This window comes from Paraburkholderia humisilvae, from assembly GCF_902859855.1.
Classification (GTDB): Bacteria; Pseudomonadota; Gammaproteobacteria; order Burkholderiales; family Burkholderiaceae; genus Paraburkholderia; species Paraburkholderia humisilvae.
The window spans coordinates 115137-197435 of record NZ_CADIKH010000013.1 but is presented as its reverse complement, the minus strand read 5'-3'; the positions used below and the strand labels follow the sequence as shown (position 1 = coordinate 197435).

At 63.5% G+C, this 82299-nt stretch carries 69 protein-coding genes (1 of these 69 cut by a window edge); 45 read left to right on the top strand and 24 right to left on the bottom strand.

Annotated features, from left to right (window positions below; all coding sequences use genetic code 11):
• Nucleotides 1-517 precede the first annotated feature (517 nt).
• Both HV796_RS16055 and HV796_RS16050 read left to right on the top strand, forming a co-directional pair.
• Nucleotides 518-1708 (top strand): MFS transporter, encoded by a 1191-nt coding sequence (locus tag HV796_RS16055; RefSeq protein ID WP_343052906.1) that lies wholly within the window; start codon nucleotides 518-520, stop codon nucleotides 1706-1708.
• A 35-nt stretch (nucleotides 1709-1743) separates the two neighbouring features.
• Nucleotides 1744-2265: a single-stranded DNA-binding protein gene (locus tag HV796_RS16050; protein WP_175227487.1), complete on the top strand. Its 522-nt coding sequence runs from the start codon at nucleotides 1744-1746 to the stop codon at nucleotides 2263-2265.
• A 138-nt stretch (nucleotides 2266-2403) separates the two neighbouring features.
• On the opposite strand, the gene HV796_RS16045 is transcribed toward HV796_RS16050, so the two are convergent.
• The 3 genes from HV796_RS16045 to HV796_RS16035 all read right to left on the bottom strand — a co-directional run bounded on the left by HV796_RS16045 (nucleotide 2404) and on the right by HV796_RS16035 (nucleotide 4925).
• Nucleotides 2404-2928, bottom strand: a complete 525-nt coding sequence (locus HV796_RS16045) for an RNA polymerase sigma factor (RefSeq protein WP_175227486.1) — start codon at nucleotides 2926-2928, stop codon at nucleotides 2404-2406.
• A gap of 360 nt (nucleotides 2929-3288) precedes the next feature.
• Complete coding sequence (locus HV796_RS16040; protein ID WP_175227485.1) at nucleotides 3289-4254, bottom strand: LysR family transcriptional regulator; 966 nt, start codon at nucleotides 4252-4254, stop codon at nucleotides 3289-3291.
• Between the two features lie 311 nt (nucleotides 4255-4565).
• Entirely contained in the window at nucleotides 4566-4925 is a 360-nt protein-coding gene (locus HV796_RS16035; protein ID WP_175227484.1) for a BON domain-containing protein, read from the bottom strand.
• 453 nt (nucleotides 4926-5378) lie between these two features.
• On the opposite strand from HV796_RS16035, the gene HV796_RS16030 reads away from it, so the two are divergent.
• On the top strand, nucleotides 5379-5825 hold the full coding sequence (locus HV796_RS16030) for a c-type cytochrome (protein ID WP_175227483.1): 447 nt from the start codon (nucleotides 5379-5381) through the stop codon (nucleotides 5823-5825).
• Between the two features lie 213 nt (nucleotides 5826-6038).
• Here HV796_RS16030 and HV796_RS16025 read toward each other — a convergent pair whose 3' ends face one another.
• Entirely contained in the window at nucleotides 6039-6782 is a 744-nt protein-coding gene (locus tag HV796_RS16025) for an SDR family oxidoreductase (RefSeq protein ID WP_175227482.1), read from the bottom strand.
• Between the two features lie 138 nt (nucleotides 6783-6920).
• On the opposite strand from HV796_RS16025, the gene HV796_RS16020 reads away from it, so the two are divergent.
• Nucleotides 6921-7826, top strand: coding sequence for a LysR family transcriptional regulator (locus HV796_RS16020; protein ID WP_175227481.1), 906 nt, complete (start codon nucleotides 6921-6923; stop codon nucleotides 7824-7826).
• 62 nt (nucleotides 7827-7888) lie between these two features.
• On the opposite strand, the gene HV796_RS16015 is transcribed toward HV796_RS16020, so the two are convergent.
• From HV796_RS16015 to HV796_RS15980, 8 genes are all read right to left on the bottom strand, one after another.
• Nucleotides 7889-8692, bottom strand: a complete 804-nt coding sequence (locus HV796_RS16015) for a bestrophin-like domain (RefSeq protein WP_175227480.1) — start codon at nucleotides 8690-8692, stop codon at nucleotides 7889-7891.
• Nucleotides 8693-8836: 144 nt separating this feature from the next.
• Entirely contained in the window at nucleotides 8837-9637 is an 801-nt protein-coding gene (locus HV796_RS16010; RefSeq protein WP_175227479.1) for a c-type cytochrome, read from the bottom strand.
• On the bottom strand, nucleotides 9634-11253 hold the full coding sequence (locus tag HV796_RS16005; protein WP_175227478.1) for a b(o/a)3-type cytochrome-c oxidase subunit 1: 1620 nt from the start codon (nucleotides 11251-11253) through the stop codon (nucleotides 9634-9636). Before HV796_RS16005 ends, HV796_RS16010 begins: the two co-directional genes overlap by 4 nt.
• Entirely contained in the window at nucleotides 11240-11809 is a 570-nt protein-coding gene (locus tag HV796_RS16000; protein ID WP_175227477.1) for a cupredoxin domain-containing protein, read from the bottom strand. The genes HV796_RS16005 and HV796_RS16000 overlap by 14 nt, the downstream gene beginning before the upstream one ends.
• Before the next feature lie 8 nt (nucleotides 11810-11817).
• Nucleotides 11818-11991, bottom strand: coding sequence for a hypothetical protein (locus HV796_RS15995; protein WP_175227476.1), 174 nt, complete (start codon nucleotides 11989-11991; stop codon nucleotides 11818-11820).
• A 113-nt stretch (nucleotides 11992-12104) separates the two neighbouring features.
• Nucleotides 12105-13412, bottom strand: coding sequence for a c-type cytochrome (locus tag HV796_RS15990; protein ID WP_246355887.1), 1308 nt, complete (start codon nucleotides 13410-13412; stop codon nucleotides 12105-12107).
• A complete protein-coding gene (locus tag HV796_RS15985; RefSeq protein ID WP_175227499.1) occupies nucleotides 13409-14032 on the bottom strand; it encodes a c-type cytochrome in 624 nt (207 codons plus the stop codon). Before HV796_RS15985 ends, HV796_RS15990 begins: the two co-directional genes overlap by 4 nt.
• Nucleotides 14033-14377: 345 nt before the next feature.
• Complete coding sequence (locus HV796_RS15980) at nucleotides 14378-15304, bottom strand: LysR family transcriptional regulator (protein ID WP_175227474.1); 927 nt, start codon at nucleotides 15302-15304, stop codon at nucleotides 14378-14380.
• Nucleotides 15305-15443: 139 nt separating this feature from the next.
• On the opposite strand from HV796_RS15980, the gene HV796_RS15975 reads away from it, so the two are divergent.
• Nucleotides 15444-16748 (top strand): MFS transporter, encoded by a 1305-nt coding sequence (locus tag HV796_RS15975; protein ID WP_175227473.1) that lies wholly within the window; start codon nucleotides 15444-15446, stop codon nucleotides 16746-16748.
• 47 nt (nucleotides 16749-16795) lie between these two features.
• Here HV796_RS15975 and HV796_RS15970 read toward each other — a convergent pair whose 3' ends face one another.
• Nucleotides 16796-17827 (bottom strand): hypothetical protein, encoded by a 1032-nt coding sequence (locus HV796_RS15970; RefSeq protein ID WP_377691753.1) that lies wholly within the window; start codon nucleotides 17825-17827, stop codon nucleotides 16796-16798.
• A 624-nt stretch (nucleotides 17828-18451) separates the two neighbouring features.
• On the opposite strand from HV796_RS15970, the gene HV796_RS15965 reads away from it, so the two are divergent.
• The 7 genes from HV796_RS15965 (at nucleotide 18452) to HV796_RS15935 (ending at nucleotide 27248) form a co-directional block, all read left to right on the top strand.
• Nucleotides 18452-19084 (top strand): response regulator, encoded by a 633-nt coding sequence (locus HV796_RS15965; RefSeq protein WP_175227497.1) that lies wholly within the window; start codon nucleotides 18452-18454, stop codon nucleotides 19082-19084.
• 157 nt (nucleotides 19085-19241) lie between these two features.
• On the top strand, nucleotides 19242-19952 hold the full coding sequence (locus tag HV796_RS15960; RefSeq protein WP_175227472.1) for a response regulator: 711 nt from the start codon (nucleotides 19242-19244) through the stop codon (nucleotides 19950-19952).
• 181 nt (nucleotides 19953-20133) lie between these two features.
• Nucleotides 20134-20775, top strand: a complete 642-nt coding sequence (locus HV796_RS15955) for a response regulator (RefSeq protein ID WP_175227471.1) — start codon at nucleotides 20134-20136, stop codon at nucleotides 20773-20775.
• 244 nt (nucleotides 20776-21019) lie between these two features.
• Complete coding sequence (gene aqpZ / locus HV796_RS15950) at nucleotides 21020-21772, top strand: aquaporin Z (RefSeq protein WP_175227470.1); 753 nt, start codon at nucleotides 21020-21022, stop codon at nucleotides 21770-21772.
• A 38-nt stretch (nucleotides 21773-21810) separates the two neighbouring features.
• Nucleotides 21811-25629: an ATP-binding protein gene (locus tag HV796_RS15945; protein WP_175227469.1), complete on the top strand. Its 3819-nt coding sequence runs from the start codon at nucleotides 21811-21813 to the stop codon at nucleotides 25627-25629.
• Between the two features lie 98 nt (nucleotides 25630-25727).
• Nucleotides 25728-26162 carry a CHRD domain-containing protein gene (locus HV796_RS15940; protein WP_175227468.1) on the top strand — a complete coding sequence of 145 codons (435 nt, stop codon included), beginning with the start codon at nucleotides 25728-25730 and terminating at the stop codon, nucleotides 26160-26162.
• A 153-nt stretch (nucleotides 26163-26315) separates the two neighbouring features.
• Complete coding sequence (locus tag HV796_RS15935; protein WP_175227467.1) at nucleotides 26316-27248, top strand: alpha/beta hydrolase; 933 nt, start codon at nucleotides 26316-26318, stop codon at nucleotides 27246-27248.
• On the opposite strand, the gene HV796_RS15930 is transcribed toward HV796_RS15935, so the two are convergent.
• Entirely contained in the window at nucleotides 27223-28077 is an 855-nt protein-coding gene (locus tag HV796_RS15930) for an EcsC family protein (protein ID WP_175227466.1), read from the bottom strand. The two genes, HV796_RS15935 and HV796_RS15930, sit on opposite strands and share 26 nt — an antisense overlap.
• 157 nt (nucleotides 28078-28234) lie before the next feature.
• Between HV796_RS15930 and HV796_RS15925 the strand changes: the two genes are divergently transcribed.
• Nucleotides 28235-29830, top strand: a complete 1596-nt coding sequence (locus HV796_RS15925; protein WP_175227465.1) for an MDR family MFS transporter — start codon at nucleotides 28235-28237, stop codon at nucleotides 29828-29830.
• Nucleotides 29831-29887: 57 nt separating this feature from the next.
• Entirely contained in the window at nucleotides 29888-30352 is a 465-nt protein-coding gene (locus HV796_RS15920; RefSeq protein WP_175227464.1) for a MarR family winged helix-turn-helix transcriptional regulator, read from the top strand.
• 160 nt (nucleotides 30353-30512) lie between these two features.
• Here the strand turns inward: HV796_RS15920 and HV796_RS15915 are convergent, their stop codons facing one another.
• Nucleotides 30513-31790: an amino acid deaminase gene (locus HV796_RS15915; RefSeq protein ID WP_175227463.1), complete on the bottom strand. Its 1278-nt coding sequence runs from the start codon at nucleotides 31788-31790 to the stop codon at nucleotides 30513-30515.
• Between the two features lie 161 nt (nucleotides 31791-31951).
• Between HV796_RS15915 and HV796_RS15910 the strand changes: the two genes are divergently transcribed.
• From HV796_RS15910 to HV796_RS15900, 3 genes are read left to right on the top strand one after another with little or no spacing between them, the layout of a single operon-like run.
• Complete coding sequence (locus HV796_RS15910) at nucleotides 31952-32842, top strand: MurR/RpiR family transcriptional regulator (RefSeq protein ID WP_175227462.1); 891 nt, start codon at nucleotides 31952-31954, stop codon at nucleotides 32840-32842.
• 3 nt (nucleotides 32843-32845) lie between these two features.
• Nucleotides 32846-34333 (top strand): N-acyl-D-amino-acid deacylase family protein, encoded by a 1488-nt coding sequence (locus tag HV796_RS15905; RefSeq protein WP_175227461.1) that lies wholly within the window; start codon nucleotides 32846-32848, stop codon nucleotides 34331-34333.
• A gap of 32 nt (nucleotides 34334-34365) precedes the next feature.
• Entirely contained in the window at nucleotides 34366-34752 is a 387-nt protein-coding gene (locus tag HV796_RS15900) for a RidA family protein (RefSeq protein WP_175227496.1), read from the top strand.
• Between the two features lie 219 nt (nucleotides 34753-34971).
• Here the strand turns inward: HV796_RS15900 and queF are convergent, their stop codons facing one another.
• From queF to ilvA, 3 genes are read right to left on the bottom strand one after another with little or no spacing between them, the layout of a single operon-like run.
• Nucleotides 34972-35796, bottom strand: a complete 825-nt coding sequence (gene queF / locus HV796_RS15895; protein WP_175227460.1) for an NADPH-dependent 7-cyano-7-deazaguanine reductase QueF — start codon at nucleotides 35794-35796, stop codon at nucleotides 34972-34974.
• A complete protein-coding gene (locus HV796_RS15890; RefSeq protein ID WP_175227459.1) occupies nucleotides 35793-36695 on the bottom strand; it encodes a 5'-nucleotidase in 903 nt (300 codons plus the stop codon). The genes queF and HV796_RS15890 overlap by 4 nt, the downstream gene beginning before the upstream one ends.
• 42 nt (nucleotides 36696-36737) lie before the next feature.
• Nucleotides 36738-38261, bottom strand: coding sequence for a threonine ammonia-lyase, biosynthetic (gene ilvA, locus HV796_RS15885; protein ID WP_175227458.1), 1524 nt, complete (start codon nucleotides 38259-38261; stop codon nucleotides 36738-36740).
• A gap of 583 nt (nucleotides 38262-38844) precedes the next feature.
• On the opposite strand from ilvA, the gene HV796_RS15880 reads away from it, so the two are divergent.
• The 18 genes from HV796_RS15880 (at nucleotide 38845) to HV796_RS15795 (ending at nucleotide 61347) form a co-directional block, all read left to right on the top strand.
• The gene (locus HV796_RS15880) at nucleotides 38845-42987 is read left to right on the top strand and encodes a DUF3683 domain-containing protein (RefSeq protein ID WP_175227457.1); all 4143 of its coding nucleotides are present in this window, start codon (nucleotides 38845-38847) and stop codon (nucleotides 42985-42987) included.
• Between the two features lie 33 nt (nucleotides 42988-43020).
• Nucleotides 43021-43449 (top strand): HIT family protein, encoded by a 429-nt coding sequence (locus tag HV796_RS15875; protein WP_175227456.1) that lies wholly within the window; start codon nucleotides 43021-43023, stop codon nucleotides 43447-43449.
• A gap of 7 nt (nucleotides 43450-43456) precedes the next feature.
• The gene (locus HV796_RS15870) at nucleotides 43457-43876 is read left to right on the top strand and encodes a gamma-butyrobetaine hydroxylase family protein (RefSeq protein WP_175227455.1); all 420 of its coding nucleotides are present in this window, start codon (nucleotides 43457-43459) and stop codon (nucleotides 43874-43876) included.
• Nucleotides 43877-43954: 78 nt separating this feature from the next.
• Nucleotides 43955-44686, top strand: coding sequence for a bifunctional demethylmenaquinone methyltransferase/2-methoxy-6-polyprenyl-1,4-benzoquinol methylase UbiE (ubiE, locus tag HV796_RS15865; RefSeq protein ID WP_175227454.1), 732 nt, complete (start codon nucleotides 43955-43957; stop codon nucleotides 44684-44686).
• Between the two features lie 38 nt (nucleotides 44687-44724).
• Entirely contained in the window at nucleotides 44725-45726 is a 1002-nt protein-coding gene (locus HV796_RS15860) for a Tim44 domain-containing protein (protein ID WP_175227453.1), read from the top strand.
• A 180-nt stretch (nucleotides 45727-45906) separates the two neighbouring features.
• Nucleotides 45907-46551 carry a ubiquinone biosynthesis accessory factor UbiJ gene (locus tag HV796_RS15855; RefSeq protein WP_175227452.1) on the top strand — a complete coding sequence of 215 codons (645 nt, stop codon included), beginning with the start codon at nucleotides 45907-45909 and terminating at the stop codon, nucleotides 46549-46551.
• Nucleotides 46552-46566: 15 nt separating this feature from the next.
• Nucleotides 46567-48144 carry a ubiquinone biosynthesis regulatory protein kinase UbiB gene (gene ubiB / locus HV796_RS15850; protein ID WP_175227451.1) on the top strand — a complete coding sequence of 526 codons (1578 nt, stop codon included), beginning with the start codon at nucleotides 46567-46569 and terminating at the stop codon, nucleotides 48142-48144.
• A gap of 64 nt (nucleotides 48145-48208) precedes the next feature.
• Nucleotides 48209-48877, top strand: a complete 669-nt coding sequence (locus tag HV796_RS15845; protein WP_175227450.1) for a methyltransferase domain-containing protein — start codon at nucleotides 48209-48211, stop codon at nucleotides 48875-48877.
• Nucleotides 48878-49087: 210 nt separating this feature from the next.
• A complete protein-coding gene (locus tag HV796_RS15840) occupies nucleotides 49088-49474 on the top strand; it encodes an FmdB family zinc ribbon protein (protein ID WP_175227449.1) in 387 nt (128 codons plus the stop codon).
• A gap of 83 nt (nucleotides 49475-49557) precedes the next feature.
• The gene (locus HV796_RS15835) at nucleotides 49558-50217 is read left to right on the top strand and encodes a DUF502 domain-containing protein (RefSeq protein WP_175227448.1); all 660 of its coding nucleotides are present in this window, start codon (nucleotides 49558-49560) and stop codon (nucleotides 50215-50217) included.
• Between the two features lie 64 nt (nucleotides 50218-50281).
• Nucleotides 50282-52084 carry an aspartate--tRNA ligase gene (gene aspS / locus HV796_RS15830; protein WP_175227447.1) on the top strand — a complete coding sequence of 601 codons (1803 nt, stop codon included), beginning with the start codon at nucleotides 50282-50284 and terminating at the stop codon, nucleotides 52082-52084.
• A gap of 197 nt (nucleotides 52085-52281) precedes the next feature.
• A complete protein-coding gene (gene nudB, locus HV796_RS15825; RefSeq protein ID WP_175227446.1) occupies nucleotides 52282-52770 on the top strand; it encodes a dihydroneopterin triphosphate diphosphatase in 489 nt (162 codons plus the stop codon).
• Entirely contained in the window at nucleotides 52767-54023 is a 1257-nt protein-coding gene (clsB, locus tag HV796_RS15820) for a cardiolipin synthase ClsB (protein WP_175227445.1), read from the top strand. Before nudB ends, clsB begins: the two co-directional genes overlap by 4 nt.
• Before the next feature lie 234 nt (nucleotides 54024-54257).
• Complete coding sequence (locus HV796_RS15815) at nucleotides 54258-54866, top strand: TetR/AcrR family transcriptional regulator (RefSeq protein WP_175227444.1); 609 nt, start codon at nucleotides 54258-54260, stop codon at nucleotides 54864-54866.
• Nucleotides 54867-54925: 59 nt separating this feature from the next.
• Nucleotides 54926-56713: an acyl-CoA dehydrogenase C-terminal domain-containing protein gene (locus HV796_RS15810; protein WP_175227443.1), complete on the top strand. Its 1788-nt coding sequence runs from the start codon at nucleotides 54926-54928 to the stop codon at nucleotides 56711-56713.
• 117 nt (nucleotides 56714-56830) lie between these two features.
• The gene (locus HV796_RS15805) at nucleotides 56831-59269 is read left to right on the top strand and encodes a 3-hydroxyacyl-CoA dehydrogenase/enoyl-CoA hydratase family protein (RefSeq protein WP_175227442.1); all 2439 of its coding nucleotides are present in this window, start codon (nucleotides 56831-56833) and stop codon (nucleotides 59267-59269) included.
• A gap of 23 nt (nucleotides 59270-59292) precedes the next feature.
• Nucleotides 59293-60495: an acetyl-CoA C-acyltransferase gene (locus HV796_RS15800; protein ID WP_175227441.1), complete on the top strand. Its 1203-nt coding sequence runs from the start codon at nucleotides 59293-59295 to the stop codon at nucleotides 60493-60495.
• A gap of 87 nt (nucleotides 60496-60582) precedes the next feature.
• The gene (locus tag HV796_RS15795; RefSeq protein WP_175227440.1) at nucleotides 60583-61347 is read left to right on the top strand and encodes an enoyl-CoA hydratase; all 765 of its coding nucleotides are present in this window, start codon (nucleotides 60583-60585) and stop codon (nucleotides 61345-61347) included.
• A 51-nt stretch (nucleotides 61348-61398) separates the two neighbouring features.
• On the opposite strand, the gene fdhD is transcribed toward HV796_RS15795, so the two are convergent.
• Nucleotides 61399-62235, bottom strand: coding sequence for a formate dehydrogenase accessory sulfurtransferase FdhD (gene fdhD, locus HV796_RS15790; protein ID WP_175227439.1), 837 nt, complete (start codon nucleotides 62233-62235; stop codon nucleotides 61399-61401).
• Between the two features lie 148 nt (nucleotides 62236-62383).
• On the opposite strand from fdhD, the gene HV796_RS15785 reads away from it, so the two are divergent.
• Both HV796_RS15785 and HV796_RS15780 read left to right on the top strand, forming a co-directional pair.
• Complete coding sequence (locus HV796_RS15785) at nucleotides 62384-62860, top strand: nitrate reductase associated protein (protein WP_175227438.1); 477 nt, start codon at nucleotides 62384-62386, stop codon at nucleotides 62858-62860.
• A 195-nt stretch (nucleotides 62861-63055) separates the two neighbouring features.
• Nucleotides 63056-66190 carry a sensor domain-containing protein gene (locus HV796_RS15780; protein WP_175227437.1) on the top strand — a complete coding sequence of 1045 codons (3135 nt, stop codon included), beginning with the start codon at nucleotides 63056-63058 and terminating at the stop codon, nucleotides 66188-66190.
• On the opposite strand, the gene HV796_RS15775 is transcribed toward HV796_RS15780, so the two are convergent.
• On the bottom strand, nucleotides 66191-66586 hold the full coding sequence (locus tag HV796_RS15775; protein WP_175227436.1) for an acyl-CoA thioesterase: 396 nt from the start codon (nucleotides 66584-66586) through the stop codon (nucleotides 66191-66193).
• Nucleotides 66587-66800: 214 nt separating this feature from the next.
• Here HV796_RS15775 and HV796_RS15770 point away from each other — a divergent pair, with 214 nt between their 5' ends.
• Nucleotides 66801-68744: an ABCB family ABC transporter ATP-binding protein/permease gene (locus HV796_RS15770; RefSeq protein ID WP_246355885.1), complete on the top strand. Its 1944-nt coding sequence runs from the start codon at nucleotides 66801-66803 to the stop codon at nucleotides 68742-68744.
• A 59-nt stretch (nucleotides 68745-68803) separates the two neighbouring features.
• Here the strand turns inward: HV796_RS15770 and murU are convergent, their stop codons facing one another.
• On the bottom strand, nucleotides 68804-69541 hold the full coding sequence (murU, locus tag HV796_RS15765) for an N-acetylmuramate alpha-1-phosphate uridylyltransferase MurU (RefSeq protein WP_175227435.1): 738 nt from the start codon (nucleotides 69539-69541) through the stop codon (nucleotides 68804-68806).
• Between the two features lie 3 nt (nucleotides 69542-69544).
• The gene (locus HV796_RS15760) at nucleotides 69545-70624 is read right to left on the bottom strand and encodes an aminoglycoside phosphotransferase family protein (RefSeq protein ID WP_175227434.1); all 1080 of its coding nucleotides are present in this window, start codon (nucleotides 70622-70624) and stop codon (nucleotides 69545-69547) included.
• Nucleotides 70625-70861: 237 nt separating this feature from the next.
• On the opposite strand from HV796_RS15760, the gene HV796_RS15755 reads away from it, so the two are divergent.
• The 7 genes from HV796_RS15755 to gloA all read left to right on the top strand — a co-directional run bounded on the left by HV796_RS15755 (nucleotide 70862) and on the right by gloA (nucleotide 80994).
• Entirely contained in the window at nucleotides 70862-73228 is a 2367-nt protein-coding gene (locus tag HV796_RS15755) for an LPS-assembly protein LptD (protein WP_175227433.1), read from the top strand.
• A gap of 76 nt (nucleotides 73229-73304) precedes the next feature.
• Nucleotides 73305-74672 (top strand): peptidylprolyl isomerase, encoded by a 1368-nt coding sequence (locus tag HV796_RS15750; RefSeq protein WP_175227432.1) that lies wholly within the window; start codon nucleotides 73305-73307, stop codon nucleotides 74670-74672.
• A gap of 8 nt (nucleotides 74673-74680) precedes the next feature.
• Nucleotides 74681-75694, top strand: a complete 1014-nt coding sequence (pdxA, locus tag HV796_RS15745) for a 4-hydroxythreonine-4-phosphate dehydrogenase PdxA (protein WP_175227431.1) — start codon at nucleotides 74681-74683, stop codon at nucleotides 75692-75694.
• Nucleotides 75695-75713: 19 nt separating this feature from the next.
• Nucleotides 75714-76568 carry a 16S rRNA (adenine(1518)-N(6)/adenine(1519)-N(6))-dimethyltransferase RsmA gene (gene rsmA / locus HV796_RS15740; RefSeq protein WP_175227430.1) on the top strand — a complete coding sequence of 285 codons (855 nt, stop codon included), beginning with the start codon at nucleotides 75714-75716 and terminating at the stop codon, nucleotides 76566-76568.
• A gap of 208 nt (nucleotides 76569-76776) precedes the next feature.
• On the top strand, nucleotides 76777-79038 hold the full coding sequence (locus tag HV796_RS15735) for a YadA family autotransporter adhesin (protein WP_175227429.1): 2262 nt from the start codon (nucleotides 76777-76779) through the stop codon (nucleotides 79036-79038).
• Nucleotides 79039-79431: 393 nt separating this feature from the next.
• Nucleotides 79432-80532 carry a porin gene (locus HV796_RS15730; protein WP_175227495.1) on the top strand — a complete coding sequence of 367 codons (1101 nt, stop codon included), beginning with the start codon at nucleotides 79432-79434 and terminating at the stop codon, nucleotides 80530-80532.
• Between the two features lie 75 nt (nucleotides 80533-80607).
• Nucleotides 80608-80994: a lactoylglutathione lyase gene (gene gloA / locus HV796_RS15725; RefSeq protein ID WP_175227428.1), complete on the top strand. Its 387-nt coding sequence runs from the start codon at nucleotides 80608-80610 to the stop codon at nucleotides 80992-80994.
• A gap of 94 nt (nucleotides 80995-81088) precedes the next feature.
• Here gloA and HV796_RS15720 read toward each other — a convergent pair whose 3' ends face one another.
• Entirely contained in the window at nucleotides 81089-81946 is an 858-nt protein-coding gene (locus tag HV796_RS15720) for a M48 family metallopeptidase (protein WP_175227427.1), read from the bottom strand.
• A gap of 56 nt (nucleotides 81947-82002) precedes the next feature.
• Nucleotides 82003-82299: the final stretch of a lysophospholipid acyltransferase family protein gene (locus tag HV796_RS15715; RefSeq protein ID WP_175227426.1), read on the bottom strand. It continues 462 nt past the right edge of the window; the window shows 297 of its 759 coding nt (coding positions 463-759); its start codon lies off the right edge, out of view — the gene reads right to left on this strand; the stop codon is at nucleotides 82003-82005.

Genomic DNA, 82299 nt, shown 5'->3' with positions numbered 1-82299 from the left:
GTCATAAGACGGGACTTTGTTTGTTTTGTAGATTTGAGCCGTATGCGGGGAAACTCGCACGTACGGTTCTCGGGGGGCCCGATCTTCGTAAGAGGATCGGGCTACCCGACCCAGACCGCCGTTATGGCGACCTGATCGTGCCCGAAAGCCTGCGCGGCGCGGCGCCAACGGTGCGGCGGCGAGGCGGAATGTGCGGTTAATCTGGAACGGGCGCTCGGCCATGTGTGGAATCACGCGTGACAAAAAGCGACGCCTCACATAAAACGCGCAATCAATTGCGGCTCGTCAAGCGGTCGACGCCGTACAGAACGCGGCCAAACTACGACTACGGCAAACAAATCGTGGCAACAGGCGTAGCAGAGAGCGCGGCAAATCAGCGCAGCAGCGGGAACCGCATCAATCGTGAAACACGGCGCTGTAACCTGCTAGCTGGCAAGGCCGCCACGCCGTCAGCCGCGTTGGCATCCCCGCTTGTATCCGTATCTGCATCCGCACGTTCATCCGAGTCTCTCCGTCGATGTCCTCCAATCCGTCTGCCACTTCCACACGCATGAGCGCGTCCGAGTTGCGCGCGACCATGGCGCTCGCGTCGATCTTCGCGCTGCGCATGCTCGGCCTGTTCATGATCATGCCGGTGTTCTCGATCTACGCGAAGACGATCCCTGGCGGCGACAACGTGCTGCTGGTCGGCATCGCGCTGGGCGCATACGGCGTCACGCAATCTCTGCTGTACATCTTCTATGGCTGGGTGTCGGACAAGGTGGGCCGCAAGCCCGTTATCGCGACCGGCCTGCTGATCTTTGCGCTGGGCAGCTTCGTCGCCGCGCTCGCGCATGACATGACGTGGATCATCGTCGGCCGCGTGATCCAGGGAATGGGCGCGGTATCGTCGGCGGTGATCGCGTTCATCGCGGACCTGACTTCCGAGGAACACCGTACGAAAGCAATGGCGATGGTGGGCGGCAGCATCGGCATTTCGTTCGCGGTCGCGATTGTCGGTGCGCCGATTGTGTTTCACTGGATCGGCATGAGCGGTCTGTTCGCGCTGATCGGCATCTTTTCCGTGCTTGCCGTGGGTATCGTGCTGTGGGGCGTGCCCGACGCGCCCAAGCCGGTGCACGTGCGCGCGCCGTTCGCGGAAGTGCTGCACAACGTCGAGCTGCTGCGGCTTAATTTCGGCGTGCTGGTGCTGCATGCGACACAGACCGCGCTCTTTCTCGTCGTGCCGCGCATTCTCGAAGCGAACGGCCTGCCGGTCCGATCGCACTGGATGATCTACCTGCCGGTGATGGGGCTATCGTTCGTGATGATGGTGCCCGCCATCATCGCGGCCGAGAAGCGTGGAAAGATGAAAACGGTACTGGTCAGTGCGATTGCTCTTATCCTGATCGGCCAATTACTGTTGGGCGCCGCACCGCATACCATAGCGATCGTGGCGGCGATCCTGCTGGTCTATTTTCTGGGCTTCAATATTCTCGAGGCCTCGCAGCCGTCGATGGTGTCGAAGCTCGCGCCCGGCACCCGCAAGGGTGCGGCGGTGGGCGTCTACAACACCACACAGTCGATCGGCCTCGCGCTGGGCGGCGTGATGGGCGGCTGGCTGCTGAAAATCGACGGATCGAGCGCGGTGTTCTACGCGTGCTCGGGGCTCGTTTTGTGCTGGCTTATAATCGCCGCAAACATGAAGCAGCCTCCTCGCAAGGCTTGACAACGCTGCCCGCAACGGAATCAAAGGAGAAACTTATGGCATCCGTGAACAAGGTCATTCTCGTCGGCAACCTCGGCGCCGATCCGGAAGTCCGTTATCTTCCGAGCGGCGACGCAGTGGCGAATATTCGCCTTGCTACGACCGACCGCTATAAGGACAAAGCGTCCGGCGAAATGAAGGAAATGACCGAGTGGCATCGCGTCTCGTTCTTCGGCCGGCTCGCGGAAATCGTGTCCGAATATCTGAAGAAGGGCTCGTCGGTGTATATCGAAGGACGCATTCGCACACGCAAATGGCAGGCGCAGGACGGCACCGACCGTTACTCGACCGAAATCGTCGCGGACCAGATGCAGATGCTCGGCGGCCGCGGCGGCTCGGGCGGCGGCGGTGACGATGGCGGCTACAGCCGTGAACCGGCCGAGCGCAGCGGTGGCGGCGGCCGCCCGGCGGGCGGTGGTGGCGCCGCTCGCAGCGGCGGTGGCGGTGGCGCCGCAAGCCGGCCGAGCGCGCCGGCCGGCGGTGGCTTCGACGAGATGGACGACGATATTCCGTTCTAATCCCAACGCACGCCGCTCAGGCGGTCACGACGCCGGTCAAGACACAAAGGCCGGAACCCACGCTTGCGAGGGTTCCGGCCTTTTCGTCGGTTTTGCTGTGCGCCGCCGCCCGATCGAGCGGTAGCGCGTAACACGCGCTCAGCACAATTCGGATTGCCAGGCGCCGCGATATTGCCGGTGCTTGCTTAGCATTCCCGCGACCGTCGCGCGGCCTTGCGCGACGACATCGGCGACGTCGCTTTTCGACATGGCCAGCACGTCGCCCGCTTCCGCATAGCTCAAGCCTTCGACCAGCACCAGCAGCATCGGCACGCGCTGCGCGTCGGGAAGCGAACTGACCGCGTGCCGCAACAGGCAATGAGCGCAGTGCGTCGCGAGCCGGTCGCACGACCCGTCACACACGCACTCGCCTTCGAGAGACCGCATCCGCGCGTGGCGCTGCGCGTAGCCTTCTTCGAGCCAAACCGCGGCCATGATCGAAAAGAGCCGGTGCAACGGGCGCAGGCAGCGCGACGCGCTGCTGCTCCAGTCTCCAGCCATGAACCGGCGGCACGCCTGTGCGACGAGCCGTTCGGCGTCCCGTTCCTGTTCGGTGAGGCGCAGCGCGAACGCCCAGATGCGCGGCAACGACTCGATGCCGGCCAAGCTATCCTGGTTGATCATACGTCAGTGCCCTCTGAATGCGCCGATTCCGCGCCGGTGTCTCGAGCTTTAGCCTCGCGACCGCAAGCCATCCGCGGCCCGTGCCAGTCGCCCGGACCTTGTGAAGCAACGGGTTTGAGTAAGGGGTTTGTATGGAGTGGACGGGACGGCGCTGCGCCGCGCGGCCCACCCGCGACTTGTGACCGATGTTAAAGACTGCGAAAGCAGTTCAACACCATGGTGAGCGAAAGGCAACGTTGCATGACACGTAACGAACACCGCGGACCCGAATGCCCAAGCGGCCAGCGCGGGAATCTGCGAAGTTGAAATACACTATTCCGCGGACGCAATGCAGATATGCACTTTCAGCAGGGCATACGATCAGACTTCGGTTGATGTGGCGATGAACCGCATGATTGCCAGTTCATCCCGTCCGAGCGCAACCGGAAGCTTCTCCGCGATCAGGTCGATCCATGCGCGCGTTTGCGCAGGCAGATAGCGTCGCGACGAAATGAGCGAGTAGACGCCGATCTCCGGTGTACGCCATTGCGGCAGAACCGGCACGAGCTGGCCGCAGTTCAGGCTGTCGATGATCGCCCACGGTGGCAGCAACGCAATTCCCAGTCCGTTCAATACCGCGCTCAACACCGCGTCGGTCGAATCACCCTTGAAAGGACCGGATACCGGCAGCGTGATCGTCGAATCGCCATCGGTCAATTGCCAGTCGCGCGTGATATTGACAAGCTTCAGGCAGCTATAAGTCATCAAGTCTTCAGGGTGCGACGGCGTGCCGTGCCGTGCAAGGAAATCGGGCCGCGCGCAAAGAATGCCGCGCATGCCGCCGACCCTTCGGCCGACGAGGGTCGAGTGCGGTAGCTCCTGCGCGAAGTAGACGCTCGAATCGATGCCTTCCGCCAGCACATCGGGCGCGTTCTGGCGCGTCGAGAACTCGACTTTCACGTCCGGATACCGCTGCAGGTAGTCCATCAACAGCGGCAGCAGATGATACCGGCCGAAGCCCGACATGCACGATACCTTTAGCGTGCCGGCGGGGCGCGTTGCCGCGTCGCGCGCTTCGTTCTCGGCTTCGTCGACCAGATCGAGGATCGACCGGCATTTGAGCAGATAGCGTTCGCCCGGGCCGGTCAACGATACGTGGCGGGAGTTGCGATGCAGCAGCTTCGTGCCGAGACGCTGTTCGAGCTCGCCGACCATTCGCGAAACCTGTGCCGGGGTCAGATCGGACTGCAAAGCAGCGGCCGTAAAGCTGCGCGCGTCGACGACCCGCACAAACAGACGTATCGCGTGCAGCAGGCCGGAGTTTAAACGGGGTGAACTAGTAGGCATGGTGCCGGTTGAATGGGTGCCAAGGATCGTCCGGTCAACGCGGTCCCCGGGTTTATTCTGGTTTGATGGGCCGCCAGGCGGCCTATTGAACGGAGAACAGCTTGATGCGCGTTTTATTCCGAAATCCGCGGACGTTTCGTGAGAGAAGTCTTTTATGAAAGCTACGTGTAATGTTCGTTGTGCTTCGGGTTCGGGTTCGTTCGTTGCATCAGCTTCTACGCCAAAGTGTGGGACCAAAAAAAGACCCCGCGTTACCGCGGGGTCTTTCCCACCTGGCGCAGCCGATGTTGGTCATCGGCTGCGAGCGTCGGTCAGTTTCCGCCGCCGCCTTGCAGGCCGAGCGTGACCCTGTTGTTCACCGATGTCACACCTTGCACGCCCTTCGCGATGTCGCCGGCCTGGGCGATCTGGCCGCCCTCCGGCACGGTACCGGTCAGCGTCACCACGCCGCTGCGCGCGCGCACGAACACGTTGGATACGTTGACGCCTCCGCGGCTCAATGCAGTGCGCACGCTGCGGCCGAGCCTGCGGTCCGCCTGCTTCGTCGCTTTCGCCGTGGGCGCCGCGGCCGCGGGACTCGCCATCGAATCGTTCGTCTGCGACCAGGCGGTCGACGTCACTGCCACACATCCTGCAACAACCATCACCTTCAAAAGATCGATTGCGTTCATGACAGCTCCTTTGTCTCGGTTATAGGGGGCCCGCGTGACGAATCGGAAAACAACAGAAAAGCAAAAGTAAAAATAGTGCCAATCGCCGCTCTAATGCAAGACTAATTTGGCGCGTATCGCGCAGCGGCAAACAGAGTATGCACGTGTCGTTCCCTAAATGCATCGTGCCTCATGCGCGAGTCCAGTTGCGACCTTTCGTCCCGTATAGCGAAGCAAACTTCACCGTTTCGCTTGCCCGATTTAACCCGCGGACACATCGATTAAGCGTGTGGAATAAACCAGATTCCACGGATGTTTTCGGGTGGCAGTGACATCCCGCTTTGACGCGAAGAGGATTTGGGCACACGCGAAGGCTTCGTTGTTCTCTCACGTCTTCCGATCCCGCGATGCTGCGGACATTTACCCGCGGCACCTTGCGCCCCCGCTTTACACACTCGTCTGGAGGTTGGATAGATGCCGCATAACCATTCAACGCGCGCGCTGCGTCGCGCGCTCAACGGGCTGTACGTGCTTGCGCTGCTGTCGCCGGCCGCCGCTTTCGCCAAGCCGTCCGCCGACTCGCAAAGTGCGCTGATCGCTCATGGCGACTACATCGTCCATCGTGTCGGCATGTGCATCGATTGCCACACGCCGAAAGACGCGCACGGTATGCCCATCGCCAGCGAAGACCTGCATGGCGCAGAGATTCCGATCACGCCGGATAATCCGGTGCCGGGCTGGGTCAACCGCTCGGTCAAGATTGCGGGTTTGCCGGCTGGCTACACGGAGGCGCAACTGGTGAGCTTTCTCGAAACAGGCCATACCCCGAGCGGCGGGACGGCGCATCCGCCGATGCCCGACTACCGGTTGAACGAACACGATGCGCGGGCGGTCGCCGCGTATCTTCATTCGATCAACTGAGCCGTACGCGGTGCGCGCTTTCGCTCGTCCTTCGAACTGCCTTTCGACCTCGCTTCCTGAACCCGGCGTTTGGCGCGATCATCGCTTTTGAACCGGTTTCGCGCGCAACGATCTGACTTCGCGCTTCGAGGTCACGCTTGTCGACGCCCCCGTCCGCGGACGGGGGCGTCCGTCCCTGCCGCCACCCGCGAAGCCAGCGCTCGCCGATGGCGCTTACGCCGCGCCGCCGTTCGCCCGCAATACTTGCCCGTTCACCCAGCCGCCATCCGGGCCAGCGAGGAACGACACGACCGCCGCGATCTCATCCGGCCGGCCAAGACGCTGCAGCGGCGGAATATTCGCGAAAGCCTGAATCTGCTCTTCGGTCTTGCCTTTATAAAACAGATCGGTTCCGATCGGGCCCGGCGCGACCGCATTCACCGTGATGTTGCGCCCGCGCAGTTCCTGCGAGTACACCCGCGTCAGCGCTTCCACCGCGCCTTTCGATGCGTTGTAGAGCGCATAGCCCGGCCGGTTCAGGCCGATCGACGTGCTCGAGAAATTGATGATGCGACCGCCTTCGGCCATCCGCGACCATGCTTCGCGCATCGTGTTGAACGTGCCACGCACGTTGGTATTCATCGTTTGCTCGAACGTTTCGTCGGTTGTGTCGTGCAGCGGCACGACTTTCATCACGCCCGCATTGTTGACGAGCACGTCGACCTTGCCCAGTTCCTTTTCGACCGTGTCAAACATGCGGCGCACATCGGCGGGATCCGCGACGTCTGCCTTCACGGCGATCGCCATCGTGCCTTCCTGACGAAGTTCCTTGACCAGCGCCTCAGCGTCGGTCGCGCTCGTTGCATAGTTGACGGCGATCGCGAATCCGTCAGTCGCGAGCCGCCATGCGACGGCTGCGCCGATGCCGCGCGCCGCGCCGGTGACGAGAGCAACTTTTTCGTTTTTGATCGCGTTCATGATTCGATTCCTCAAAACAGGGTGAGCAGATGAGGCGAATCATGAACGAAGTGTCCGCAGAGATAATCCTCAGCAGTTTGCCATTACAATTCCATTTACTTTAACAAAAGGGCGTAAACGAGCCGACGGAGCGAGGATATGGATCGGTTTCAGGAAATGCAGGTGTTTGTGCGGATCGCCGAACGGCAAAGCTTCACACGTGCATCGGACGACCTGCAGATTCCGCGGGCGACGGTCACGAACCTGATGAAGCGGATGGAAGAGCGGCTCGGCGCACGGCTGCTCGAGCGGACGACCCGTTCGGTGCGCCTGACGCACGATGGCGAAGCGTACTACGCACGATGCCTGCGACTGCTCGCGGACCTTGACGAAGCGGAAGGCTCGTTTCGCAATGTCGCGCCGAAGGGGATGTTGAGAGCGAACCTGCAAGGTACGCTCGCGCGCTTCTTCGTGATGCCGGCGCTACCGCGGTTTCTCAGCCGCTATCCAGGTATCGAACTGCATCTGGCCGAAGACGACCGCTTCGTCGATCTGGTGCGCGAAGGCGTCGATTGCGTGCTGCGCGCGGGCACGCTGCAAGATTCTTCGATGGTCGGGCGGCGCCTTGCGCGGCTCGAGCAGGTGACGGTCGCGAGCCCCGCGTATCTCGCCGCGCGCGGCGAGCCGCGCAGTCTCGACGAACTGCGCGCGCACCACGCGGTGAACTTCGTCTCGAGCGCAAGTGGCAATCCGATGCCGCTGGAGTTCACCGTCGACGGGCGGATGACGGAGATCCACGTCGGCGGGATCGTCGCGGTGACGTCCGCTGACCTGTACACGGGCGCGGCGCTCGCCGGCCTCGGCATGGTTCAGGTGCCGCGCTATCGGATTGCGGACGAACTCGCGCGCGGAGCGTTGAAAATCGTGCTGGCACAGCATGCGCCGCCGCCGATGCCCGTGACCGTGCTCTATCCGCAGAACCGGCAGTTATCGTCGCGCGTACGAGCGTTCGCGGACTGGCTGCGGGAAGTGTTCGAGACGGGCGAGCCCACCAGCGGAACATAACGCGCGCGGCTGGCGGGCAGTGGCTGTTCGCGCCGTCGCCGGTCGCCCGTCGGCAGGCCTATCTAGCGGTTCAGATGCGAGAGCGCGTCGCGCATCGGCTGGCTGGAAACGACGAGCGGCCCGGTCAACGGCGTATCGAGGTCGACGATCACGTACATCGCCGACGCAATCGATACCGCGCCAAGCGTGATCATCACGAGCGCGAGTGTGTTACGTGGCGCAATCAGCCCGAAGCTCAGGAAGATCACAAACAGCCAGAACGCGAGCATCGTCAGGAATGGCCGCGAGATCGAGCTGTGCGCTTCCTCGAGCAGCTTCCAGCGCGCAGCCATCAGCAGATCGAACTGATTCAGTATTTGCGCGAGCGCGCGCTGTTGCGCGGGGTCTTGCACGCGGAGGTTGCGTGCCTCGGTGGTCGCGGCATTGAGCATGTCGCCGAGTTCCACGCTTTCCAGTTCGTTGTACTCGGTCGACGGGAAGGCGCGCTTCGGATAGTAGTCGCCGGGCGGCGCGGGCTCACCGGGCCACGTCGACGCAATCGCCTCCGCCGTATAGACGCGCAATAGCGCACGCACGGGGTTCGCATCGCTGCCGTACTCGCGCAACGTCTGATCGAGCCTGATCAGATCCGACGCGTAGACCCGAAAGTCGTTGCCGACCGTGTCGAAGCTGCTCTTCGCCGACGCGGTCAGAAGGCCCAGCACCAGTGCCGCGAAGGTGACGAGCATGCCGATCACGAGTTGGATCAGCTGTACGGTTTCATGCGCCTTGTGTTCTTCGGGTAGCAGCGGCTTGACGAACCAGCCGATCGCGGTGCCGATGAGCAGCACGACGAATACGACCAGCGCTGACGTGATCTCCTGCATCCCACGGGCTCCGTTGCGCGAAATGCCGCGCCGGCATGCCAGGCCCCGGCAGGGTCGGTGCGGGCGCAATCAATCCGGCAATGTGCGCCGATCGGATGCCAGGCGCAATGCGTGTCTTCCTGAGCGCCCGGGCTCACCGCCCGTTTACGGCCGTGCCGCATAGAACTTCGCGACGCCGTCGATTTCTTCCGGCGTCATGTTGCGTGCGACGTTGCGCATCTGCTCGTTGATGTCGTTGCGACGTTGCCCGCTCGCGAAGAGCGTGAGCTGTCCCGCCAGATAAACCGACGACTGGCCGCCCAGCCACGGCGCCGCGCCTTTGCGGTCGCGCTCGCCATGACAGGCCGCGCACGGCGCGATATTGCGCATCGGGTCGCCCTCGTTGACAAGCCTGCGGATCGCGCGATCTTCGACGCCACCCGTTTGCGCCGGACCTGGCCGCGGCAGCGATGCATAGTATGCGGCGAGGTCGTGCAGGTCGCGATCGTTCAGGTTGCGGATGATCGGCGGCATGATCGAGTTCGGACGTTTGCCGCTCTGGTAGTCGCGCAGCTGCTTGTAGATCGCGTCCGCAAACTGGCCGGCGATCACCGGCGCGGTGACCATCACGACACCTTGCACGCCGTGGCACATCGAGCAGTTTTGCGCGAGCGTCGCGCCGCGGCCGATCGACACCGCATCGACCCTTGTGCGGCGCAGCGGCGGCAGCACGATCACGTTGCTGGGCGGCGGGCCTTCAATGTCGGGCGAGCCGCTAAACCACGACTGGGGCACGCCGGCTGCCCGGCAGATTTCGGCCCACAAGCCGTCGCGCGTGAAGTCCGGATGTCTCGACGGCAGCCAGATAAAGCCGATCAGTATCGACACGATCGCGATCGCGAGCGTGCAGCCGACGCTCAGCGTGAACCAGCGATTGCGGAAGCTGAAGACACGCTCTTCGCTCATCGCGATGCTCCTACCGCCACGGCGGGCACGGACGGCAGCACAAGCAACTGCGCGATCGGTACGCCGTAATTGACGACAGTCAGGCCGATCATCAGCGCGACCCACAGGCCGAAGCCGTTCAGCGCGGCCGGCACGCGCTGGACCGGATGCGCGGGCACGCTAAAGCCAAACGCCTTCGGTTCTTCAATAGGACCGAATTGCCCCTTCACGAGGATGTAGATAAACATCACGCCGGAAATCAGGAGGATGAGACCGCCGAATGCGGAGACCGCGACCCACACGGCCTGCGGTTCAATACCCGGCGCGCTGTAGTCGTAGTACGCCATCCGGCGCGGCGCGCCGAGAAGTCCGACGTAGTGCCAGGGAATCGTCACCACCATCATCCCGATGAACCACAGCCACAATTGCGTGCGGATCAGCCCGAGGTGGCCGAGCACGCGGCCGGTGAGCTGCGGCCAGAGTTCATACGCGATCGCGAAGTACATGATCACGATCGCGCCGCCGAAAATCAGATGGAAGTGGCCGGTGACCCACTGCGTGTTGTGCACCGATTCGTTCAACTGATAGCTCATGTTGATGAGCCCGCCGGCGCCGCCGAAGCCGAGCATGATGAACGAGAACGCGATCACGAGCATCATCGGGTTACGCCACGGCAGCGCCGCGAGCCAGCCGAATGCGCCTTTGCCGCCGCGCAGCCGGCCCGCGATTTCGACCGATGCGCAGATCGTGAATACGGTAAGCAGCGTCGGCACCGACACCATGCCGGTGAACACCGCATGCACGAACTTGAAGCCGGGGCCGACCTGCGGATCGGCGAACAGGTGGTGAATGCCGATCGGCATCGCGAACACGAGGAACAGCACAAACGATATGCGGGCCATCGAATCGCTGTACAACCGCCCGCCGATCGCGCGCGGCACCAGCGTGTAGTACGCGATATACGCGGGGATCAGCCAGAAATAGACGATCGCGTGCAGCGTCCACGAGAACAGCACGCGCGCGAGACCGGCGTCGATCGTCGACTTCAGGCCGAGCGCGACCGGCAGGATCTGAAACAGGACCTCGACCGCTGCGCCCACCGCGGTCCATGCCCACAGATACGCGCCGGCGACATTCGCGAACATCGCGAGCGGCACCGGCTGGCCGGGATTCGCGCGTTTCCACACGCGCAGGTTCACATGCATCAGCGCGACCCAGATCCACGAACCGACGACGACCAGCACGACGCCGATGTAGTAGAACACGTTGCCGACCATCGGCGGATAGAACGTGTACAGCACCGACGCACGGCCCATCGCGACCGGAATGGTGGCCGCCACGGCGCCGATCGCGAGCAGGATGAAGCCGGCCCAGCCCCACTTGAGACCGACCAGCGCCTGCTTCAACGCAAGCTCGACGATCGCATAACCGAAACCCATCGCGACCAGCGTCGGCATCACATAGGCCATCACGGTTCCGTGCTCGGTCACCGAACGGTAGTACAGCTCAGGGTTACCGAGCCACGGATGCAGCGGGCTACGCACCAGCATCTGCCACGCGCCGAGGAAGAGCGCGATGATGAACGCGATGAACGCGAGCCAGAAATGCGCAAGAACGAGTCTCCTAGCGTGCAACACAGCTGAGCCTCCGGTTTTGTCGTGCCTGCTCGAAGAAGGCGGCCTTGTCGATCACTTTCACATGGGCCCACATCGTCTGATGGCCGAAGCCGCAGAACTCGTGGCACGGCATCAGGTGCTCGCCAGGTTTGTCGAAGCGCGTCTTCATGGTCGCCACATAGCCGGGGACGACCATCGTATTGATGTTCGTGTCGGAGACGAGCAGACCGTGCACAACGTCCGCGCTCGTCGTGCGCAGCGTGATTGGCGTGTCGGTCGGCACCAGCAGGCATTGCGGCGTGAACGAGTATTGCTGCGCGATGAAGCGCACGATGACCGAGCCGTCCGGCTCGACCGCGCTGCCAAGATTGCTCTCGACGAATTCGCCGGAGATTTGCAGACGCGTCGGATCGATGGTCTCGACGCGCGACGGCGGCATGATGGCCCAATGCAGGCCGGTAAACACCACAACGACGAGCATGAATACGATGATCGCGCCGGCGAACCAGGCCCAGCGCCGCTCCGCGCGTTCCTCGACCGTGTGATTACCCTGATGACCGGAAGGTTGGCTCGACATGGTTAGCGTTACTGGATGACGCCGCGAGGCAGGAATACGAGAAAGTAGAAGCCGATCCAGATCGCCAGCACGATGAGCGCGGCGACACCGGCCAGCGCGATCGCGCCGCGCGGTCCGGCGGCGATGATGCGCTCGACGTCTTCGTCGGAAGCGCCGGCGCTGGAGGGTTCGTTGACATCCATCTGCATGATCTCCCGATGCAAGGGTTCGGTACGGCAGCCATGCGCATACGACGGCCGACGCAAGCGCGTGTCAGCCGACGCATGCGGCGTTTACGCCGCCGCACCGTGCACGTTCAGTGCAGCGGCGCGTTACGCAACTCGTTGACCTCTTTCGGGGTCACCGGTAGCCCATGATTGCCCCACGCGGTGCGAATAAAGGTGACCACCGCGGCCGCATCCGCGTCGTTCAGTTCCTGTGCGAAGGGCGGCATGCCGTAGGGTTCGGGGTTGCGTTGCGTGCCAGGCGGAAAGCCGCCGTTCAGCACGATACGAATCGGGTTGACCGCCGAGTCCATCTCGATCGACTGGTTGCCCGCGAGCGGCGGGTAGTGCTGCAACTGACCTTCGCCGTTCGCGCCGTGGCACATCGCGCATTTGTCCGCGTAGATCTGCTGGCCTCTTGCGAATACCTTCGGATCGGCCTTCGCCGATGGACCGGTCTTGCGGCCCGGATCGCTGTCCGGCAGCGACTTCAGGTAGACGGCCATCGCCTTCACGTCGTCGTCCGTCAGGTACTGCAGGCTGTGGTATGTCACTTCGGCCATCGGTCCGTACACGGCGCCGCGATCCGAGATGCCTGCCTGCAGCAGATCGACGATGTCCTTGATGCTCCAGTCGCCGAGGCCGCCGTCCTTGTCCGACGTGAGCGATGGCGCGTACCAGTTCTGCACCGGAATCAACCCGCCCGCGAACTGTTTGTCGCGCGACGAGCCGCCGAGCATGTTGATCTTCGTGTGGCACATCGTGCAGTGGCCGAGGCCTTCGACCAGATACGCGCCGCGGTTCCATTCGACCGAACGCGTCGGGTCCGGCTTGAACTCGCCTTCGCGGAAATACAGTGAGCGCCAGCCAAGCAGCAGATCGCGATGGTTGAACGGGAAGCGCAAGTCGTGCGGCCGGTTCGGCTGGCGCACGGGCGGCACCGACATCAGATACGCGAAGATTGCATCGGAATCCTCGCGCGTGACTTTGGTGTATTGCGCGATCGGCATCGCCGGATAGATCAGCTTGCCGTCGGGCGCTTTGCCGGTACGCATCATGTTGAAGAAGGCGTCCGCGCTCCAGCTGCCGATTCCATATTGGACATCCGGCGAGATGTTCGGCGAGTACAGGGTGCCGAACGGCGTTTCCATCGCGAGGCCGCCACCGAACTCCTTGCCGCGCGGCGCGGTGTGGCAGGCAATGCAGTCGCCCGCGCGCGCGAGGTACTCGCCGCGGATCACGATTTCCGGACGCGTGTCCGGCGTGCCTGCGGCTTTTCCGCTAGAGGCGGCGTCGGCGGCTTGCGCCAGGGTGACGAACGGCACATGCCCGATGCTTGCCGCACACGCGAGGGTCGCGGCGCTGAGGACGATGCGGAGCGCGAATGAGATCGGCTTCATTCCGGTTGACTCCCGCATGCCATCGGCAGCCGGCCGGTCTGCTTCGGCGCAGGGGTTGGGTCGGCCGGCCGCGGCTGCCGCGCGAGCCAGCTCGAGACCGCGGTGATGTCGCGGTCGGTCAGCTTGATGGCGATCGCATGCATGCAGTCGGGGGCAATCGCGTGACGTGTGCCGGAGCGCCATGTACCCATTTGCCCCGCGATATAGCTCGCGTGCAAGCCCAGCAGGCCGGGAATACCGGGCTGCGTGCCGGTGAGCCGCGCACCGTGGCAGGCTGCGCACGCAGGCAGCTTGCGCGATGGATCGCCTTGCGTCACCAGTTTCTTGCCGTAGTCGAGCACGGCCGCGGGGACGGGTTGCGTGTCCGGGTTCGGGTACGGCGGCTGCAGCGCGGCGAAGTATTCTGCGATCTTGTGCAGATAAGGGTCGGGCAGATACGCGAGCAGATAACCCATCGGCGGATACGTGCGGCCGCCGTCGCGAAACGCGATCAACTGGTTGAACAGGTAGTCGGCCGGTTTGCCGGCGATCCGAGGAAAGTAATCGTTGTTGCGGCCCTGGCCCTGGACGCCGTGACACGTGGTGCACGCATGCATCCGCTGGTCCATTGCCGATGGCATCGACGCCGACGGACTTGCGGTGGCCGCCGCGCTGCCCGTTTCCGCCGCGCTAGCCGGAAAGGCCGCGTCCGCCAGCACGAGGCACAGGAAAAGCACGACCGACAAGCCGACAGTTCCGCGACGCACGACAAGCCTCGTAGGTGGTTAGGGTGGGTTTTTGGACCGCTTATCGTTGTTGCCCTTGCACGAACCCCGCTACTGCGGGTGACCTGCTACTGCGAGTCCGCTCATCATACGTGTCATCGTTCACGCTTTCAACGAAGGTATCTTGATCTGGATCGAAGGCCCGATTGCTTTTTATCCGGTGCCGTCATGCACCTGACATGTTGGTATTCCTCTCCATGTTCAGGTAAGCAGTCGCGCAAATGCGGCGCGCGCATGGGTCACGCGCTCGCTTTCACCGAGGCGTGCGGGCAGCAGATGGAATTCGACCGAGGGGAGCGGGGGCAAGCCGATGTTCGCTGCGCATGGCACGAGGCCGGCACCGAGCGACGATTCATTCAGACATGACATACCGAGCCCCGCCTTCAACGCGAGCTGCAGGCCCGCGACTCCCGACGCCGAATGCGAGATCACATACGGCACCTTGCGTTCATCCAGCAATTTGACGACGAAGCGCTGCAACTGGCAGCTCGACGGCAATAGCACGAGGCGATAGGGCGGTGGCGTGCGGGCCGGCAGGCGGGTTGGCTCATGCGGGGACGCGCGCGGATCCGCGTCCGCACTCGTGACCCATAGGAGCTTCTCGCGCCGTACGACTGTGCTGGCTGTGCGTGCGGCGCTTGCCGCCGCGCGCCGGTTGTCGGACGTGACGATGCGCAGCGACAAGCCGATATCGAAGGCGGCATCGTCAACCGCGCCGCTGTCGATCACTGCGCTAGGCAGCACGGTCACATGGAGCCTCAGGCGCGGATGCTGCTCGGAAAACGTCTTTAGCACACGGGTGATGTCGTGCGGGCGATAGTAGTCAGTGATCGCGACACGCAACTCGCCGTCGAGCGAGCGGCCCTGCAAGTCGTCGAACGCCGCCTCGCTCATCGCGAGGATGCGTCGCGCGTGCTCGAGCAGCCGTGCGCCCGCCGGCGTCGCGGTCACTCCGAGCTTGCCGCGCAGAAAGAGCGGCTGCCCGGCGCGTTCCTCGAGTTTCTTCAACTGCTCGCTGACCGACGACTGCGACAGAAATACCCGCTCCGCACCCGCCGACACGCTGCCGGCTTCGGCGACCGCGACGAAGGTTCGCAACTGGTTCAGATCGAATCCGCGTTGGCTCATGGTGATGGCTCGCGAAAGCGAGCGCGCGCACCCGCCGATGTTTCGGAATTTCCGATGGATGACATTCAATATTCCCGCTTTTCCGATGGATGGTCGCGCCGTACGATCGCCGCTGTCAATGCTTTTTGCGGAGATTGCGATGCGGCGCGAAACAGGTCTGACGCTCGGTGCACGTGCGATGGACCATCGGTGGAAAGTATTGGGTGTGGGCTTTGCCGCAAACGCGAGCTTCGCGGCCGCGTTCTCCGGCATCCCCGCGACCGCGGTATTCCTGCGTGGCGACTATCACCTCGCCAATGCGGGGCTGGGTCTCGTACTGGGCATGCTCGGATTGGGCATCGCGCTTGGCGAGCTGCCGTGGGGCATGCTGACCGACCGGTGGGGCGATCGGCGCGTGCTGCTGCTTGGGCTTGCGACGACCGGCGCGGCATTGGCCGCGATGGCCGGGTTAGCGGTGCCGCGCGGCGCTGATGTGCCGGGTGTCGTCGCACTTGCAAGCGGCTTGCTTGCCGTCGGATTACTGGGGGGCAGCGTCAACGGTTCGAGCGGACGTGCGGTGATGGCGTGGTTTGCCGAAGGCGAGCGTGGTCTCGCGATGAGCATCCGGCAGACCGCGGTACCCGCAGGCGGCGGACTTGGCGCGTTGATGTTGCCTGGTTTGGCATCGCATGGGGGGTTTGCGAGCGTATTTGGCGTGCTGGCGTTGTTGTGTGCGGTAACCGCTGTGTTTGCGTGGCGCTGGTTGCGCGAGCCGCCGTGGTTGAGCGCGCCGGCGACGGGCCATGGGTTCCCGAACTGCGCGTGCGTCGCGTCGTGTCGCGCGGTCTCACCGCTGCGTGACCTGGGTATGTGGCGCGTCGCGCTCGGCATCGGTGTGCTGTGCGTGCCGCAGCTTGCCGTTGTGACGTTCGCGGCGGTCTTCCTGCATGACTTCGCTCGCGCGAACCTGGTAACGATCAGCGGGACACTGGCGACGGTGCAAGCCGGCGCTGCGGTGGCGCGCATCTGGAGCGGCCGCTGGACCGATCGTCGCGGCAACCGGCGTGCTTACCTTCGTACGTGCAGTCTCATCACGGCGCTGCTGTTTGCGCTGGTCGCGATTGCCGTGGCCACGATGACGGGTGGCGGCTCGCAGGGCGCGGCGCACAGCCTCGCGCTGGCAGGGATGCTCGCGGTGGCCGGCCTGTGCGCGTCCGCGTGGCACGGCGTCGCGTACACCGAACTCGCGACGCTCGCCGGCACTCACCGGGCCGGCACCGCGCTCGCGATGGGTAATACCTGCGCGTTCATGACACTGTTTGTCACACCGCTGACGATTCCGCTGCTGCTATCAGCGGGATCATGGGCTGCTGTGTGGGCGGTGGCGAGCGTGTGTGCACTGGTGGCACTGCCGGTTTTCCCGCGTGCGCATTCGCCGGTGCGGGAGAATGCGGCGCGAGCCTGAGCGCCGCGAGCGCGTGCCTCGCTTGAGCGTACGCTTGCGGCAGTTTGTCAGAACCGGTAGCCGATGCCTGCCTGGATCATGTCCGCGTCGAGGCTCGTACGCGTGACCACACGGTTCCACGTGATTCTAGTGAGCCAGTGCTTGCTCAGACGATAACTCGCGGAAAGGGATACCAGTCCCGATATCGTCCCTTTGATGCCTGCCGAGCCGGGCTGGTTGAACACATCGATCGCGTAGTAAGCGCCTGCTCCGGCCGCGAGTGTCAGACGCTCGTTGAAGAACGCGCGCGTGAGCCATAGCTGCGACGCGAGCCCATTGCGCCGCACCGCTGCAGGGAGGTTCTCGTGCATGTACGTCGCAGTCCAATCGACGTACTTGAAGATGCCTCGCCGATACTCGACGCTTGTCGAAAAGCCCGATTCCGAATCGAGACTGTTCTTGATCGTCTCGCCCGCGAGCACGGTGAACTCGTTGTTGGTCACGCGGTCATTGCGCGCCATCGGCCGGTCGCGCGGTCCCGGCTCGTCGGGGGCGTCGAGCTGATAGCCGATGCCGAACAGGATGCCCGTCGTGTTCGGGCCGCCGTTGATCTGCACCCGGTTCAGTTGCACCTGCATGATCCAGCGATGCGATGTGTAATACGCGGCGCGCACGCTCATCAATGCGCCCCAGCCGTGGTCGTTCATGAAACCGTTCGGGCCGCTCGACACCGTATCGGAATATCGATAAGGGCCGACGCCGGCCGATAGCACGAAGCGCCGTTCCGTGAGCGGCAGGCGGCCCCACAACTGGATGCTCTGGCCATCGCGATGATGATCGGGCAGGTGCCCCTCGTTGAGCCATGTGATGCCGAGTGCCGCGTACTTGCCCAGCCCCTCGTGATAGTCGAACGCCCACGAGTACGTGTGCGAACCCGCGCCAGTCAGCGCTCCACCGAATAGCGCGAACTCCTGTGCACTCGCGCGCTGCGTATGGCAGGCGCCGGCCACCGTTAGCAGTGTGGCCAGAAGGCGAAACCCTCCGGCGCGTGATGCGCGGCCGGTCAACCGAATTTCAGATACGCAAGGATCGGTTGGCATCGAACATGACACCGGTGCTTCCTCCCGAACAGTAAATGAAAGAAAAACAAGGCATTCGGAAGTGTTGTCTGATTTAACAATCCTTTAAATAAGATATTCCTGAAATTGCGTCGCTAATTGCCAATACTTTGCCATACCGGGCTCTGGCATGCAGAGTCGCTCTCAGTCTGGAATCGTTTCGACTGAGGGAGTGATAAGAATGGACAAGACGATGAGTCATTGCGCCCGATTTTCTTGGGGGATTGGACGAAGGTGACGGATTGTTTCAGAATAATCACCGAGAATTTTCAGACGTTCCTTCAAGGAAAAATGAAACTTGGGACTCTGAAATTAAATTGGTTAACTTGGTAATCCTTATCGGTTATTTTATTGGTTTCTTTCGAATCCTTGACGATTCGGAGCTCTCCGATTCTCATTTTGTACGCGTGATGTTTTGATTTCGATTCCCGCACGCCTTTTGCGGCTCCTACTGGCTTTCAAGCATCATCGGTCGCAAGCGCCTTTGGCCGAAAGTCCAGCAGGCCGCCATGTCGAACCCCCCGGTCGCGATGCGATTGCGAACGGGGGCGTCAGGAACACAAACAACAAACAAATACCGAGGGAGCATCCGTGAATCTACGAGTCATTCTGGCGGACGACCATCCGTTCGTTCTGCTCGGCATCGAGGCCACGCTTGCTGAGCACGGTGACGTATGCGTCGTCGGTCAGGCAACGAGTCCATCGTCACTGTTCGAGGTGATGCACGCCACCGCGTGCGATGTGCTCGTCACCGATCTGGCCATGCCGAACGAATCGGGCGATGCCGAAGACGGTCTGCGTCTTATCCGGCGCATCCGCAGCAGTTGGCCGCAGGTGCGCATTGTGGTGCTGACGAGCCTCACGAATACCGCGATTCTGCGTTCGATCATGGCGGCTGGCGTACTTGGCATGCTCAACAAGATCGAATCGATGGACGAACTGGCGGCCGCGATTCGCGCGGCGGGCGCGGGGCGCTCGCATGTCAGCCGTTCAGTGCTCGAGGCACTGTCCGCGGCGAGTGGCGAGACGCCGCGCATGTCGTCAATGCGCGATCTGTCGCCCCGTCAGACCGAGGTGCTGCGGATGTTCGTGCGCGGCCATTCCATTTCCGAGATCGCACAGCATCTCGGCCGCGACGTGCGCACGGTCAGCCGGCAAAAGCGCGATGCGATGGCAAAGCTTGGCGTGAGCAACGACCCGGGGCTGTTCGCTTTTGTGCGTGCACATGGTCTTACGTGACTGCGTCCCGATTGCCGATCGAATGTGTTTTTGCGTTTTCTCTTTGCTATTTCGGAGCAATCTTATGTCTGTCTGGCGATAAGTGTTCAATTCTCGCCGGGTACAGCCATCGCTCCTCAAATTGGCCTTAGGACACAGATCAAAAGGAGCTTTTTCAATGAATGCCAGGAACGACATCACGGCGTCAGTTCGAACGATCATTGCCGACGATCATCCGCTCGTGCTACTGGCGATCGAGAATCTGATGTCGACGTACCCCAACATGGAAATCGTGGGACGCGCGACAGATTCTTCTCAGTTGTTCGCCGAAGCGGGGCGAGTGTCGTGCGATCTGGTTGTCATGGATCTGTATATGCCTGGCGGCTCATTCGGCGACGGTCTCGACATGGTTCGCGAGTTCCGGGCGCGTTTCCCGGAAGTTGTGCTCGTGGTCCTGACAATGGAAACCGAGGCCGAGGCATTGCAGAAAGTCATCGCGCTTGGCGTTGGCGCGGTCGTCAGCAAGCGTGACCGGATCGACCTGATCCATGTCGCGATCATTACCGCGCTCGCGCATGAGTGCTATCTCGGCCCTGCGATTCGCACGCTGCTTGCGGATGCGACGATTGCGCGCCGGCTTGACTACGTCAGGCAGATGCTGTCACGGCGCGAGCTCGAAGTTCTCACGCAATACGCGTCGGGACTCGGCGTCACGGAGATCGCGGTCAGGCTTGGCCGCAGCGTGAAGACGATCAGTGCGCAGAAGTGCACGGCGATGCGCAAGCTGTCATTGCACAGCGATGCGGATCTCTTCAGATTCGCGGTCGAGCACGGCGTCATACCCGGCGAACGCGTCGAACACGGCGTCGTACCGGGCGAGCGGCCGTAAGCCGACATGGCTCGCACACACAGGTTGTCGCACATGCATGCTCACTGTTCGCCGGGCCGCTCGAGCCGGGCTGCCAGACAGTGAGCGACACGCGGCACGGCGCGACGCAGGCATAACAGGTGGTGCAGGTCCCGGGGAAGCACGTCGTGCGGGGACTGCCCAACGGTCACAGAAGAAAAAGATGAATCAGACTATCCGGATTATCGTCGCGGATGACCACAGCAGCATACGTGTGGGCGTGAGTCATCTGCTCGACAGCGTTGCCTATATGTCGGTGGTGGGCGTCGCGTCGAATACGCTCGCACTGGCGGAACTGCTCGATACCTGTCCGTGCGACCTGATCGTATCGGACATCGGCATGCCGGGCATCGACGGCGAAAGCAATGCAATCCTGTTTCTGCGGCGCGTGCTGCGCTTCATGCCGGACGTGCCGATCGTCATTCTGACGATGATCCATCAGCCGAGGACGCTAGCCGGGCTTCTGCATATGGGCGTCGCGGCGATCGTCGACAAACGCGATGCAGCCGCTTCGCTGATCGCGGCCATCGATGCGGCTTATGCGGGCCGCCGTTTTCTCTCCCGATGCGCGCAGCAGGCAATTGGCGACGCCGGCGCTCCACAGCCGGGCGCCGCGGTGTTGAGCCCACGCGAGTGGGAAGTGTTCAGGCTGTACGCACAGGGCATGACGATCCAGCAGATCGCCGTGCGACTCGCGCGCAGCGGCAAGACGATCAGTACGCAGAAGCGCAATGCGATGCGCAAGCTCGGGCTCGAAAGTGAAACCAGTCTGATTGCGTATGCGCGACAGATCGGCCTGACTTGATGCCTGAAGCAGCGATCGTCCAGCAACGGGTCGTGCACGTTGTGCGTTTCGCTTATTTAAGAGTAGTCCGATTAACCTGACCCGACATCAATTCGACAATTTGCGGTCGCGCTCGGCCCATGGCCGGGCATGCCGCGCCCAGGAATCATTCGTCATGCACAACGACGTGCGAGTGGCGCAACTCTGAAGGTCCGCCGTTGCCGGCCGGCCTTCGTCGACACGTGACGCATGGACGGAAATCGCAATGGCAAGCCTGGGTAAACGGTTGGTGGTCGAAGGTGCCGGTACGGCCTGGGTGGTGTTCATCGGTTGCGGCAGCGCGGTACTGAATGCGGGCGCGGTGCAGCAGGGTTGGGGCGTACTGGAAGTCCCTTTTGCGTTTGGGCTCGCGCTGGCGACGGCGATGGCGGCACTCGGTCACATGTCGGGTGCGCACTTCAATCCCGCGGTGACGGTCGGCTTTGCGACCGCGCAGCGTTTTCCTGTACGCGACCTGCTGCCCTACATCGCCGCGCAACTCGTCGGCGCACTGGTGGGCGCTGCGCTGCTTGCCTATGTCGCGAGCGGCCGGCCAGGCTTCGATCTGAGCGCAAGCGCATTTGGTGCGAACGGTTACGACGATCATTCGCCGTCTGACTATCGGCTTCATGCGGCGCTTGCCGTCGAATTCGCGATGTCGTTTGTATTTGTCTTCGTGAATCTGGCGATGTCTGCCCGGAAGGCATCGACGGCCTATGCGCCGTTCGTGATCGGCGCGTGCCTCACACTGATCTATCTGATTGCGACACCGGTCACCAACGCATCGGTCAACCCGGCGCGCTCGACTGCCGCGGCGCTGTTCGTCGGCGATTGGGCGCTCGATCAGTTGTGGCTCTTCTGGGCTGCACCGATGGCGGGCGGACTGCTCGCGGGTTTGGCGTACCCGCTTATATGCAGCGAAGCCGTCAACGCGGTCGACGGGCGCGGGGCTGCCGGCGAGCCACGCGATTTCCGCTGATGCGCGGCCGAATTTGCACCGTGGGCACCGTGCGCACCATGAAAGACAACGGCAATGACGCGCGCGCCTCGCGCTACCGCGCGGCCGGCCGGCCACTGCGGCGCGGGTTGCTGCGCGCGCTCATTCTGCTGGCCGCGCTCGCGGTGTGTCGAGCGCTGTTCGCTTCTCCTGCGGTGCCTGAACCGGCGTCTTCTTCCGATGTGCGTACCGCACATTCCCTCCCGCGCAAGCTGACCATCGGCGTGCTCGCCAACGGCTGGTCGCCGTTCGAAGCGTTCGACAATGGCGAACTGAGCGGATTGAGCGTTGAATACTTGCGCGCGCTCGCCGGCCCCGGCGTCGAATTCGACGTGAAAACGTTCGCGGACATGCCGCAATTGCTGGCTGCGGCTTGCGCCAATCAGGTCGATGTGCTGATGAGCATCGCCCGCACGCCGGAACGCGAACATTGCGTGGCGTTCACCGCACCGTATTTCGACGCGTCGACGTCCGTGGTCACGCGTTCAGACGACATGGACGCGGCGCAACGTCTGCAAAGCGGCGATATGCGGGTCGCAGTCGAACGGGGCTTCCTGCTCGATAACCTGCTGCGCGAGCGTTTTCCGCGTGCGCAAATCGATGCGTTCGACGACACGTCAGAGGCATTGCATGCGGTTGAACGCGGCGATGCCGATGTCTATTTCGGGTACACGCCGTCCGTCCAGTTTTACCTGGCGTCGCGCGAATTCGGTGCGCTCAAGGTGGCGTTCGAAGAGCGGCGTCGCAACAGCGAGCTACGCTTTGCGGTGCCGCGCAGCCAGACTGCCTGGCGCAACGAGCTCAATCGTGCGTTGAGCGCGTTGCCGCCGCAGCGGGCCGCGGCGATTCGTACGCGCTGGATCGCGGGCGCCCAGCGGCAGCACGCCGCCTCCGCCGCGTCGGGCGGCGAAATGCGCCCGAGCGGCAATCCGACGGTGACCGCGTTGCGTCTATTGCCGCTACTGATCGGCATCGGCGTCACGCTGCTTGTCACGTTGCGTGCTTACTCGATGCTGCAGCGGGAAGTGCGGCGACGCGAGCAGACCGAGCGCGAACTTGCCGCGCAGTTGAACTTCCAGCAGACGATGATGGAGATGGTGCCGTATCCGCTCGTCGCGAAGGACCTCGAAGGCTGCTATATCGCCGTCAATCAGGCGTTTGAGCGGCTGACGGGTTTGAGTCGCGCATCGGTGATCGGCCGCGTGAGCGCCGAGGTGCAAGCATGGGGTACACAGAACAGCGTGAACCTCGAGCGTCTGACACAGCGTTCGCTAACGACCGGCGAGCGCGCGGAAGCCGAACTGCAGTTCTCCGACCACGCGGGCCAGATTCGTCGTGGAGTGTTTTCGGTCTGTATCTGCCAGGGCGTGGACGGTGCGCCGTCAAGCGTGCTCGGCACGCTCGTCGACATTACCGATATTCGTCGCGCCGAAATGCTCGCACGCGAAACCGAACGGCGCCTGTTCGACGTGACGCGTTCGCTGCCCGCCGTGGTGTTCCAGTTGCGGCGCGCGCCCGACGGCGTGTATTCGTTCCCGTATATCGGCGGCGATACGAAGGTCTGGCTCGGGCGCGACAGCGGCACGCTGATGCGCGGCGGCGCGGTGAGCTTCGGGCGTGTCTGTCCTCAGGACCGGCCGCATCTGATGGCCGCGCTCGAACGTTCGGCCAGTAGCGAAGAACCGGTCCATCTCGAGTTCCGGATGCAAAGCGTCGACGATGCGCGATGGGTGCGCGCGGAAGTCGTGCCGCGGCGCGAAGCGGATGGGGGTACGGTCTGGAGCGGGTATTGGGTCGACGCAAGCGCGGAGCGGCTGCGTTCGGACGAACTCGCGCGCGCCCGCGATCTCGCCGAAGCCGCGTCGCGCGCGAAAGACGACTTCCTCGCGATGATGAGCCACGAGATCCGCACGCCGATGAACGGCGTGCTGGGGCTGGTCGAAGTGCTGGAGCGCACGCGCCTCGACGCGGACCAGGGCGAGATGCTGCGGATGATCCACGAATCGGCGGGTGCGCTGCTGCAGATTCTCGACGACTTGCTCGACTATTCGAAGATCGAGGCAGGACGTCTGACGATCGAATCCGAGCCGCTCGATTTGCGCGATCTGGTCGACACGGCAGTCGGCCTGCTGGCCGCTCGGGCACATGAAAAGGGACTCAAGGTACGCGTCGACGTCGAACCGGAGGTGGCGGCGGTGGTGCGTGGCGATAGCGTGCGCCTGCGGCAGATTCTCTTCAATCTGCTGGGCAACGCGATCAAATTCACCCCGTCCGGTGAAGTGGACGTGCAGGTGGCGGTCGTGCACAACACCGACGTGGGACAGACCATCCGGATGACCGTCGAAGATACCGGCATCGGCATCGCGCCCGAAGTGCAGGCGCGCCTGTTCGAGCCGTTCGTGCAGGCGGAAACGTCGACCACGCGACGTTTCGGTGGCACGGGCCTTGGGCTTACGATCTGCCGTAAGCTGGTCGATCTGATGGGCGGCACGCTCGAGTTGCAGAGCACACCGGACGTCGGTACGCGGATGACACTGCAACTGCTGATGCCGGTTGATATGCCGGGCTATACGGCGGGCGGCTTGCGCGGCAAGCGCGGCCTTGTCGCGGTGGCCGACGCGCGGGTCCAGCAGGCGCTGCTGCATTTCGGCGCGGCGCTTGGTCTCGAACTGCGCGGCCTCGCGCCCGACGCACCGGAGCTGCGCGACCCACAGGTGCTTTCGACGGTCGACCTCGTGTTCATCGCGGACGGTTTCGACCTGACGACGCACGATCTACCGCATTCGCGCCTGATTCGCCTCACCGAGAAACCGAAGCCGACCGGCTACCGGATCATCGATGATAGGGTGCGGGTCAGCATCAACCCGATTTCGTGGCGCGGCCTTGGCGCCGCTTGTGCCGCCGCGCTGACCGGCCTCGCGCCGAAGCGCCCGCGGGCGCGCGGCGCGCAGGTCGCGCAAGTCATGCCGCTCGATCGTGAGCGCGCGATCGCCAGCGGCCGGCTCGTGCTGGTTGCCGAAGACCATCCGGTGAACCAGGAGCTGATTCGCCATCAACTGGCGTTGCTCGGCTGCGCGTGCGATGTGGTGAATGATGGTGCGGAGGCTCTACACGCGCTGGAGCGAGCGAGCTACGGTTTGCTGATTACCGATTGTCACATGCCGAATCTTTCGGGATACGAACTGTCACGTCGTGTGCGCGGGAGGGAAGCGGGTGGCACGGCTCACCTGCCGATCATCGGTATCACCGCGAATACCGCGCCCGAGGACCTGAAAGCATGCCGCGATGCCGGCATGGACGATTGCCTGATCAAACCGACCCGGCTCGCGACACTGCGCGAGCACCTGAGTCGCTGGTTCGCGGCGGATAGTCATCGTCAGCCGGCGCAGGACGGGTCTCATCCGGATGCTCGTTGGCTGTCGCACGACGCATCGCGGGCTGACGTCGGCTACGAGCGGCCCGCGTCGTCGTCTGACAGCCGTGATGCGGACGGTCCTTTCGTACCGGTCGACCTCGCGCATCTGACGCGGATCTGGGGCAGCGAATCGACCGTGAAAGCGTTGCTCGATTCGTTTGTGTCGTCGGTGCGCGACGATGTGCGTGCGTTGCCGCCGCTGCTCGAGGAACCCGACGTCGACCAATTGCGCGCGTGGCACCATCGCGTCTCGGGTGCGGTCGGCGTGTTGCAATATCCGCCGCTGTTCAGCGTGCTCGAAGATTATCGCCGAGGCATGACAGGCAGCGAGCCCGAACGGTTACGCACCGAAGGCCTTGCGCTCGTGCGCAAGTGCAACGCGATGCTCGACGGTATCGAAGGTCAAGCGGCTCTGCTGCCGTAGCGGTGTGCCGCGCAAACGTCGCGGTGTTGCCATGTGCGTGTCTTCGAATTCAACTAGTATGGGTTCGCAATATACCGATAAAGAATTCGGAGATAACCATGATTGCAATTCGTAAGTTGAGAATGGCTGCGATGTTGCTTACGCTGGTTTCATGTGTCGCATGGGCGGATACCGTCGAGTTGAAAGCGGATCTCGAACCTTCTAGCGAGGTGCCGCCGCGCGTAAGCCACGGTCACGGCGCATTGGACGCGACCTTCGATACCGCGACGAAGTCGCTGCAGTGGACGGTGACGTACGAAGGCCTGTCCGGGCCCGCGACCGCTGCGCACTTCCACGGTCCCGCTCCGGTCGGCCAGAACGCGGGCATCGTGATACCGATCGACAAGAAGGCGCTGCCGAGTCCGATCAAAGGTTCGGCGACGCTGACCGAACAGCAGGTGACGGACCTGATGGCCGGGCAGTGGTACTTCAACGTTCACACGGCGCAGAATCCGATGGGTGAGATTCGCGGCCAGGTGATGCCCGCGAACTGAGCAGACACGGCATCACTTGCATCACGACGCGGCCGGCATGCGATCTTCGTCTGCCGGCTTTTTGCTTCGTCTGACTGACGGATTCCGTTTACTGGCCGCCCCCGCGCGAACCCACGTACCATGTGTCGATGATCGTCGACGGAGCGTGTTCCGATGAGTTGGCAAAGCGCGTTGGCGTGCTGGTTCCTGCGCCGGCAGTATCTGCCGCATACGCGGCGCCCGGAGATCAGCGCCGAACATGCACGAGCATTGACCGCAAAGCGCGTCTGGTCGCCGCGTGTGCCTGTTGGCTGGCAACTGCGCGAGCAGTATCGCGACAGCGATTGGCCGCTGCACGGTGAATGGCTCGATCCGGACCACGCCGCCGGTTCGGCGCGCATACCGACCATCCTGTACTTGCATGGTGGCGGCTACTACTTCTGTTCGCCGCGTACGCATCGCGCCGTCTCGTTCGGCCTCGCGACCCGCACCGGCGCACGCCTTTTCTCGCTCGACTACCGGCGCGCGCCCGAGCATCGCTTCCCGGCCGCACTCGACGATACGCTTGCCGCGTATCGTCGCCTGATCGCGGCGGGCGCGCAGCCTCAGTCGCTCGTGCTCGCGGGCGACTCCGCTGGCGGTGGCCTGGCGCTCGCGACGCTGGTCGCGCTGCGTGACGCGGGGGAGCCGCTCCCCGCCGGCGCGCTGCTGTTCTCGCCGTGGACCGATCTTGCCGCGACGGGCGCGTCGATCACCACAAACGACGGGGCCGATCCGATGTTCTGCGGCGCTTCGATTGGGCGCGCGGCAAAACTGTATCTAGGGGACGCGCCCGCGACGCATCCGCACGCATCGCCGCTCTACGCGGACTTGCGGAACCTGCCGCCGCTATTTATCCAGGCCGGCAGCACCGAGGTGCTGCTCGACGACGCACGCCGCGTTGCCGAGCGAGCGACGCAGGCGGGTGTCCCGGTCGAGTTCGAGGTATGGCCGAAGATGCCGCACGCGTGGCAATTGTGGGTGCCGTTCCTGCCGGAAGCCGGACGCGCGCTCGACGATGCCGCGCACTTCGTGCGGCGCGTCACGTCGGTGCGTGAGGACGCCTAGCGATCGAGGCGACATCGATGGCCAGATAGGCGGCCTGCACCGCGTCGGACCCGTAGTGCCGCTCGAGCCGTCGTACGGTGAAGTGGCCGTGCGCGACCTGCTGAAAGTGATCCATGAACACGGTATTGACCATCGCGCCGAGCACGGCGCCGATGGCCGGAATCGATTTTGCCGCGACCTGCTCGCTGACCTGCACCGAAAAGCGCGACGCAATCGTGCTCAAAAGACGCAGCAGTGCCGCCGATCCATGCGACGTGAACCCCTTCGCCGCGATCTCCGACGACGCCTTCGACACCGCCTGTGCGAGCGCGCCGCGCATGATGAAGTAACCGTAGTCGGCATCGTCGTCGGCTTTCGAGGTGCCGCCCATACCGAGCACGGTCAGGCATTGCAGCTGCGTGTCGATCGATGCGAGATCTTCACCTTCGCTGCGCGCGATATCGCAGATCGAGCGGAACATCAGCGTCGTCGTGACCGGCAGCTCGACTGGTAGTGCGAGCAGGCCGAACGCGCCGCCCGCGGCGCCGGTCGTCGCGACGGCGAACTTGTGCAGCAGGTTGCTGGGCTTGTCGTGAACCGCTAGCGGCGCCGCGCGACCCATGGTGCGCAGCGCGATTTGCAGGCACTTGCGCAATGCCGCTTGTGTCGCGTCGTTCACCTTTTCATTCGCGGCAGCCGGCATGCGCGCGATCAGCTTCTCCAGCGGCGCGCCGACGATGCTCGCAAGCTTCATCGTGAGCGCCGGGCTTTCGAGCTCGTGTTTCGCGCGCCGCAGTGCATCCAGGTGATCGGGCGACAGCGTGGGTCCTTCAGACGAAATCGGGTCCATGAAACTCCTCAAGCTACTCAAAGACGGCGCAACGACAGCCAAGCGACGGCTGCATGTCATGTTCGCGTTGTGTCACCGGCAGGTTGCAGCAAGGTTAGAGCCCGGCGCCATGGTATGATTCCATATCGTTGACTCGTCAACTGTTGCGCCAACAAAAATGGCTGTTCACACCGCCGCTCACCATTCGAGTGGGCAAGTTTTACCGTTCCGGGAGTCGCTACTGGCGATGCTCGGCGTTTCCTTTGTTTCGATGCTGGTCGCGCTCGACCAGACCGTGGTCGGCACCGCGCTGCCGACCATCGTCGCCGAGCTGCGAGGCTTCGAGTTGTACGCATGGGTCGCGACCGCGTATCTGCTGACCTCGGTTATTACCGTGCCGATCTTCGGCCGCCTGGGCGACTACTACGGACGCAAGCCGTTCGTGATCGCGTCGATCATCGTGTTTACCGCCGCGTCGGTGTTGTGTGGCGCCGCGAACAGCATGCTGTTCCTGGTCGTCGCGCGCGGCTTGCAGGGCATTGGCGGCGGCATGCTGGTCGGCACCGCGTTCGCATGCATTCCCGATCTCTTTCCCGATTCGGTCGTACGCCTACGCTGGCAGGTGCTGATGAGCACCGCGTTCGGCATCGCGAACGCGATCGGGCCGTCGCTTGGCGGCTTCCTCACGCAGTATTGCGGCTGGCGTTCCGTGTTTTACGTGAACCTGCCGGTCGGCCTGATTTCGTTGTTCTTTGTATGGCGCTATTTGCCGCACCTGCGGCATGTCGTGCATAAGAGCAAGATGCGGCTCGACTGGCCGGGCGCGTTGCTGATCGCGCTCGCGCTCGGCAGCTTGCAACTATTCGTCGAGATGTTGCCGAAGCATGGCTTTAACGCTTCGTCAGCCGGGCTGCTGGCGGTCAGCGTCGCGTCTTCGTATGCGCTGTGGCAATGGGAAAAGCGTTTTCCGCAAGCGATTCTTCCTGCCGACATGTTCCAGAACCGAAGTCTGAACGCGCTTTTCGTGCTTGCGATCCTGGCCGGTTTCTCGATGTTCTCGATTCTCTTCTACGCGCCGCTGCTGTTCCAGGGCGGTTTCGGGATGTCGCCGAACGAAGCGGGGCTTGTGATCACACCGCTGGTCGTGTTCATTACGATCGGCAGCATCGTGAATGGGCGAATCGTTTCGCGTGTGCGCAATCCCAATCTGATGCTCTATATAGGCTTTGTACTGTTGACACTCGCGTGTCTCGGCGCAGCGATCTCGACGCGTACGATGCCTCGCGGACTGCTGATGATGCTGATGGTGCTCGCGGGTTTGGGGTTGGGGTTCGTGCTGCCGAACCTGACAATCTTCGCGCAGCAGACGGCGGGCCGCGAGCACTTCGGTATTGCGACTGCGCTGTTGCAGTCGCTGCGGATGATCGGCGGGATGCTCGGCACGGCGATCACCGGTACGCTCGTCACGCAGATGTATTCGCGGGGCGTGCGCAGCGCGCTCGAGCGCGATCACGCGGGCCACTGGTACACGCACCTCGGTGACCCGCAGATCCTGATCGATCATGGTGCACAGGTGGATCTGCTCGATCAGCTGGCGCGCGCGGGCCATAACGGCGCGGTATTGCTCGAAGCGGCGCGGACCTCGCTGGTCGGCGCGATCCATATGGGTCTTGCCATTGCGACGCTGGTTGCGCTCGTGTCGATCTGGCGGACCCGCAGCGTGCCGCCGGTCAGGCTCACGCGCAAACTCGAAACGACCGTCGCCGCGGATTGATAGACTGCGCGACGAATCGAATTCATTGGTTGAAACGTAGGACGGGATAGCAACCCCATGGACGAACAGGACCGGATCGCGATTCTTCATCAGTTTGGCCGCACGTATCGCGCGTTCATGTCGGCGTTCGAAGCGCAAGTCGGCCATCCGATGCCGCGCTGGCGGATTCTGCTCGCGTTGTACGAGCAGGACGGCGAGTCCTCGCAAAAGCGTCTGGTCGAGCGGTTGCGCGTCGATCCGGGCGCGCTTACGCGACAGTTGAAGTCGCTGGAAGCGCTCGGCTGGATCGAGCGCAGCATGGACGAGCGCGACAATCGCGTGACGAACGTACGGCTCGCGGGTGACGGCCGCTTGGCGATCGAAGCGAGTCTGCCGAGCCGCAATGCGTTCCTGCACGAGACGATGGCGGGGTTGCCGCAGGACGCGCTCGAGGCGTTGTCGAGCGCGTTGGGAATGCTTGAAGCGCGCATCGCCGAGGTGGCGGCGGGGCTGCCGGCGCGAGTGGCGGCAGCCGAACGCTGACGTGCTGAATGGTGCGCATGGCTGAACGACGATCAGTGCGTCCTTGATGTACGACCCGCGTTAACGGTCCACATCCGGGGCCGACACCGAAGGCGCATAGCGAAGGCCCACGCAAACAAACGGCGGCACGCATGCCGCCGTTTTTGTCATTGAACCTGCTTCAGAAGAATGTCTCGATCACTTCCGTTACGCGATACGACGGATCGACGACCAGCACCTGTCGCCATTTGTCGAAGGTCAGACACGGATGCGAGATATCGAACGCAATCATATCGCCGACTTTCAGATCGGCGCCGGCCTGAATCCGCATGTAAGCGTGCTGATCCATCATGCCGAATACTTCCCATCCTTCGCTTGCGGCAACGTCGCGCGGTGCCGGATTGCCCGGCCGGTAGTGGCGCGCCGGTTCAGGCAGGCCTGAATCGAAGGCCGCGTCACGCTTGCCGAAGCCGATGATCGCGCGGTCGGGTTCGGGAATCGACTGTACGTACGCCCACAACTGCAACGCGGGCAACAGGCCTTCGCCCATTTTCTTCGCCACCGGATTGCGCGCGAAGATATCCGTCTGCGCCTTGCGATAGACACCGACATCGTGCGTCAGATAGCAGCCCGGACGCAGCACGATTTCGATCCGGCTTGCATCGGCGGTCTGCGCAAACTCTTCCGCGACGACGTCGTACCACGCGGAGCCCGCGCCCGACAGAATGGCCGGTGTGCGCGCAAAGCGGCCCGCGTCGAGCAACGCGCGCGTGGTCGCCACCGCGCCGCGCAGGAACGCGCGCACGTCCTGTTCTTCCTTCAATATGCCTTCATAGAGTTCGATGCCCGCCAGCCGCAGTGAATCCGGATAGCGCGCGATCGCATCGAGCACTGCGTTGAGCTGCGCCGCATCGCGCACGCCGGTGCGCCCGCCCGGCACGCCGAGCTCGATCAGCACGTTCAACTCCTTGCGCAGCGAACCGAAAAATGTGCCGAGTTGTTCGACGTTCGCGACGGAATCGACGAGACAGTAGAACTCGAAGTCCGGATCGCTCAGCAGTTCGGCGACCATCAGCATATTGCGCTTGCCGACCAGCTGATTGGCCATCAGCACACGCGATACACCGCCGTGATAGGCGGCGCGCACCTGATGCGCGGTGGCCAGCGTGATGCCCCACGCGCCGGTTTCGATCTGTCGGCGAAAGAGTTGCGGCGCCATCGTGGTTTTGCCGTGCGGAGCGAGCTTCACGCCGTACTCGGCGACGAACGCCTGCATCCACTTCAGGTTGTGCTCGATGCGATCCGCGTAAAGCACCGCGGCCGGCAGGCTCACGTCTTCGTCGAGCAGGTTCCATTCGAGACGGCCCGCGTCAGTCAGCTGGATGCTGGTCCCCGGAACATTGCCGAGCCCTTTGCTGGACGGATCGATTGTCGGGCCCTGATAGTTTGTAACTTTCATTACGTGCTACTCCATCGCGTAGTGGTATCGCTACAAAGTTGACTTCGCCATGTTACAGAAAGTACGATGCTCAACGAAATGTTATTTATTACCAGACTCATCTATCGCGCTCTGACTCGCGCCGCCTATCCCAGCGCCCACGCCGCCTGTGGCGACCTTCGATGAACTCCAGCGCCGAACCGCTTGCATTCGATATTGTCGCGCGCATCGCCGAATGCGCACCCGAGTTGCGCTCCGCCGAACGCAAGGTGGCCGCGCTGATTCTCGACAATCTGACCGGCGCGTCGCATGCGAGCATTGGCGAGATTGCGCAGCGCGCGGACGTCAGCATCGCGACCGTCACGCGTTTCGCGAAAGCGGTCGGCTGCCGCGACGTGCGCGAGCTGAAACTGCGGCTCGCGCAAGCGGCGGCGGTCGGACAACGCTTTTTGTCGCACGCTGCGCCGGACGCCGCACCAGAGCATATCGCGACACGCGTATTCGACGAAGTGCAAACCGCGCTCTCGCACAATCATCAGCTGCTGCTGCAAGCGCCGCTCGCGGCTGCCGCCGCCGCGCTGCGCTCCGCGCGGATGATCTACGTGTACGGCATGGGCGGCGGATCCACCGCGCTTGCCGACGAAATGCGCTTCAGGCTGGTGCGTTTGGCACGACCGGTCGCGACGTATCAGGACGCCATGCTGCAGCGGATGGTCGCGAGCACGGTATCGCACGATTGTGTCGTGATCGCGTTATCGGCGACCGGGCGTGTGCCGGAAATGATCGAGAGTTGCCGGATCGCACGCAGCTACGGCGCGACGCTGATTGCGCTGACTGCGCCCGCGTCGCCGCTCGCGAAGCTCGCGGACTGGCTGATTCCGATCGTCGCATTCGAAACCGATTTCATTTACAAGCCGTCGTCGTCGCGTTACGCGATGCTGATGGCGCTCGACGTGCTCGTCACCGAGCTCGCGGTGAGTCAGGGCGATGAAAGCCGCGAGTTGCTGCGCCGCATGAAGCACGCGCTCGACCCGCATCGCGGCGGCGGCGAGCGTCAACCATTGGGAGATTGATCCATGCACTCGCATCCCGAAGCGGCGGATACGCTGATCCTCGGCGCGCAGTTGTACGACGGCGCCGGCACGCCGCCGGTCGAACGCGACGTCGCGCTGCGCAGCGGGCGCATCGCCGCGATCGGCAACCTGTCGAACTGGCTCGCGGAGGACGTGATCGAAGCGAACGGCCGCGCGCTCGCGCCGGGCTTTATCGACGTTCACACGCATGACGACACCCATGTGATCCGCGCGCCGCAGATGTTGCCGAAGCTCACGCAGGGCGTGACCACGGTGATCGTCGGCAATTGCGGCATCAGCGCATCGCCGGTTACGCTGAAAGGCGATCCGCCGGACCCGATGAACCTGCTCGGCGCACGCGACGCGTTCAGCTATCCGACGTTCGCCGCGTATGTCGATGCGGTGAATGCCGCGCAACCGGCGGTCAATGTCGCCGCGCTGATTGGCCATACCGCGCTGCGCAACAATCATATGGACCGGCTCGATCGCGCCGCGAGCGCGCAGGAGATCGGGCAGATGCGTGCGCAACTGCGCGAAGCGTTGGCAGATGGCGCACTCGGACTCAGCTCGGGGCTCGCCTACGGTTCCGCGTTCGCCGCGCCGACCGAAGAAGTGATGGCGCTCGCGGAGCCGCTTGCTGAAGCAGGCGCGCTGTACACGACCCATATGCGCACTGAGTTCGACGCGATTCTCGACGCGATGGACGAGGCATACCGGATCGGCCGCCATGCGCGTGTGCCGGTCGTGATCTCGCACCTGAAGTGCGCGGGACCGGGCAACTGGGGGCGCAGCGGCGCAGTGCTCGAATCGCTGGAAGGCGCGCGGCGCATGCAGCTGGTCGGTTGCGACTGCTATCCGTATAGCCGCAGCTCGTCGACGCTCGACCTGAAGCAGGTGACCGGCGACATCGATATCACGATCACGTGGTCGACGCCGCATCCGCAGATGGCGGGCAAGCTGATCAAGGACATCGCGAACGAGTGGGGCGTGACGCAGCAGGAAGCGGCGCAGCGTCTACAGCCGGCGGGCGCGGTGTATCACAACATGTCCGAGGACGACGTGCGGCGCATCCTGTCGCATCCGGCGACGATGATCGGCTCCGATGGCCTGCCGAACGATCCGCTGCCGCATCCGCGCTTGTGGGGCGCGTTTCCGCGCGTACTTGGCCACTACGCGCGCGATCAACAGTTGATCCCGCTCGAAGAAGCGGTGCGTAAGATGACGAGTCTGTCGGCACGCCGCTTCGGGTTGACGCAGCGTGGCGAAGTGCATGTCGGCTATCACGCCGATCTGGTGCTGTTCGATCCGGCGCGGGTGCGCGACGCGGCGACCTTCGACAGGCCGCAACAAGCCGCCGACGGTATCGACGCGGTGTGGGTGAACGGCGTGCTGTCGTATCGCGACGGCGCGCCGACCGGCGAACGCGCCGGTCGTTTTGTGGCGCGCGGCGCGCGGCCCGCGATGGGCGATAGCGTGCCGCGCGATTTTTGAACCATTTCGGGTGACCTGACAGGGAGTGAATGATGAAGCGTCATGGCGTGGAAGGCGGCAAAGGAACCGGTGGCCAGCATATGCCGTTTGCGCGGGCGGTCGAAGCGGATGGCTGGCTGTATGTGTCCGGACAGACGCCGATGGAAAACGGCGAAGTGATCAACGGCGGGATCGTCGAGCAGTCGCACAAGGCGCTGCAGAACGTGTTCGCGATTCTGAAGGAAGCGGGTTATGGCGCCGAGCATGTCGTGCGCTGCGGCGTGTGGCTCGACGACCCGCGCGACTTTGCATCGTTCAACAAGGTGTTTCGCGAATACTTTGGTGAGCATCCGCCGGCGCGCGCCTGTGTGGTGTCGAGCATGGTGATTGATTGCAAGGTGGAAGTGGATTGCGTCGCGTATAAGGCGCCGCAGCGTTGAGCATGGCACGCGTACGCGATTGCGTCGGATGCAGGCTGTGCTGGCGCTCGCGCCACCGGCCTGGCGACGTCCCATCCCGTTACTTGAACGCCGTGGTGAAGTGCGCTTGCCCCTGAAACCCGACGAAGATGGCATTCGGCAAGCGCGACCCTTTGTCGAAATGGATCAGCTGGTCGCGCGGCAACGATAAATCGTGGCCGAATGATTCACAATGATCTGTTATTGCCGCGCAATGCGCAGATTGTCCGGCATCGGCAAATTGAAATTGGTGCGGAACGGATTGATATCGAGCCCGCCGCGCCGCGTATAGCGTGCGTATATCGCGAGCTTCACGGGTTGGCACGCTTTCACCAGATCGACGAACATCTTCTCGACGCACTGCTCATGAAACCCGGTGTGGTTCCGATACGAAATGATGTAGCGCAGCAGCGCCGCCTGATCGATTTGCGGCCCGACATAGTGAATCTGCACGCTGCCCCAGTCGGGCTGGCCGGTCACCGGGCAATTCGATTTCAGCAGGTTCGAATAAAGCGTCTCTTCGACGGGCGCTTCGTCGAACGCCGCTTTCAGCAGCGAAGGGTCGGGCTGGTAGATGTCCGTATCCAGATCGAGCCGGTCGAGCGACAACCCGTCGAATTCTTCAAGCCTGAGCTTGCCGAATTCCGCTGGCCCGATCAGATGCAACGAAACGGTCGCGCCACAGCATGCGGAAACATCGCGCTTGATCGTCTCGCGCACGACGTCGATCGAATCGAACTTCGTTTGTGCGAACGAACCGAGATAGAGCTTGAACGACTTCGACTCGACGATATTCGGCGAATCGGCCGGCACAAAGAAGGTCGCGACGGCGATCTGCGGCTTGCCGCGCGCATTGAGCCACGACAGTTCGTACGCGTTCCAGATGTCGGTGCCGAAAAACGGCAAGCGCGCGCCGATGCCGATCTGCTCGCGCGCATCGCTGCGTGCGATCGGAAAGAGCAGCGATGCGTCGTACTGTTCGCGGTACGTGGCTGGTTTGCCGAGCGGGGATTGGTCGGGTGTCATGATGCATTCACAATGCCGCTGACGACGTGCCCGGTCGCGGTGACGTCGCGGGCCGATTCGCAGTGGCGAATTTGATCGTCGAAGAAAAAATCGGGCTCGAATTCTCGCAAAAACGCGCCCTTTTCGAGGCCACCGAGGAACATCGCTTCGTCGATTTCAATGTTCCAGGCCATCAGCGTGCGGATCGCGCGCTCATGCGCGGGCGCCGAGCGCGCCGTGACGAGCGCGGTGCGGATCTGCATCGGTGCGGCGTCGTCCGCGAGTTTCTGCAGCCGGTGCAGCGCTTCGAGCAGCGGCTTGAGCGGACCATCGGCAAGCGGCAGGTTACGGTTGTCGATCTCGTGACCGACGAACGCCTGCAGCCCATCCCGTTGAAACACGCGTTCCGCTTCGTCGGAGAACAGCACCGCGTCGCCGTCGAAAGCAATGCGGATCTCGTTCGGATACTTGCTCGCTCTACGCGCCGATTCGGGCAACACACGCGCAGCGGGAAAGCCGGCCGCGAGCGCGTCGCGCACGTCATCCTGATTCGCGGACAGAAACAGCGACGCGTTGAGCGGATGCAGATAACCGAACGGTGCGCGTCCGCGTGTGAACACGCCGCGCTCGATTGCGAGACCGTGCTCGCGCGCCGAACTGAATGCACGCAGACCGCTGATCGGATCGCTGCGCGACAGAATCACCACTTCGACGCGCCGCGTGCCCGTGTTCAGCGCAAGCAGCTTGCGGATCAGCGGGAATGCGACACCGGGTTTCGCTGGAACATCGAGGCGGGCACGCTGCAACGTTTCGTACGCGCGCAAGTCGCCTTCCTCGTACACGCGGTTTTCCTCCTCGAAGTCGAACAGCGCGCGCGACGAGATCGCGACCACCAGTTTGTCTTCGAGTGTGAAGGGCATGATGAAGTCGATCGATCCGGATTGCGTGGCGCGCTTCGCCGCTTACGCGAGGAAGAGTCGATAAACCGGGTTCGCGGTTTCTTCCCAGTACGGATAACCGAGCGTCGACAGAAAGCGCGCGAATTCGCTGTCCTCGCTCGCCGGCACCTGAATGCCGACGAGGATCGAACTATAGTCCGCACCCTGATTCCGATAGTGGAACAGGCTGATATTCCAGTTCGGCGCCATCGACGACAGGAACTTCATCAGCGCGCCCGGCCGCTCCGGAAACTCGAAGCGGAACAGACGCTCATGGTGCGCGAGCGGCGAGCGGCCGCCGACCATATAGCGAATGTGCTGCTTCGACAGTTCGTCGCCGGTCAGATCGACGGTCGCGAAACCGTGTGCTTCGAGCGAAGCCGCGATACGCACGGATTCGTCGCGGCTCTTGATCTGGACACCGACGAAAATATGCGCGGACTTCGCATCGGCGATCCGGTAGTTGAATTCGGTGACGCTGCGCGTGCCGATCAGTTCGCAAAAGCGCTTGAAGCTGCCGCGCTCTTCCGGAATCGTGACGGCGAATACCGCTTCGCGCGCTTCACCGACTTCCGCGCGTTCGGCGACGAAACGCATCCGGTCGAAGTTCATATTCGCGCCGGACGTGACCGCGATCAGCGTCTGGTTCTCGATGCCTTCACGCTCCGCATAGTGCTTCGCACCCGCGACCGAAAGCGAGCCGGCCGGCTCGAGCACGCTGCGCGTGTCCTGGAACACATCCTTGATGGCCGCGCAGAGTGCGTCGGTATCGACGGTCAGCACTTCATCGAGATATTGCTGGCAGAGCCGGAATGTCTCTTCACCGACCAGCTTCACCGCGGTGCCATCGGAAAACAGGCCGACTTCGTTCAGCGTCACGCGCTCGCCTGCTGCGATCGACCGCGCCATCGCGCACGAGTCTTGGGTCTGCACGCCGATCACCTTGATCTCGGGGCGCACTTCCTTCACGTACGCGGCGACGCCGGCCGCGAGACCCCCGCCGCCGATCGGCACGAAGATCGCGTGAATCGGGCCTTGATGCTGGCTCAGCACTTCCATCGCGACGGTGCCCTGGCCGGCGATCACATACGGATCGTCGAACGGATGAACGAAGGTCAGCCCGTGCTGTTCCTGCAGGCGCATCGCATGCGCATAGGCGTCGCTATAGGATTCTCCCGCCTGCACAACCTCGACGGTCGGGCCGCCGTGTGCCCGCACCGCGTCGACCTTCACTTGCGGCGTCGTAATGGGCACGACGATGATCGCCTTGACGCCCAGGCGCGCCGCCGACAGCGCGACGCCTTGCGCATGATTGCCCGCCGACGCGGTAATCACGCCGCGCGACAATGCGTCGGCCGGAATATGCGCCATCTTGTTGTACGCGCCGCGCACCTTGAACGAGAAGACGGGCTGGTTGTCCTCGCGCTTCAGGTAAATCGCATTGCGCAACCGGGCGGACAGATTCCGCGCAAGCTCGAGTTCGGTCTCCCGGGCGACGTCGTAGACGCGCGCGGTCAGGATTTTCTTTAGATAGTCGTTGGAAGCCATGCGATTGACGGCGCAAAGCGCTGCACAGGACGGGAAAAGGTCAATGATAGCGCCATCCGCGCACGCTCAGACCGGCTGGCGATGCAGCAACGCATACGGGAGGCGCATGGCCGCGACGCGGTAGGGCTCGCAAAGCGGCTCGCAAAGCCGACCGTCCGGTCGGCAAATGCCGGCGCCTGACGGATGCCGCGGGCGCCGCGAAATGCCCATGGCGTCGTCACGGAGGCGTCAACGCGCACAAGGATGATGCGGTAGAATCGCCTTTTGGAACTAGGATCGGAAGATGCACTGGCAGCCTCGGATCGCCCATCTGGTGCCCGTCCCGCGCGAGTCTCGGCCCGCGGCGCAGCGGCACGCGCGGCATGCACGATCGTGTAGCGGTATCTGAGCCCGCGAAGTGAGCCTGCGAAGCGAGTCTGCAAAGCGGCCGGCGTGAATTCATCCGCCAGCGCGTTAGTGGCGATAGAGCTTCGCTCAAGAGAAGAATTCCCAGCATTGCGCCCCACGCGCATCGTCAGCCGGTGCCGTCGCCTATTGAGACCCGCGGCGGCAACGCGAGGCTGACTCACCGAGTCGTCCAACCATGAACGCACCTCAAGTATTCGATCCGAACGGCGCCCCCCACGCAGTGGCGACCGATCCCGCTCCACGTCTGCGCGAAATTCCCTACAACTACACGTCGTTTTCCGATCGCGAAATCGTCATCCGGCTGCTCGGCCACGACGCTTGGGCCGCGCTCGACGAATTGCGCAGCGAGCGCCGCACCGGCCGCTCGGCGCGGATGCTGTACGAGGTGCTCGGCGACATCTGGGTCGTGCGCCGCAACCCGTATCTGCAGGACGATCTGCTCGACAACCCGAAGCGCCGTAAGCTGCTGATCGAAGCGCTGCATCACCGGCTCGCGGAGATCGAGAAGCGCCGCCGCGCGGACTTGACCGAGCATCACGACGATGCCGGCGTCGATCGCGCCGCGCGTGTCGAGACGCTGGTCGCCGCCGCGCGCCGCGCGGTCGAAGCGTTCGCAAACGAGTTCGAGCAAAGCGCCGAACTGCGGCGCCGCGCGCTGCGCGAGCTGGGTCGCCGCACGCAGAAGGACAACATCCGTTTCGACGGGCTCGCGCGTGTCTCGCATGTGACCGATGCGACCGACTGGCGCGTCGAGTATCCGTTCGTCGTACTGACGCCGGATAGCGAAGACGAAATCGCCGGCCTCGTGAAAGCGTGTTTCGAGCTTGGGCTGACCGTGATTCCGCGCGGCGGCGGCACGGGTTACACGGGCGGCGCGGTGCCGCTCACACCGTTTTCCGCGGTGATCAACACCGAGAAGCTCGAGGCGCTGGGCGCGGTCGAGCTGACCGATCTGCCGGGCGTTGCGCGCAAGGTGCCGACCATTTACTCGGGCGCGGGCGTCGTCACGCGCCGCGTGACCGAGGTGGCCGAACAGGCGGGCTATGTGTTCGCGGTCGACCCGACGTCGCTCGACGCGTCGTGCATCGGCGGCAATATCGCGATGAATGCGGGCGGCAAGAAGGCGGTGCTGTGGGGTACCGCGCTCGACAATCTCGCGTGGTGGCGGATGGTCGATCCGGAGGGCAACTGGCTCGAAGTCACGCGGCTCGATCACAACCTCGGCAAGATCCACGACATTCCAGTTGCGCGCTTCGAGCTGAAGTGGTTTGACGGCGAATACGCACCGGGCGACAAGCTGCTGCGTACGGAAGCGCTTGACATCGAAGGGCGGCGCTTCCGCAAGGAGGGTCTCGGCAAGGACGTCACCGACAAATTCCTCGCTGGCCTGCCCGGCGTGCAGAAGGAAGGCTGCGACGGGCTCATCACGTCCGCGCGCTGGGTGCTGCACAAGATGCCCGCGCATACGCGCACCGTCTGCCTCGAGTTCTTCGGCCAGGCGCGCGAGGCCATTCCGAGCATCGTCGAAATCAAGGACTATCTGTTCGAAACGTCGCGCGAGGGCGGCGCGATTCTCGCGGGCCTCGAGCATCTTGACGAGCGCTATCTGCGTGCGGTCGGTTATGCGACGAAGTCGAAGCGCAATGCGTTTCCGAAGATGGTGCTGATCGGCGATATCGTCGGCGACGATGCCGATAAGGTTGCGGCCGCAACCTCCGAAGTCGTGCGGATGGCGAATGGCAAAAGCGGTGAAGGGTTCGTCGCGGTCAGCGCCGAGGCGCGTAAGCGTTTCTGGCTCGATCGTAGCCGGACCGCCGCGATCGCGAAGCATACCAATGCGTTCAAGATCAACGAAGACGTCGTGATTCCGCTTAACCGGATGGGCGAGTACACGGACGGCATCGAGCGCATCAATATCGAGCTGTCGGTCAAGAACAAGCTGCAACTGGTCGACGCGCTCGAAGCGTTCTTCAAGGCCGGCAAGCTGCCGCTCGGCAAAAGCGACGATGCGAACGAAATTCCGAGCGCCGAATTGCTCGAGGACCGCGTGCAGCACGCGCTGGAGTTGCTGAATCAGGTCCGGGTGCGCTGGTCGTTCCTGCGCGACAAGCTCGATATGCCGTTGCGCGAGGCGCAGCATTATCTGGTCGGGCTGGGCTACGCGCCGCTCGCGGAAAAATTCGCGGACCGCGTCGATGCGCAGCCGGGCGTCACCGTGTTCGACGTCACGCAGGACCGCACCATACGGGTGTCATGGAAGCAGGAAATCCGCGCGGAGTTGCGGCAGATTTTCAACGGCGGCGAGTTCAAGCCGATCCTCGACGAAGCCCAGGCCATTCATAAGCAGGTGCTGCGCGGCCGGGTATTCGTCGCGCTCCATATGCATGCGGGCGACGGCAACGTCCATACGAACATCCCGGTCAACTCCGACAACTACGAGATGTTGCAGGACGCGCACACGGCGGTCGCGCGCATCATGAAGCTCGCACGTTCGCTTGACGGCGTGATTTCCGGCGAGCACGGCATCGGCATCACCAAGCTCGAATTCCTCACTGACGACGAAATCGCCGAATTCCGCGCCTATAAGCAGCGCGTCGACCCGCAAGGGCGCTTCAATGCCGGCAAGCTGCTCGCAGGTGCGGACCTGCGCAACGCGTACACGCCGAGCTTCGGGCTGATGGGTTACGAGTCGCTGATCATGCAGCAGTCGGATATCGGCGCCATCGCCGATTCGGTGAAGGACTGTCTGCGCTGCGGCAAATGCAAGCCGGTCTGCGCCACGCACGTGCCGCGCGCGAACCTGCTGTACAGCCCGCGCAACAAGATTCTCGCGACTTCTCTGCTGGTCGAGGCATTCCTGTACGAGGAGCAGACGCGCCGTGGCGTGTCGATCAAGCACTGGGACGAGTTCAACGATGTCGCCGATCATTGCACGGTCTGTCACAAGTGCGCGACGCCGTGCCCGGTGAAGATCGACTTCGGCGACGTGACGATGAACATGCGCAATCTGCTGCGCAAGATGGGCAAGAAGAAGTTCAACCCGGGCAACGCGGCGGGCATGTTCTTCCTGAACGCGACCAATCCGCAGACTATCAACCTCGCGCGCACCGCGATGATGGGCGTCGGCTACAAGGCGCAGCGTCTGGGCAACGATCTGCTGAAGAAGTTCGCGAAGAAGCAGACCGCGCATCCGCCCGCGACCACCGGGAAGCCGCCGGTTGTCGAGCAGGTGGTTCACTTTATGAACAAGAAGATGCCGGGCAATCTGCCGAAGAAAACGGCGCGCGCGCTGCTCGACATCGAGGACAACAAGATCGTCCCGATCATCCGCAACCCGAAAGCGACTACCGTCGATTCGGAGGCGGTGTTCTATTTCCCGGGCTGCGGCTCCGAGCGCCTGTTCTCGCAGGTCGGGCTCGCGACGCAAGCCATGTTGTGGGAGGCGGGCGTGCAGACCGTGCTGCCGCCGGGCTATCTGTGCTGCGGCTATCCGCAGCGCGGCTCGGGCCAGTACGACAAGGCCGAAAAGATCGTCACCGACAACCGTGTGTTGTTCCACCGCGTTGCGAACACGCTGAATTACCTGGACATCAAAACGGTCGTGGTGTCATGCGGCACGTGCTACGACCAGCTCGCCGGTTATGAATTCGACAAGATCTTCCCCGGCTGCCGGATTATCGACATTCACGAATTCCTGCTGGAAAAGGGCATCAGGCTCGACGGCGTGAAGGGGACGCGGTACATGTATCACGACCCGTGCCATACGCCGATCAAGACGATCGACCCGGTCAAGCTGGTCAACCAGTTGATGGGCTCGGAGCACGACGGTTACACGATCGAAAAGAACGACCGCTGTTGCGGCGAATCCGGCACGCTGGCGGTGACGCGTCCGGACGTGTCGACGCAGGTGCGCTTTCGCAAGGAAGAGGAAATCCGTAAGGGGGCGGCGAAGCTGCGCGGTATTCCGCTCGTCGCCGAGGCCGGCTCGAATGCGATCAACATGGCGAACGCGGCGGCAGGGGCTGCCGGCGCGGCGCCGGGCTCGGTGCTGAAGGCCGGCGATGGGCCGCAACCCGGCGCAACGACGAACGACGCCAACGGAGCGCGCGGCGCAAACGGCATCGGCGCAGCAACTGACGTGAAAATCCTGACCAGCTGCCCGTCGTGTCTGCAAGGCCTGTCGCGCTACAACGAAGACGCGAACATCGAAGCGGACTACATCGTGGTGGAAATTGCCCGCCATGTGCTCGGAGAAAACTGGATGGCCGACTATGTTCAGCGAGCGAACAATGGCGGAATCGAGCGCGTGCTGGTCTAATGCACGCATGACGATATGCGCTCGAGGGCGACGATGGACTGTATTTTCTGCCGCGAAGACGGCGGCGCTATCTTGTGGCAGGACGACACGCTGCGTGTCGTTCTCGCCGACGAACACGACTATCCGGGCTTCTGCCGGGTAATCTGGAACCAGCACGTGGCCGAATTTTCCGATCTGGCCGACGCGGAGCGCGACCGGGTGATGCGCACCGTGAACGCGGTCGAGCGCGCGATGCGGCGCATCCTTAAGCCGGCGAAGATCAACCTGGCGAGTCTCGGCAACCAGGTGCCGCACGTGCACTGGCATGTGATTCCGCGCTTTTCCAACGACGCGCATTTCCCGCTGCCGATCTGGGCGCCACGTCAACGGACCGTGTCGGAAGCGATGCTGTCGCAGCGTCGCGCGCAGGCCACGCTGCTGCGCGACGCAGTGCGCAGCGAGATCGAACAGGCGCTCGCTTGAGGTGACCATGAGTGGACTGACTTCCGACACGCCGGTGCCAACCGGTGTCGTCGTGCACGCGGTGTCGCGCGTGCTGGAACTGCAATATGCGAACGGCGTGTCGTACCGGGTGCCGTTCGAGCTGCTGCGCGTGTACTCGCCGTCGGCGGAGGTGCGCGGCCACGGGCCCGGCCAGGAGACGCTGCAAACCGGCAAGCGCAACGTAACAATTACGGCGCTTGAGGGCGTCGGCAACTATGCGTTGCAGCCGACGTTCTCGGACGGCCATTCGACCGGGATCTATTCGTGGGACGTGCTGTGGGATCTCGCGACGCGCCAGGACGAACTATGGCGCGAGTATCTGGACACCCTTGCCGCGGCCGGCGTCGACCGCGACGCGCCGATGCCCGCCGCGGCGGCGCCGCACGGTCATGGCCACTGCCACTGACACGGGCTGGTACCATTCGCCCGGGCGTCGCTTCGATGCGGCGCAACAATGGTCAAAAAACGCGAAAGGACAAGCGCGATGAGCAAAACCCACTTCGGCTATCAGTCGGTCGATGAACAGGACAAAGCGAAGAAGGTGGCGGGCGTATTCCACTCGGTCGCCTCCAACTACGACCTGATGAACGACCTGATGTCGGGCGGGCTGCACCGCGCATGGAAGGCGTTCACCATCTCGCAGGCGAACGTGCGGCCGGGCTTCAAGGTGCTCGATCTCGCCGGCGGCACCGGCGACCTGTCGAAGGTGTTCGCGAAGCAGGCCGGCCCGACCGGCGAGGTCTGGCATACCGACATCAACGAATCGATGCTGCGCGTGGGCCGCGACCGGTTGCTCGATCAGGGCGTGGTGACGCCCGCGCTGCTCTGCGACGCGGAGCAAATTCCGTTTCCTGACAACTACTTCGACGTGGTGAGCGTGGCCTTTGGCTTGCGCAACATGACCCACAAGGATGCCGCGCTGGCCGAAATGCGCCGCGTGATGAAGCCGGGCGGGCGGCTGCTCGTGCTCGAGTTTTCGAAAGTGTGGGACCCGCTGAAGAAGGCGTACGACCTCTATTCATTCAAGGTATTGCCGTGGCTTGGCGAGCGCTTCGCCAAAGATGCGGACAGCTATCGCTACCTGGCCGAGTCGATCCGGATGCACCCGGACCAGGAAACTTTAAAGACGATGATGGAACAAGCTGGCATCGATGGCGTCAAATATTACAATCTGTCAGCTGGCGTGGTAGCCTTACACACCGGGACGAAGTATTAGCGTCCCTAACCTCTCGTTTGTTAAAGGAATTTGCAGAAATGTCCGATTCGAACTTGTTATCTCATCGTAAGGTTTTGAGGCCATGGGCGAGGAGAATCGGGCTGCTCGCCATGGTTGGTTTGCTCACCGTCGGCACACTGGCTTCGCTTGACGCGGAAGCAAGGCGGATGGGCGGCGGGCGCAGTTTCGGCCGGCAGTCGAACGATTCGTCGATGATGCAGCGCCAGTCGACGCCGCCGTCCCAGCCCAGCCAGCCGGGGCAAGGTGCGCAGATGCAGCGCACGCAGCCGGCGCCTGCCGCGGCACCCGCGCCGCAGCCTAACCGCTCGCGCTGGCTCGGTCCGATCGCGGGCCTCGCGGCGGGTCTCGGCATCGCGGCGCTGCTGTCGCACTTCGGGCTCGGCGAGGCGTTCGCGGGCGCGATGGCCAACTTCCTTGTTATCGCGCTAATCGCGTTTGTGGCGATCTGGTTGATCCGCAAGTTCGTCGGCCGCAAGCGCGGCGCGAGCACGCCGGCCTATGCCGGCGGCTCGCCGACCCTCAATGCGGGCGGCACCGGCTACTCGCAGGAGCCGCGTTACACCGCGCCGCCGAGCGGTTCGTATCTTGAGCCGCAAGGCAATCCGCTGAGCATGCCGCGTGTCGAAAGCGCGCCGGCACTGCCCGCGAACTTCGATGGGCAGGCGTTCCTGCGCAACGCGAAGGTGTACTTCGTGCGTCTGCAGGAGGCATGGGATGCCGGCAACATGGCCGACATCCGCGAGTTCACGACGCCTGAGATGTTCGCGGAGGTCAAGATCGATGTTGATTCGCGCGGTCCGGAGCGCAACCAGACCGACGTCGTGCAACTGGACGCCGATCTGCTCGGCATCGAAGACCGCGGCGACGAACACCTCGCGAGCGTGCGTTTCTCTGGCCTGATTCGCGAGACGATCGGCGGCTCGGCCGAACCGTTCGTTGAAATCTGGAACCTGTCGAAGTCGACGAAGACCGGCGAAGGCTGGTTGTTGGCGGGCATTCAGCAGGTTACGCATCATTGAGTTCGCCACCGCGTCAGCCGGGACGGCCAGCGCGGTAAAGAACGCGCGGTGAAGAGTCCGTTCAGCGTCCCGGAAGGGTCAATAGGCCGTTCGGCAGAGGAGGCCAGAAAGAGAACGGACGCTACAATAGGAACCCGCGCAGGCAAGCCGCTTGCGCGGGTTTTTTCATTCCAACACTCGATGACTCTTGCCGCCAAGCCCTTCGCTGCTGCTGTCAACCATCTGCTTGCCCGCGAATCGTGGGCTCGCGAGCGCCTCGCTCCGTATGCCGGGAAGATCGCCCGGCTATCGTGTTCCCCGGTCGAAATGACGCTGCTGGTGCAGCCGGAAGGCTACGTCGCCGCCGTCGACGAAAGCGCGGCACAGCAGGTGGATGTCACGGTGTCGGTGCCAGCCGACGCGCTGCCCGTATTCGTGCAAGGCGGCCAGGCGGCGGTGATGAAGCATGTGAAGATCGAAGGCGATGCGGAGTTCGCTACGTTGATCGCGAAGCTCGCCGAGCATCTGCGCTGGGAGCCGGAGGAAGATCTCGCACGCCTGATCGGCGACGGGCCGGCATGGCGGATCGCAAGCCTGGCGCGCTCGGCGAGCGACCAGGCGCGCCGCAGCGGGCGTAATCTGCTTGACTCGGTTGCCGAGTACCTGCTCGATGAAGATCCGCAGCTCGTGCGGCGCGGCGCGCTCGAAGGCTTTAACGCGGAACTCGCGCGTGCCCGTGACACGCTGGCGCGCGTCGAAAAGCGCATCGAGCGCCTTGAACAGAAGGTCGAAGCCCGCGGCAATGCTGCGCCGGGTGCCGCCGCCAACGCGCGCGGCACGCGCTAGTCACCGGGCTCAACCATGCGTTTTCTGCGCTTTCTCAAGATTTTCTTTACTGTCATCCGGTTCGGTCTCGACGAGATGATGCTGAGCCGCATCAACGATCGTCGTGTGCGCTTGCTGCTGCGTATCACGACGATCGGCCGCAAATTCGAAGACCCGCCCGGCCTGCGGTTGCGTCTCGCGCTCGAGAGCCTCGGGCCGATCTTCGTGAAGTTCGGCCAGGTGCTGTCGACGCGGCGCGACCTGCTGAGTCCCGACATCGCGATTGAGCTTGCGAAGCTGCAGGACCAGGTGCCGCCGTTTGACTCCGATGTCGCGATCTCGATCATCGAGAAGGCGCTGGGCGCGCCGGTCAGCGTACTGTTCGACGATTTCGAACGTGTGCCGGTCGCGAGTGCATCGATCGCGCAGGTGCACTTCGCGACGGTGAAGGCCGGTCAGCATGCGGGCAAGTCGGTGGCGGTCAAGGTGCTGCGCCCCAACATGCTGCCCGTGATCGACTCGGACCTCGCGCTGCTGCGCGATATCGCCGTGTGGGCTGAACGGCTGTGGGCGGACGGCAAACGGCTCAAGCCGCGCGAAGTGGTCGCCGAATTCGACAAGTATCTGCACGACGAACTCGACCTGATGCGCGAGGCCGCGAACGGCAGCCAGTTACGGCGCAACTTCGCCGGACTGGATCTGCTGCTCGTGCCTGAGATGTACTGGGAGTTCTGCACGCCGAACGTGCTCGTGATGGAGCGCATGGTCGGCGTGCCGATCAGTCAGGTTGAAACGCTGCGCGCGGCCGGCGTCGATATTCCGAAGCTCGCGCGCGAAGGCGTCGAGATTTTTTTTACGCAAGTCTTTCGCGATGGCTTTTTTCACGCGGACATGCACCCCGGCAATATCCAGGTGAGTCTCGACCCGGCGCACTTCGGACGTTATATCGCACTCGACTTCGGGATCGTCGGCGCGCTGTCGGACTTCGACAAGAACTACCTCGCGCAGAACTTTCTCGCGTTCTTCAAACGCGACTATCATCGCGTCGCGACGCTGCACCTCGAGTCGGGCTGGGTGCCGTCCAACACGCGCGTCGAGGAACTGGAAAGCGCGATACGCGCGGTCTGCGAGCCTTACTTTGACCGCGCGCTGAAAGACATCTCGCTCGGCCAGGTGCTGATGCGGCTCTTCTCGACATCGCGGCGCTTTAACGTCGAGATCCAGCCGCAGCTGGTGCTGCTGCAAAAGACGATGCTCAATGTCGAAGGTCTCGGCCGCTCGCTCGATCCCGAACTCGATCTGTGGAAGACGGCGAAGCCTTATCTCGAGCGCTGGATGAACGAGCAGATCGGCTTGCGCGGCTGGTACGAGCGGCTGAAGATAGAGGCGCCGCAATGGAGCAAGACGCTGCCGCAGTTGCCGCGACTTGTGCACCAGGCGCTTGCGCTTCGGCACGATGCGCAGCGTGGCGTCAATGACGAAACGATTCGCCAGATTCTGCTCGAACAGAAGCGGACCAACCGGCTGCTGCAGGGGCTGCTGATGTTCGGTGTCGCGGTCGGCGTCGGCGCGGTGCTCGCGCGCGCATGGATCGCGTTCGCGTACGGCGGCTGAGTGGCCGCGCAGCGGCAAACTGACGGCTCACGCCCGTGCCGCCGTACGATAGCGAGGAAAGTCGATGACCAAACCTCAACAGCCGCCGGAGCCTCCCGGATCGCTGCATCCAGCGGCGCCCGAATTCTCAAGCCGCGATCCGAACGCGGCGGACTTCTGGGACGAGCGCTTCGCGCAAGGTTTCACGCCGTGGGATCAGGCCGGCGTGCCGGCCGCTTTCGCGTCGTTCGCCGCGCGCCACACGCCCGTGCCGGTGCTGATTCCGGGCTGCGGCAGCGCGTGGGAGGCGCGTTGGCTTGCCGAGCGCGGCTGGCCGGTACGCGCGATCGATTTCGCGCCGCGGGCGGTCGAGCGGGCGCGCGCGCAAATGGGCCCACACGCCGCAGCCGTCGAACAGGCGGATTTCTTCGCTTATCAACCGCCGGTCACGTCTGGCTGGATCTATGAACGCGCGTTTCTGTGCGCGTTGCCGCTCGCGCGTCGCGACGACTACGCGAGGCGGATGGCGTTGTTACTGCACGAAGGTGGATGGCTGGCCGGCTTCTTTTTCATCGCGGCGACTGAAAAGGGGCCGCCGTTCGCCATCGAGCGCGCGGAACTTGACGCGCTCCTCGCACCGTCATTCGAGCTGATCGAAGACGAACCCGTCGCCGATTCGATCGAGGTCTTTGCGGGCCGCGAGCGATGGTTGACGTGGCGTCGGCGGGCGCCTTCGCGCAGCTCGCGTACTTGATTCTCGCGCTGGCCGCCCTTATTTAATGCGGGCGCTGTTTAAGGCCACCGCCCGGCACCAAAGGACGGCCGCCAGAAGTCAGTCTCGGTGTTCCGTTCTCCGTGAACGCCACGGTGTCGCCCGACACCCGATTTCCGGGAGTCGACACCGTTTGCGGCTATAATTCAAGGCTTTGCAAGCGCTTCCAAGATTTCTGTAGGGACAAAGGTCATGCCGATCTACTCATACCGTTGCGAGTCCTGCGGCTTCGGGAAAGACGTGCTTCAGAAACTGAGCGACGTCCCGCTGACGCGTTGCCCGGAGTGCGGAGCTGAAACGTTCCGCAAGCAGGTCACCGCCGCGGGCTTTCAGCTGAAAGGCTCGGGCTGGTACGTTACCGATTTCCGTAGTGGCGGCAATTCGAACGCGTCGAATGCGTCGAACGCATCCGAAAAGAACGGCAATAGCAACGGCGACGGCAGTAGCGCAGGGGCATCGCCCGAAGGCGGCAAGTCCGGCTCGGCCGACGCGTCGGGCGGCACCACTGAAGCCACGTCCTCCGCACCTTCCACGTCGGCCGCCGCGCCGGCCGCGTCGGGCGGCGCAAGCAGCAGTTAGGCAGTGCACAAGCGGTCGAGCCGCCCGCAAGGCGGCGGCCACGCCGTGCGAGGCAACGTCCGCGCGGATTTCTGGCAAAGCAAATGACGACGAAAAAGACGACGCTCAAATCGGTATTCCTGACCGGCCTGCTGGTGCTGGTGCCTCTCGCCATCACGCTGTGGGTGCTTGGCCTCATCATCGGCACGATGGATCAGACGCTGCTATTGCTGCCGCGCGCGTGGCGCCCCGAAAATCTGTTTGGTTTCCGCCTGCCAGGCCTCGGCGCGGTGCTGACGATAGCTTTTATCTTCGTCGTCGGGTTGTTGACGCAGAATTTCATTGGGCAGAAGCTCGTCGGCTGGTGGGAACTGATCGTCGCGCGCATTCCGATGGTCGGTCCGCTGTACACGAGCGTGAAGCAGGTGTCGGACACGCTGCTGTCATCGAAGGGCAACGCGTTTCGCAAGGCGCTGCTGATCGAATACCCGCGCCGCGGCGCGTATACGATCGCGTTCCTGACCGGCATTCCCGGCGGCGACGTGGTCAATCACCTGAAGGAAGACTGCGTGAGCGTCTACGTGCCGACCACGCCGAACCCGACGTCGGGTTTCTTCCTGATGGTGCCGAGGAGCGATGTGGTCGAGCTCGATATGTCGGTCGAGGCGGCGCTCAAGTACATCGTCTCGATGGGCGTCGTCGCGCCGCCCGCGCCGCAGCCGGTGACGCCGGCGCGCCGCACGCCTGTCGAGCCTCCCATGTAATGCCGGTGCATGGCGCAACAGGCGCCGTGCACCGTTCACTCACGCAAAACGAAAGACAAACATCATGTCGATGAGATCTGAATACTGCGGTCTGGTGACCGAACACCTGCTCGGCCAAAGCGTATCGCTGTGCGGCTGGGTGCAACGGCGCCGCGACCACGGCGGCGTCATCTTCATCGACCTGCGCGACCGCGAAGGCCTCGTTCAGGTCGTGTGCGATCCCGACCGCGCCGAGATGTTCAAGACCGCCGAAGGCGTGCGCAACGAATTCTGCGTGCAAATCAAGGGCGTCGTGCGCAACCGTCCGGAAGGCACGACCAACGCAGGGCTGAAAAGCGGCAAGATCGAAGTGCTGTGCCACGAGCTGATCGTGCTGAACGCGTCGGTCACGCCGCCGTTCCAGCTCGACGACGATAACCTCTCGGAAACCACGCGTCTCACGCACCGCGTGCTCGATCTGCGCCGTCCGCAGATGCAGCACAACCTGCGCTTGCGCTATCGCGTCGCCATGGAAGTGCGCAAGTATCTCGACGCGCAAGGCTTTATCGACATTGAAACGCCGATGCTCACGAAGAGCACGCCGGAAGGCGCGCGCGACTATCTGGTGCCGTCGCGCGTGAATGCGGGCCAGTTCTTCGCGCTGCCGCAATCGCCGCAGCTTTTCAAGCAGTTGCTGATGGTCGCGAACTTCGACCGCTACTACCAGATCACGAAGTGCTTCCGCGACGAAGACCTGCGTGCGGACCGTCAGCCGGAATTCACGCAGATCGACTGCGAGACGTCGTTCCTGCGCGAGCAGGAAATTCGCGATCTGTTCGAAGCGATGATCCGCCACGTGTTCAAGGAAACGATCGGCGTCGAGCTCAACGACCCGTTCCCGGTGATGAAGTACTCGGAAGCGATGCGCCGCTTCGGTTCGGACAAGCCGGACCTGCGCGTGAAACTCGAGTTCACCGATCTCACCGACGCGGTGAAGGATGTCGAATTCAAGGTGTTCAGCGCGCCGGCCAACACGAAGGATGGCCGTGTCGCGGCGCTGCGCGTTCCGAAGGGCGGCGAGCTGTCGCGGGGCGACATCGATAGTTATACCGAGTTCGTGCGCATCTACGGCGCGAAGGGCCTCGCGTGGATCAAGGTCAACGAAGTCGCGAAGGGCCGTGACGGTCTGCAAAGTCCGATCGTCAAGAACCTGCATGACGCGGCCGTCGCGGCGATCATCGAGCGCACCGGCGCGCAGGACGGCGACATCATCTTCTTCGCGGCCGACCGCGCGAAAGTCGTCAACGACAGTCTCGGCGCGCTGCGTCTGAAGATCGGCCATTCGGAGTTCGGCAAGGCGAACGGCCTTGTCGAATCGGGCTGGCAGCCGCTGTGGGTGATCGACTTCCCGATGTTCGAGTACGACGAGGAAGAGAACCGCTACGTCGCGGCGCACCATCCGTTCACCAGTCCGAAAGACGAACATCTCGAATTCCTCGAAACCGACCCGGGTCGTTGCCTCGCGAAGGCTTACGACATGGTGCTGAACGGGTGGGAAATCGGCGGCGGTTCGGTGCGTATCTATCAGGAAGATGTACAGAGCAAGGTTTTCCGCGCGTTGAAGATCGACGCGGAAGAAGCGCGCCTGAAGTTCGGCTTCCTGCTCGACGCGTTGCAGTACGGCGCGCCGCCGCATGGCGGTATCGCGTTCGGCCTCGACCGGATCGTGACGATGATGGCCGGCGCGGACTCGATCCGCGACGTGATCGCCTTCCCGAAGACGCAGCGCGCGCAAGACCTGCTCACGCAGGCGCCGAGCGAAGTCGACGAACGGCAGTTGCGCGAGCTGCATATCCGTCTGCGCCAGTCGGAGCAGAAGACGCAATGAGGGCGTAACAACGGCTTCATGATGTCGCAATGACCGCGAAGTGGCAGGCGGGCGCCGCTCGCGGAACCGCTTCGCAAGGCGGTCGATGCCACGCACGAAAAAGGCGCTTGATAGCGCCTTTTTCGCTTTTTGCGTTACATTCGCGGTGAACACTCACCGATCGACCTGCGTCGCCGACGCTTTCCGACAGACGACTCATGCCGAAACCGCCGAAGATTCCCGAATCCGTGCTTGTCGTGATTTTCACGCCCGAGCTCGATGTGCTGTTGATCGAGCGGGCCGATCGCCCGGCGCTGTGGCAATCGGTGACGGGTGCGCGCAACGATCCGGACGAGCCGTTCGCGCAGACGGCGGCCCGCGAGGTGGCCGAGGAGACGGGCATCATCGTCGGCGCGCAGACGGTGCCGCGCGACGCGCTGGTCGACTGGCATCATCAGATCCGGTTCGAGATCTTCCCTGAATGGCGGCATCGCTATGCGGAAGGCGTGACGATCAACACCGAACACTGGTTCAGCCTGCAGGTGCCACGCCGCCTCGAAGTCACGCTCGCGCCGCGCGAGCACACCGCGCATATCTGGCTGCCATATGTCGAAGCGGCGGCAAAATGTTTTTCGTGGTCGAACCGTGACGCGATCCTGCAATTGCCCGCGCGCGTGAGCGCACGCGGCGAGGGACGTCTCGTATGAGCGGCGGCCGGCGCCGTTTCGCCAACTTCGGACAGAGGCTGATTGGTCGTCGCTACCGGTCGCGCTACCGCTTCACGACCGGCAATGACGTGCGGCTCTTCAGTTCCGGCGACGCTTATTTTGCCGCGCTGATCGAACGCGTCGACGCGGCCACCCGCTTCGTCACGCTCGAAACGTACATCTTTGCCGACGACCAGGCAGGGCACGACGTGTCCGCCGCGTTGCTGCGCGCCGCTGCGCGTGGCGTTCACGTGCGCGTGATTACCGACGGCATCGGCACCGAGCGCTTGCCGATGTTCGCGGACTGGGCCGCGGCAGGCATTGAGCATCGGATCTACAACCCGCATCTGTTCGGCCGCTTCGGTTTCTCACGCACGCACCGCAAGCTAGCCGTGGTCGATGACACGTACGCGTACTGCGGCGGCATCAATATCGTCGATGACTACGACCAGAACGGTACGCGTCTGCCTTATTCGCGCTGGGATTTCGCAGTCGAGTTGAGCGGCGCGGTGGTCGCGGACGTGCGGGTCGCGTTCGATCTGCAGTGGCGACGCATCCGCCTCGGTCACCGGCCGAAGGCGGCTCCCGAGACAGAGGGCACGGACGCACAGGCCGTCGCCGATCAGTTCGTGCGCACGTGGCGGCGCGTGCGCAGCAGTGACGTCCGTGCGGCCGCGGAGCCGTCCGTCGCGTTCGTCGCGCGCGACAATATCGTCAACCGTCGTGCGATCGAAAAGGCGTATCTGACCGCGATCGGCCAGGCACGCTCAGAGGTGTTGCTCGCGAACCCCTACTTCATGCCGGGCCGCAAGCTCAGGCGTGCGCTGACGCTGGCCGCGCAGCGAGGCGTCGACGTGCGGCTCGTAATCGGCAGAAAGGAGTTCCCCATCCTGGACTATGCGGTGCCGTTCCTGTACCGCTCGTTGCTGCGCGCCGGCGTCAAGATCGCCGAGTACGAGAAAACCATGCTGCACGGCAAGGTTGCGGTCGTCGATTCGAACTGGGGTACGGTCGGCTCTTCAAACCTCGACGCCTTGAGCCTCGTGCTCAACAACGAGGCCAACGTGGTGCTCGTCCAGCATCGCGAACTCGATAAGCTGCGCGGCGCGATTCTTGCCGCGTTTGCCGAGTCGCGCGGCATCGATGCCGCGCATTACGAGGCCCGCCCACTTTCCGAGCAATTCCTCAACTGGTTCATGTACCAGGGCTACCGCGCGCTGATGAAGCTGATCACCGTCGGCGGCTACGACTAGCCGCAACGGGGCCGACCCGCCGCGTCGGAATCCTTCCGGAAGCAAGCCAGGCCACAACAAAAAATGCAGACAAATAACTCTAAAAAATTGGCATCGCGTCGAAGACGGATGACGCAAAATTGAAAACCTGGTTAGAAACCCGTTTCTAATAAATATCTTGTCTCCCGGACTGTCGGCATCAATAATAGTACGGCCGTTCGATTTCCTTTTCATTCCCATCTGACGGTAAGAGCTATGCGAAAAGGCGAACAGACGCGAGCCGCAATTCTCGATGCAGCGCTGGACCTGGCAAGCCGCGACGGACTCGAAGGTCTGACGATCGGCTTGCTGGCCGAGCGCATGCAGATGAGCAAGAGCGGGGTGTTCGCGCATTTCGGATCGCGCGAGGACCTGCAGGTCGAAGTCGTGCGCGAATACCACCGTCGTTTCGAAGACGAGGTGTTCTTTCCGAGCTTGCGCGAACCACGCGGCTTGCCGCGTTTGCGCTCGATGATCTCGCGCTGGATCGAAAAACGCATCCAGGAAGTCACGACCGGCTGCATCTACATCAGCGGCGCGGTCGAGTATGACGACCGGCCGGACAACCCGGTGCGCGAGCAACTGGTGTCGAGCGTGACGATGTGGCGAGCGGCACTCACGCGCGCCATTTCGCAGGCGATCGACGAAGGCCATCTGCGCGCGGATACCGATGCGCAACTGATGTTGTTCGAGCTGTATAGCTTCACATTGGGTCTGCATCATGACGCACGGTTTCTGCATCTGCCGGATGCGGTGCGCCTGACGTGGGCCGCGCTGGAAAAGCTGATCGTTTCATACCAAAGCGGCGAGGGCGCGAGCCGTTAGCGGCGCGCATTGCCGCCTCGGCGGCGCCCTCGGGCCAACATTCTGGATTGGAGAGACACATGGGACAGTACGCCGCGCCGTTGCGCGATATGCAATTCGTGCTGCACGAGCTGCTGAACGTTGAGGCGGAAGCGAGGCAGATGCCGAAGCACACTGAGCTCGACGCCGACACGATCAACCAGGTGCTCGAAGAGGCCGGCAAGTTCTGTTCTGAAGTGCTGTTTCCGCTGAACCAGCGCGGTGACCAGCAAGGCTGCAAGTACGAAGGTGACGGCGTCGTCACCACACCGGAAGGCTTCCGGCAAGCGTATCAACACTACGTCGAAGCGGGCTGGCCTGCGCTCGCGTGCGATCCTTCGTATGGTGGCCAGGGGCTGCCGCAGTTCGTCAACAACGCGCTTTACGAAATGCTGAACTCGGCGAACCAGGCGTGGACGATGTACCCGGGCCTGTCGCACGGCGCGTATGAGTGCCTGCACGCGCACGGTACGCCTGAACTGCAACAGACGTATCTGCCGAAGCTCGTATCGGGCGTGTGGACCGGCACGATGTGTCTGACCGAGGCGCATTGCGGCACCGACCTCGGCATTCTGCGGACGAAAGCCGAACCGGACAGCGATGGTTCGTACGCGATTACCGGCACCAAGATTTTTATCTCCAGCGGCGAGCACGACCTGGCCGAAAACATCGTGCATCTGGTGCTCGCGCGTCTGCCTGACGCGCCGCCAGGCACGAAAGGCATTTCCCTCTTCGTCGTGCCAAAGTTTCTGCCGGACGATGCGGGTGAGCCGGGCAAGCGCAACACGGTGAAGTGCGGTTCGATCGAGCACAAGATGGGCATTCACGCGAATGCGACCTGCGTGATCAACCTCGACAACGCCAAAGGGTGGCTGGTTGGCGAGCCCAACAAAGGGCTCAACGCGATGTTCGTGATGATGAACGCGGCGCGCCTCGGTGTTGGCATGCAGAGCCTCGGCCTCACGGAAGTCGCGTACCAGAACTCGCTCGCCTATGCGAAGGACCGCCTGCAGATGCGCTCGCTGAGCGGCCCGCAAGCCCCTGAGAAGGCGGCCGATCCGATCATCGTCCATCCGGACGTGCGCCGCATGCTGCTCACGCAGAAGGCGTACGCACAAGGCGCACGCGCGTTTTCATACTGGGCGGCGCTGCAGATCGACAAGGAGACCTCGCACGGCGACGACGCAGTTCGTGCGGAAGCCGCCGATCTCGTCGCGCTGCTCACGCCGATCCTGAAAGCATTCCTGTCTGACAATGCGTTCGAGGGCACCAATCTCGCGTTGCAGGTGTATGGCGGCCACGGCTTCATCGCTGAGTGGGGGATGGAGCAATACGTGCGCGACGCACGGATCAACATGATTTACGAAGGCACCAACACGATCCAGTCGCTTGATCTGCTTGGCCGCAAAGTGCTGGGCGACATGGGTGCGAAGCTGAAGAAGTTCGGCAAGCTCGTCACCGACTTCATCGACGAAGAAGGCGTGAAGCCCGAGATGCAGGAGTTCGTCAATCCGCTCGCGGACATTGCCGACAAAGTCCAGAAGCTGACGATGGAAATCGGCATGAAGGCGATGCAGAATCCGGACGAGGTCGGCGCGGCCGCGGTGCCGTACCTGCGCACGGTCGGGCATCTGGTGTTCTCGTACTTCTGGGCGCGGATGGCGCGCATTGCGCTCGACAAGGAAGCCTCCGGCGATCCTTTCTACAAGGCGAAGCTTGCCACCGCGCGCTTCTACTTCGCGAAGCTGCTGCCTGAAACCGCGTCGACGATTCGCGCGGCGCGCGCGGGCGCGAAGACGCTAATGGAAATCGACGAAGCGCTGTTCTGAACGCAGTGCGGACCGCGGTTCCGACCGCAGTTTTGATGATAGTGCCGCGTGGCAGCCGTGCCGACCCGCTCGCACGGCTTGCCTGCGCAACATTGCATGACTCTCCGGAGAAACGACGTGAGCAATCTGATCATTCGCAAGGTGGCCGTGCTCGGCGCCGGCGTGATGGGCGCGCAGATCGCCGCGCACCTCGTGAACGCGAAGGTGCCGGTGCTGCTATTCGACTTGCCGGCCAAGGAAGGTCCGAAGAACGGGATCGTGCTGAAGGCGATCGACAACCTGAGGAAGCTGTCGCCGGCGCCGTTCGGTGTGAAGGACGACGCGCAGTTTATCCAGCCCGCGAACTACGATGACGATATCGCGAAGCTTGCCGAATGCGATGTCGTGATCGAGGCGATCGCCGAGCGGATGGACTGGAAGCACGATCTGTACAGGAAGGTGTCGCCGCATCTCGCGCCTCACGCGGTCTTCGCGTCGAACACGTCGGGCCTGTCGATCACCGAATTGTCGCAAGGCTTCTCCGACGAACTGAAGGCGCGCTTTTGCGGCGTGCACTTCTTCAATCCGCCGCGCTACATGCACCTGGTCGAACTGATTCCGACCACGCACACGCGGCCCGACATTCTCGACCAGCTCGAAACCTTCCTGACCAGCGTCGTCGGCAAAGGCGTCGTGCGCGCGAAGGACACGCCGAATTTCATCGCCAACCGCGTCGGCATCTTTTCGATTCTCGCGACCATCGCCGAGGCCGCGAAGTTCGGCCTGCGCTATGACGAAGTCGACGACCTGACCGGCAGCCGCCTTGGCCGCGCGAAGTCGGCGACCTTCCGCACCGCGGACGTGGTCGGTCTCGACACGATGGCGCACGTGATCAAAACGATGCAGGACAACCTGGCCGACGATCCGTTCTTTCCGGTCTACGAGACGCCCGCGGTACTTGCCGAATTGGTGAAGAAGGGCGCGCTCGGCCAGAAGAGCGGCGCGGGCTTCTATCGCAAGGACGGCAAGACGATCAAGGTGCTCGACCCGCAGGCGGGCGATTACGTCGAAAGCGGCGCAAAGGCCGATGAGCTGGTCGGCCGCATCCTGAAGCGGCCGCCGGCCGAGCGCCTGAAGCTGCTGCGCGAATCGGATCACAAGCAGGCGCAGTTTCTGTGGGCGATTTTCCGCGACGTGTTCCACTACATCGCGGTGCATCTCGAATCGATCGCAGATAACGCACGCGATCTCGACTTCGCCGTGCGCTGGGGCTTCGGCTGGAACGAAGGTCCGTTCGAAGGATGGCAGACAGCCGGCTGGAAGCAGGTCGCCGAATGGGTGCGCGACGATATCGCGGCGGGCAAGGCGCTGTCGAATGCGCCGTTGCCGGCGTGGGTGTTCGATGGCGCGGTCGCGGAAAAGGGCGGCGTGCACACCGCCGAAGGGTCGTGGTCGCCTGCGGCGAAACGCTTCGCGCCGCGCTCTTCGCTGGCGGTATATGACAAGCAGGTGTTCCGCGCACCCCTCGCCGGCGAAGCGGGACGCGACCCGAAGACCTACGGCAAAACACTGTTCGAAAACGACGGCCTGCGCGCGTGGGTCGACGACCGCGCGGGTGAAAACGATGTCGTCATCGTGTCGTTCAGAAGCAAGATGAACACGATGGGACCGGCGCTGCTCGACAGCCTCGTGCAGGCCATCGAGCTTGCCGAGCAGGACTACAAGGGCGTGGTGATCTGGCAGCCGACTTCGCTGAAGCTCGGCACGCCGGGCGGTCCGTTCTCCGCGGGCGCGAATCTTGAAGAAGCCCTGCCCGCGTTCATGAAGGGCGGTGCGAAAGGCATCGAGCCGTTCGTGCAGAAGTTCCAGCAGACAATGCTGCGCGTGAAATACGCGAACGTGCCGGTCGTGACGGCCGTGTCGGGTATCGCGCTCGGCGGCGGCTGCGAGCTGATGCTGCAAAGCGCGAAGCGCGTTGCGCACGTCGAAAGCTATGTCGGTCTCGTCGAAGTCGGTGTCGGCCTGCTGCCGGCCGGCGGCGGCCTCAAGGAGGCCGCGCTGCGTGCCGCCGAAGCCGCGAGCGCTGTTGGCGCGAGCGCGAGTGATCTGCTGAGGTTCCTGCAGAAGTCGTTCGAAAACGCCGCGACCGCGAAAGTGTCCGGCTCCGCGCTCGAGGCGCGCACGATGGGCTATCTGAAGCCGTCGGACACGATCGTGTTCAACGTGTTCGAACTGCTCGACGTGGCGAAGAAGGAAGCGCGCGCCCTGTCCGCGGCCGGCTATCGGCCGCCGTTGCGCGGCGCACAGGTGCCGGTCGCGGGTCGCTCGGCCATTTCGACCATCAAGGCGCAGCTCGTCAATCTGCGCGATGGCCGCTTGATCAGCGAGCACGATTATCTGATCGCAAGCCGCATCGCCGAAACGATCTGCGGCGGCGACGTCGAAGCGGGCAGCATGGTCGACGAAGCGTGGCTGCTCACGCTCGAGCGCCGCGCATTTATCGAACTGCTCGGCACGCAAAAGACGCAGGAACGGATCATGGGCATGCTGCAAACCGGCAAGCCGGTGCGCAACTGAGCGGCGGACCAAGGAGCAATCACATGAGCAACAAGCAATTGCAGGACGCATATATCGTCGCCGCGGCGCGCACGCCGATCGGCAAGGCGCCGCGCGGCATGTTCAAGAACACGCGCCCCGACGAACTGCTGGTGCACGCGATCCGCGCAGCGGTCGCGCAGGTGCCGGGGCTCGATACGAGCGTGATCGAAGATGCGATCGTCGGCTGTGCGATTCCGGAAGCCGAGCAGGGACTGAATGTCGCGCGCATGGGCGCGCTGCTGTCGGGCTTGCCGAACACGGTCGGCGGCGTGACGGTCAACCGCTTCTGCGCGTCCGGACTGACCGCGCTGGTGATGGCTGCGGACCGCATCCGCGTTGGCGAATCGGATGCGATGATCGCGGGCGGCTGCGAATCGATGACGATGGTGCCGATGATGGGCAATAAACCGTCGCTGTCGCCGCATATCTTCGATCGCGGCGAGGATGTCGGCATTGCGTACGGGATGGGGCTGACCGCAGAGCGTGTGGCGGAGCGCTGGAAAGTGAGCCGCGACGCGCAGGACCAGTTCGCATTGCAGTCGCACCAGCGGGCGCTCGCGGGCCAGCAAGCCGGCGAGTTCAAGGACGAGATCGCGCCGTACACGCTCGTCGAGCGCTTCCCCGATCTCGCGACCGGCGAAGTGCGCGTGAAGACGCGTGAGGTGTCGCTCGATGAGGGTCCGCGCCCGGATACGTCGATCGAAGGGCTCGCGAAGCTGCGTCCGGTGTTTGCGAACAAGGGGTCGGTGACGGCCGGCAACAGCTCCCAGACGTCGGATGGCGCCGGTGCGCTGATCGTCGTGTCGGAGAAGATGCTCAAGCAGTTCAATCTGACGCCGCTCGCGCGCTTTGTCAGCTTCGCGGTGCGCGGCGTGCCACCGGAAATCATGGGCATTGGGCCGAAGGAAGCGATTCCGGCCGCGCTGAAGGCCGCGGGTCTCAAGCAGGATGACATCGACTGGATTGAGCTGAACGAAGCGTTTGCCGCGCAATCGCTCGCGGTGATCCAGGATCTCGGTCTTGATCCGGCAAAGGTGAACCCGATCGGCGGCGCGATTGCCCTCGGCCATCCGCTGGGTGCGACCGGCGCGATCCGGGCTTCGACGGTCGTGCATGCACTGCGCCGCCGCAACTTGAAGTATGGGATGGTGACGATGTGCGTCGGCACCGGCATGGGCGCGGCGGGGATCATCGAGCGCCTTTAATCGCGTGTTTTTAATCGCAGGGCAACGGCGAGTCACGCGACGCGCCGTTTCTTTCACCGCCACGCACAGCCACGCACAGGAGACGGCATGGACATTCTGGTCGAACGCGCCGAAGGCGTGATGACGATTGCGATCAACCGACCCGCCAGAAAGAACGCGATCACCGCCGCGATGTATCAGACGATGGCGGACGCGCTTGCCGACGCGCAGGCCGACGCCGCCGTGCATGCCATTCTTCTGCGAGGCAGCGCGGGCATCTTCAGTGCAGGCAATGATCTCGAAGATTTCCTGAAGACGCCGCCGGTCGGTGAAGACGCACCGGTGTTCCGTTTCCTGCGCGCGATCAGTTCGGCGGAAAAGCCGCTTGTCGCGGCGGTGGCGGGCGTGGCGGTCGGCATCGGCACGACCATGCTGCTGCATTGCGATCTCGTCTATGCAGCCGATACGGCGACATTCGCGTTGCCGTTCACGCAGCTCGGTCTGTGTCCGGAAGCGGCGTCATCGTTGCTGTTGCAACGGGTCGCCGGCTATCAGGCCGCAGCCGAAAAGCTGCTGCTCGGCGAGGCGTTCGACGCGCGGGAAGCGCAGCGGATGGGTTTCGTGAACCGGCTGCTGCCAGCCGGTGAAGTCGATGCATTCGCGTTTCAGCAGGCGCGGAAGCTCGCGGCGTTACCGGCTTCGTCGCTGCGCGCGACCAAGTCGCTGATGAAGCGCGCGAGCCAGCACGAGGTGCACACGCAAATGGCCGAAGAGGCCGTGCACTTCGCGAAGATGCTGCTCGCGCCGGCTGCGCGCGAAGCATTCAGCGCGTTCTTCGAAAAGCGCAAGCCGGACTTTCGCTCCGTCTCGTAGCGCCTGCGCCGTTGCGGCGCGCGGCGCGGCGACGCGATCCGTCACACCCTGTCACACGGTGTCGTAGTCGACGTAGCTGTTTTCGCGGCAGAAGCTGACGAGCCGCACACCGGCTTCCCGCGCGATGGCAATCGCCAGAGACGACGGCGCCGAGATCGTCGCGAGCATCGGCACGCCGACGCGCGCCGCCTTGCGCACCAGCTCGTAGCTTGCGCGGCTCGACAGGAACACGAAGCCGTCTTTCGTGTCCGCGCGGTCGAGCACCAACTGGCCGATCAGCTTGTCGAGCGCGTTGTGGCGGCCGACATCCTCGAACGCATAGCGGATCGCGCCGGTCGCATCGCACCACGCGGCGGCGTGCAGCCCGCCGGTGAGGCGGGTCAGTGCCTGATGCGCGGGCAGTTCGCGCGCCGCACGCGCGATGGCGTCGGGCGCGAGACGCTGCAGGAAGCCGGTATCGGGCACGCGCTCGGGCTGCAGATCGAGCAGGTCGATGCTCTCGATGCCGCACACGCCGCAACCGGTGCGGCCAGCGAGCGCCCGGCGCTTCTCCTTCAGTGCGACGAACGCTTGTTGCACGACCGTCAACTGCACTTCCGCATACGGGAGTGTGCTGTCCGCGTTACCGTTTTCGTGCAGCTCAACCTCGATGTCCTGAATGTCGGCATTGCGATCGACAATACCTTCCGACACCGCAAAACCGACCGCAAACGCTTCCAGGTCGCGTGGCGTGCACATCATCACCGCATGCGAAATGCCGTTGAACACGAGTGCGACCGGCCACTCCTGGCCGACGTGGTCGTCGACGGTCTCGATCGCGCCGCCGCGGTGCCGGCGTACCGGCTGCTCGATCGTGCCGGGCTGGCCGGCGGTTTCCAGTGGGTTCAAGCGCGACTCCTCGTGTGGCCAGCCGCTGGTGTGTGGCCAATAAGGTTCTAAAATACCTCAAGCCGGCTTTGCTTGCGCGGCGGTCGCCGCCAGCGCAGCCCGCCGTTTGCGATCCGTCACTTCCGGCCGCCACTTCCGAGGATCCGCCATGGGACTGAACGAAGCGCCTCTGCTGTTTCACTTCGAAGTCGAGTCTTCGGAGAATCTGACCTTCATACCGATGTGCGTACGCTTCAATCTCGATCGTTTCGGGCTGCGCATTTCGCTTGCACAATGGCAGATGCTGCCGCACGAAGATCGCACGCTGCTCGCGCGCTTCCCGGTCGAAGAGGACACCGCGATCGAGCCGAACTTCGATCACGCGCTCTTCGAAATGATGCGCACCCATGCGAACGTCGAGCCGGACTGGTTCACGCCGGAAGATGCGCCCGCCTGGCGCGCCATCGATACCGTGCCGGACGGCGTTGTGCATCAGGCAAACGTTGCACAGCTTGTCGCGCCGAGCACCGAGCAATGGGCACAGCTCGAGCCGTTCAAGCGCTACGTGCTCGCGAAGCTGTCGCGCAAGCCAGAAGGGAATCACGATTTCGTGCCTGCGATGAAGGAATTCGGCCTCGCGCGCTGATTTTGCGGCATTTTTTCTGCTTTTTGCCGTCCCGCCCTCAACTCGTTCCGAACGCTGCCGTTATCCATGGGTTGGCATGTGAAGGTGCCACGTCGGGTGCCACATCGGGTGCCGGATCGATGCGCCCGCGTGCTCGCAAAAAATGATCGATTCGCCGACGCGCGTCGCCCGCAGGACGAACGACCTTCGGAACCCATGAATCCAATTCTCTCGAAGCGGCTCCTGATCAACCTCGCGATCGTCGCCTCGGCGGTCGGCGCCAATGCATTTATTGCGTACACGCAGATCCGCGCGCAACGCGACGTCGACGCCCACACGATCCGCGCGACGAGCATCCGGCAGAATCTCGACGCGTACCGCGCGAAAATCGAAGATGGCCTCGCGCTGCTCGGGCGCTACCAGACGGCCGGCGTCGCGGTGCCGGACGGCGCGGCGAGCGCCATGAGCGCATCGATGGCGCGGCTCGAAGACACGTTACGCAGCCAACTGGCCGACGACCCGCCGATGCTCGCGATGTTCGGCACGCTGACCGCCGACAGCCGCGTGCTGCAAAAGAGCATTGAGGACGCGCTGTCGCACGCGCAGCAACACGCCACGTTGGGGGTGCCGGACGATCAGCGCGTGTGGGCCGCGACCGCCTACACCCGCTTGGGCATGGATGTGGACCAGCTCGAATCGGGCCTGTCCGTGTTGCGGCACCGCGAAGATCTCGCGCTCGATGCGACGCTTGCCCAGTCGGCCCGCGATACGCAACGCGCAACCTTGCTGCTCGTGCTCACGATGCTGGCGGGTGGCGCGCTATTGATCTACACGTTCGGTGCGCGCGAAAGCAAGGAGCGTGAGCGCCTGCGCGTCGTGCGGGCGTTGCGGCGCCATGACGAGCGCTTTCGCGGACTGTTCGACGAGCATCCGGTGCCGATGTACATCTTCGATCGCGAGTCGCTGCGCTTTCTCGCGGTGAACGCGGCGGCGGTTCATCAATATGGCTACTCGGAAGGCGAGTTCCTCGAGATGACGATCCGCGCGATCCGCCCGTCGAGCGAGATTGCGCGTCTCGAATCGCATTTGCAGCGCAGCGAAGCCGCGCCGCGCACCGGCCGTACGGTGGCCGGAATCTGGCATCACCGGCGCAAGGACGGCTCGTTGATCAGTGCGGACATTTCATATCACCCGCTCACGTTTATGAGTCGCTCGGCGATGTTCGTGCTGGCCGCCGACGTGACCGACCAGATCAATGCGGAAGCCGAAGCGCAGCGCTCGAACCAGATGCTCGAGACGGTGATCGACAATATCCCGCAGCGCGTGTTCTGGAAGGATCGCGAATCCCGTTATCTGGGTTGCAATATGGCGTTTGCGCGCGACGCGGGCCTCGCGTATCCGGAGCAGGTGGTCGGCAAGACCGACGCCGATCTGCCATGGCGCGAGTTCGCCGATGATGTGCGTCTGCACGACGCCGAAGTGATCGAATCGGGCGTGCCGAAGATGAACTACGAGTTCGATATGGTCGTCGACGGCGAATACCGCACCACGATCACGAGCAAGCTGCCGTTTACCGATAGCGACGGCCGTGTGATCGGTGTGCTCGGCTCGTACACCGACATCACGCAGCGCAAGCGCGCCGATCTCGCGCTGCGGCTGCAAAGCCGCGCGCTCGACGCGAGCGTGAACGCGATCCTGATTACCGGGCCGGCGGAGGGTGGCAACGTCATCGAGTACGTGAACCCCGCGTTCAAGCGGATCACCGGCTACGATCCGGCCGAGGTGATCGGCCAGGACTGCCGCCTGCTGCAACGTGACGACCGCGACCAGGAAGGCGTCGCGGCGATTCGTCAGGCGCTGGCGGCGAACCGCGAGGTCAGCGCGGTGCTGCGCAACTACCGCAAGGACGGCGCGCTGTTCTGGAATCAGCTGTATATCGCGCCGGTGCCCAATACCGATGGCGAAACGACGCACCATATCGGCGTGATCAACGACGTGACCGCGCTGATCCGCTATCAGGAGCAACTCGAATATCAGGCGAACTACGACAGCCTCACGCGCTTGCCGAACCGCAATCTGTTGCGCGACCGGCTGCAGCATGCGCTGGTGGTCGGACAGCGCCATCAGACCGGCCTTGCCGTCGTGTTTATCGATCTCGACGGCTTCAAGAACGTCAACGACAGCCTGGGACACAGCGTCGGCGACCGGCTGCTCGCGGTGGTCGCGGACCGGCTTGCGCGCTGCGCGCGCGCGACCGACACCGTTGCGCGGCATGGCGGCGACGAGTTTGTCGTGGTGCTGTCCGACACGTCCGACGAGCAGTCGCTGATCGCGTGGATGGAGCGGGTGCGGGTGACGATCTCGGAGCCGGTATGGCTCGATGGCACCGAGTTGTACGTCGGCTGCAGCATGGGCGCGAGCCTGTTCCCGCAGGACGGCGACGACGCCGAAACGCTGATGAAGAAGGCCGACCTCGCGATGTACCGCGCGAAGGACATGGGCCGCAACACGTTCCAGTTCTATCAGCCGGAAATGAACGCGAGCGCGGGCGCGCGAATGAATCTCGAACGGCGGCTGCGCCGCGCGCTGCGCGACAACGAATTCCTGCTGCACTATCAGCCGCAGGTCGATATCAACACCGGGCAGATCGTCGGCGTCGAGGCGCTGGTGCGCTGGCGCGACCCGGAGGTTGGCCTCGTGCCGCCGTCGTCATTTATTCCGGTCGCGGAAGAAAGCGGCCTGATCGGGCCGTTGTCCGAATGGGTGCTGCGCGAGGCATGCCGGCAGAACAAGGCTTGGCAGGATGAAGGGCTGCCGCCCGCGCGCGTGTCGGTGAACCTGTCGGCGCGGCATTTCCAGCAGCGCAATGTCGCCAAGCTCGTCAAGCAGGTGCTCGCGGAAACCGGCCTCCAGCCGCGGTATCTGGAACTCGAGCTGACCGAGAGTACGATCATGCGCAACGCGGAAGAAGCGGTGACCATGCTCAACGAACTGCACGCGCTGGGTATCGGTCTGGCGATCGACGATTTCGGGACCGGCTATTCGAGCCTCAGCTATCTGAAGCGTTTCCCGGTCGACCGGCTCAAGATTGACCGCTCTTTCGTGTCCGACATCGGCGTGTCGAACGACGACGAGACGATCACGTCGGCGATCATCGCGCTCGCTCATTCGCTGAAGATGCAGGTGATCGCGGAAGGGGTGGAGACTTCCGCGCAGCTCGATTTCCTGAAGGAGCGTGCGTGCGACGAGATGCAGGGCTTTTTCTTCGCGAAGCCGCTACCGCGTGACGCGATTCCGCAGATGTTGCAGCAGGGCGTGGGTGCGGTGGCTGTCGCACCGGTCAGTGCATGATCAATCGACCGCCGGCAGCGCGCGCGGCCGGCGGTCGCTGTCGGTCGCGACATACGTGAGGGTGGCTTCGGTGACCTTCACCACTTCCTGCGCGAAACTCATCCGCTGCGCGTAGACCTCGACCTCCACCGTCACCGATGTGTTGCCGGTCTTGACGATGTCGGCATAGAAGCTCAGCAGATCGCCGACGAACACCGGTTGCTTGAATACGAACGAATTGACCGCGACCGTCGCGACCCGTCCGTTCGCGCGCCGGCTGGCCGGTATCGAGCCGGCGATGTCGACCTGCGCCATGATCCAGCCGCCGAACACATCGCCGTGCACGTTCGCATCGGAAGGCTGCGGCACGACGCGCAATGCACAGGACTTCTGCGGGAGTTGGGTGAGGTCGGTCATCGGGGTGTCCATCGGAAAGGTGAGCCGGTATCGTGAATCGACGCGCAGCGCGGCGCTCCAGCTTCTGCGACAATATAGGGATCAGGAATTGTACGGGAAAGCGCACGCCCTGGTCAGGCGTCCCGCGCGAGCGGCGTACCGATGCGGCTGTCGCAGGTTCGGTCCGCACAGGCAAACAGGTCGTTCGGCCGGTCCGTGTTTCCCCATAACGTCAATGCGTCGTCTCGCCCCACTCCGAGAACCCGCGCCGATCTCGAACCAGCCGCGCAACGACTGGCAGACGATCGTGTCGCTGCTGCCTTATCTCGCTACCTACAAGTGGCGCGTGGTGTTCGCGCTCAGTTGTCTGATCGGCGCGAAGGTCGCGAACCTCGGTGTGCCGGTCGTGATGAAGCGCATCGTCGACGGTCTCGCGTCCGTCCAGCATCTGACCGCGCTGGGGCGCGCCGAACACGCGCCGGGCATCGTGCTGTTAAGCGGCGTCGGGCTGCTGGTCGTTGCGTATGCGGTCGTGCGGCTTTCCACGTCGCTCTTCACCGAGCTGCGCGAAATGCTCTTTTCGAAAGTCACCGAAAGCGCGGTGCGGCAGCTCGCGCTGAAGGTGTTTCGCCATCTGCATTCGCTGTCGCTGCGGTTTCACCTCGAACGGCAGACCGGCGGCATGTCGCGCGATATCGAACGCGGCACACGCGGCATCACCCAGCTTATTTCGTACTCGCTATACAGCATCCTGCCGACGCTCGTCGAAGTCGGGCTCGTGCTCGGCTATTTCGTCGTCCGGTACGAGGCGTACTACGCGATTGTCACGCTGATCGCGCTCGCGGCCTATGTGACGTACACGGTGAAGGTGACCGAATGGCGCACGCATTATCGCCGCACGATGAACGAGCTCGATTCGCGAGCGAACTCGCGGGCCATCGATTCGCTGCTCAACTACGAGACCGTCAAGTACTTCGGCAACGAGGAGTGGGAGGCGCAGCGTTACGACGAGAACCTGAAGCACTTCAGAACGGCGGCCATCCGCTCGCAGAAATCGCTGTCCGCGCTCAACTTCGGGCAGCAGGCGATTATCGGCATCGGCCTCGTGTTCATTCTGTGGCGCGCGACGCAGGGCGTGATGGCCGGCCGGCTCACGTTGGGCGACCTCGTGCTGATCAACACATTCATGCTGCAGCTCTACATTCCGCTGAATTTTCTCGGTGTCGTGTACCGCGAGCTGAAGCAGAGCCTCACCGACATGGACCGGATGTTCACGCTGCTTGCCGCGCCGCGCGAAGTGGCCGATGCGCCGCACGCGTCGGCGCTGACGGTGAGCGGCGCGGAAGTGCGCTTCAGTAACGTGAATTTCGGCTACGAAGCGGCGCGGCCCATTTTGCACAATGTGAGCTTCACGATTCCCGCGGGCACGACGACAGCGGTGGTCGGCCACAGCGGCTCGGGCAAATCGACGCTCGCGCGGCTGCTGTTTCGCTTCTACGATCTGGATCGCGCACAGGGCGGTGCGATCACCATCGATGGCCAGGATATTCGCGATGTGACGCAGGATTCGCTGCGTGCGTCGATCGGCATCGTGCCGCAGGACACGGTGCTCTTCAACGACACGATCTACTACAACATCGCATACGGCAGACCGGCGGCGAGCCACGACGAAGTGATCGCCGCGGCGCGCGCCGCGCACATTCACGATTTCATCGAAAGCCTGCCGCGCGGGTACGACACGCCGGTCGGCGAGCGCGGCCTCAAGCTGTCGGGTGGCGAGAAGCAGCGCGTCGCGATCGCGCGTACGTTGCTGAAAAACCCGCCCGTCCTGCTATTCGACGAAGCGACCTCGGCGCTCGATTCGCGCTCCGAGCGCGCGATCCAGCACGAGCTCGATCAGATCGCGCGCGAGCGCACCACGCTGATCATCGCGCACCGGCTGTCGACGGTCGTGCACGCGCAGCAGATCATCGTGATGGACCGTGGGCGGATCGTCGAACGCGGCACGTATGCGGAGCTGCTCCGGATGGGCGGCCTGTTCGCGCAGATGTGGGCGTTGCAGCAACAGCGTGCGGAACAGGCGCAGAAACGGAACGCCGAACAGCCGATCGGTGGCGAGCGCGCAGGCGCGGAGCACGTCGGTGAAGGGCACGCCGGCGAGGACCGCGTCGCGCGCTAGGCGTGATGCCGGCAGCGGAAAGCCGGTGGTTGGTCGGGCGTGTTTGCGCTATTCCCGCTCTATCCCGCGTCGCCCGCGCGTAGCGCGCGATCGAGCGCCAGCAACTGCGCGGGCGTCCCGACATTCTCCCAACGCCCTTCATACAACTCGCCGCTCGCGCGGCCTTGCGCGATCGTGTCGCGATAGTAGGGCGTCAACGCGCGCCGTGTGCCGCGCGGCAGATCGCGGAACATACGCGTGTCGTACACGCCGATGCTGCCGAATGTGAAGCGCGGCGCGCCATCGAGCGACAGCATGCCGTCGCGCAGCGCGAAATCGCCGTCAGGATGAAACGCCGGATTCGGCACCATCACGAGATGCATGCCGGGCGCGGGCAGCGATGCGAGCCGCGCGGCGTGCCGATGCAGCATCCGGTAGTCGAAATCCGCATAGACGTCGCCGGCCACCCCGACGAATACTTCGGCGCGGCCCGCGGCTTCGATCAGCGGCAGCGCTTGTGTAATGCCGCCCGCCGTCTCCAGCGCCTCGCCCTCGGCCGAATAGCGTAAGCGCACGCCCCAACGCGCGCCGTCACCGAGCGCCGCTTCAATCCGCTCGCCCAGCCACGCGTGATTGATCACGATCGTACGCACGCCGGCGGCCGCGAGCCGCTCGATTTGCCAGACGATCAGCGGCTTGCCGCCCGCTTCGAGCAGCGGTTTCGGGCAGCTGTCCGTGAGTGGACGCATCCGTTCGCCGCGGCCCGCGGCGAAGATCATCGCGGTCGTCAACAGGTTGGGGGTGGCCGGTGTCGTCATCGGTCAGAACGTATAGCCGACTTCGGCTGCGCGGCCTTCGAGATCGTCGAGCAGTTTCGCGAACGGCGCGAGCGGCGCGTAGCGTTGCGCGACCTTGCGTCCGTATTCGATGAAGCGCGGCAGGTCTTTCATATAGTGGGGCTTGCCGTCGCGATAGTGGATCCGGCAGAACAGGCCCAGCACCTTGATATGCCGCTGCAGGCCCATCCATTCGAGCTGCCGGTAGAACTCGCCGAAATCCGGATCGACCGGCAGGCCGGCCTTTTTCGCGTGCTCCCAGTAGTACGCGAAGCAGTCCAGCTCGAAGGACTCGTCCCAGCTGAGAAACGCGTCACGCAGCAGCGATGCGACATCGTAGGTGATCGGTCCGGTCACCGCGTCCTGGAAGTCGAGCACGCCCGGATTCGGGCTCGCGATCATCAGGTTGCGCGGCATGAAATCGCGCAGCATGAATACCTGCGGCTGGGAACGGGCGCTTGCGACCAGCAGCGCGAAGGTGCGATCCAGCACGCCGCGCGTGGCCGTGTCGACTTCGCGGCCGAGATGGCGCGCGATGAACCATTCAGGCATCAGCTCCATTTCCCGGCGCATGAAGGCTTCATCGAACGGCGGCAGCACGTCTTCGCGCGAGCTGGACTGCCAGCGGATCAGCGCATCGAGCGCCTCGCGCATCAGGCGGCGCGCATTGCCTTCGTTCAGCGCGCTCAGATACGGCTCGGTCCCCAGATCGGTGACGAGCATGAAGCCCGCGTCGAAATCGGCTTCCAGTACGCGTGGCACGTGCACGCCCGCGGCTTCGAGCAACCCGGCCACCTGCACGAACTCGCGGCATTTCTCCGGCGGCGGCGCGTCGACGGCGATCACCGTGGCGGCTGCCTGCGGCCGTTGAGCGGCAAACGGCGCCGCGCGGCCGGCGAGCCGGAAATAACGGCGAAAGCTGGCGTCGGCGGAAGCGGGGGCGAGCGTGGCGAGATCGAGACCGTAGCGGTCGGCGTGCGTGCGAAGCCAGGCGGTCAGCAGCTCGAGGCGGTTGGATGGGGAGTCGGAGCCTGATGGGGAAGCAGAAGCGGAGCTCGGCGTCATGAAAACCTGGGCCAAAAACGGGATTAAGAACGTCTTGCCATATAATACCCCACGACTTTTTTGACGCGGCTCGCGCCAGCCTTCGCATATCTCGTTTGACCGCCTGCCTCACCGCTGGAATAGATCGAACAATTTGCGCAAATCCGACTTCGGCAATCCGACTGCGCCGGGTCGCTTGTGCAGGCGGTAACTGTGACTGCATGAGCTGATGGTCGGGCCGATTCGCCAAACGAATACATGCCGCCTAGACAGCTTTTCCGAATCCCCTCCTCTTGCGACGGCTTGCCGCGCACAAGGCGGCTTGTCGCGGCACTGGTTGCCGTGCCGGGCCTCTTTCCTGCGCTTTCGTATGCCCAGCTGGCAGGCGTTGCGGCGCAGGCGCAGCGGCTCGACTCGCCATGGGATTTGCGGCTCGCCCCGCAGCTCGAAGACCACACGCTGCCGAACGGCGAGCGTGCCGCTACCTTCGTTCTCAGCGATTCAGCGACCGGCACGGTCGATCGCGACATCGCGGCGAAAGGGTCGGCGGAAGTGCGTCAGGCCACCTCGGTCATCAAGGCGGACGCGCTGCATTACGATCAGGATACCGACATGGCCGACGCGTACGGCAGTGTCCGCCTGAGCGGCAATGGCGCGCTCTTCCTCGGTCCTGAGGCGCACCTGAAAGTCGAGTCGAATGAAGGTTTCATGACCGCGCCGAAGTACCATTTCACGGCCACCGGCGGTTCGGGCAGCGCGCAGCGCGTCGATCTGCTCGACAGCGAGCGCTCGGTTTTTACGCAGGGCACGTATACGGCGTGCCAGTGCGAGAGCAATCCGGCGTGGTACATCAAGGGCAGCGAGTTCGACTTTGACACGGGCGCCGAAGAAGGCGTCGCGCACAATGGCGTGCTGTTTTTCCAGGGCGTGCCGATCTTCGCGAGCCCGTGGATGTCGTTTCCGCTGTCCGGCGATCGCAGGAGCGGCCTGTTGCCGCCCACTTTCTCGCTGAGCTCGAATAACGGTTTCGAGCTGTCGCTGCCGTACTACTTCAACATCGCGCCGAACCGCGACCTGACGGTGACGCCGCGCATCATTTCGCGGCGCGGTGTGCTGACGGATGTGAACTACCGGTATCTGTCGCCGACCTACAGCGGCTCGTTCACTGGCCAGTTCCTGCCGGACGACGCGATCACGAAGACCAATCGCTACGCGCTGTACATCCAGCACAACCAGAACTTCGGCAACGGGTTCGGCGGCTACGTCTATTACAACAAGGTCTCGGACAATACCTACCCGGAAGACCTGTCGTCGTCGACGAGCCAGTTCCTGAACGGCACGCAGCTGCTGTACCAGCAGGAAGCCGGCCTCACGTACAACAACGGTCCGTGGTCAGTGCTGGCCCGCGAGCAGCACTGGCAGACGCTGGAGGGCTCGACGCCGCCGTACGGCCGCGAGCCGCAGTTGAACGTGAAGTACACGAAGTTCAACGTCAACGGCTTCGACTTCGGAGCCGAGGCCGATTACTCGCGCTTCCGGATCACGGCCGACAACATGACCGAAGGCGACCGGGTCGTCTTCAATCCGTACCTGTCGTATTCGGTGGTGGGGCCGGGTTACTTCATCACGCCGAAGGTGCAATACCACTTCGCGGCGTACGACCTGAGCAACCTCGGCACGAATTCGGTCGCCGGACAGCCGAAGAACTTCACCGAATCGATTCCGACGTTCACGTTCGATACCGGGCTGATCTTCGACCGCTCGGTGCGCATCTTCGGGCAGGACTATATCCAGACGCTCGAACCGCGGCTGTACTACGTGTACACGCCGTTCCGCAATCAGGAGGATGCGCCGCTTTTCGACACGGCCGACTCCGACTTCGGCCTCGCCGAGATCTTCACGCCGAACACGTTCGTCGGTAACGACCGGATCGCCGATGCGAACCGCCTGACGGCCGCGGTCACGACGCGCTTCATCAACGCGGCGACCGGCGACGAACGCGCGCGCTTCGTGATCGCGCAGCAGTACTACTTTACGGATCAGCGCGTGACGCTGCTGCCGGGTCAGTCGCAAACCACCGCGCACCATTCGGACCTGATCGCAGGGGCCTCGGTCAAACTCGGCGCCGGTTTCGCGTCGGAAACCGCGTTCCAATATAATGCTGACAACAATCAGCTGGTGAAATCCAGCATTGGTTTCGGGTTCAGTCCCGAAACGGGCAAGGTGATCAACCTCGGCTACCGCTACACGCGCGCGAACACGACGCTCGATAACCAGCCGATCAACCAGATCCTTGTCTCGGGGCAATGGCCGCTGTCGCACCGGGTGTTCGTGGTGGGGCGCGTCAATTACGACATGCAAGGTCACCGGCTGGTCGACGGCCTGTTCGGCATGCAGTACGACGCCGACTGCTGGACGCTAGGCGTCGGTGTGCAGCGCTACGCGAACGGGGTCAACACGTCGGGTCTCGCAACTTCCGCAACGCGGTTTCTTGCGCAGTTGACGCTCAAGGGTTTGTCGAGCGTCGACAACGGGCTCGTGACCGCGTTCCGTTCGAGCATCGCCGGCTATACGCCGCCGCCGCCGCCGCCGCCGCCTGAATCGCGGTTCAACAATTTCGAGTGACGGTTTCGGCCGCTTATAAAATGCGAAGAGACGGGCTGCGAATATGCAACATCCGCCCGACATCATTGGAGTATCTGTGGGAATCATGAAAAAGCTTCGTTTGGCAACGTTCGCGACCGGGGTCGCGGCTGCCGCGTTCTTCCTGCCAGCGGGGCCTGCGCACGCTCAGGCTCTCAATAACAGCAGTGGCCAGACAATCGATACGATCGCGGCCGTTGTCAACAATGGCGTGATCACGCAGCGCGAGCTCGACGAGCGCATGGGACTGATCACGCGCCGGCTGAATCAGCAGCACGCGCCGATTCCGCCTGCGGACCAGTTGCGCCAGCAGGTGCTGAACCAGATGGTGCTCGAACGCATCCAGCTGCAAAAGGCACGCGAAGACAACATCACCGTCGATGACGCAACCGTGCAACGGACGCTCGAGCGTCTCGCGCAGGCGAACAACATGACGCTTGCGGTGTACCGCGCGCGCATCGAGGCCGAAGGCGTGCCATGGACGACCTTCACCGGCGATGCGAAGACCGAACTGATCCTGTCGCGGCTGCGCGAGAAGGAAGTGGACAGCAAGGTCACCGTGTCGGACGCGGAAGTCGCGAACTACATTGCGAGCCAGCGCGGACCGACCGCCGGCTCGACGAACGACCTGCGCTTCGAGCATATCCTCCTGAAGGCGCCGCTCAATGCGTCGCAAACCGATATCGAAGCCGCGCAGAAGAAAGCCGACGATCTCCTCAAGCAGGCGATGAGCGGCAGCGGCGATGATTTCGAAAAGCTTGCGAAGTCGAATTCGCAGGCCACGGACGCGAGCAAAGGCGGCGACATGGGCTTCCTGTCGCCGTCGAAGCTGCCGCCGGAATTCGTCACGGCGGCGTCGACTCTGCGTGCGGGGCAGGTGAACCCGTCGGTGATCCGCACCAGCGACGGCTTCGAGATCGTGCGCCTCGTCGACCGCCGCACCGGCCAGGGCGTGACAGGCGATTCGGCAAGGCTTGTGCAAACACATGTGCGACACATTCTGCTGCGTGTCGGCGACGGGCAGTCGGAGCCGCAAGCGCGCGAGAAGCTGCTTGAGATCAAGCAGGAAATCCAGCAGGGCGGCGACTTCGACAAATTCGCGCGCACCTATTCGCAGGACGGTTCGGCGTCGCAGGGCGGCGATCTCGGCTGGGTGAGCCCCGGCGAGACTGTGCCGGAATTCGAGCGGGCGATGAACAGTCTGCAGGACGGTCAGATCAGCGACCCGGTACGGACCGAATACGGCTACCACCTGATTCAGGTGCTGGGCCGCCGCGAAGCCGAAGGCTCGGTCGCGCAGCAGATGGATCTGGCGCGCCAGGCGATCGGCCAGCGCAAGGCGGAGCAGGCGTACGCGGACTGGCTGCGTGAACTGCGCGATACCGCGTATGTGGACTATAAGACCGTGCCCGCTACCCTGCAGTAACTTCGATCATGACGCCTGCCACTTCGTCTTCGGCACCGCATTCGGCCCCATCGCGTATCGTCATCACCACCGGTGAGCCGGCGGGCGTCGGTCCCGAGCTGACCGCGCAAGCGCTCGCGGCGGCCGGCGCGCATTGGCCGGATGCGCATTTCACCGTGCTCGGCGATGCGGCGCTGCTGACGGAGCGCGCGCAGGCGGTTGGCATCGATTGGAGCGCATTGCAAGGGCGGCGCATCGACGTTCTGCACCATCCGCTTGGCGCGCCGTCGCGGCCGGGCAAGCTCGATGCGGCCAATGGCCGCTACGTGCTGGCGCTGCTCGATACCGCGATTGATGGCGCGCTCGCGGGCCGCTTCGATGCGATCGTCACCGCGCCACTGCAAAAGAGCACGATCAACGATGCCGGTGTGCCGTTCACTGGCCACACCGAATATCTCGCTGAACGCACCCAGACGCCGCATGTCGTGATGATGCTCGCCGGCACCGGCCAGCGTCCGCTGCGCGTTGCGCTCGCGACGACGCACCTGCCTTTGAAGGATGTGGCGGCAGCGCTTAGCGTCGCGGGAATCGTCGATACGCTGCGTATCATCGATCACGATCTGCGCCATCATTTCGGCCTGCCCGCGCCGCGCATCCTGGTTACTGGCCTTAATCCGCATGCGGGCGAGAACGGCTATCTCGGCCACGAGGAAATCGACGTGATCGCGCCTGCGCTCAAGCGGGCGAACGCGATGGGCATCGATGCACGCGGACCGTATCCGGCTGACACGCTGTTCCAGCCGCGCTATCTGACCGAAGCCGATTGCGTGCTCGCAATGTTCCATGACCAGGGTCTGCCGGTGCTGAAGTACGCAACCTTTGGCGAAGGCATCAACGTAACGCTCGGTTTGCCGATCATTCGCACGTCGGTCGACCACGGCACCGCGCTCGACCTGGCCGGCACCGGCCGCGCGGACGCCGGCAGCCTGATCGCCGCGATCGATACCGCGGTGTCGATGGCGCGCCATCGGCGCGCCGCCTGACTCCCTCAATACATTTTCGATGTCATCCAGCAGACCGCACCCGAGCCGGCAGCACCAGGGCCATTTCGCACGCAAGCGGTTCGGGCAGAACTTCCTCGTCGATCTCAGTGTCATCGATTCGATCGTCAATCTGATTCGCCCGCAACGCGGTGAGCGGATGGTCGAAATCGGTCCGGGCCTCGGCGCGCTCACCGAGCCGCTGGTCGAAAGGCTCGCGACACCGGACTCGCCGCTGCACGCGGTCGAACTGGACCGCGATCTGATCGAGCGGCTCAGGAAGCAATTCGGCGAGCGGCTGCGGTTGCATGAGGGCGACGCGCTCGCGTTCGATTTCAGCGCGCTCGCGGTACCCATTGAGTCCGGCACGCCGAATCACAAACCGTCGCTGCGCATCGTCGGCAATCTGCCGTACAACATCTCGAGCCCTCTGCTGTTTCATCTCGCGACGTACGCGCAGTGCGTGATCGATCAGCACTTCATGCTGCAGAACGAAGTGGTCGAGCGGATGGTTGCGGAACCGGGCAGCAAGGCGTTTGGCCGTCTGTCGGTGATGCTGCAGTACCGGTACGTGATCGACAAGCTGCTGGATGTGCCGCCCGAGTCGTTCCAGCCGCCCCCGAAAGTCGACTCCGCGATTGTGCGAATGATCCCTTACGCACCGCACGAGTTGCCGGATGTCGACGAGGCGACGCTCGGCGACGTCGTGACCGCCGCGTTTTCGCAGAGGCGCAAGATGTTGCGCAATACGCTGGCCGGGTATCGCGACGTCATCGATTTTGACGCACTTGGCTTCGACCTCGCGCGACGCGCGGAGGATGTGCCGGTCGACGAATATGTGCGAGTCGCGCGGGCGGTGTCGGATTCGCGCGCTTAAGCGAAGTCGCCCGATCATTCAATCTCTTATCTCATTTGCGTTGCATTCCTAAGTAAGTGAGCGGAACCGAGGTTTTCAGACTAGTCCTATAAGGCGATAGGTCGCGGGGTTTCTATACTTCAGCGCACTGTTACCCGTGCGTCGCGATACAGCTGATTGGAAGAATTCTTGATGAATTATTTCCTTTCAAATTATTTAGGATTGAAAAATGAATAAGAGCCGGCAGGTCGTATGGAATGAATTGAGGTTGACGCCCATTCGGGCGGCGGCGTTGAAAATGGCTGAAGACCGGACAAGGCAAGCGTCGACACGTACGACGGTCACGGCCGGCATCGCGATGATTGTATTGAGCGTCGCGGGCCTGTCGGCATCGGGACCCTCGTTCGCCAGCGCCATTACGATTAACGACACGGACAAGGCAACGGGGCAAAACTGTACAACGAGCAACGCCGGCAGCGGTACCTGGTCGGTCGTCGGAGGCTGCTTTGCGAATGCGGGTGTCAAGGATGCCCCACACAATCTCGGCGAGACGGTGGTCGGCGCGTACGGCTATGTGCCGGCAAACGTCAGCTTTGCGTCCGGGTTCGGCTTTAGCAGCCAGATCTTCTCGTACTATGGCAGCGCGGTCGGCGCGGCGTCGTACGTCGCGAGTGGCGCGCAGAACAGCGTCGCGCTCGGCACCGGGTCCGTCGCGACCGAAGCGAACACGGTGTCGGTCGGCCGGGTCGGCGACAATCCGCTGAAGGGCACGTATGGCAATGGCGGTGACGGCAATTCGTCAGATACCGCATTGCTTAACCAGAATCTCACCGGCTCGCTAACGCGGCGCGTGACGAACATGTCGGCGGGCATCAACAATACGGACGCGGTGAATGTCGGGCAACTGAAGGCAGCGGGCCTGAATATCGACACGTCGGGCAATCCGACCAATGCATTCGTGGCCTATGACGACATGGCCAAAGGCAAGATCACACTTGCCGGAGGCACGAGCGGCACGACGATCACGAATCTGGCCGCGGGCGCCGTCGGCGCCGGCAGCAGGGACGCGATCAATGGCGCGCAACTCTACAACTCGGCGTCCAGCATCGCGGCGGCGCTCGGTGGCGGCTCGTTCGTCAATGCCGATGGCGGCATTACGATGCCCCGATACAGCGTAGGAGGTGACACGGTGATCGGCGTGGACGGTGCGGTCGATGCACTCGACCAGCGTATTACCGACGCGTCGGCAGCGGCAGCCGATATCTCGACGAAGCTCAAGTTCATCAAGTTCGGCGATACATCCGCGCAGGATGCCACTGCGTCGGGCGCCAATGCAGTGGCAATCGGCGGCTTTGCGCAGGCCACCGGCGACAATACCTTGGCGATCGGCGCGAACGCGCGTGCCACCGCGGTCAATTCGATCGCGATCGGCGCGGGTTCGTCGACGAACCAGAGCAACACGTTCGCGGTAGGCTCGAATACGGCGAAGCGTCGCATCGTGAACGTCGCGGATGCAGTGAACTATAGCGACGCGGTGACATTCGGCCAGATGAACGCGGCGATCGCCGCGGCTATCCCGGGCACAGGTGGCGACACCAGCAACGGCACGTTGCTGCGCGCGGCGGCCGTCAGAGCCAATGTCGGCGCAGCGCCTCAAACGGATCCGGCGGATCAGGTCGCCTATGACAGCGCCGCTCACGATCGCGTCACGCTCGGCGGAACGGGCAGTAGCGCACAGGTGCAACTGACCAACCTGCAGGACGGGGACCTGACGGCAACCAGTACCGATGCGGTCACCGGCGCGCAACTCTTCGCGACGAACCAGCAGATTGCGTCCCTCGGCCAGGCCGTGCAGAACTACAACGCAAACGGCTCCGCCTATATTTCGGCGAGCACGGTCGATGGTCCCGCCGCGGCCACGGGTTCGAATTCGTTCGCGGCTGGAGGCGGCGCTCAGGCAACGGGCAACGATTCAACCGCGCTCGGCGACCGCGCGCAGGCGGCCGGCTCCGCTTCCGTCGCACTCGGTTCGCAGGCGCATGCAACAGCGAACAACTCGGTCGCACTCGGCGCGAACGCGGTCGCGAGCCGCGACAATACGGTGTCGGTGGGCGCGCCGGGCGCGGAGCGTCAAATTGTCAACGTGGCGGCGGGCGTGCAAGGCAGCGACGCGGTCAACGTCAATCAGCTGAACGCCGCGGTCGCGAATACGAACCAGCAGATTTCCGGTCTGCAAGGCCAGATCAACGACGTCGCAAAAGGCGCGAACGCGGGCACGGCCGCCGCGATGGCGGTCGCGGGTCTGCCGCAGCCAACGCAACCCGGCAAGACGATGGTCGCAGTCGCGGGAGCGCGCTACGGCGGCCAGTCGGGCGCCGCATTCGGCGCATCGTATGTGACGCAGAACAATAAGTTCGTGGTGAAGCTGTCGGGTAACACCAGCACCAATGGCAACGTCGGATTTGTCGCGGGCGCGGGTTTTCAGTGGTGATGCCCGCGTATAACGGCGCCGTGTAGCAGACCGACGTCGCCATCCTGGCTCCATCACGGGGCGCGTGCATCGATCGACTGCGTCGCGCGCGCTCCGCCCCCGCCGCTTGCCACTTCGTCACGGGCGTTTTGCTACGCCACGCTACGCTACGTTACGTCACGCCGAGCCGCGGCGTACCAGCACCGCGTTGTGTCACGGAGCCTTTCGACGGCATCCCGCTTTGGCGTGTCACGCGCCTTACATATTTCGCACATCCCGCCTTACGTCAGGCATTATTCTGCGGACTCCGCAGTTGCCCCGCCGTTTCCCCGCCGTTCAGAACCCATTCAGGCCGCATAAGCACGTCCCGCACCTCAAGGAGACGGCATCGTGAAGGTCCGCAGATGGTTAGTCATGCTGTTGCCGGCGTCGGCGCTATCGGCGCTGCCAGGTTCGCCGTTGCATGCGCAGTCGAGCGTCACGCTGTACGGCATCGTCGATGAAAGCGTGCGCTATCTGACCCATACGAACACGGCCGGCGATTCGACCCTCGGTCTCGGTACCGGTGGCATGAGCGAAAGCCGTTGGGGGCTCAGAGGCACCGATGATCTCGGCGGCGGCTGGAGCGCTTTTTTCAGGATCGAGAACCGCTTCACCATCAATACCGGGCAAAGCGACCCGACACTGCCGTTCTTCAACGAAGCGCAGGTCGGCGTGCAGTCGCCTTCATATGGACGACTCATTATCGGTCGGCAGCCGAACGTGCTGATCGAGGGCATCACGATCGGCGGCTATGGCAGTAATCCGTGGATTCCATACGATTTCAGTTTTCAGCCGGAAGTCACGATGTCAGGTGGCATCTGGACCAGCAACCAGGTGCAGTATCAGGCTCGCGTGGCCGGCGTGACGTTTGCCGCCGGCTATGCGTTCGGCGGCGTCGCGGGCCACCTGTCATACGGCTCGCAATACGGCGCCGCGGTGGCCTGGTCGCCGAAGGACGGTCCGCTCAATCTCGGCGGCGCGTACGAGGAAACGCGCGATTCGCTGAACGGTAGTACCGCGAAAGCATGGACGTTCGGTGGCGCGTTCGTGTGGGACGGCACGCGTGCGGCGCTCGGCTATATCGTCAATCGCAACGATGTGGGTTTTTCGAACTTCGCTAACGGGCCGTTTACCGCGCCGGTGCTCGCCGCGCTCAAGTACACCGATTTCTCGCGGCGCCGGATGATCTTCGGCGGCGTCACACAGGCACTCGGCGATGCGTGGCATCTCGCGCTCAATGTATGGCGCACGCTGCAGGACGGCAAAACCGACGCGCAGGATGGCTCCGCATGGCAGTGCCAATTTGTCGCTGACTATAGCCTTTCGAAACGCACTGACGTCTATGTCGAAGCCGACTACGCGCTCTATCGCGGCGACCTGATCGGCGCGCAGTTGCAAGGCGTCAACAGCGTAGGGCTCGCGCAGAAGAGCACGCAGGTCGGCCTGATGGCTGGCTTACGGCATCTGTTCTGAGCGTCGCGGCGTCAGCGCGGACAGCGCTTTTTCGGTACGTTTACGTCCTCCACACCACGCAATGAGGAGTTCACGATGCGTCTTCTCCATACGATGCTTCGCGTCGGCAATCTGGACCACTCGATCAAGTTCTATACCGAGCTGCTCGGCATGAAAGTGCTGCGCCGCCAGGACTACCCGGATGGCAAGTTTACGCTGGCGTTCGTCGGCTATACCGATGAGCGTGAGGGCACGGTCATCGAATTGACGCACAACTGGGATACCGGGTCGTACGACCTGGGCGCGGGTTTTGGCCACCTCGCGATCGAAGTCGAAGATGCGTATGCCGCGTGCGACAAGATCAAGGCACAGGGCGGCACGGTGGTGCGCGAAGCCGGCCCGATGAAACATGGCACGACGGTGATCGCGTTTATCACGGATCCGGACGGCTATAAGATCGAGTTCATCCAGAAGAAGTCTTGATGCTGTAGCGAAGCGCGGCGAGCGATCGCGCGCCGCGACGCCCGTTCACGCTGCAACGTCAGCCTGTTCGCGACGTCGCAACGCGCGCCTCGATCTAAAGTGCGGGCAGCAGTTCAGGCGGATGGTGCTTGAGTGTTTGCCGCGCTTCGCGGAACTCGGGGAAAATCGATTCGACGGTTTGCCAGAAGCGCGGGCTATGATTCATTTCGCGCAAGTGCGCGAGCTCGTGTGCGACCACATAGTCAATGATCGACACCGGAAAGTGAATAAGCCGCCAGTTCAGGCGAATCTTGCCGTCGCTCGAACAACTGCCCCAGCGCGTCGCTGCCGACGATAGCGCATAGGCGCGGTAGTTCACCCCCAGCTTTGCCGCGTAAATCGCGAGGCGTTCGCCGAACAGCCGCTTCGCCTCGCTTTGCAGCCAGCCTTGCACGCGGTCCTTGATCTGCTGCGGGTCCGCCTGCATCGGCAACGGCAGCGCGAGCGCCGCATGTTGCGCATCGAACAGCAGTGTGCCGTTGGGTGCGCCGAGCGTCACGCGTACCGGCTGCCCCAGATAAGGTACTTGCGCGCCATCCTTCCAGTCCACGCGCGGCAATGCGCGTTGCTCGACACGCGTTTGCCATTCGGTGAGCTTGGTGAAAATCCAGCGCTGCTTTTCCGCGATCGCGGTTTCGATATCGGTCAGCGTGACCCAACGCGGCGCAGTGATCGTGAGACCGCTGCTGTCGATCGCAAAGCCGATCGAGCGGCGCGACGAGCGCTTCAGGTGGTAGTACAGCGAACGTGAGCCCAGCGCGATGTGGCGCAGCTTCGTGCCATCGGGCGCAAGTGGAACCGCCGGCGACGGCTGCGGCGATGACTCGGACTTGCCGGGCGCTTCGAAGAGCGGCAGATCGAGTTGCCGGCTATCGAGCGCCGCAGCGGGTTGCGGCTTGGAAAACTTCTGCATCGGACTCGCTTCACGCTAAAACGCCGTCTCGATGACGAACAGACGGCGTGCGCGCGTCAGGTTTGCGCGGCGGCAGGCGCATTGTGCCTGGCGCCATAAGCGGCAGGATCGATGCGCCGCATCTCGGCTTCGATCCATGTTTCGACGCGCATGTTCACTTCGTCGGGCGTGAGCCCGCGCGTATCGATCGGCTTGCCAATCGACACCGTGACTATACCCGGATATTTGATAAACGAGTTGCGTGGCCACACACGCCCCGCGTTATGGGCGATCGGCACGACGGGCGCACCTGTTGCGACGGCGAAGCGCGCGCCGCCCGTCTTGTACTTGCCTTGCCTGCCGGTCGGCGTGCG

Coding starts and splice junctions, on each gene's coding strand:
- HV796_RS15785 (WP_175227438.1), top strand. CDS start 62,384: ATGGGACTGAACGAAGCGCCTCTGCTGTTTCACTTCGAAGTCGAGTCT.
- HV796_RS16045 (WP_175227486.1), bottom strand. CDS start 2,928: ATGATCAACCAGGATAGCTTGGCCGGCATCGAGTCGTTGCCGCGCATC.
- HV796_RS15975 (WP_175227473.1), top strand. CDS start 15,444: ATGCGGCGCGAAACAGGTCTGACGCTCGGTGCACGTGCGATGGACCAT.
- HV796_RS15955 (WP_175227471.1), top strand. CDS start 20,134: ATGAATCAGACTATCCGGATTATCGTCGCGGATGACCACAGCAGCATA.
- HV796_RS15835 (WP_175227448.1), top strand. CDS start 49,558: ATGACGACGAAAAAGACGACGCTCAAATCGGTATTCCTGACCGGCCTG.
- HV796_RS16000 (WP_175227477.1), bottom strand. CDS start 11,809: ATGTCGAGCCAACCTTCCGGTCATCAGGGTAATCACACGGTCGAGGAA.
- HV796_RS15735 (WP_175227429.1), top strand. CDS start 76,777: ATGAATAAGAGCCGGCAGGTCGTATGGAATGAATTGAGGTTGACGCCC.
- HV796_RS15995 (WP_175227476.1), bottom strand. CDS start 11,991: ATGGATGTCAACGAACCCTCCAGCGCCGGCGCTTCCGACGAAGACGTC.
- HV796_RS15935 (WP_175227467.1), top strand. CDS start 26,316: ATGAGTTGGCAAAGCGCGTTGGCGTGCTGGTTCCTGCGCCGGCAGTAT.
- HV796_RS15840 (WP_175227449.1), top strand. CDS start 49,088: ATGCCGATCTACTCATACCGTTGCGAGTCCTGCGGCTTCGGGAAAGAC.
- HV796_RS16035 (WP_175227484.1), bottom strand. CDS start 4,925: ATGAACGCAATCGATCTTTTGAAGGTGATGGTTGTTGCAGGATGTGTG.
- HV796_RS15990 (WP_246355887.1), bottom strand. CDS start 13,412: ATGAAGCCGATCTCATTCGCGCTCCGCATCGTCCTCAGCGCCGCGACC.
- aspS (WP_175227447.1), top strand. CDS start 50,282: ATGTCGATGAGATCTGAATACTGCGGTCTGGTGACCGAACACCTGCTC.
- HV796_RS15815 (WP_175227444.1), top strand. CDS start 54,258: ATGCGAAAAGGCGAACAGACGCGAGCCGCAATTCTCGATGCAGCGCTG.
- HV796_RS15920 (WP_175227464.1), top strand. CDS start 29,888: ATGGACGAACAGGACCGGATCGCGATTCTTCATCAGTTTGGCCGCACG.
- gloA (WP_175227428.1), top strand. CDS start 80,608: ATGCGTCTTCTCCATACGATGCTTCGCGTCGGCAATCTGGACCACTCG.
- HV796_RS15880 (WP_175227457.1), top strand. CDS start 38,845: ATGAACGCACCTCAAGTATTCGATCCGAACGGCGCCCCCCACGCAGTG.
- ubiB (WP_175227451.1), top strand. CDS start 46,567: ATGCGTTTTCTGCGCTTTCTCAAGATTTTCTTTACTGTCATCCGGTTC.
- murU (WP_175227435.1), bottom strand. CDS start 69,541: ATGACGACACCGGCCACCCCCAACCTGTTGACGACCGCGATGATCTTC.
- HV796_RS15720 (WP_175227427.1), bottom strand. CDS start 81,946: ATGCAGAAGTTTTCCAAGCCGCAACCCGCTGCGGCGCTCGATAGCCGG.
- ubiE (WP_175227454.1), top strand. CDS start 43,955: ATGAGCAAAACCCACTTCGGCTATCAGTCGGTCGATGAACAGGACAAA.
- HV796_RS15755 (WP_175227433.1), top strand. CDS start 70,862: ATGCCGCCTAGACAGCTTTTCCGAATCCCCTCCTCTTGCGACGGCTTG.
- HV796_RS15925 (WP_175227465.1), top strand. CDS start 28,235: ATGGCTGTTCACACCGCCGCTCACCATTCGAGTGGGCAAGTTTTACCG.
- HV796_RS15910 (WP_175227462.1), top strand. CDS start 31,952: ATGAACTCCAGCGCCGAACCGCTTGCATTCGATATTGTCGCGCGCATC.
- HV796_RS15855 (WP_175227452.1), top strand. CDS start 45,907: ATGACTCTTGCCGCCAAGCCCTTCGCTGCTGCTGTCAACCATCTGCTT.
- HV796_RS15890 (WP_175227459.1), bottom strand. CDS start 36,695: ATGCCCTTCACACTCGAAGACAAACTGGTGGTCGCGATCTCGTCGCGC.
- HV796_RS15795 (WP_175227440.1), top strand. CDS start 60,583: ATGGACATTCTGGTCGAACGCGCCGAAGGCGTGATGACGATTGCGATC.
- HV796_RS15905 (WP_175227461.1), top strand. CDS start 32,846: ATGCACTCGCATCCCGAAGCGGCGGATACGCTGATCCTCGGCGCGCAG.
- HV796_RS15940 (WP_175227468.1), top strand. CDS start 25,728: ATGATTGCAATTCGTAAGTTGAGAATGGCTGCGATGTTGCTTACGCTG.
- HV796_RS15770 (WP_246355885.1), top strand. CDS start 66,801: ATGCGTCGTCTCGCCCCACTCCGAGAACCCGCGCCGATCTCGAACCAG.
- HV796_RS15980 (WP_175227474.1), bottom strand. CDS start 15,304: ATGAGCCAACGCGGATTCGATCTGAACCAGTTGCGAACCTTCGTCGCG.
- ilvA (WP_175227458.1), bottom strand. CDS start 38,261: ATGGCTTCCAACGACTATCTAAAGAAAATCCTGACCGCGCGCGTCTAC.
- HV796_RS16055 (WP_343052906.1), top strand. CDS start 518: ATGTCCTCCAATCCGTCTGCCACTTCCACACGCATGAGCGCGTCCGAG.
- HV796_RS16020 (WP_175227481.1), top strand. CDS start 6,921: ATGGATCGGTTTCAGGAAATGCAGGTGTTTGTGCGGATCGCCGAACGG.
- HV796_RS15860 (WP_175227453.1), top strand. CDS start 44,725: ATGTCCGATTCGAACTTGTTATCTCATCGTAAGGTTTTGAGGCCATGG.
- HV796_RS15780 (WP_175227437.1), top strand. CDS start 63,056: ATGAATCCAATTCTCTCGAAGCGGCTCCTGATCAACCTCGCGATCGTC.
- HV796_RS15915 (WP_175227463.1), bottom strand. CDS start 31,790: ATGAAAGTTACAAACTATCAGGGCCCGACAATCGATCCGTCCAGCAAA.
- nudB (WP_175227446.1), top strand. CDS start 52,282: ATGCCGAAACCGCCGAAGATTCCCGAATCCGTGCTTGTCGTGATTTTC.
- HV796_RS15930 (WP_175227466.1), bottom strand. CDS start 28,077: ATGGACCCGATTTCGTCTGAAGGACCCACGCTGTCGCCCGATCACCTG.
- HV796_RS15810 (WP_175227443.1), top strand. CDS start 54,926: ATGGGACAGTACGCCGCGCCGTTGCGCGATATGCAATTCGTGCTGCAC.
- HV796_RS15760 (WP_175227434.1), bottom strand. CDS start 70,624: ATGACGCCGAGCTCCGCTTCTGCTTCCCCATCAGGCTCCGACTCCCCA.
- pdxA (WP_175227431.1), top strand. CDS start 74,681: ATGACGCCTGCCACTTCGTCTTCGGCACCGCATTCGGCCCCATCGCGT.
- aqpZ (WP_175227470.1), top strand. CDS start 21,020: ATGGCAAGCCTGGGTAAACGGTTGGTGGTCGAAGGTGCCGGTACGGCC.
- HV796_RS15730 (WP_175227495.1), top strand. CDS start 79,432: ATGCTGTTGCCGGCGTCGGCGCTATCGGCGCTGCCAGGTTCGCCGTTG.
- HV796_RS16050 (WP_175227487.1), top strand. CDS start 1,744: ATGGCATCCGTGAACAAGGTCATTCTCGTCGGCAACCTCGGCGCCGAT.
- HV796_RS15775 (WP_175227436.1), bottom strand. CDS start 66,586: ATGACCGACCTCACCCAACTCCCGCAGAAGTCCTGTGCATTGCGCGTC.
- HV796_RS15970 (WP_377691753.1), bottom strand. CDS start 17,827: ATGCCAACCGATCCTTGCGTATCTGAAATTCGGTTGACCGGCCGCGCA.
- HV796_RS15875 (WP_175227456.1), top strand. CDS start 43,021: ATGGACTGTATTTTCTGCCGCGAAGACGGCGGCGCTATCTTGTGGCAG.
- HV796_RS16010 (WP_175227479.1), bottom strand. CDS start 9,637: ATGAGCGAAGAGCGTGTCTTCAGCTTCCGCAATCGCTGGTTCACGCTG.
- HV796_RS15985 (WP_175227499.1), bottom strand. CDS start 14,032: ATGCCATCGGCAATGGACCAGCGGATGCATGCGTGCACCACGTGTCAC.
- HV796_RS15900 (WP_175227496.1), top strand. CDS start 34,366: ATGAAGCGTCATGGCGTGGAAGGCGGCAAAGGAACCGGTGGCCAGCAT.
- HV796_RS15800 (WP_175227441.1), top strand. CDS start 59,293: ATGAGCAACAAGCAATTGCAGGACGCATATATCGTCGCCGCGGCGCGC.
- HV796_RS16040 (WP_175227485.1), bottom strand. CDS start 4,254: ATGCCTACTAGTTCACCCCGTTTAAACTCCGGCCTGCTGCACGCGATA.
- HV796_RS16015 (WP_175227480.1), bottom strand. CDS start 8,692: ATGCAGGAGATCACGTCAGCGCTGGTCGTATTCGTCGTGCTGCTCATC.
- queF (WP_175227460.1), bottom strand. CDS start 35,796: ATGACACCCGACCAATCCCCGCTCGGCAAACCAGCCACGTACCGCGAA.
- HV796_RS16025 (WP_175227482.1), bottom strand. CDS start 6,782: ATGAACGCGATCAAAAACGAAAAAGTTGCTCTCGTCACCGGCGCGGCG.
- HV796_RS15960 (WP_175227472.1), top strand. CDS start 19,242: ATGAATGCCAGGAACGACATCACGGCGTCAGTTCGAACGATCATTGCC.
- clsB (WP_175227445.1), top strand. CDS start 52,767: ATGAGCGGCGGCCGGCGCCGTTTCGCCAACTTCGGACAGAGGCTGATT.
- HV796_RS15845 (WP_175227450.1), top strand. CDS start 48,209: ATGACCAAACCTCAACAGCCGCCGGAGCCTCCCGGATCGCTGCATCCA.
- HV796_RS15945 (WP_175227469.1), top strand. CDS start 21,811: ATGAAAGACAACGGCAATGACGCGCGCGCCTCGCGCTACCGCGCGGCC.
- HV796_RS16030 (WP_175227483.1), top strand. CDS start 5,379: ATGCCGCATAACCATTCAACGCGCGCGCTGCGTCGCGCGCTCAACGGG.
- rsmA (WP_175227430.1), top strand. CDS start 75,714: ATGTCATCCAGCAGACCGCACCCGAGCCGGCAGCACCAGGGCCATTTC.
- HV796_RS15870 (WP_175227455.1), top strand. CDS start 43,457: ATGAGTGGACTGACTTCCGACACGCCGGTGCCAACCGGTGTCGTCGTG.